Genomic DNA, 112,811 nt, shown 5'->3' with positions numbered 1-112,811 from the left:
CGCAGAACTCTACATCGCTTCCCTGGAATCGGCGAAGGTGGACACCGCCCGCTACGCCTCGACCTGGCTCGGCGGCAACATCGACACCCTGCGCACCCGCGTCTCCGAGGCCGAGGCGAAGGTCGAGACCTTCCGAGCCCGCAATGGCCTGATCAGCGGCGGCGGTGGCACCACCAGCCAACCCCTGGGCACCCAGCAGCTCAGCGAATTGTCGACCCAGCTGTCCCAGGCCCGCACGGTCAAGGCCGACCTCACGAGCCGGGCCAAGCTCATCCGCGAAATGATCAAGGACGGACGCGCCTTCGAAATCCCGGACGTGGCCAACAACGAGGTCATCCGGCGCACGGTGGAGCAGCGCATCACCCTGCGCGGGCAGCTCGCCCTCGAATCGCGGACGCTGATGCCGGCTCATCCCCGCATCAAGGAGCTGACGGCGCAGATCGGCGACCTCGACGCACAGATCAAGGCCACCGCCGACCGGGTGGTGCGGACGATGGAGAACGACGCCCGCATCGCCGAAGCCCGGGTCGACAGCCTGAACGCCGCCGTCGACGCGCAGCGCGAGGTCGTCTCCAAGGGCAATTCCAGCGAGGTCCAGCTTCGCGCCCTCGAGCGCGAGGCGAAGGCGCAGCGCGACCAGCTCGAATCCTATCTCTCGCGCTATCGCGAGGCCTCGGCCCGCGATGCCGAAAGCGCGGCCCCCGCCGATGCCCGCGTGGTCTCCCGCGCCGTGGTGCCACAGGTCCCGTCCTTCCCGAAGAAGCTGCCCATCGTGGCCCTCGCCCTCGTGATGGCGATGCTGCTGTCCAGCGGCGGGGTGGCGGCGCGTCATCTTCTCCGCGATCCCGGCGACACCCGCCGCCGGACCGGACCGGACGATCGGGCCACCGAGCCCACTCCCTTCACCTTCCCGGAAGCCTCCGTGGCCCTGTCGCGGAGCGGTCCCGCCGCCTCCCTCTACGAAGCGCCGCTGACCGCCCGCGTTGCCGTGCCCATGACCACCGTTCCCGCATCCGCCGCGGAACTGGCGCCGATTCCGGTGCGTGAGGAAACAGCCGGAGAGGCGGGCCGGTCGCCCGTCTCCAGCTACGATCTCCAGGCCCTCATCCATCTCCTGCGCGAGCGGATCGGCCGCAACGGCGGAAGCATCCTGGTCGCGGAGACCGACACGGCCGCCGACCGGCAACTCGCCGCGATCCTGGCGGAGGCCCTGGCGGCGGGCGGGCGCGTTCTGATCGTGGACGTCAACGGCCCGGCCTCACCGTCGGACGATGCCGGCCTCACCGACCTCGTTGCGGGTGAGGCTGCCTTCCTCGACGTGATCCGATCGGTGGCCTCGGTGCGCAGGCTCCACGCCATCCCGCGCGGTTTCGTCGATTGCAACATTCTCACGGACGAGCCGGAAGCGCTGGCCATCGCCCTGGACGCCCTGGCCCAGAGCTACGACTGGGTCGTCTATCGCCTCGGCGAGGCCCTGTCGCAGGAGGCCCAAGACCTGCTGGAGGCCATGGCGGGCCGGATGAACGCCATCGTCATCGCGTCCGACAAGTCCCCTGAAGATCCCGAACTCGTCTCGCTCCACGGCCTGGCCGAACGGGCGGGGGCCGGCACGATCCTCGTCGCCGGTGAGCAGACCGAGAGCGAGGGTGCCGCCGGGGGGAAGCCGGGAAGCGGCCTCAGGCTTTCGGCGGCGTAAGACCGACATCTTGCGGATGGGCTGCTGCCGCGCGGTCGCAGGTTCGGCCCGGATGACCAGCGCCGATGCCGCGTCCGGGTTCCCGGGCGATGCCCTTAAGGATTCGCCTCGCCGGCGGCGCTGCCGTGGCGAGCCGGGCGGTGGAGCGCCTTCCGAACCGCCTTCGCCAGACGCGCCAGGCGCTGGCTGCGCTTGATCCGGCGCTTGAGCCGGGTGGCGGCCATGGCTGGAATGGCGAAGAGATGGCCGCGCAGGGTGACGGCGATGGTCACTTCACCGAGCTGGATCGTCTCGTCGCAGATATTGGCCTTGTAGCGAGCCTCCCCGACTCCGAGATCGAAGCTGCGGCGGCCCCGTTCGGTCTGATCGCGGATGAGGTGGTGCAGCAGGATGTCACCGGGACTCGACCGCCCCACCGTGGGTGTCTGGTCGAAGGAGGTCATCATGCCGCTGTAGCGCGTCTCGCTCACCGCACCGGCGAAGGTCGCGAAGACCTGCCCGGTGTTGCACGCCACCAGGGCGGCGACCTCGATCGCCGCGCCCCGAACCTCGTTCGGATCGTCCTGTCGGCAGGCGCCGGTGGCGATGAAGCGGCGTATCCCCTCGTCGGCATAGGGGTCGGCGATGTTCATGGCGGCGAAGCGCGAAGCCTTCTGGGCGAAAAAGGCGGAGAGGTACGTCCTCACCTCCTCGGCGTTCGAGGCTACGCGGTACTCCACCGGGCCGAAGGCCTCGATCAGCTTCTTCTCCTTCGAGCGCATCTTCTTGCGCGCGTCGGCGCTGAAGACGCGCTTGGCGGTGGTCTCCGCGTCGGGGCCGAGGATCAGGCCATAGGCGTCGCTGACGGCCGGCGCGGCGTGGAGGCTCAAGGGATTGGCCGCGCCGTCCCAGAAGCGCGGCTGATGCCCGAGGAGATAGACGTCGATACCGGCCTCGCGCCCGACCCGGCGCAGGAGCTCGACGAGATCCTCGGCGCGCATGGACGCGGCCTCGCGGGAGGCGAACATCGGCATGTGATAGTTCGCGTGCTTGCAGCCGATCACCCGCGCCACGCGGACCCCGCGTTCGCGCGCGACCTGGAGCGGCAGGATCACGCGGGGCCGTCCGCCGGGATCGCGCAGCACGATGACCCGTAGGGAGGCGTCCTGTTCCTCCGGGGTGCAGCCGAGCTTCGCCGAGACGAAGGCCGAGACCCAGTCGAATCGCTGATAGGGAGTCGACAGCGCGGCGGGATCGCTCTCGACGCTCCGCCACAGAGCCTCGACGCTCGCCAGATCGCGAAACACCTCCGGAACAAGCCGCCCGCGGACGCGCTCCTGCATCATGCCGACTCCGGTGAGATCGTGAACAAGGACCCTCATCACCGCCTCCCCATCATCGGCACCTAGCGCTCCGGCTTCTTAAGCGCTGGTGACGATGGGAAACGGCAAGCCATCATTGTGCGATGTGGGTAACGAAACCTTGCGGGTTCAGGATCGAAAAGTCATCCCCGCCACGCCTCCGCTCCGGTGACGTCCATGCCCTCGGCCGAGTTTCGTCACCGCCTGTTCGATGCGGGGTTTCGCGCCATCGTGGCTTCCGGGGCCGACCGTTGGCTGAAGCGCGTCGCGCAAGGGCGCGGTCTGATCCTCACCTTCCATCATGTCGATCCGGCCCCCAAGGGGACTTACGCCCCCAACGGCCTGCTCTCGATCACGCCGGATTTCCTCGACGCGGTGCTGGGCACGCTGGTCTCGCAGGGGTTCGACGTGATCGGCCTCGATTCCGTGGCCGAGAAGCTCGTCCGGCCCGCCGGGGACAGGCCCTTCGTCGTCCTGACCTTCGACGACGGCTATCGCGACAACGCCCGGTACGCCGTTCCCCTCCTGAGACGGCATCGCGTTCCCTGGACGCTCTTCGTCACGAGTGACTTCGCCGAGGGGAGGGGGCGCCTGTGGTGGATCGAACTCGAACGGGCGATCGGCCGTCTCGACCGGGTGCGGGTTCCTGCCGACGAGGCGCCAGCCCTCGATCTGCCCGCCGCCACGGCGGAGGAGAAGATGGCGGCCTTCGCCGCGCTCTACCGCCGCCTGCGCGCAGGATCGGAGGAGCGCCTGCTCGCCACCATCGCCGTTCTCTGCGACGAGGCCGGCATCGGGGTCGGGCGTATGGCGGAGGAGCTCTGCCTGTCATGGGAGGAGCTGCGCGGCCTCGCATCCGATCCGCTTCTGACCATCGGGGCCCATACCATCACCCATCCGATGCTGGCGAAGCACGGCGAGGCACGGGTCCGCCGGGAGATCGGGGAGGGCAGGGGACGGATCGAGCGGGAGATCGGCCGTCCGGTCAGGCATCTGTCCTATCCGGTCGGCGATCCGACCTCGGCCGGGATGCGGGAATTCGCAATCGCCCGCGAGACCGGTTTCGACATGGCCGTGACGACCCGCCCCGGCCATCTCTTCCCCGGCCATGCCGACCATCTCCACGCCCTGCCGAGGGTCTCGGTGAACGGGTTGCATCAGTCGAGGGCGGCGCTCTCCGCGCTGCTGTCGGGTGTCCCGTTCATCGCCTGGAATCGCGGGCGGCGGCTCAATGTCGAGTAAGACCGATCGACTGAGCCCGGTCGGGTCAGTCCCGCGCGGTACCGGTCAATGCCGGCGGCGGCGGCGATAGGACGAGCGGCTCTCGCTTCCCCCGATGGTGAAGCTGGCGCTCTGGCGGCCCTGGCGGGTGTAGCGTCCGCGCCTGCCGCGCTGGCCCTTTCGGGTCTCCTGTGCCGGCTCGTCGGCCATGGGGAGCGATTCGGTGCTGACCGGCGGGACGGCGGCGAGCGCCGTCGCGACGGACGAGGAGGCCGATCCACCGTCGCTGCCCCCGCCCCCGCCGCCGACATTCTTGGCGGCCGGCCCGAACATCGCGAGGCACTGATTGTAGGCGAGGTCGTTCTTGAGGCGCTCGCATTCCGCCATCGAGCGGGGCGCATTCTGTGCCGAGGCTGGCGTGCCGAGAGCCGGAAGAGCGGCGCAGCCGAAGCCTACGAGCAGGAAAGACGCGAGGAATCGGTTCATGGGGCGGAGGATCTTGGCCTGGATCTGACGAAACGTCGAAGCTTGCCCAAGCCTGTGGCTGTCGAGTGCGGCGAAATCCCGGCGTCGGGGGAAATCCTCAGCGGGCTCGCGTTGGCAAGCCAACGCTTCACCTCGCTTAAGTCATTGAAGTGTCACATTTTTAAGGACGCAAAACCGGTGACCACTTTTGCTAAACCTGCTTAGGGTTCAGCGCCCGCCATCGACATCCTTTCGCTCCATCCAGCGGATCAGCGGCATCAGGGGGAAGATCCAGGCGATGCCGAGGAAGGCGTAGAGGATGGCCTGCACGGCCGGAGGCGTCTGCGAGATGCGGCTGTCGGCCAGCGCCATGGCGAGGGGCGCATAGAGCGCCACGAAGGTGAGCATGCCGATCGTGCCGAGCAGCGTGCGGGTGCGGCGGCGCATGGGCGCTCTCCTGGCATGGGCCTTCTCCCCGGCAGGGAAGTCCGGCGGTGACGTCCATCGACTGTCGTGCAATCGGTCCGCCGGGGTTAGGCCGACCGCCCCGGCAAGGCAATTGCCGCTCGCGCCGCATCCAAGCCTTCTGCGGCCCAAGCCCTCTGCGGCCCTCGGCGCCGTTGCCCCCGTGGCCGCGCATGCGTAACGCAGGGGCGCAGGCACGGGATACCCGCGCCGATCCCGACACCACGCGAGCCCCTACCGCGATGCCTACACGCGAAACCACCTCGACCGCACCGGTCCGTTCCACGAACCCGGTCCGCGTTTGGCTCTACACCCTGGCGATCCTCGTCGTGGCCATGGTCGCCGTCGGCGGCGCCACCCGCCTGACCGGATCGGGCTTGTCGATCACCGAATGGCGGCCGGTGACGGGCGTGGTCCCCCCGGTCTCCGAACAGGCCTGGGCGGCCGAGTTCGACAAGTACAAGGACACGCCGCAATACCGTATCCTCAACCAGGGCATGGGGTTGTCGGACTTCAAGGTCATCTATGCCTGGGAATGGGGCCACCGCCTGCTCGGGCGCATCCTCGGGCTCGCCTTCTTCCTCCCCCTCCTGGTGTTCTGGTGGCGCGGCCTCGTCGACCGGCGCCTCGGATACGGGCTCCTCGCCCTTGGCGCCCTCGGCGGTCTTCAGGGCGCCATCGGCTGGATCATGGTCGCCTCCGGTCTCCAGCCGGGGATGACGGCGGTGGCGCCCCTGAAGCTCGCCCTGCACCTGACCACCGCGAGCCTGATCCTGGCCGGCCTCGTCTGGCTGGCGGCCGGGTTGCGGTCCGGCCCGTCGGAGCCGGCACCGGGTCGCCTGAGGATCATTGCAGCCCTGCTGCCGGTCCTCGTCCTGGTCCAGATCGGCCTCGGCGGTCTCGTCGCCGGGTCGAAGGCCGGGCTCGTGCACAATACCTGGCCCGACATGGACGGCGTTCTGGTGCCGAATGCCTCCGAACTGTTCGCCGTCAGCCCGTGGATCGAGAACTTCGTCGACAACGTCACCCTGGTTCAGTTCAACCACCGCCTGATGGCCTATCTCCTTCTGGCGGCAGCGCTGTTCCATGCCGTCGATGCAAGCAGGCGGCTTCCCGGGAGTGGCACGGCCCGCCGCGCCATCGGCATCGCGGGCCTGACCGCGGCACAGGCGGGACTGGGCATCGTCACTCTCCTGCTGGCGGTGCCGCTCTGGGCGGGCCTCGCCCATCAGGTCTTCGCCATGGCGGTCCTGATGATGGCGACGGTGCATGCACGGCTGAGCCGCGGCGCAACCCGGCGCACCCTGGCATCTCCCGCCGGCGCGACCACCGCCTTCGGCTTCGAGGGCATGACGGGCCGAGGCGCTTAGGCCCTCGCGGAACGCGTCGTAGCGGAGGCCGGACGGCTCGGCGCGCCGGCCTCTCACTCGCGAACGATGGGGACCTGACCCGACCCTGTTTCCGGACGTTTGCAGAGCGAAGGCTGCTGCATCGCACAGACCGTTTCACCGCGATGCAGGATAGGAAAAGGCGGATTGGCCGGATGCTTGCACCCTGCCAGCCACCATCGGCGAGCGTCCCCCTCGGCCATTTTTTGTTGCGTTGCAGCGAAACTAAGCTTGGGGTTGTGCCGTTAGCCGATGTGTCGATGGCGCCGTGAGAGCGGGGCCCGGCAGCGTCACGCCACAACCGAAAGGCCGTCCAGCATGCACGACCAACGCCTCGTGTCGGAAGAGCAGGTACTCGTTGAGCGCGACCAGACGGTACGCGAAGGTGCCGACGTGGAGGGGACGCGCCACGCGCGGACCCGGAAGGTCGTCGTCGGCCTCACGGGACTTCTCGGAGCGGCCTGGGCCGTCGTCCTCGCGAGCCGCTTCACGACCTTCTCCTTCTAGGAATCCTCCCAGTGGGAAAATATGCGGGAATCAGGTAGGCGGCGGTTCACGATGCTCGCCGCCTACGCAGTTCGAACAGGGAACGAGTCCGGCCCTTCGGCGCTTAAGCTTAGGTTAGGAAAGTTCGGAGTCAGCGATGTTCCTGGCTGAGGACGGTAGACCCATCGGACTGACCTGGAACTACACCCGCCGGGAGCTGATGGCAGATGCCGCCGTGCATATCGCCGGCATCGCGTTCGGTGTGGCGGGCTCGATCGCCATCGTCATTCTGGCGGCGATGGCTCCGCTGGATTGGACCGAGCGAGCGGCCGTCGCGGTCTATGCCGCCGCCCTGGTGTCGATGCTCGGTGTGTCGGCCACCTACAACATGTGGCCCGTAGGGCGCCGCAAGTGGATCCTGCGCCGAGCCGATCACGCCCTCATCTACCTGATGATCGCGGGCACCTACACGCCTCTCGTCGCCCTGGTCGGGCGCGGATCGACGGCCTGGATGCTGCTCGCCTTCATCTGGGTGCTGGCGGGAATCGGCATCGCCCTGAAGCTTCTCATGCCCGGCCGTTTCGACCGGGCCGCCATCGGCCTCTACCTGCTCCTCGGATGGAGCGGCGTCGCCACCTACGAATCGGTGATCGGCGCACTGAACCCCGAGGCGCTCTGGCTTCTGGCGATCGGCGGCGTGCTCTACTCGGCCGGCGTCATCTTCCACGTCTGGCGCAGCCTGCCGTACCAGAACGCGATCTGGCACGCCTTCGTCCTCGCCGCCACGGCCTGCCATTACGGCACCGTCCTCACCAGCGTGATGAGCGCCGCTCCCTAGGCGGCGCTCAGTGGCACGTCCCCCGACTTCCCGGTTCTTCGCCTACTTCCCGTTGCAGAGACCCTGCCCGGAGAGTCGGTTGTGTTCGCGCGGATCGCAATCCGTAGCCAGGAAGGAGGCCCATTCCGCGGTGGTGCCGTAGAACGCGTTCCGGTCCACGTCACCGCGCACGCCGGGAACCCGGCCCGTGGAGGTGAACTGCCACAGCATCCACTTCCGCTTGGCGAAGCGCTGCTCGGGCTCGGCCGCCGTGGAGCGAACCCAGTGCGGATAGTCGAGCAACTCGTCCTCGAGCACGTCCTTATGGAAGGTGATGTCGGTATAGATGATCGGCCGCTTGCCGGTGTAGCGCTCCATCTCGTCGAGCATGTAGCGCATCATCGCCAGCGCCTGGGCCTTCGGCAGCTTCTTCGGGCAGAGCTGCGAATGGCCGTTCCATTCCACGTCGAGGACGGGGGGCAGGGCGGTGGGATCGTTGGGGACGTTCTTCTTGAACCACTCCACCTGATCCTGGGCCGAGCGGCACCAGAACACGAAATGGTAGGCTCCGCGCGGCACGCCGGCCTTGGCGGCTCCCTCCCAATTGGCGCGGAAGCGTTCGTCCACGTGGTCGCCGCCCTCCGTCGCCTTGATGAAGGCGAACTGCGTGCCGGCTCCGCGCACCGAGGCCCAGTCGATCGGCCCCTGCCATTTCGAGATGTCGATGCCCTGGATCGGGTGCTGCTTGGCACGCGCGACCCCCGGATGGGGCTTCACGTCACCCTTTGTGGGATAGAAATCGCTCTGGTTGCCGGCGCAGGCCGCGAGCGTCGCGAGCAGTGCGGCGGTCAGCGAGCGTTTGGCCCAGCGCATCGCGGCGTTGCGTGGCATCACGGCCAAGTCTGTCGGGGCGATCCCGTTCTCAAGCGACATTGATGCCCGGTCCACCGTTCTCACGCGCTACACTCATGGGTAAGGGATGGCCCCGTGCGGTTAACAGAGCTTTGACGGCAATGCGGCGGAATTCCGGAACTCGTTGCGGACGAACCACATAGGGTGGATTCAGGCGCTTTCGCCGCAGGCCGGTCGCGGATGCTAAGTCCCGAGCCGATCAGGCATTTCGAGGGGAGGGGAGTCTGGACAAGGTTTTGTTCACCATCGGTTACGAAGGGCTGGATTCCGAGCGTTTCGTGGCGACTTTGAAGGATGCCGGCGTCGCGACGCTGGCCGACGTTCGCGCGGTGGCCAATTCGCGCAAGCGGGGCTTCTCGAAGAACGCGCTGAAGACGAGCCTGGAAGAGGCGGGCCTCACCTATGCGCATGCGCGGGAACTCGGCACGCCGAAGGCCGGGAGAGAGGCTGCGAGGGCCCATGATGCCGCGCTGATGCGCCGGATCTACTGCGAAGAGGTGCTCGACACCGCCGATGGCGGGCTCGCCCTCGCCGCCCTGTGCGAGGTCGCCTCGCGGGCGCCGACCTGCCTCCTCTGCTTCGAGCGCGACCCGGAGCGATGCCACCGCCGCGTCCTGGCCGAACGACTGGAAGCGAACGGTTTCAGGACGGTCGACCTGTTCGGATAACACCGTCCCATGACTTGCCCGCGTAAGGCCGGTTCCGGCCGAACGGAGTCGTTGACAATCTAGAGTTCTGTTGCCCACATGTTTCTCGACCATGAATGGTGGTCGGATTCTCCGGCGAGAACGCGGGTGACGCGCAAATCCCTCGATCAGACCCTCGGCTTCCTCCGTTCCCTCGACCGGACGGCGAGCGGCGAGGACGTCGCCCGGGTTCTGGCGGCGGAACTGGCGGATCTCGGCGTCGCTCATATCATGGCGGCCACGGTGCCGGGGCGGGGCACGTCCGTCCGCCAGCAGCGCGGCCACGTCCTGCTCAACACCTTCCCGATGGAATGGGGCCGGCGCTACCTGACGCGCGGCTATGCCTTCCACGACCCCACGGTGCAGCGCCTCGGCTACTCGACCGCGCCTTTCGCCTGGAGCGACGCCACCGATGAGCATGCCGACGATCCCCTGGCGCGCAGGGTGATGGACGAGGCTGCGGATTTCCATCTGCGCGACGGCCTGACGATCCCGCTGATGACCCTCGACGGCGAGACCGCCGGGTTCAGCGTCTCGGGCGAGCGCCTCGCCATCGATCCGGCGGATCGCGGCATGCTCCAACTGATCGCCACCTACGCGTTCGGCCACCTGCTGCTGCTGAACGGGCAGAGCCCGGCGGCCTCCGCGCGCCTCGCCCCGCGCGAGCGCGAGGCCCTGCAATGGGCGGCCGAAGGCAAGACCGATTGGGAGATCGGCGAGGTCATGGGGATCTCCGCCCATGGCGTCGATTTCCACCTGCGCTCCGCCCGCGCCAAGCTCGGCACCGCCAACCGCACCCAGGCCGTCGCCATCGCCCTGCGGCGGGGACTCATCATCTGATGGGATCGGGACCGGATCGTTGATATCCTCATCCGGGCCCGGTCTCGCGAGAGGAGTCGACGATGCCCAAGGTCAGCACCTGCCTGTGGTTCGGGAGGGATATCGAGGCGGCGGTCGGCCTCTACGTCTCCCTCGTCCCCGATTCGCGGATCGACCATGTCCAGCGCTCGCCTGGACCCTGGCCGGGCGGGGAGGCGGGCGATGCGCTGCAGGTGGCCTTCACCCTCGGCGGACAGAGCTTTCAGGCCCTGAACGGAGGCGCCACGGCCGATTACGGCACCGCCGCTTCGATCTCGGTGGCCTGCGCCGACCAGGACGAGGTCGATCGGTTATGGACGGCGCTCATCGCGGATGGCGGGGCCGAGATCATGTGCGGCTGGCTCCGGGATAGGTGGGGAGTGCCCTGGCAGATCGTACCCACGATCCTCCCCCGGTTGCTGGCCGACCCCGATCCGGCCGTGGCGAGCCGCGTCTTCTCCGCCATGCAGGACATGATCAAGCTCGACATCGCCGCCCTCGAGCGTGCGGCCGCCGGCTGAACCGGACGTCTCGCCTCACCCGCCGCCCGGGCGTTCGCGGCGGCCGAAGCGCTCGGCGATGACGATGCCGCCAAGCACGAGGGCCAAGGCCGCGGCCTGGTACCATTGGAACGCTTCGCCGACGACGAGGATGGCGAGGCCCGAGCCGAAGATCGGCACGAGGTTCACGAACACCCCCGCGCGGTTCGGGCCGATCAATTCGACGCCCCGCATGAACGAGAGCTGGGCGATCAGGGACGGGCCGAGGGCCACGAAAGCGACGATGGCCCACCCCTTCGGTGTCGGCCAGATCAGGGTTCCGGCAGCCTGTTCGAGGACGAGGGCGGGCAGGGAGGTCACGAGGGCCGCCAGCGCCATCGCCGAGAAGAAGGTCAGGCCGGACATCTTGGGCCGGTCGGCGAGGGCGACGGTGTAGCCGGCATAGAGCAGGCAGGCGCCGAGCATCAGCATGTCGCCGATGTTGAAGGAGAGCGTCGACAGGATGTGCCAGTCGCCGTGGGTCGCCGCGACGCCCGCGCCGCCGAGGGTGATGACGACGCCGAGGATCTGCGCTCCGGTGACGGCGACGCGGTGCACGACGTAGTTCAGCAGGATGACGAGGACCGGAATCGCTCCCTGGAACAGCGCGACGTTGACGCCGGTGGTGTAGATGCCGGCGGCGTAGAACAGGCTCGCATAGGCGGTGTAGCCGCAGGCCCCCATCAGGAGGACGTAGCGCCAGTGGCGCGCGATCAGGTGGCGCTCGGCCACGATCCCGCGCCAGGCCGGCCAGGCCAGCGCGAGGCAGGCGAAGGCCCAGCGCAGGCAGGTGAGCACCTGAGGCGAGACTTCCCCGACGGCCCATTTGCCCGCGACCACGTTGCCGCCCCACAGCAGGGTCGTGAACAGGAGGAGCGGGTAGGCGGCCCCGGCGCCACGGGTCTCGACGGCCGGGCCGGGGGAGGCGGACGGAGAGGTCATGATCCCTTCGGGGGCTTTGCTCGGAGATGTTTCTTCGCTGGCGGTACCGCCATCCCCTTCTGTCCCGCCCATGACGGGCTGAGCAAGGCCGCCGGAAGCAGGGCTGACATCACGGATCCTACTCGGAGACGGGCCGGGGAGGGCGGCGCTTGGCGGCGGGTTTGGGGACAGGCAGGGCGGCGGCGATCCGCGCGGCGTCGCTCGTCCAGAGATGCACTGCGGCGTAGGCCCGCCAGGGCCGCCAGGCTTCGGCCCGGACGAGCAATTGCGCCGGTGTCGGACGCCCCGCCCCGGTATCGAGGGACCGGAGCAGGGCGAGGTCGCTCGCCGGCAGCGCATCCGGTTCGCGCAAGGCCCTGAGGGCGATGTACTGCGCCGTCCACTCGCCGATCCCGCTCAACGCCCTCAGGGCGGCCACCGCCGGATCGAGTCCGCGTCCCCGTGCGAACAGAGCGGGATTCGCATGGGCCTCCGCCGCGAGGGCGCTGATCGCTCTGCCGCGTGCCCCCGGCATGCCGAGGGGCGCGGCCACGTCTGCATCGAGCAGGCGATCCGGCGTCGGGAACAGGTGGGTCAGCCCCGTTCCGGCGTAGTCCGGCGCCAGCGCTTCACCGAAGGCGGCAACCAGTCGGCCGGCGAGCCGGGTCGCCGCATTCACCGAGACCTGCTGTCCGAGAATGGCGCGTACCGCGATCTCGAACCCGTCCCAGGCGCCCGGAACCCGCAGGCCCGGCCGTTCGGCCACGAGGGGGGCGAGGTCGGGGTGGCGCGAGAGCGCGGCCGCGATCAGGGCCGGGTCGGCATCGAGATCGAACATCGGCCTCAGCCGTGCCAGAACGTCCGGCAGAATCGCCGGATCGGGATGATCCACCGTCGCGACGAGGGCATCGTCCCCGCCCTGCATGACGGAGATCGTGCCGGGGAGCCCGCCGATGAAGACGGTCCGGGCATAGGCGTCCGCCGTCACCACCTCGACACCCGGAATGGCCCGGCCGCCGAGATAGGCCAGGATCGCGGGCCAGTCGTAGGGCGGCCTGTAGGGCAGCGGGATGATATGGGTCACGACGCTCTCCGGCCGCCTCCACCATCTCACGGCCGCGGGAATCGCGAAACCGCGCGCAGGCCGGCGCAACGGTGCGAGGCAGGACGAGAGGCAGGACGGGAAAATCCGGCATCGCCCGTATCGGGTTGCGGGGCGACGCTGTATCCGTTCACGAGGGACAACGCGGCGTATCGATCGCGAGGCCGGGGAGGGCGGTTCTGGTGTCGTGGGTGCGTGGTCTCCTCTTCGCGGGAATCGTGGCCGGAATCGCCGCCTTCGCGGTGAGCGAAGCCGGCACGGCCCTCATCGCCGAACTGCGGGAGCGGGTCGCCCCCGGTCCCCCTGCCCCGCGTCATCTTCCGGCTCAGCGCACCGCCATCGAGGACGGGCGCACCGTGGTCCGGCTCAAGCCGGAGGAGCGCGAGCGTCTCGGCATCGCCACGCAGGTCCGCCCTTACGCGCCGCACCGCGAGGAACTCCAGGCCTATGGCAGCGTCCTCGACGTCGCCAGGGTCACCGACCTGACCAATTCCTACGCCAGCGCCAGGGCGCAGCTCCAGACCGCCCAGGCCCGGGTCGAGGTCTCGCGCAACGCCTTCCAGCGCGCCAAGAATCTCGGCCCCTACGCCACCACCGTCCAGGTCGAGACCACCGAGGGCACGTTTCAGACCGATCAGGCCGCTCTGGCGGCGGCGGAATCGCAGGTCCGCACCCTTGCCGCCACCGCGCAGCAGGAATGGGGGCCGGTGATCGGACGGGCCATCGTCGAGCGCTCGCCGGCCATCACCCGGCTGATCGAGCGCGTCGACTTCCTGGTCCAAGTGACCCTGCCGCCGGGCGAGAGCATCAAGGGCCAACCCGCCGCCGCCTTCGCCGAGGTGCCGCCGCAGAGCGCGCGGATCGCGCTGCGCTACGTCTCGCCGGCCACCCGCACCGACCAGCGCATCCAGGGCCTCAGCTACTTCTACACCGTGCCGGGCGATAGCGGCTTCCTGCCCGGCATGAGCATGCTCGCCTTCCTCGCCTCCGACCGGAGCGTCACCGGCATCAGCGTGCCCGAGGATGCGGTGGTGCATTGGCAGGGCGGAACCTGGATCTACCGCGCGGTGGCGCCCGACGCCTTCGCCCGCCACGCTCTCAAGGCCGACCCGCCCATGTCGGCCGATGCCTATGTGGTGGAGGACCTGCCCGGTGAGACCGAGATCGTGCTGACGGGCGCGCAGGCGCTCTTGTCCGAGGAGATGAAGAGCCTGCTCTCCGTCTCCGGCGGCGTGGACGACGATTGACGTGAGCGACGTTCCGAACGCTTCCCCGAGCGGCCCCCAGGCGGCTCTCGTCGCCTTCGCGGTGCGCTTTCGCGGCATCGTCCTGGCGCTCAGCCTCGCGCTCGCCGGCTACGGCATCTACGTGCTGGGGGACGCGAAATACGACGTGTTCCCGGAATTCGCCCCGCCCTCCGTGGTCGTCCAGACCGAGGCGCCCGGCCTCAATCCCGAACAGGTGGAGGTGCTGGTCACCCAACCGATCGAGGTGGCGGTGAACGGCTTGCCGGGGATCGAATCCCTGCGGTCGAGCTCGATCCAGGGCCTGTCGGTCATCACCGTCACCTTCGGTACCGGCAGCGACGTCTACCGCGTCCGCCAGCTCGTCACCGAGCGGCTGACGGCGCTCGCCGGCCGTCTGCCGCAGGGCGTGCTGCCCCCGGCGATGACCGCACTCACCTCGGCCACCAGCACCGTGCTCCTCGTCGGCCTGACCTCGGAGCGGCGCTCCGACCTCGACCTGCGCACCATCGCCGACTGGACCGTGCGCCTCCGGCTCCTGGCCGTGCCGGGCGTCAGTCAGGTCTCGGTCTATGGCGGCGCCGTGCGCTCGCTCCAGGTCCAGATCCGGCCGGCGGACCTCATCCGCTACAATATCGGCATGAACGACGTGCTCGCCGCCGCCCGCAAGGCCACCGGCGTGCGCGGGGCGGGCTTCGTCGACACGATCAACCAGCGCGTCACCCTCCAGACCGAGGGGCAGTCGCTCACCCCGGAGGAGCTGGCCCGCACGGTGCTTATCAACGAGGGCGGCGCCAGCGTCACCCTCGGCGACGTCGCCACCGTGATCGCCGCCGGCGAGCCGCCGATCAGCGCCGCCCTGGTGGACGGCAAGCGCGGCGTGCTCCTCATGGTCGGTGCGCAATACGGCGCCAATACCCGCGAGGTCACCGCCCGGGTGGAGGCCGCCCTCGAAGACCTGCGCCCGGCCCTCGACCGGGAAGGCGTGGCTTTGCGGCCGGATCTGTTCCGGCCGGCGAACTTCATCACCATCGCCAATGCCAACGTGCTCCAGGCGCTCGGGCTCGGCGGCATCCTCGTCGTCGTCGTGCTGTTCGCCTTCCTGTACGATTGGCGCACCTGCGTGATCTCGTCGGTGGCGATCCCGCTCTCCCTCATCGCCGCCGTGGTGGCGCTCCAGGCCATGGGCGAAAGCCTCAACACCATGACGTTGGGCGGCCTCGCCATCGCCATCGGCGAGGTGGTGGACGACGCGGTGATCGGCGTCGAGAACGTGGTGCGCCGCCTGCGCGAGAACCGGCGCCTCGCTTCGCCCGTCCCGGAGGGGAGGGTGGTCATCGACGCCATCCTGGAAGTCCGCACCGCGGTCGCCTACGCCACCTTCGCGGTACTACTGGTGTTCCTGCCGGTGCTGGTCCTGTCCGGCATCGCCGGCAAGCTGTTCGCCCCCCTCGCCCTCGCCTACATCCTCGCGGTGGTGGCTTCGCTCGCCGTGGCGCTCACCGTCACCCCCGCTCTGTCGATGATGCTCCTCACCGGGCGGCGCGAGACGGACATGCGCGACCCGCCGGTGATGCGCTGGTCGCGCGGCGGCTACACCCGCCTCCTCCAGGGGATCAACCGCGCACCGCGCATCGTCATCGCCTTCGGCATCCTGGTGACCCTGGCGGGCGCCGCCGCGACCCCCTTCTTCGGCAGCACCTTCCTGCCCGACCTGAAGGAGGGTCACCTGATCCTGCACATGGCGGCGGCGCCCGGCACGTCGCTCGGGGAATCCATGCGCCTCGGCGGCCGCATCACCACCGAACTCCGGAAGATCCCCGGCATCCGCGCCGTGGCTTCTCAGATCGGCCGCGCCGAGGCGGGGCAGGACACCGCCGGCACCCATTACAGCGAGATCCATATCGACCTCGAACCGGGGCTCGACGGCGCGGGGCAGGGCAGGGCCGAGGCCGATATCCGCACCCTGATGGCGGGGTTTCCCGGTGCCGCCTTCTCGCTCAAGACCTTCCTCACCGAGCGCATCGAGGAGACGGTTTCAGGCTACACCGCGCCGGTCGTCATCAACGTCTTCGGCAACGACCTCGCCCGGATCGAGGCCGCCGCCCGCGACATCGCCCGCGAACTCGCCGAGGTGCGCGGCGCCACCGACATCCAGCAGGCTTCCCCGGCCGGGCTGCCGCAGATCAACGTCGGGCTCCGGCCCAACGACCTGCGCCATTGGGGGCTCTCGGCCGTCGAGGTGATGGAGGTGGTGCGCACCGCCTATCAGGGCGACGTGGTCGGCCAGACCTATGAGGGCAACGCGGTCTTCAACGTCCTCGTCATCCTCGATTCCGGGGCGAGGGGACGTCTCACCGCTTTGGGCGACCTCCCCTTGCGCTCCTCGAACGGCCGCTTCATCCGCCTCGCCCAGGTGGCGGACATCTACGAGACCTCGGGGCGCTACCAGGTCCAGCATCAGGGTGCCCAGCGCGTCCAGGCCATCACCGCCAACGTCACGGGGCGCGACGTCGCCTCCTTCGTCGAGGCGGCGCGGCGCAAGATCGCCAAGGAAGTGGCCCTGCCGAGCGGCGTCTATGTGAGTTTCTCAGGCTCGGCCGAAGCCCAGGCGCGGGCCAAGCGCGACCTGCTGCTGTTCTCCGGGCTCGCGGGCCTCGGCATCGTGCTGCTGCTGGCCATGGTCACGGGCAGCGCGCGCAACCTCATGCTGGTCCTGGTCAACCTGCCCTTCGCCTTCGTCGGCGGGGTACTGGCGGTCTTCGCCACTGGGGCCGTGCTGTCGCTCGGCTCCATCGTCGGCTTCGTGACGCTGTTCGGCATCTCGCTCCGCAACACCATCATGATGATCTCGCATTACGAGCATCTCGTCGCCATCGACGGCCGGGCGTGGGACCGCGACACGGCGGTGGAAGGGGCCGCCGACCGGCTGGTGCCGATCCTGATGACCTCCCTCGTCACCGGCCTCGGCCTGCTGCCCCTGGCGCTGGGAGCCGGCGAGCCCGGCCGCGAGATCGAGGGACCGATGGCCATCGTCATCCTCGGCGGCCTCGTGACCTCGACGGTCCTGAACCTCCTGATCCTGCCGACCCTGGCCCTGCGCTACGGCCTGTTCACCACCGGCGAGGGCAGGGCGCCGGACACGGCGCGGGAATCCTAGGGAGATCCGGAGCGAGCCGCCGGTCGGTACCGTACGGTACGGCGAACCCAGATGGCGAATCAGGCCCTTTCAAAACCCATATCTGTCATTCGCATAAGATATATTATGGAACATGAAGCCCTGGAGAACGGGGTGAGGGGGGCTTACAGGACCAACTTGACACGAAGCTGGGATTCACCATTCCATGAAGTGTCGCCGAGAGATGGCGGCTTTACGCCTTGCTCACCAGCTTCCTTAAGCGATCCGCCAGTTTCAGGGGCAATCGTCACAATCCTATCTCAAACCGCGTGTCTAACCCGTGGCGGAGTGGGACCGGTCTTCGCGACCGCCCGCCCCGATCGTTCTCGAAGCGGATCCGATGCTGACCCTTCTCAAACCCTGCGCCGCCCCGTTCCTCGGCCTGGCCCTCGTGGCTTTGGGCCTCGGCGCTCCGGCATGGGCGGAGCCCGTGGTATCGAAGCCGGCCATTCCCGCCCGGGCGCTGGCCAAGCTCTCCCACGTGGCCGCCCTGGTGAAGGCCGGATCCGACATCCGCATCGTCGCCTTCGGCTCCTCGTCCACGGAAGGGTCGGGGGCCTCCTCCCCCGCCACCGCCTACCCCGCCCAATTGCAGGAAGACCTGCAGGGACGTCTCGACGTCGCTGGCGCCAAGCATCCCATCGTCACGGTCCTCAACCGCGGCAAGGGTGGTGATGACGCCGAGGCCATGGCCCGCCGCCTCGACCGGGACGTTCTGGCCGAGCGGCCCGACCTCGTGATCTGGCAGACCGGCAGTAACGACCCGATGACCGGCGTCACGGTGGAGCGTTTCACCGAATTGACCCGTCAGGGCATCACGGCGATGCGCGCCGCCGGCTCCGACGTCATCCTCATGGACCAGCAATGGTGCCGCCGCCTGACGACGACCAACGGTGCCGAGCGCTATGGCGACGCGTTGCACAGCCTCGCGGCCGAGCTCGACGTGCCGGTGATCCGCCGTCACGCCCTGATGCGGACCTGGGCCGCCAGCGGCCTGCTCAGCCCGGCGCAGATGATCGGCCCCGACGGGCTGCACATGACCGATGCGGGCTATGACCGCCTCGCCAAGGCGGCCACGGCGCAGATCCTGGTCAATGCCGGCCTGATCCCGGCCGACCCCATGCGTAACTGACGCGCGCCCTCCCCGGCACTCTGCCTGCGCGTCTAGAGGTCCACGCTCACCGACAATCCGTCATAGGCCGGAACCACGCCCGGCGGCAGCTTGGCCGCGAGCGTGGCGTAGTCGAGATCGGTGTGGAGGTTGGTGAGAATCGCGCGGCGCGGGCGCACCTCCTCGATCAGCGCGAGCGCATCCGAGACAGAGTAATGGGTCGGGTGAGGGGTGTCGCGCAGGGCATCGATGATGAGGAGATCGAGGCCGCGGAGTTGCGCCTTGGCCGCTTCCGGCATCAGGCTGACATCTGGCGCGTAAGCCGCCGGGCCGAAGCGAAAGCCATGGGCGCTCTCGGTGCCGTGCTCCATACCGAAGGCCACGGCCTCGATCGCACCGCCCTCACCCGGAATCGTCACCGGCTCGCCCGCCACGAGATCGTTCATGTCGAGGATCGGCGGATAGGCGCTGCCGGGCGGCGTCTCGAAGCAATAACCGAAGCGCATCGTCAGCAGGGCGCGAGTCTCGGCATCGGCATAGACCGGGATGCGCCGGTGCATGTGGATCACCAGCGGCCGGACGTCGTCGATCCCGTGGGTATGGTCCGCATGGGCATGGGTGAACAGCACCGCGTCGAGGCTCTGGACCCGCGCCGCCAGAAGCTGCTCCCGCAAATCCGGCGAGGTATCGACCAGAAGGGTCGTGGACCCCGCCTGCCCTCGCCGCTCCACCAGGATCGAGCAGCGCCGCCGCCGGTTCCTCGAATCGGACGGATCGCAAGCGCCCCAGCCGTAACCCACACGGGGAACGCCGCCGGACGAGCCGCAGCCGAGGATCGTCAACGTCAGAGAACCCATCCGCACCTCCCGGTCCGCTGGTATCGGAGCGCGCGGGCCGCTGTCATGCCGCCCGGCCGCCGGATGGGGTCGCCTTGTCGAACAGGCGGTGGAAATTGGCCGTCGTCAGGCTCGCGAAGGCCTCGAACTCCATGTCGAGGGTCTTGGCCAGGGAGCGGGCGGTGTCGGCGGTATAGGCCGGCTCGTTGCTGCGCCCGCGATGGGGCTCGGGCGCCAGGAACGGCGCGTCGGTCTCCACCAGGATGCGGTCGCGGGGGACGGCGAGGGCGATGTCGCGGAGCTCGTGCGAGCGCCGAAAGGTGACGATGCCCGAGAAGGAGACGAACAAGCCGAGTTCGACCCCGACTTCCGCCAGGCGTCGGCCCGAGGAGAAGCAGTGCAGCACCGCCTTGAAGGCCCCGCGCTTCATCTCGTCGACGAGCACCGATTCCATGTGCTCGTCGGCATCGCGGGCATGGATGACGAGGGGGAGGCCGGTCTCGCGGGAGGCCGCGATATGCCGGCGGAACACCCGCTCCTGCACCGCTTCCGGGGCGGCGTCTTCGTAGTGGTAGTCGAGCCCCGCCTCGCCGATCCCGACGCAGCGCGGATGATGGGTGAGGGCGACGATCTCTTCCGTGGGCACGTCGGGCTCGTCCCCTGCCCCATTCGGATGGGTCCCTACGGTGTGCCAGATGTGCGGATGAGCCTCGGACAGGGCCTCGTAGACCCGCGCCTTGGCGATTCGCGTCGAGATGGTGAGCATCCCCGTCACGCCCGCCGCCTCGGCGCGGGCGATCACGCCGGGAAGATCCTCGACGAAGTTCGGGAAGTCGAGATGGCAGTGGCTGTCGACCAGCATGGACAAAACTCGGGATTCTCGGTGACGCTGCGGACCCCGCCTCAGACGGCGGGAGCCTCCGGCTCGACGAAGCGCGGGAACAGCCCGCTCGGCGCCGGGAGCGCCGTGCCCGGCACCAGCCGACCCCCCTCCCCGATATCCGCGAGCTGCCGCCCGTCGGCGGGCACGGCCAGGAGGTCGAGGAGCTTGGCGCCCGAATCCGGCATGAAGGGCTGCACCAGGATGCCGATGGCCCGCAAGGTCTCGGCCACCACGTAGAGCGAGGCGGCCATGCGGGAAGGGTCGGTCTTGCGCAGGACCCAGGGCTTCTGCGCGTCGAAATAGCGGTCCGAGGCCGTCACCACGGCCCAGATGTCGGCGAGCGCCGTGTGGAGGGCGAGCTTGTCCATCGCCACCCGCACGGAGCCCGGCAGGGCGTCCGCCAGCGCCAGGAGGGCCCGGTCGTCCTCCGTGAAGTCGCCGTGCTCGGGGACGAGGCCGCCGCAATTCTTCGCAATCATCGAGAGAGAGCGCTGGGCGAGGTTGCCGAGACCGTTCGAGAGGTCCGCCGTGTAGCGGGTGATGATGGCCTCGTGGCTGTAATTGCCATCGCCGCCGAAGGGGACTTCGCGCAGGACGAACTGGCGCAACGCATCGACCCCGTAGGTCGCGATGAGGTCCATCGGATCGACCACGTTGCCGAGCGACTTCGACATCTTCTCGCCCTTGGAGAGCAGGAAGCCGTGGCCGAAGACGCGCTTGGGGAGCGGCAGACCCGCCGACATCAGGAAGGCCGGCCAGTAGACCGCGTGGAAGCGCACGATGTCCTTGCCGATGACGTGCAGGTCCATCGGCCAGAAGCTTTTTCGTGGATCCGCATCGTCGGGGAAGCCGGTGACCGTGAGGTAGTTCGTCAGCGCATCGACCCAGACATACATGACGTGGTCCGGGTGCCCTGGCACCGGCACGCCCCAGTCGAAAGTGGTGCGGCTGACGGAGAGGTCCTTGAGGCCGGAGCGGACGAAGCTCGCCACTTCGTTGCGCCGTGTCTCGGGGCCGATGAAGTCGGGCTGGGCCTCGTACAGAGCCAGCAGCCGATCCTGATAGGCGGAGAGACGGAACAGGAAGTTCTCCTCTTCCATCCAGGTCACGGCCGTGCCGGTCTCCCGCGCGCGGCGCGTCCCGTCGGGGGCGGTCTCGGTCTCGTCCTCGTTGTAATAGGCCTCGTCGCGCACCGAGTACCAGCCGGCATATTTCGATAGGTAGATGTCGCCATTGGCCTCCATGCGCCGCCAGAGTTCCTGGGCGGCGGCATAATGGTCCGGCTCCGTGGTGCGGATGAAGCGGTCGTGGCTGCAGTTCAGCGCCTCGGCCATGGCCTTGAAGCGCGCGGCCATGTCGTCGACGAGGGCCTTCGGGCTGATCCCGGCCTTGGAGGCGGTCTGCTGGATCTTGAGCCCGTGCTCGTCGGTGCCCGTGGAGAACAGCACGTCGTAGCCGTCGAGGCGCTTGAAGCGCGCGATCGCGTCCGTGGCGATCACCTCGTAGGCGTGGCCGATATGCGGCGCGCCGTTGGGATAGGAGATCGCCGTGCTGATGCCGAAGGTTTTCGCATGGGAAAGGGCATTGGCATCGGAAAGGGTGGGGCCTGGATCGTTGGCCATCGCGTAGCGGTATCCCCGGATACAGGGTTCATGGGTTCACGGGACGGCTCCGGGAGCACGGGCCGAACCGGCTCACGTCCCTTCAGCGTACGGCGCCCGCGAGGTCGCCGAACAGCGAGAGGATCAGCGGCCGGCGGTCGAGGTTGTAGATCGCGGCCTCCCGGGCGGCGCGGGCGATCTTGTCACACACCTCCACCAGGGCCGCAAGGCGAGCGGGGGGCTCGTGGCGCCGTCTGTCGAGTTCGGCGGAGACGAAGCGGAACACCGCCTCGAGGCTCGCGGCGAAATGCTCGTCCGCGTCCCGCCCCGAAAGCTTGTCGGCCAGCGCCAGGATGCGGCGCCAGTCGGGATGGTCGAGGCGCGACAGCAGGGTCTCCATCTCGCCGACGACGTTGGATGTCCCCGGATCGAGCATGGCGAAGCCCTGCGACACCGAGCCCTCGGAGAGGGCGGCGGCACGGGCCAGGACCTCCGGGTCGGGCCGGACGAAAGGGGGAGGGAAGCTTCCTAGGACCTCGGCCACCTCCCCCTCCCCCAGGGGCCGCAGGTTGAGGGCACGGCAGCGTGAGCGGATCGTCGGCAGCAGCCGGCCCGGCGCGTGGCTGACGATGAGGAACAGGCAGCGCGGCGGCGGCTCCTCCACCATCTTGAGCAGGGCATTGGCGCTGTTGGCGTTGAGATCCTCGGCGCTGTCGACGATGCAGATGCGGTAGCCGTCATTGCCCGCCGTCGAGCCGAACAGGTCGAGGGCATGGCGCGCGGCATCGACCGAGATCTTGGTCGCGAGCGTCTTGGCATTGTGTGGCCGCGTCCGGCGCAGGGCCACGAGGTTGGGATGCGATAGGGCCGCCACCTGCCGCGCCGCCGGATGCGAGGGATCGACCGCGAGGGTATCCGGGACGTGGCCGGGGCGCGGGTTGGCGATGAGCCAGCGCGCCACCCGATAGGCCAGGGTCGCCTTGCCGATGCCGCGCGGGCCGCCGATGAGCCAGGCATGGTGCAGGCGTCCCGAGCCGATCCCTTCGATGAAGGCGGCCTCCGCCTCCGCATGGCCGACGAGGCCGGCCTGCTCGCGTGGCCGTGGAATATCGGCGAGGTCGCCGGGTTCGACATCCTCCGGAGCACGGTCAGGCCGCATCGTCGGTGGCCTCCGGGCCGGAGAGAAGGCTGGGCAGGCGGGCCGCGAGGACGGCTGCGATCGCCTCTTCCACCGCATCCGGGGGGAGGCCGGCATCGATGACGACGCAGCGCTCCGGCTCCATTGCGGCGATGGCGAGGAACGCCTGCCGCAGGCGGGTGTGGAAGGCGAGGGCCTCCGCCTCGAACCGGTCGGCCGCCTCCCCCTCCCCGGCGCGGGCCTTCGCCCTGGCGAGGCCGATGACGGGGTCGAGGTCGAGGATCAGGGTGAGGTCGGGCTTCGTGTCCCCGACGACGACCCGCTCCAGGGCCGAGAGAAGGGTTGGTTCGAGGCCTCCCGCCGCTCCCTGATAGGCACGGGTCGAATCCGAGAAGCGGTCGCACAGCACAGTCTCGCCGCGGGCGAGGGCCGGGCGGATCAGCGTGTCGAGATGGTCGATCCGGGCGGCGGAGAACAGCAGCGCCTCGGCGAAGGGGCCGTGCCGCTTCACCGTTCCAGCCAGCAACGCCTCACGGATCGCCTCGGCCTTGACCGAGCCGCCGGGCTCGCGCGTCGTCACCACCGGGACGGAGGACGCACCACGTAGGCGCGTCGCGAGCCGGGCGATCTGGGTCGATTTCCCGGCCCCCTCCCCGCCCTCGAAGGTGATGAAGACCCCTCCCCGCCCGCGGTTTCGGCCGGTCACGATTTGGCGCCGGCCTTATCGGTCGCGCCGGCCTTGTCACTGGCACCGGCCTTGTCGAAGGCGCGCCGGAACAGCCCGGTCCCGAACTCCCAGGCCCCGTCGAGGGCGCGCTGCGGGATCGTGCCGGCTGGCACGTCTTCTCCGGCATAGACCGGCAGGTCGAGGGCCTGGGTGTCGCCGCGGGTGATGCGCAGGCGGCCCACCTCCTTGCCCTGTTCCACCGGCGCGGTCAGCGGACCCTGATAGACGACGCGGGCACTGATGCGGTCGCCGTTGCCACGGGGCAGGAGCACCCGGACCGGCTTCTTGGCCACCAGCGGGACGCTGCCCTGCGCCCCGCCGAAGACGGAGGCATCGGCCACGGTCTCACCGCTGGCGAAGATCTGGCGCGGCTCGAAGGCGCGGAATCCCCATTCCACCAGCTTGCGCGACTCGGCGGCGCGGTCGCGCGCCGTCTTGAGGCCGCTGACCACCATGATGAGGCGCTGGCCGTTCTGGACCGCCGAGCCCGTGAGGCCGTAGCCCGATTCCTCGAGATATCCGGTCTTGAGCCCGTCGGCCCCGATATCGAGGGTCAGCAGCGGATTGCGGTTCTGCTGCTTGATCTTGTTCCAGGTGAACTCGCGCTCGGCGAAGATCTTGTAGAGATCGGGATAGGTGTCGATGAGGTGGATCGCCAGCTTGGCGAGATCGCGTGCGGTGACCTTCTGGTCGGGGGCGGAATAGCCGGTGGCGTTGCGGAACGTGGAGCGCGTCAGGCCGATTTCCTTGGCTCGCGCGGTCATCATCCGACCGAAATTCTCCTCCGAGCCGGCGATGCCCTCGCCGATGGCGATGGCCGCGTCGTTGCCCGATTGCACGATCAGGCCGCGCAGCAGATCGGACAGCTTGATGCGGCTGTTGAGCTGGGCGAACATCGAGGAGCCGCCTCCCCCGGCACCGCCCCGGCGCCAGGCGTCCTCGGTGATCTGGAATTCGCTGTCCATGCTGAGCCGGCCCTGCCGGATCTCGTTGAACACGATCTCCGTGGTCATCAGCTTGGCCATGCTGGCCGGCGAGAACAGCTCGTCGGCCGCCTTTTCGAACAACACGGAGCCCGAATCCGCATCGATCAGGATGGCGTGGGGAGCGGCTGTCTGGAAGCTCTGGGCGAGGGCCGGGAGGGCGGCGAACCAGCCGATCGCCGACAGGCTCAAGCCGGCCAGTCCGGCCCGAAAGCCGGCGGCCAGATTCGTCCGGTTCGTCGTCGCACGCATCGTTCGCCTCATGCCCGTCGGCCCCGAGGCTTGGCTGATAAGCCCGGTCCGTTCTCGCCCTTGCGAGATGGTATAGCGGATCGCCCGCGAAATCGAACGCAACTTTGCCGATGATGTCGCGACACGGTGGACGAGACGATGCCGCCGGTCTCGGTCGTTCGACGGTCAGTTGACCTCGGCGATGCGCGAGCGGCGTGGCTGGGCCGGCCTCGCTGCGGCGGTGGCGACTGCCGGGGCGGACGACTTGCCGCGTCCGGCCTGTGCGCCGACGGGCTGCGAGCCGGCCGGAGGCACGGACAGCTTGGCGACGCTGGCCTTGGCCGTTCCCAGCGGGCTCGAGGGCGGCGCAGCCGGACGCAGGTTCGCCACCGCGGCATGGCCTGTCGCGGAGCGTGCCGGGGTCGTGGTGCTCGCCGTCTTCACCACCGGGCCGCGCGAGGGAGCAGGGGCGGCCGCCATCCTCTGCGGTGCCGCCGGGACCGGCACGTGGGCGAGTTTCGTCTTCGGAGCGGAGGATTCCAGCTTGGCCTGGAGCGTCTTCGCGTCCTTGGTCGTCGTGGCGCCGTGCTTCGATGCCTGGGCAGGGGCTTGGGCAAGGTTCTGGGCTGGGCCGGCGTTCGAGGCGAGGCGCATCGCTGCCACGGCGTGGGGCGGCGATCCCTTCGCCTTCGGCGCGGCATGAGCCATCTGCAGGGCCGGTGCCGGGCGATCCGGCATGGTCGGCCGGAACGCATGCGACCGGGACGCGGTGGGCTGCAGGGCCGCCGGTACGGCGACGCTGGAGCCGCCTGCCACCAGGACCGGCGCGGGCCGGGCAGGACGCGGCGCGGGAGCTGCATCGTCCTCGTCAGGGGCCGGCTTGAAGGCCATGGCGGGACGCTGCGCGCGCGACAGACGCTCCGTTTCGGCATCGGGGCCGAGATCGGCCATCATCACCGGTGAAGCGCCGCCGACGCGGGCAGGCGCGCCATCGGTGCGCAAGGTCGCCATCAGCTTGCGGTCGTCGCTGCCGGCAGTGGAGGCCTTGCCCACATACTCCACCCGGACCTTGGCGGTGCCGCTACGGTGGAATTCCAGGGCCTGGGCCACCTCCTCCGACACGTCCATGAGCCGGTTGGCATGATAAGGGCCGCGATCGTTGACGCGCACGATCATCGAATGGCGGTTGGCGAGGTTGGTGACCCGGACGTAGCTCGGCAGCGGCAGCGTCGGGTGGGCGGCTGCGATGGAGTGACGGTCGAACACCTCGCCGTTGGCGGTCATCCGGCCGTGGAACGCGCTGCCGTACCAGGAGGCCAGGCCCTCGCGGACATAGCCCTTGGCATCGTCGCGGGGCACGTAGGTGCGGCCCGCCACCACGTAGGGCTTTCCCGAGAAGCGGCGGCCGCCGCCCTTGGGGATCGTGTCGCCCTCGTTATAGAGGCGAGGACTGGCCTTCACACCGTATTTCGGATCGTAGGACGATCCGGAGGAACCGGCCGGGCCAGCGAGCTTCTGGGTGTTCTGCGCGCAATTGGCGGTGGTCAATGCCACCACGGACACGGCGAGGAGGCGCAGCAGCGGTACGCCCGCCGTTGGAGCCGATCCGGCCTTCGTCGAACGCGCCATACCGAACCGCCCAGCACTCTACGCTCTCGAAACGCCATACAGGGCTCGGGGAACGGAAGAGCGATCCGGTCCGGCCGTCGAAGGCCGCCCGGAAAGAACGGGCTTCGATTGCACAGACAATTGTCGGGTTGACGTAAAGGAAACCTGAACGCTGGGGCTGGAGGGCGGAGCCGGCCTTATCCGTTCATTCATCAAGTGAAGAGCGCGCTACAAAGCCCTATCAGAGTGAAGAGAATCACGTTCTCGCGGTTGTGGACATCGTCTCGAAATTCTGCCCGGAAGGTCAGGAGGTCGGTGCCGCCAAATGCGGATGTGTCAGTTGAGGGTATGCAAATAAGTATTTGATGAAAAATGATTTTCTCCTGTCGATGCCAGGCATCGACAGGAGCCGGGTATCAGCGGTGGCTCGTCTCGTTCAGCCGCTCGATCGGCATGGTCCCGCGCTGTTTGAACAGCAGATCGAGGGCTTCGAGCATGAGCGCATGCATCTTCGTGCGCTCGGTATGGGCGAGGTCGCGCAGCTGGTCGTAGACCGGCGGCTCCAGATAGACCGACATCTGCCTGGCACGCTCCTTCAGGGTGCCCGGCGCCTTGCGGACGGGCGTGTGGCCCGTATCGAGCTGGACGATGTCGGCGCTCCTCCCTGGGGAGGCGGCTCCCGCGACGATGGAGGCGAGGCTCGGCCTAGGCGGCTTTGGCATGTTTGACGACCTGCATCCGCTTCTCGATCCACGTCCAGAGCTTGCGGACTTCGCCGGCGGCCTGGCCCTTGGGGTTGAATTCGGTGACGCCCTGACCGACGCCGATCGCGTCCTGGTGATCGGTCCGCGCGACGATGTTCACGTCCGGCAGGATGCCCAGCACGGCGAGGCCGTCGGCCGCGTCGCGGATCCGGTAGGAGCGCGGCGGGGTCTGGTTCAGCACGAAGGCGAACTTCTTCTCCAGGCGGTAGATAGCGGCCAGGGTCGGCTTGAACGCGCGCAGGTCCGCCGGGGTGGGGCGGCAGGGGATGATGCAGAGATCGGCCGCGCGGATCGCCGAGAGCGTGCCGGTGGAGTCGACGCCCGGCGTATCGATGAAGACGTAATCGTAGGAGGATTCACGCAGCTGGGTCATGACGGCTTCGATCTGCGTCGCGTCGATCTGCGCCACTTCCGGGCCATCCGCCGTGCGGTGGTCGAGCCAGTCGCTGATCGTCGCCTGGCGGTCCATTTCCAGGATGCAGACCGACAGGCCGCGCTCCTGCGCCGCCACCGCCAGTGAGATGCACAGGGTGCTCTTTCCACTGCCTCCCTTCTGGGTGACGAAGGTGATGGCTTTCATACGGGAGCCCTTCTCGCGGCTTGATTTGTCGCATTCCTGCCGTGCCGGGGCGAATATCGGCCCGGAGGCCGATCGAATTCCCGGCCCCGGATCGACACCGGACGCGCTCGAAGCCGTCGTCCCGTGACACCAGGATGCCCTGATCCCGGTTTTTGGCGGGTCATGGTTAATCAGTGGTTAAGATCGATGCCTGGGCTCGGAGGGTTCCGTTGGCTGAGGATCGTGCGCCACGATCGATCTCCCCGTCCCCCGGCGAACAGGCACTTGGTGGCAATCTCAGGTTGCCTTTAATGCACGTTTGACGTGTTAAGCGCTTTCGGTGATGCAATTTTAGGGGTAGGATGCGGCCTCTGTCGCCGGATAGCGAAGCATTTCTCAACCTCAGGTAATGACCCAATGGAGGTCCGACCTGGCTTCGGGATGCTCCGCGGTCACTGTTTCGCTGTCAGTGCCCCGGCCCCTGCGGCCCAGGAGATCCATGCCTGCGCGCACCAGCTTTTTCCCCGACGACTCGGATAGCCTTCGGGATGCGCTCGACGCATCGGGAATCGTTGGCGTCTGGTCCCACGACGTCTGGGCTGGCCGCATCGCCGTCTCCGGTTTGCTCGCGGAGATTCTCGGCTTCGCTCCGGAGACGGAGGTCGTGAGTCTCGACGCCTTCCTGACGGCGATCCACGATGAGGACCGGTCTCGCGTGGAGAATGCCCTACACGCCGCGACCGAGGGGGGCGGTCTGTTCGAAATCGTCTTCAGGACGGTTCGAGGCGAGCGTCGGCTCGGCCTGCGCGGACGGGTTGAGCGGGACGGGTCTGGCGAGTGCGCAAGGGGGCTCGGCATCGTCATCGATCACACCGAGGATGGCGCCCTCCCTCATCAGCCCGACATGCAGGCCCAGGCGGCGGCCAACCGCATGGCGGGACACGCCATCGCCCTGCACGACCTCGCAACCGGTCTGCACCGGCCGAAGCTGACGGCACTCCTCGATGCCCTGATGCGAGAAATCGGCTTCACGCTGGCCGGTCACATCGAGAGGGGCGAGCGACGCCGCGATCATTGAGGGCGAGGTTGGCGTCGAGAGACGTGATCCTGGCCTAATCGGCCGGCTTCCGTAGCAGGTAGATGTCCATGATCCAGCCGTGGCGTGCCCTCGCCTCCGCCCGGATGCGCCGGATCTCGGCAGCGACGTCGCCGAGGCGGCCCGAGAGGGTGATCTCGTCGTCGCTCCCGAGATAGGCGCCCCAATAGATCGTCAGCTCCGGGTCGAGATGGGCGAAGGTCGGGTCGCCGTCGAGCATCACCACGGTGGTGTCGGCCTCGGCGGACAATCCGCCGGCGATCTGGCGTCCCGTGGTGATCTGCACCGGCGCGCCGATGCGGTTGAGGGCAATGCGGTGACTGGCCGCCAGGGCTTGGACGCTGGTGATGCCGGGGATCACTCGGTACTCGAAGGCGAGGCGGCCTCGCGCGACGATCCGGTCGATGATCCGCAGGGTGCTGTCGTAGAGCGAAGGGTCACCCCAGACCAGGAAGGCCCCAGTCTCGTGTTCTTGCAGTTCCCGCTCGATCATCGCTTCGTACAGCGCGGCGCGGGCGCTGTGCCAATCCTCCACGGCCACGCCGTAATCGGCCGGATTCCGGTCCCGCTCCGGGTCCTGCGCCTCGACGATGCGGTAGGGACGATCCTCGATGTAGCGCTCGCAGATCTCCCGGCGCAGGGCGACGAGGTCGGCCTTATCTCCTCCCTTGTCGAGGACGAAGACCACATCCACCGTGTTCAAGGCCCGGATCGCCTGGATCGTGACATGCTCCGGATTGCCGGTGCCGATGCCGATCACGAGGATCTGTCTCACGCGTCTAGCCTTCCGAGTTGCGATCGGCCCTGTCGCGGGCGCATGCCCTATGCTACGCTCTGCGCCGACATGAAACCCATCCGGCGCAATCGGGACCGGAGCCTCGCGCTCTGGCTGATGACGGTGATCCTCGCGATCGCCGGCTTCGCCATGTCGTCGCCCGCGAGCGCCCATACCGGGCATGGGCACGAAACCGGGGCCCAGGTCGAGCGGGTCCAGGTCGAGCGCGTCCAAGTTCAGAACGCCCGCGAGACGAAAGCGGTCCAGGGGATCACATCCGATAGCCGCATGCGTGCCGTAGTCTCGGTCCTGCGGGCCGAGCCTCATCTTGGCTGTGCCGGTCCCTGCTGCGCCGGCGGCTGTGGCGCTCCCTGTTGCGCCCTCGGCCTCGCTCCCACCGAGGGCGACGTCGCATCCTCCGCCGGACTGACCGGACCCGTTCCCGTGGGTGCCGCTTCCGCACGGACGGATGCCGCCCCGGATTCCCCGTCCGAACCCCCGAGATCCTTCGCCTGACGTAACGACGGCGTTCCCGCGCGGCTGCCTTCCGGCCTCGCGTGGATCGCCGTCTCCTGCTTCAACGGCGCCAAGGTTTCTCGCATCATGTCCATCGTTTTTCCGGCTGCCCTGCGCCGTGTCGCAGCGTGCGCCATCGCCTGGGCGGCCCTGACCGGCGCGGTCCTGTCCCATGAGGGCCATTCCCACGGAGACGAGGCCCCTGCCCTGCCCGTCGCGGCGGCAGCACCGCGAGCCGAGGCGAAGTCGGAGCGCTACGAACTCGTCGCCACCGTGCAGGGGCACGATCTCGTCTTCTATCTCGACGCGTTCGAGACCAACGCGCCGGTCACCGACGCCACCCTCGCCCTCTCGACGCCGGACGGCCGCCGGAAGGCCGAGGTCCAGGCCGACGGCACCTACCGGCTTTCGGCGCCCTGGCTCGAGGAGGCGGAGCATCACGATCTCCTCGTCGCGGTGACGGCGGAGGGCCGAACCGACATCCTCTCCCTCGATCTCGACCTGCCCGCCCCCAAAGTCGCGGCTGCGGCGTCCGAGACGGCGACCGCCGCCTCCCTGGTCGAGCGCCTGACGCACCAGCCGCCCTCCGTCACCGCCGCCGGGGGCTTCCTCCTCGGCCTCGGCGCTGTCGTCCTGTTCCGGCGTCGGCGCACGATTCCCATCGTCGTCGTCCTGGCGGTCACGGCGACGATCGTGCTGGGCAGCGCCGCCCTCGCCCATGAAGGCCACGATGCCGCGCCGGCCGAGGGGGGGATGATGGCGAGCCCGCCCTCCGGCGGCGCCGACCGGGCCAAACGCCTGGGCGACGGGTCGATCTTCGTACCCAAATCCCTGCAGCGGCTCCTCGTCCTGCGCACCGCCCTGACCGCGACGGAGAACGTGGCCCGCACCGTGGCCCTGCCCGGCCGGGTCATCGCCGATCCCAATGCCAGCGGCGTGGTGCAATCCTCCGTGGGCGGCCGCTTGGCCCCTCCGGCAAGCGGATTTCCTCGCCTCGGAACCCGTGTGACGCGCGGCGAGGTGCTCGCCACCGTCACCCCGCCCGTCCAGGCCGTGGACGTCTCCGACATGCGCCAGCGCCAGGGCGAACTCGACCAGCAGATCGCGATCCTCGACCGGCGCGTGGTCCGGTTCGAGCGTCTGGCGGGGACCGGCGCCGTGGCGCAGACCCAGCTCGACGATGCCCGCTCCGAGCGCGACGGGCTGAAGGACCGCCGCGCCGCCCTCGATGCGGTCCGTGGCTCGCCCGAGGCTCTGGTCGCGCCGGTGGACGGGGTCATCGCCGAGGCGAGCGCCACGGCGGGCGCCATGGCGGCCCCCGGCACCGTCGTCTTCCGCATCGTCGATCCGAAGAAGCTTTGGATCGAGGCGCTGAGCTTCGAGGCCCTGTCCCCTGAGGGGGCGGCGACGGCCCGGCTCGGGGACGGGCGCAGCATGGCGCTGGCCTATCGCGGCGCCGGCCTCGCCGATCGCAATCAGGCCGTTCCCGTGCAGTTCGCGGTGGACGACGACACGACCGGTCTTCGTCTCGGCCAGTTCGTCACCGTCCATGCCCCCCTGACGGGGGAGCGGACCGGCCTCGCCGTCCCACGGTCCGGCATCCTCCGCGCCGAGGGCGGGAGCGTCGTCTACGAGCATGTCGGCGCCGAGCGCTTCGTGGCGCGCAGCGTCCGTACCGATTCCCTCGACGCCGACCGCACGCTCATCGCCGACGGTCTGGAGCCGGGACGGCGCGTCGTCGTCCAGGGCGCCGAGCTCCTCGACCAGATCCGCTGAGGGACCGCAAAGATGTTCGGCCTCATCGTCGCGCAATCCCTGCGCAACCGCCTGCTCGTGCTGGCCCTCGCCTTCGCCCTGGTCCTCACCGGCGCGCTCTCCCTCGCGCGCCTGCCCGTCGACGTACTCCCCGACCTCAACCGGCCCACGGTCACGATCCTGACCGAAGCCGAGGGGCTCGCCCCCACGGAAGTCGAGCAGCGGGTGACCTACCCGATCGAGACCCGCATGAATGGCCTGCCCGGTGTCAGCCGGGTCCGCTCGGTCTCCGGCATCGGCCTGTCCATCGTCACGGTGGAGTTCGAGTGGGACACCGACCTGTTCCGGGACCGGCAGTTCGTCAATGAAAGGCTGGCGCTGGCGCGCTCGGAGCTGCCGCCGAACGTGATTCCGCAGATGGGGCCGGTCTCCTCGATCATGGGCGGCATCCTGCTGGTCGCCGTCACCTCGAAGACCGCGACCCCGATGCAGGTGCGCGAGACCGCCGACTTCACCTTGCGCCCGCGCCTGCTCTCGATCCCGGGCGCGGCGCAGGTGATCCCCATCGGCGGCGAGGTGCGCCAGTTCCGGGTCGCCCCCAATCCCGCCGCCATGCGGGCGCTCGGCGTCACCGACGAGGCCCTCGCCCGCGCTCTCCAGAATTACGGCGGCAATGCCGGCGGCGGCTATTCCGAGGCCGGCGGCCGTGAGGTCCTGATCCGCGCGCTCGGCCGCACCACCGATCTCGACGACCTTCGCAATCTCGTCGTCACGACGCCGGGCGGTCCGGTCTACCTGCGGCAGGTCGCCGAGATCGCCTTCGGAGCGCGGCCCAAGCGCGGCGACGGCGGCTTCATGGGCAATCCCGCCGTGGTGGTCTCCATCGAGAAGCAGCCGGGGATCGACACCGTGCGCCTGACCCGCGAGGTCGAGGCGGCGCTCAAGGAGATCGGCCCCTCCCTGCCGCACGGCATCGAGGCCGGCAACGTCCTGTTCCGGCAGGCGGATTTCATCGAGACATCGCTTCGCAACGTGATCACGGTACTGATCGAAGCCGTGGCCGTTGTGGCCGTGGTGCTGTTCGCCTTCCTGATGAACGTGCGGACCACGCTGATCTCGCTCGCCGCCATTCCCGTCTCGATCCTCGCCACCGCCACGGTGTTCTCTCTGCTGGGCCTCTCCATCAACACGATGACGCTCGGCGGCCTCGCCATCGCCATCGGAGAGCTGGTGGACGATGCCGTCGTCGATGTGGAGAACATCCTGCGGCGCCTGCGCGACAACCGGGCTGAGGGTTCGCCTCGCAGCACCTTCTCGGTGATCGTGGATGCCTCGAACGAGGTGCGCTCCGGTATCGTCTACGCCACGATCATCATCTGTCTCGTCTTCGTGCCGCTCTTCGCCCTGTCGGGGATCGAAGGCCGGCTCTTCGCGCCGCTCGGCCAAGCCTACATCATCGCCATCCTGTCGAGCCTCGTGGTCTCGCTGACCCTGACGCCCGTCCTCTCCTCCTGGCTGCTCCCTGGCCTGAAGAGCCTCGACCATCCCGAGAACCGGCTGATCCGCGGCCTCAAGCGGGCCAATGGGCGACTGGTGGAAACGGCCTTCGCCCATCAGCGCCTTGCCATGGTCTGCGCGGTCCTGGCGGTGATCGCCGCCGGCTACGGCGCGGGCCGGTTGCCCCGCGCCTTCCTGCCGACCTTCAACGAAGGCTCGTTCACGGTCACCACCACCTTCACCCCCGGCATCTCGCTCGCCGAATCTGCTCGCGTCGGCGCCATCGCCGAGCGCCTGCTGATGGAGATCCCCGAGGTGGACAAGGTCGGGCGTCGGACGGGCCGCGCCGAGCTCGACGAGCATGCCGAAGGGGTCCATTCCACCGATCTGGAGATCCGCCTGAAGCCCGGCGGACGCGAGCGCGACGCCATCACCGCCGAGATCCGGGGGCGGCTGTCCGTCCTTCCGGTCACGGTGAATGTCGGCCAGCCGATCTCGCACCGGCTCGACCACATGCTCTCCGGCGTCCGGGCCGAGATCGCCCTCAAGCTGTTTGGCGAGGATCTCGACGCCTTGCGACGCACCGCCGAATCCCTGCGTGAAACCCTGTCCGCGATTCCGGGCGTCGCCGACCTCCAGGTCGAGCGGCAGGTGCGCGTTCCGCAGATCGAGGTACGGGTCGATCCGGCGAAGGCCGCCCTCTACGGCGTCTCCCCCGCGACGGTGGTGGATACGGTGGGGCAGCTCGCCAACGGACGCGTTGTCTCCACCCTGGTCGAGGGCCTGCGCCGCTTCGATGTGGTGCTGCGCCTCCCCGAAAGCGGCCGCTCCATGGCCGCCTTGCGCGACCTCCTCATCGAGACGCCGTCGGGCTGGGTGCCCGCCCACGCCCTGGCCGACATCGCCGAGCGCGACGGTCCCAACCAGATCCAGCGCGAGAACGGCCGCCGTCGCATCGTGGTCCAGGCCAACACCGTGCCGGGCTCGGACGGCTCGAAGGTCGCCGCCGCCATCGGGCAGGCCCTGGCCCGGACGACGCTGCCGGAGGGAATCAGCGCGCGCCTCGAAGGTGCGTTCGAGGCGCAAGGGGAGGCGACCCGCCGCATCGGCCTCCTCGGCCTCGTCTCCTTCGCGCTGGTCTTCGCGCTGCTGGCGAGCCGCTACCGCTCCGGCGTGCTGGCGCTCATCGTCATGGGCAACGTGCCGCTCGCCCTCATCGGCAGCGTCGTCGCCCTCACCATCGCCGGGCTGCCGCTCTCGGTGGCCTCGATGATCGGCTTCGTGACGCTCACCGGCATCGTCGCCCGCAACGGCATCCTGAAGATCAGCCATGTGCTGAACCTCGGGTTGAACGAGGGGCTGCCCTTCGGCCCGGCCCTGGTGCTTCGGGCGAGCAACGAGCGCCTCGTGCCGGTGCTGATGACGGCGCTCGCCGCAGGCATCGCCCTGGTGCCGCTGCTGGTCGACGGCACCGCGCCGGGCAAGGAGATCCTGCACCCCGTGGCCGTGACGATCTTCGGTGGCCTCATCAGCGCGACGCTCCTCGACGCCGTGCTGACGCCGGTCCTGATGCTGCGCTTCGGCGGCCCCGCCTTCGCCCGACTTCGCGAAGCGCCCGGCGATGAATCCCCCTCCCCGGTGACGGGGACCATGCCCTCCCCGCCTGCAACCTTTTGACGACAGGGAACTCCCATGACGAAGACAGCCCTCCCCGCGATCCTGGCCGCGATCCTGGCTCTGCCCCTCGCCTCACTGGTCCTCGCGGCCGAAGAGCACCGCCATGAGGACGGCACCACCCATTCGCACAGCCATGACCACGGGTCGAAGCCCGCCGCGAAGGGCAAGGCCGCCGACACCCCGGCGACCCGCGCCTTCAAAGAGGCGAGCATGCGCATGCATGGCGACATGGAGATCCGCTATTCCGGAGACGTCGACCGCGACTTCGCCGCTGGCATGATCCCGCATCACAAGGGCGCATTGGCCATGGCCAAGGTCGCCCTCCAATACTCGAAGGATCCGGAGGTCCGCTCCCTGGCCGAAGCCATCGTCAAGACTCAGGAAACCGAGATCGCCCAGATGGAGGCGATCCTGAAGCGGACCGATCCCGCCAGGAAGTGAGGCTTCCGCATCGCCCTTGGACACTATCGCTCAGGGGCGGCACCGCTTGCCCTCTCGACGCCGGACCAGTCGCCTTGTCGACGGCGGGAACCCTAGACGACGAGCATATCCGCGAAGGTCAAATGCACTTTCGTATCGATGACGGCGAAGGTGCGGGCGGTGCCGGCTCCGCTCCCGTCGGCATCGTAGGAGAGGGTGCCGGTCGTGGCGTCGTAGAGAACGCGGTCATCCGCATCGGCCCGCCCTGATGAAAGGTCCTTGAAAGCTTTCTCCGCGAGGGGGCCGGCGCGAAGGGCCGCGAAGACCTTGCTCGAGAGCGCGACGACATCCTCGGCGACGGAGAAATCGCGGATGTGATCGGTGTTGCCGGTTCCGGGCCGCGTGCGAAACAGGAAGGTATCCGCCCCCTCCCCGCCGGTGAGAACGTCGTTTCCGGCTCCGCCCGTCAGCATGTTGCCGGCGCCGTTGCCGGTGATCGTATTGGCGACGGCGTTGCCGATGCCATCGACGGCCTTCGAGCCGATGAGCCTCAGAGTTTCGAGATTCGTGCCGAGGCGGTGGCTGGCCGAACTCAGCACCTGATCCGTACCGCTCCGGGCCGCCTCCTCGATCGTGTCGCGGCCGTCCGTGACATAGGTGTCGTTTCCGAGCCCACCGCTCATGCGGTCGGCCCCCCGTCCGCCGTCGAGTCGATTGGCGCCGTCATTGCCGATGAGGATGTCGTCGCCCGCCCCGCCCTTCGCCTTCTCGATGGAGACGCCATTGGCGATGGTCACGCCGCCGGTCAGGGTTTCCGACGTCGAGAGCCAGCCGCCCCCGCCGATCTCGGCTTTCAGGGTCGCCGCGCGCAGGTCGATCTTGGCCGCGCTCGACCCCTCATAGACGATCGTATCGGAGCCGCCCGTATCCCAGATCGTGGTGTAACCGCGATTGGCATCGACATCGTCGCTGAAGCGATAGACGTCGTTGCCGGCGTTGTGGGCGCGGGCTCCGTAGAGATGCTGCAGGGCTGCGATGTCGATGGCCCCGAAGGAGCCCGGCTGGGCATTGAGCGCGGTGTTCTCGTCGCGCTCGGGCGTGAACGGGTTGTCCTCGCCCCAGAACGGGAAGGTGTAGCCCATCACCGTATAGATCTGGGAGTTGAGGTTGCCGGTGCCGAAATCGCCGGGCTCGACGACGCCCGGCAGCTTGCCGTTCTCCCCGTCATGGGGGTGGCCGAGGCCAAGGCTGTGGCCGATCTCGTGGATCCAGGTTTCGGAATAGGTGCCGAGGCGGACCACGTCGGCGGCCCCTTTCACGCTCGTCGGGTCGATGCCCACCGCGGTTTCCAGCGAGGTGACGCCCGGGGCGGGCGTGCCGGATTCGCCGCCTCCGCCGACATCGAGCCGCTGGATCAATTGGGCCCGCGCCACGCTGCCTTCGACGAAATCGACATTCGCGACGCTGCTGACGGTGTCGTAGATCTCCCTGTAGAACGCCTTCCAGTCGCCCTCGGAGAAATCGTCGATCCCGTTCGCATCGATGTCCTGCGCCTTGAACCCGTAGGTCAGGGTCGCGGCGTTCCAGGCGCCGCCGAGGATGAGGCTGTCCACGACGGCATTCCCCGTCAGGGCAACGGGTTTGAAGAGGTCGGCCATCGATTGATCTGCCCCTTGAGGAAAAGCTTCTCGAAGCTTGGCCGTTCGAGCCGGCCGGGGCAGTCCCTAACCACGATGCCGCGTCATAAACAATTGATGGTCCCACTCCTCCGTGGTCAACCATGCCAGGTGGAAGCGGTATGCTTTATCGGCTCCGAGGGGGAACCGACCTCACGGCGCTAAATCCGGGCTCGTCCGCCCGCACGGGTGCTCAGCCAGCCGAGCCCATCCTCGGTTCGGCCACGCGGATTGTACTCGCACCCGACCGAGCCCGAATATCCAAGCCTGTCGAGTTCGGTGAAGACGAAGGCGTCGTTCACCTCCCCCGTACCGGGCTCGTGGCGCGCCGGTACGCTCGCGACCTGGACATGGCTAATCAGCGGCAGGAGGCGAGCCAGCCGCATTGTCACGTCTCCGTGCAGGATCTGACAATGAAAGATGTCGAACTGGAGCTTGAGGTTGGTGAGACCCTCCGCGCGCAATGCCGCGACGAGTTCGGCGGCGGCATCGACATCGTCAAGAAAATAGCCCGGCATGGAGCGGCGGTTGATCGGCTCGATCAGGAGGTCGATGCCATGCCGGGCAAGGCGTTCGGCTGCATATCGCACGGACCGGCGATACGCTTCCATGGCGTGGTCATCCTGCCGGTTGGCCATGCCCGCCATCAGGTGCAGGCGGGGGCAGCCCGCGGCGAGCGCGTAGGCGAGCGCTGTCTCGACCCCGGCCTGCATCTCGTCGAACCGTTCCGGCAAGGCGGCGAGCCCTCGGTCGCCGGTTGCCCAATCCCCCGGCGGCATGTTGAACAGGACGAGGTCCAGGCCATTCGCGGCGAGACGCCTGGCGATGTCGTCCGGAGAATGCTCGTAGGGGAACAGGAACTCCACCGCCGTGAACCCGGCACGGGACGCGGCCTCGAACCGGTCGAGGAAGGCATGCTCGGTGAAGAGTAGCGTCAGGTTCGCGGCGAAGCGCGGCATGGGAGGGCTCCATTGTGGCGGGCCCCAATCCGGGCCGCCCTCAATCGCGGATGAGCTTGCCAGTATAGACGACGGGGCCGGTCGGCAGGCCGGTGGCAGAACCGTTCGGCGGCTCCACCGAGACGGCGAAGACACCCTCTCCGCGCCGCGCGGCATCGGACCCGGCGGGCAGGGCCACGCGTGCCGCGTCCTTGCCGATCAGCCCGAGGGATTTCGGCGTCTTGTCGGCTCCCACATACCACAATTCGAGGCTGCGTCCCGCCGGCGCCTCGGCGCCGACCGGGCGCACTCGTGCGGTTCCCGCCACCGTATCGATGCTGACGATGAGGGCCGGAGCCTCGCCGCCGCTGGAGACCACGGCGACGTAGCGTGTCTCGCCCTCCCCACCGGGGCGGGGGCCGAATGCGATGAACAGGGCGAGCCCGGCCGCCAGCACCCCTGCACCCGCCGCTGCGGCCCGCCACAGGCCGAGCTTGCGCGATAGGGCGGCCACGCGGTTGTCGTTCGCCGCCGGAGACGGGGAGGCCCGGTTGGGCAGCGCGCGCAGGATTGCCGGCCATACGCCCTCGCCCGGTTCGATCTCGGGAATGACGGCGGCGAGAGGGGCCAGGCGACGCTCCCACTCCCGCACGGCGGCGCGAGCGGCGGGGTCGACGGCGAGCTCCAGGTCCATGGCGGCGCGCTCGGTGGCGTCGAGCGTACCGATGACGTATTCGGCGGCGCGAAGATCGCGCTCGGTGGGGTCTTCGGTCATGCCGGCCCCTCCAGGCAGCCCCGCAGGGCCGCTAGCCCGCGATGCAGCCACGTCTTGATGGTGTTGACGGGACGCGCGAACCGTTCTGCCAGTTCTTCCCGGGAATGCCCCTCGCAATAGGCGAGGACGATGCAGTCGCGCTGCGTCGCCTCCAGGCGGGACAGGCAGGCGCGCAGGGCATCGCGCCCGAGAATCGCCTCCTCGCTGTTGTGGGGATCGGCGAGCCGTTCCACCCAATCCTCCCCGTCCTCGGTCACCGGCCCCTGGACCTCTCCCTTGCGGCGGACCCCGTCGATCGCCCGGTTACGGGCGATGGCGCAGAGCCAGGGCAAGGGGCGACCCGCCTCCGGAGAGAACGAGCCGGCACTTTGCCATATCCGCAGGAAGACATCCTGGAGCACGTCTTCCGCCATGCCGCGATCTCGCTGGATACGGAGCACGATGCCGAAAAGTTTCGGGGCGGTCAGATCGTAGAGCGCGCGCAAAGCCTGCTCGTTGCCGGATGCGACCGCCGAGATCAGGCGCGCCAGTGCCGCATCGTCACGCAAGGGTCAGGCGTCCTCTCGACAAGACAAGACTCGACAGGACATGGCGCAGCCGTTCCATCTGGCGTGAACGTTAACCCAAGTCTTAATCGAGCGCACGGGCCTAGGCTACTGTGTTGCGGGCGATCGATGTGGATCGGCGCACCTCTGTCACGCTCCCGACCTGCGCAGGGTGTTCGATGGCGAGCCGGCGACCTATCTCCCGGATGGAACCGATGACCCCCACGCTCTGCGGATCCGCCAGAGCTCATGGGTCCGAGGCGCAGGACAGGGATACGGGATTGATGACGTCGCACGGAGACTGGAAGATTCCCTCCGCCGTGCAGCCCAAGGCCGGCGATTACGCGTACGATCTCGACAGGGCCCTTTCGGCCATGGTGTCGCTCTCCACGCGCATCCCGCCCGAGGCGTTCACGGCGGAAACCCTGGGGACGGAACGCGCCGGGAACGGCGTGGTGATCCGCGAGGACGGCCTCGTCCTCACCATCGGCTACCTCGTCACCGAGGCGGAGAGCGTCTGGATGACCACCCATGACGGGCGCTCGGTCCCGGGCCACGTGGTCGGCTTCGATGCCGTGACCGGGTTCGGCCTCGTCCAGGCATTGGGCGATCTGCGGCTGCCGCCGCTTCCCATCGGGCGCTCGGAGAGCCTGAAGATCGGCGACAAGGCCGTGGTGGCCGGGGCTGGGGGGCGCACGCGCAGCGTCGCCGCCAAGCTGATCGCCCGGCAGGAATTCGCCGGCTACTGGGAGTACGTCCTCGACGAGGCCCTGTTCACCGCGCCGTCTCACCCGCATTGGGGCGGTACGGCCTTGATCGGCCCGGCGGGCGACCTCCTCGGCATCGGCTCCCTGCAGCTGCAGCAGGGCGGGACCGAGGGTCCGAAGGCGATCAACCTCGTCGTTCCCATCGACCTCCTGCCACCGATCCTCGATGACCTGACCACACGCGGGCGGGCGGACCGGCCGACCCGGCCCTGGCTCGGCCTCTATGCCAGCGACAATGACGGCGCGGTGGTGGTGATGGGCTTGGCCGATGACGGGCCGGCCGAGAGCGCGGACCTGCGCGTGGGCGACGTGCTCGCCGCTGTCGCGGGCGAGCCGGTGGAGGATCTCGCCGGGTTCTTCCGCCAGATCTGGGCGCTGGGCGAGGCCGGGGTGCGGGTCCCTCTCACGATCGAGCGGGAGGGACGCCCGATCAAGCTGACCGTGACGTCGAGCGACCGCGAACGCTTCCTCGTCTCGCCGCAGCTGCATTGATCGGGGCGGGTCACGGGTCTATCCCGTGACCATGACGGACCGAGCAGACACTTCCCCCATCCATATCGTCGGCGGCGGCCTCGCCGGGTCGGAGGCCGCCTGGCAGATCGCCGAGAGCGGCCATCCTGTCATTCTCCACGAGATGCGGCCCGTGCGCGGCACGGAGGCGCATAAGAGCCGGGATCTCGCCGAGCTCGTCTGCTCGAATTCGTTCCGCTCGGACGATGCCAACGGCAACGCCGTCGGCCTGTTGCACCAGGAAATGCGGACGCTCGGGTCGCTGATCCTGCGCGCGGCCGATGCCAACCAGGTCCCGGCCGGGGGTGCGCTGGCCGTGGACCGCGACGGGTTCGCCGCTGCCGTCACCGCCGCCCTGGAGGCGCATCCCCTCGTCACGATCGAACGCGAGGAGATCGAGGGCCTGCCGCCGGAGGAATGGGGCCGGACCATCATCGCCACCGGCCCCCTCACTTCGCCAGCCCTGGCGCAGGCGATCCGCGCGCTCACCGGCGCCGAGGCCCTCGCCTTTTTCGATGCCATCGCGCCCATCGTCCACCGCGACTCCATCGACATGGACAAGGCGTGGTTCCAGTCGCGTTACGACAAGGTCGGCCCCGGCGGCACGGGGGCGGATTACATCAACTGCCCGATGAATCGCGAACAGTACGACGCCTTCATCCAGGCGTTGATCGAGGGCGACAAGATCGGTTTCAAGGAATGGGAGGCGACCACCCCCTATTTCGATGGCTGCCTGCCGATCGAGGTCATGGCCGAGCGCGGCCCCGAGACGCTGCGTCACGGCCCGATGAAGCCCGTCGGCCTCACCAACCCGCACGACCCCACCGTGAAGGCTTGCGCCATCGTCCAGCTTCGTCAGGACAACGCGTTGGGCACGCTCTACAACATGGTCGGCTTCCAGACGAAGCTGACCTATTCCGAACAGGTCCGGGTGTTCCGCACGATTCCCGGCCTTAAGAACGCGGAATTCGCGCGTCTCGGTGGGCTGCACCGCAACACCTATCTCGACTCGCCCCGTCTCCTCGACGCGACGCTCCGCCTGAAGGCACGCCCGAGCTTGCGCTTCGCCGGCCAGATCACCGGTTGCGAGGGGTATGTCGAGAGCGCCGCCATCGGCCTCATGGCCGGGCGCTTCGCCGTGGCCGAGGCCCGCGGTGACACGCTGGAGCCGCTGCCCGCCACGACGGCGCTGGGTGCCCTCATCGGCCATATCACCGGCGGCCACATCGCCGCCGAGGATGCGGGCGCGCCGCGCTCGTTCCAGCCGATGAACGTCAATTTCGGCCTGTTTCCGCCGCTCGCCCATTCTCCGAAGGGAGAGGGCGGCAAGCGTCTCAAGGGGCCTGAAAAGGCGGTGGCGAAGAAACGCGCCTATACCGACCGGGCACGGGCCGATCTGGCCGCCTGGATGGGACATGACACCGGGCGGATCGCAGCGGAATAGGCCATGATCCGGCACGCGGGTCACATGATCCGCGGCTCGGGATGTTTCTTAGGCAAACTTGCAGGGCCTTTGCGGTCAGCGATTCGTTTCGACGACCGACAAATTCATTCTTATTCAAGCTGCCAAATCCAGGCATATTGCGAGAATACCCTTAGGGGAACGGGATCGATTTAACGATCCATCCATGATGACGAAGAACCGAAAATTAGTCTGAGGGGAGCTATCGATACCTAATCGATTCCTCCTTTCGTTCCGGTGTCATGTCTTTCGAATCCTCGCCTCACCTTGCCACGCATCCAGCACTGGTCGCCCAGGCGGAGTTCGGCCGGATTCCCGGCACCGTGTCTCGTTCGGGATCGTTCGGTCGGAGTGCGCTCCTAATCGCCGCCTGTGCGATCGGCCTTGCCGGATGCGTGTCTGCGGAGGAGCAGCGGAAGCTCGATCTCGGTCAGTGCTCCGGTTACGGGTTCGCCCCTGATTCCGAAGGATTCGCGACCTGCATGATGAACATCGACCGGGACCGCCAGCACATGCGGGCCGAGCGGAATCTCCAGATTCAGGCCGATCTCGCCGCGCAGAACCGCGAGCGCGAAGCCCGCGCGGATCTCTACAAGGCTCTCAGCCAGCAGCGCGTCGGCGACAAAACCTTGTCGGTCTGCAATGCCGCTTCCGGCGGCGGCTTCGATGCCCGGACGGGGTACTGGTACGGTAAGGATTGTCGGAGCCGCTGAGGCTCGTAGGCCGTCCGACCCGTTCAGACCGGATCCAGCGAGAAGATCCGCCGGCCGGGCCGATGCCCCTCGTCGCCGGTATCGCGAAAGCCGGTCTTGAGCAGCAGCCCGCGAGAGGCTGCGTTCTCCGGCCGGCATTCGGCGACGATGAAGCGGTGGGGGAAGCGCTTGCGCAGAATCGCGACGACGCCGGCGACCGCTTCACTGCCGTAACCCCGACCGCGGGCGGCGCCCCCGACCCAATATCCGATTTCGACCGCGTGTTCTCCGCGCAGATGGACGCCGATCACCGCCACGAGAGCGCCATCGGCCTTGGCCCCGAGAAAGCAATCCTTCATCGGCTTGCCGCTGCCGATGAGGCGGCGGGCGTGGTCGAGAGTGAAGGGGGTTGGGAGGAAATCCACCACTCCGGTGATGGCCGGGTCGTCGGTCAGCGCGCGGACCGCTTCTGCATCCGCCTGGACCAGCGGTGCGATCCGCAGGCGCTCCGTCGCCTGCGCGGGCAGGTTCGACAGGGAGTAGCGCGAGGCGAGCGTGCGAAAGAACATGGATTCGACGTGGGGCCACGACGCGCCAAGAGCAAGACGCGACGATGCCGGAGAACGCCTTCGGCAGGGGATCGCTACCAAAAAAAGAAACCCGCCCTGGCATGGCCGGGACGGGTTCTGTCGAGATCGGTCTCTCGCCGGTCCTACGGATGGATGACCATCGCGGTGAACGGATAGACGTAGGCCTGTAGCATCACGAGGCCGCCGACGAGGCAGGCCAGCACGATCGAGTGCCAGAACACGAAGCGCAGGATCTTGCCCTCCTGGCCGAAATAGCCGGTGGCGGTGGAGGCGACGACGATGGACTGGGCATCGATCATCTTGCCCATGACGCCGCCCGACGAGTTCGCCGAAGCCATGAGGATGCCCGACAGGCCGAGCTGCTCCGAGGTGATCTTCTGCAGGCCGCCGAACAGCACGTTCGAGGCCGTGTCCGATCCCGTCAGCGCCACGCCGAGCCAGCCCAGCAGGGTGCCGAAGAACGGGTAGAGGATGCCGGTTCCGGCGAAAGCCAGGCCCAGGGTCGCGTCCACGCCGGCGTAGCGGGTGAGGACGCCCAGAGCCAGCATCGCCGAGATGGTGATGAGCGAGTAGCGCAGCACCCAGATGGTCTCGATGTAGGCCGTCACCAGACGCCACGGCGAGAACCGCATGAGCAGGCCCGACAGGATGGCGGCGAACAGCACGCCGGTGCCGGTATAGGACATGTAGGTGAAGGCGAAGACGGCGGCTTCCGGATGGGCGGTCGCCACGACCGGCGGCACCTTCATGATGACGTTGTGCAGGCCAGGCACCTCGTAGCGCCAGGTGAAGATCGGGTTGACGATGGCCTTGAACCAGCCCGTGCCCCAGATCGCGACGATCACCGAGAGGATGATCCACGGCACCCAGGCCATCAGGATCTCGGAGGAGGAGGCGGTGCGGGCACCGGCGCCCGTGGGGGCCACCTTGGCACCACCCTCGGCGGTGACGAAGCCGATGGAGGGGTCGTTGCCGCGCAGTGCCGGCGAGGTCCAGATCGTGGCCGGGCGCCAGAACTTCAGGAACAGGACCAGGGCGCCCATGGAGACGAGGGCGGCACCGATATCGACGATCCACGGGTTGACGTAGTTCGAGATGCCGAACTGGGCCAGCGCGAACGAGCCGCCGCAGACCAGGATGGCGGGCCAGATCTGGACCATGCCGCGGAAGCCCGCGAACACCCAGATCAGCCAGAACGGCACCAGCACCGAGAAGAACGGCAGCTGGCGGCCGATCATGGCGCCGAGGATGTAGGGATCATAGCCGGTCACCGAGGCGAGGCCCTGGATCGGGGCGCCGAGGGCGCCATAAGCCACGGGCGCGGTGTTGGCGATGAGCGACAGGCCCGAGGCGGCGAGCGGCGAGAAGCCGAGGCCGATCAGGATCGCGCCGGTGACGGCCACCGGGGTGCCGAAGCCGCCGGCTCCCTCGAAGAACGCGCCGAAGGCGAAGGCGACGAGGAGGAGCTGAAGCCGCCGGTCGGTGGTGATGCCGGCCACCGATTGCTGCAGCGTGGCGAACCAGCCCTTCTCCACCGTGAGACGGTAGAGGAAGATGACGTTGAGGATGATCCAGCCGATCGGGAACAGCCCGAGCGCCACGCCATAGGCGGAAGCGCGCGTGGCCAGATCCGCCGGCATGCCGAAGAGGAAGACGGCGACGCAGAAGGCCAGGACCAGGGACAGAACGGCCGCGATATGGGCCTTCACTTTGCCGCTGGCGATCATGCCGAGCAGGGCGATGACCGGTAGGGATGCGGCAAGCGTCGAGAGCCATGGGCTCCCAAAGGGATCGTAGACCTGGTTCCACGTATTCACGGGCGTCGCGCTCCTCGGTGAGCCCGATCTCTCGTCGGGCCCTTGACATCGTAGCTAGCAGAGCAGTGGAGCGGGCTCAACGCGAAGAATCTTGTATTCAGATCATGTTGCGCGCGTGCTTCGCTTTCTGTCCACCGAGACCGAAGACGCTCGGAAACGGCAGGATGTCTCTTTCGAAACGCAAGCGGAGCCGTTCAAAAACGCAAGCGGAGCCGTTCAAAAACGTAAGCGAAGCGGCCGTGCGACCTGTCGCAGCCTCGGAACATGAGGGTGGGGAGACCGTTCCCGTTGGTATCCTCCATACCGGCGATACGGAGATCAACCTATGTTTATGCGCGTCGACAAGCTACAAGCCGAGCTTCCCGCACCCAAAAGGAAAGATCCGAACGCCGCCGCTGCCCTGCAGGAACTGCTAGGCGGCAAATATGGTGAGATGTCGACTCTTGGGAACTACATGTTCCAGAGTTTCAATTTCCGCAGTAAATCTAAGCTGAAGCCATTCTATAGCTTGGTGGCGGCCATCACCGCCGAGGAATTGGGCCATGTGGAGCTCGTGAGCAACGGCGTTGCGATGCTCAATAACGGCCCCGATAATGACGGCGACGAGAAGGATGGTGGCGACATCTCCAAGGCGCCGTTCGAGGACATGAAGGATATCCGGCTCGCGGCCGCGTTCCTGTCGAATGGCGGCGGCGTAACGCCGGTCAACAGCAACGGCGCATCCTGGAACAACGACTTCATTACGACGACCGGCAACGTCGTCGTCGACCTGCTCCACAATTTCCATCTGGAATGCGGCGCTCGCCTGCACAAGCTGCGCGTTTACGAGACCCTGACCGACCCGACGGGCCGTGAGGTCTGCGGCTACCTGCTGGTGCGCGGTTCCGTTCACGCCCATGCCTACGCCTTGGCACTGAAGAAGATCACCGGCGTGGAGATCGAGAAGTTCCTGCCGACACCGAACATCAACCTCGACAAGATCCCCGAGTGTCAGAAGTACCTGCAGGAGGGTTCGCACCGCCGGCTCTACACGTTCAGCCCGGGTGACTACACCGAGATGGCCGGCATCTGGGGCAATGGCGAGATGGCTCTGCCGGGCGACCCGCCGGGCGAACTCAGCGTCGTCGAGGGCATGCCCGAGGGCGGCAAGATACACCAGCTCACCGGTGTCCCCTCGGCCTTCACACCGGATTATGCTCCGGAGGAGATGTTCGAGATCGCCGAGAAGCTGACTAAGAAGGCCCGCTGAGGTCAAACTCGATCGACCGCCTCTTCTGGCATCCCGGGGCCGCTCAGCGGAGCCCGGGATGCAGAACTCCAGGTTGTTAGACATCGGACTCTGGCAGAGCTCTGGATTGCACGGTTCTGGAGCAGTTCTCTGCTCTTGGAGAGCATGCAGTACCCCCGGAATGACCGGGACGATGTTCGCCGCGTCCCGGCTCTACGAGGAAGAATAACCAGCGCTCTTCGGGAGCCTTGGGTTCAACCCCGCCGCGATCCCCGCCACAGCCGCCACAAGCGACGCCAGCGCGGCAGCGCGATGACGGTGTTGAGCGGGTCGTAGCCCGGCCGCTCCATCATTGCGAGGCTGGGTTCGACCAATGCAGTGGGCAGGAAGGCCGGCAAGGCGGCGGGCGCGATGGTCGTGCGCGCTGTCTCGAAAGCCTCGAGATGTCGGCGCGCCAGAGCCCGAAGGTCGGCCGTCGCGCCGAGAAGGCCCGGGCCTCCCCGTCCCGTGACGATGTCCTCGCGGGTGACGCCATGGTCCTTCAAGATGTCGGCCGGTAGATAGACATGTCCGTTGCGGGCGTGCCAGGGCAGGGCCCGTAAGAGGCCGGCGACGCCATAGGCAACGCCCGCATGCCCCGCCGCGGCAGCTCCGCCCGGCTCGGCGCCATCGCACAGGACGAGCCCGCCAAGGCGGATGAGCGAGGAGGCGGTCTCGCCGCAATAGCCTTCGAGATCGTTTATCCGGGGCATCGGGTCGTCATAGAGATCGAAGACGCGGGCATCGATCAGGTCGACGAAGGGCTGGCGCCCGAGCCGGCGCTTGACGATGGCATCGTCGAGGGCGGCGGCGACGGGGTTGGCCTTCACATCCCCCCTCGCCTCTCCCTGGAGTGCATCGCGCCACCATTGCAGGCGGATCTCGCCCGCCACCGGATTGGTGACGGCGTCGCGCACGCGCGCAATGGTGAGGCTGAAGGCGGCGAGCGCGAAGAGATGCGGCCGGTACGCCACGGGGGCGAACAACGTCGCGAAATAGCGGTCGGGATCGCCCTCCCGGACCAGTGCCTCGCAATGCTCGAACGCGAAGGCGAGAGGGTCGGCCGTTCCGGGGCTGGTCTCGGTCTTCGTCACGCGACCGCGATCAGGGCAGTGGCGACCTTGCGGTTCTCCGCCATCAGGATGTTGTAGGTCCGCGCGGCCGCTCCCGTCTGCATCACATCGAGGCCAATGCCGTTATCCTTGAGCCATCGCCGCAGCGTATCGGGAAAGGGGGCGATGTCGAGGCCGGTGCCGATGAGGAGGAGCTCCACCGCCCCCGCCTCGGCAACGACGGGACGCAGGGCGTCCCGGTCGATCTCTTTCGCCTGCGTGACGTCCCAGGCCCTGATGCCGCTCGGCGTCACCAGGATCGAGCCACGATGCGACATGTCGGCAAAGCGGAAGCCGCCATTGCCGTAGGCGTCGATGAGATGGCGCCCTGGAACGAAACCGTCGTGCAGGCTGCCGTCCGCCATCGTTACTCCGCCGCCTGGGGCACGCGACCGCCGGTGGGGCGGTTCTGGGATTTCACGCCCGACAGCATCAGGCCGAGATAGATCAGGACCGGCGTCGAGACGAAGATCGCCGAGTAGGTGCAGATGACCACGCCCGCCAGCATCACCACCGCGAAGCCCTGGATCGCCTCGCCGCCGAACAGGACGAGGGCCAGCAGGGAGAGGAAGGCAGAGGTGGCCGTCATCACCGTGCGTGACATGGTGGAATTGATCGACAGGTTGAGGAGTTCCACCGTGGGGATGGTCTTGTAGCGTCGCATCAACTCGCGGGTCCGGTCGAACACCACCACCGTCTCGTTGAGCGAGTAGCCCACGATGGTGAGGATGGCGGCGATCGAGGTCATGTTGAACTCGATCCGGCTGATGACGAAGATGCCGATGGTGAGCACGATGTCGTGCAGGGTGCCGACGATGGCTCCGAGCGCCAGTTCCCGCTCGAAGCGGAACCAGAGGTAGAACAGCACGGCGAGCACCGAGAGCACGACGCCGAGCGTGCCCGACTGGACGAGTTCGCCCGACACGCGCGGACCCACCGTCTCGGTGCGGCGGAACTCGTACTCCGCGTCGAAGGCGCCATGCGCCTTCTGCATCACGGCCGTCTGGCCCTGCTCGCCGGGCTGGAGCGGGAAGCGCACCAGGATCTGGCCCTGGCCGCCGAGCTCCTGCACCTCGGTCTCACCGAAGCCGAACCCGTTGGCGGTATGGCGCACGGTTCCGACATCGGCGGTGCCGGACTTGGCCTGGAGCTCCACCAGGGTGCCGCCCTTGAAGTCGATGCCGAAATTCAGGCCGACCGTCAGGAACAGGATCACCGTCCCGACCGACAGCAAGGCCGAGAGCGGGAAGGTGAAGCGCCGGAAGCGCATGAAGTCGACGTGCGACTCATCGGGCCAGAGGCGGAGCAGGCGCATGATCGGTCTCGGTCTTTCGGCAATGAGGTCGATCTGGTCGTCGAAGAGAACCCGTCCGGTTCCACCGCATGTCCGTCATTCCGGGGCGCCCGCAGGGCGAGCCCGGAATCCAGACACTCAGGTGGATCACTAGCCTGGCAATCCCGCGTGTCTGGATCCCGGGCTCCGCTTCGCGGCCCCGGGATGACGGGATTGTGTTTCGGATGGACGGATCACTCGAAAACCGGATCGGGCTCCTCTCGCAAACTGTGAATGCTCGGACGGACTTCAGAACGGCAAAGCCTTGGGTCGGGCGTAGTTGTACCACAGGGCGATCATCATGCGGGTCAGCGTCACCGCCGTGATGACGGTGGTGAGGATGCCGAGGATGAACACCACGGCGAAGCCCTTCACCGGGCCGGAGCCGAGGAAGAACAGGATCACGGCGGCGATGGCCATGGTCGAGTTCGAATCGATGATGGTGGCGAAGGCCTTGTCGAAGCCGGCCTGCAGGGCCGAGACGATGGAGCGCCCCGCCCTCACCTCTTCGCGCACGCGCTCGTAGATCAGCACGTTGGAATCCACCGCCGTGCCGATGGTGAGCACGATGCCGGCGATGCCCGGCAGGGTCATGGTCGCCTCCAGCACCGACATCAGGCCGAGGATGAGCCCCACATGGACGAGGAGCGCGATGTTGGCGAAGAAGCCGAACACCCCGTAGGTGGCGAACATGAAAATGATGACGAGGGCGCCCGCGACCAGGGTCGCCTTCTTGCCGGCCTCGATGGAATCGTTGCCGAGGCCGGGGCCGACCACGCGGCGCTCGACGACGGTGAGCTTGGCGGGAAGCGCACCGGCGCGCAGCAGGATCGAGAGGTCGTTGGCCTGCTTGACGGTGAAGTTGCCGGTGATCTGGCCCGAACCGCCGGTGATCGGCGTGTTGATGCGCGGTGCCGAGACGACCTCGTTGTCGAGGACGATGGCCATGCGGCGGCCGACATTCTCCGAGGTCGCCTGGCCGAAGCGCTGGGCGCCCTTCAGGTTGAACTTGAAGCTCACCATAGGCTCGTGGCTCTGCTGGTCGAAGGCCGGCTGCGCGTCGGTGAGATCGCCGCCATCGGCCATGACCCGACGCTCCACCGGTACCTTGCCGCCGCCTTCGTCCTTGTTGGTCAGCATGTCCACGTCGCCGGAGGGCGAATCGGCGAGCATGCGGAATTCGAGCTTGGCGGTCTTGCCGAGCTGATCCTCGAGCTGCTGCGGGTCCTGCAAGCCGGGAACCTGGACGAGGACGCGGTCGGCCCCTTGCTGCTGGATCGAGGGTTCCTTGGTGCCGCCGAAATCGATGCGGCGGCGAATGACCTCGATGGCCTGGGTCACGGCCCGGCGGGTACGGTCGGTGAGGCCGGCATCGGTGAGCGTGAGCTGGATCGTGCCGTCCGGCCGCTCCGCCACGTCGAGGGTCTGGCCGCCGGCCTGCGCCACCATGGCGTTGGAGATCGGCTGGGACAGTTCGCGCAGCTTGGGCAAAGCCTTGGCGCGGTTGGCCGGATCGGAGATGCGGACCTGGACGCCGCGTGGGATCACCTGGATGCCGCCTTCGGGGGTGACGTTGGCTTCACGCAGGGTGCGACGAACGTCGTCGCGCAGGCCCGTCGTCTGCGAGCGGATCAGGTCGGTCTGGTCGATCTCGAGGAGGATCTGCGAACCGCCCTGGAGGTCAAGACCCAGCACGATGGCCCGCTGGGGTACGATCCAGCTCGGGAACCAGCCCGGCAGCGCGGCCATGAAGCCCTTGCGCTGCTCGGCCGAGAAGAAGCTCGGCACGGCGAGACTCAGGCCGATCAGGATGACGGCCAGCGTCGCGACGATCTTGGTTCTCGAAAAGCGCAGCATCCGCCAGTCCCGTTTCTTCTTATGGTGCCGATGCTTGCATCGGCCCCTTCAAGCGGAGTCACAAGCCGTGTGCCGGGGCGCGGACCATCGGTTCCGCACCACGTTTCACGGCATTCGGCTCACGCCGCTTTGACCGGCCCGCCCTTGACGCGCACTTCCGAAATCATCGTCCGGACGATCTTCACCCGCACGTTCGGGGCGATCTCGACCTCGATCTCGGACGCTTCGTCGGCCACCTTGGTGACGCGCCCGACGAGGCCGCCGGTGGTGACGATGGTGTCGTCGCGGCGCACGTTCTTCACGAGGGCCTGATGCTCCTTCACGCGGCGCTGCTGCGGGCGGAGGATCAGGAAGTACATGATGACGAAGATGAGGACGAACGGCACCACCTGCAAGGCGATGTCCGCTCCGCCAGCGGCCGAGGTGGCCCCTTGCGCGAAGGCGGGGGTAATCAAGCGGGTGACTCCTTAGCTGAACCGGTCCTCACATCGTCGCGCACGGGCCGATCTCGGCGCGTCTGGACCGGTCTAAAAGCGCGCGGACTATAGCCATGCACTAGGTGAAAGCAACGGCGCGTCTGCAGCCGGCAAGGTGCGGATCGCAGGCGCCCGATGCCGCACCCGTGATTTTCGTGCCCGATGTCCGTAATGACGCGCTCAAGCGCGTATTCCAGGAGCTTCGAGACGCCATGACCGCGACCCAACCTGCAGACCGGGAGATGATCGAGGCGATCCTGCCCGTCCTCGAGCGGATCGCCGCCGCGCTGGAGCGTTCCGCCCCGGCCGCGAAACCCGTCATCGACATGAATTCCGCCGACGCTTTCCTCTGGGGCGCCGAGTGCCGCCTCATCCCGGTGCCGCGGGTGAACAGGGTGGAGATCGATCTCCTCACCGGCATCGACCGGGCTCGTGACATCCTCGTCGACAACACCGCGCGCTTCGCCAAGGGGCTGCCCGCCAACAACGCCTTGCTCTGGGGCGCGCGCGGCATGGGCAAGTCGTCGCTGGTGAAGGCGGCCCATGCCCGCATCAACGCCGAGCGGGCGGAGGGCGAACTGCCGATGAAACTGGTGGAGATCCACCGCGAGGATATCGAGACCCTCCCCGACCTGATGGCGACTTTGCGGGCGGACCGGCACCGCTGGATCGTGTTCTGTGACGACCTGTCCTTCGACGGCGACGACACCTCGTACAAGTCCCTCAAGACTGCCCTCGATGGTGGCATCGAGGGCCGGCCGGAGAACGTGCTGTTCTACGCGACCTCGAACCGGCGCCACCTGCTCGCCCGCGACATGGTGGAGAACGAGCGCTCCACGGCGATCAATCCCGGCGAGGCGGTGGAGGAAAAGGTTTCCCTCTCCGACCGGTTCGGCCTCTGGCTCGGCTTCCACAAGTGCAGCCAGGACGAGTACCTCGCCATGATCCGTGCCTATGTCGAGCGGTACGGACTGAAGGCCGACCCGGACACGGTGCGGGCCGAGGCGCTGGAATGGGCCACCACCCGCGGCTCCCGCTCGGGTCGCACGGCGTTCCAGTTCATCCAGGATCTGGCGGGGCGGTTAGGGCGGCGGCTGGAGTGAGGCTCGCCCAGACCGAGTTGAAGTGTGTGCCTCGGGATGGATGGACGGGGTATCAAACGGATCTACAAACGAAAACGGCAGCTCCTGCGAGCCACCGTTTCTCTTTGGGTCTTGAATGCGCTCAGTTGCTGGCGAGGTGCGGCATCGGGTCGACCGGGGTCGCGCCCTTGCGGATCTCGAAGTGCAGCTGGGGCGAGGTCACGTTGCCCGAGGCGCCGGACTTGGCGATGGTCTGGCCGCGCTTGACCTTCTCGCCGGGGCGAACGTCGAGTTCGCCGTTATGGGCGTAGGCCGAGACGTAGCCGTTGGTGTGGCGAACCAGCACCAGCTTGCCGTAGCCCTTCACGTCCGAGCCGGCATAGGCGACCGTGCCGTCCTCGGCGGCCTTCACGGCCGTACCCTCGGGCACAGAGATGTTGATGCCCTCGTTGCCGCTGGTGCCGTAGCCCGAGATCACCCGGCCCTTGGCAGGCCAGCGGAACGACTGGTCGGGCTCGGCGGCGGGAGCCGCAGGTGCGACGGAGCCGGTGCTGGCGGGCTCGGCCTTCTCGGGCACGGGCGTCAGGGAAGCGACCTTGACGGGCGCGGCCTTGGCCTTCTCGGCGGCCTTGGCTTCGGCGACCTTCTTGGCCGCATCCTTTGCGGCTTCCGCCTTGGCGAGCTTGGCTTCGGCTTCCGCAGCCTTGCGGGCGGCCTCGGCCTTCGCCTTGGCGGGATCGACCTTCGGTGTCTCGGCCTTGGCCACCTCGACGGGCTTCTTTACCTCGGCGAGTTTCTTGGTCTCCGCGAGCTTCTTCGCATCGGCGAGCTTCTTGGCTTCGGCCGCATGCTTGGCATCGGCCGCGAGCTTGGCGTCGGCGAGTTTCTTGGTCTCCACGGCCCGCTTGGCCTCGGACACCTTGTTCGCCTCGGCGATCTTCCTGGCTTCCGTAGCCGTCCTGGCTTCGGCGACCGCCTTGGCGGCGGCTTCCTTGCGGGCCGCTTCCTGACGGACGCTGTCCTGGCGAGCGGCCTCCGCACGGGCAGCCTCTGCACGAGCCTTGGCTTCGGCGGCTTTTGCCTCGGCAGCCTTCGCTTCCGCTGCCTTGGCGCCGGCATTGAGCGGAAGACGGGCCGGGGGCGCGGCAGGCACGGTGCGCGGGGTCGCGACCATGCCGCGGCCGGCATCCGGATTCATGCCCGCGGGATTCATTCCCGAGGGGTTCATGCCGGACACCATCCCGGAATTCGGCGCGGTGGAAGCGACACGGCCCGTGGCCATGGGAGGCGTCGCCGCCAGCGGACGCGGCGACATCGGCGCGCCGAGTGACTGCGACTGGATCCTGGAGGTGCGCACCGCCGGGGCGGCAGGCATCTCGCCCTCCTCGGGCAAGCTGCCCGTGGCGCTGGGCTCACTTGAAATGTTGGAGGCGAAGGGGTTCCCGAAGGGGTCGCCCAACCGCGACGCATCGGTGGAGCATCCGGCAGCACTGCCGCCGATCACACCGATGAGCGCGAAACGCGACAGCGTCCTCAACCCTAGACCAGTCCCGCGAACCCGCATCGACGCACCTGTTTGCCTGACGCAACTTGATGACGTCATTCAAACGGGATTCAGGTTAAACAACCGTTCCCGTTCACCACGTTTTCGACACCGAAGGAACTTTCCGAGGGCCGGAGTTCCATGGCCGGTTCAGGTTCGAATGGCCTTGGGGAGCGATAAGATCGTGCCAGATCAAAGGTTTGGCGCCTCCCCTCGTAGACCCTGCTCCTCGCTTTGGCGAAGCGAGGTCTTTCGTCAAAGAATGAACGCCCTGCCGTCTGTCAGGGGCGCCAGCCTTAATCCGCTGCCGAACCCTTCGCTGATGCGACCGTCCCGATCCCGGTCGATGAAGGCCAGCCGGCTACCGCTCCCGTAGCCGAGGGCGCCGACGAGACGGCCGCCGGGCAGCAGGGCGGCCGCGAGATGCTCGGGGAAGGCTGGCAGGGTCCCGTTGACGAGGATACGGTCGAAGCCGCCCTCCCCGGCCGATGCGGGATCGAGGCCGTCACCCGTCTCGACACGGGCGATCACTCTGTCCTCCGGGTCGAGGGCGGAGACGGCGTCCTCGGCCAGCGTCGCATAGCGCTCGACGCTCAGGATCGCGGCGGCGCCGAGATGGATCAGCAGAGCGGTGACGTAGCCGGAGCCGGTGCCGATTTCGAGAATGCGGGTGCCGGGCTTCACCTTCAACGCGGTCAGCATGGCGGCGACGACGGTGGGCGCCGACATGGTCTGGCCGCAGGGCAGCGGCAGGGCGATGTCGCGCCGGGCCAGATCCCGGTGCCCTTCAGGGGCGAATCGGGCGCGGGGCACGCGCTCCATGGCGCGCAACGTGTCGGTGTCGCGCACGCCAAGACCGCGCAGGGCCATGACGAAGGCGGCATCCTCGACCGAGCCTTCCATCGTCACCAGCTGTGCCTCATGGCCGTGTTCGATCGTTCCGTGGCTTGGATCGTCCGCGGTCCCGCACAGGGGCGCTGGAGCGCGATAGCGCTTGCGCCGTGCGAAGACCGGGATTCCTCACTCGGCAAAGGCTTGTGCGAAGCGGGTCAGGCTCGGTTCGTCGGTGAGATCCAGGCGCAGCGGGGTCACGGAGATGCGGTTCTCCGCAATGGCCTTGAGGTCGGTGCCATGGCCCGGCTCGAACTGCGCCTTGGCGAATGCGAGCCAGAAATACGGGTTGCCGCGACCGTCCTGCCGGGCATCGATGGCAAGCAGCGCCTGATTGCGCATACCCTGCGCTGCGACGGAGGTGCCGACCACCTCCTCGGGTTCGCAATCGGGGAAGTTGACGTTGACGACGATGCCGGGCTCGATCCCGATTTCGAGGATCTTCTTGACCACGCCCGGCCCGTGATGGGCAGCGCAACCCCATTTGATCGCCCCACGCCCACCGGCGCCGTAGGCCTGGCTCAGGGCGATGGAGCGCACGTTGAGGATCGTGCCTTCCATGGCCGCCGCGATGGTGCCCGAATAGGTCACGTCCTCGGCGACGTTCTGGCCGCGATTGACCCCGGACAGGACGAGATCCGGCCCGTGGTCCTTGAGGATGTGGCGCACGCCCATGATGACGCAATCCGAGGGCGTGCCCTTCACGGCGAAGCGCTTCTCGGAGACCTGGCGCAGGCGCAGTGGGTCGTTGAGCGACAGCGAGTGCGAGACGCCGGACTGGTCGCTCTCGGGCGCCACGACCCAGACGTCGTCGGACAGGGTCCGGGCGATGCCCTCCAGGGTTTCGAGGCCCGGCGCGTGGATGCCGTCGTCGTTGGTGACCAGGATGCGCATCAGCTCTTCAGCCCTTCGATCTTCTCGATGCCGCCCATGTAGGGCTTGAGAACCGACGGGATGGTGACGCTGCCGTCCGGGTTCTGATAATTTTCCATCACGGCGATGAGGGCGCGGCCCACGGCGACGCCGGACCCGTTGAGGGTATGCACGAATTGTGCGCCCTTGCCTTCCTTCGGCCGATAGCGCGCGTTCATCCGCCGCGCCTGGAAGTCGCCGCAGACCGAGCAGGACGAGATCTCGCGATAGGTCTCCTGCCCCGGCATCCAGACCTCGATGTCGTAGGTCTTCTGGGAGGCGAAGCCCATATCGCCCGTGCAGAGCGTCATGACCCGGTAGGTCAGGTCGAGCTTCTTCAGCACGGCTTCCGCCGAGCCGAGCATGCGCTCGTGCTCCGCCGCCGATTGATCGGGCGTGGTGATCGAGACGAGCTCGACCTTGTTGAACTGGTGCTGGCGCAGCATGCCGCGCGTGTCGCGCCCGGCCGAACCTGCCTCGGCGCGGAAGCAGGGGGTGAGCGCGGTGAAGCGAAGCGGCAGCTCGTCCTCGGAGAGGATGCTCTCGCGCACGAGGTTGGTGAGCGGGACTTCGGCCGTGGGGATGAGCCAGTGTTCCTCACCGGCCCGGAACTGGTCGTCGCGGAACTTCGGCAACTGCGCCGTGCCGAACATCGCCTCGTCGCGCACGAGGATCGGTGGCGCCACCTCGGTGTAGCCGTGCTCGCCGGTGTGGAGATCGAGCATGAACTGGCCGAGCGCACGTTCGAGCCGGGCCAGCTGCCCCTTCAGCACCACGAAGCGGGAGCCAGACATGCGTGAGGCCGCCTCGAAATCCATCAGGCCGAAGGCCTCACCGAGTTCGAAATGCTGGCGGCCGGTGGCGAGCTTGGTACCGCTTCCGGAGAAGGCGCGGTGCTCGACATTGCCGTGCTCGTCGGCGCCCTCGGGCACATCCGGGTTCGGACGGTTCGGGATCGCCGCGAGTCGGTCGTCGAGAATCCTGCCGGCTTCCGCCTGCGCGGCCTCGAGGGTGGGCCCCTCCTCCTTCAGCCGTGCCACCTCCGCCATGAGTTCGGCGGCGCGCGCCTCGTCCTTCGCCTTCTTCGCGCCGCCGATCTCCTTGGCCAGAGCATTGCGCCGCTCCTGGTTGGCCTGGGCCGCCGAGGTCGCGGCTTTGCGGGCGTCATCGAGGCCGATCAGCTCGGCCGAGAGCGCGTCGAGGCCGCGACGGCGCAGGGCTTCGTCGAACGCTTGCGGATTCTCGCGGATGGCGCGGATGTCGTGCATGGGCGGCTCGGTTCGCTATGAGTCGCCGACGCTTTGCAGCATCGGGGCGACCCCGACAAGGCCGGGCATGAGTCGACGGAGCATCCCCGATACCCCCTTATCCTGAGGCGGCGCAGCGCAGTGCAACCCTCGAAGGAGGCCTCCAGACACCAAGGTGCGGACTGGAGGCCTCCTTCGAGGCAGCTTACGCGCCGCCTCGGGATGAGGTGGTGGATGGGGCTTTTGTGGCGCCTAAGGCTCCAGACCTTCCGCGACCCGCTTGGCCTTGCGGCGGCGTTCGACGCGGGCGACCGAGAAGATCGAGGCCTCGTAGAGGAGGAGCATCGGCAGGGCGAGGGAGAGCTGCGAGATCACGTCGGGCGGCGTCAGGATCGCCGCCGCCACGAAGACGAGGACGATTGCGTAGCGCCGCTTCTCGCGCAGGAAGACCGTGTCGATGACGCCGATCTGGCCGAGCAGGGTAAGGATCACGGGTAGCTGGAACGCCAATCCGAAGGCGAAGATCAGCGTCATGATGAGCGAGAGATACTCGTCCACCTTCGGCAGAAGCGAAATCGTCGCTTCGCCCGGCTGGCCGACCTGCTGCAGGCTCACCGAGAACTGGATGAGAAGCGGCATCGCCAGGAAGAACACCACCAGCGCGCCGAGAACGAAGAAGATCGGCGTCGCCACGAGATAGGGCAGGAAGGCCTGGCGCTCGTTGCGATAGAGGCCCGGCGCGACGAAGGCGTAGATCTGCGTCGCGATGACCGGAAAGGCGAGGAAGGCCGCGCCGAACACGCTGAGCTTGATGTTGGTGAAGACCTGCTCGAGGAAGTGCGTCGCGATGAGCTGCGCCTTCTCCGCCCCCACTACGGAGACGTAGGGGTAGAGCAGGATGTTGTAGATGTGCCGCGAGACGAAGAAACACGCGAAGAACATCACGATGAACGCGGCCAGCGACTTGATCAGCCGCGAGCGCAATTCGATCAGATGATCGAGGAGCGGCGCGCGCGAAGCCTCGACCTCGGATTCGTCGACCGAATCGATCATGTGCTTGCGCCGGTCTCGGTAGGTTTGGTGGAGGATGCCTCCGGCGCGGTCGTACGCGGTGGAAGATCCGGCAAGGCGTGCACGGGCGGCGGCGGCTCCGGCGAGGCTATCTCGGGTGACGGCGCTTCGGGTTCGGACTGCGGATCGTTCTCGGCGAGCTTGGCGGCCACGTTGGCGAGGGGCTGGGTGCTCGACTGGGACCGGCCGTCGACCGCACCGCGAATCTCGTCGCGTATCGTCTGGACGGGGTTGAAGCTCGGCCCCATCGTGCTCGCGGAGCGCTTGATGCCGTCGACCTCGCGGCGGACCTCGTCGAATTCCGCCTCGCGGATCGCCTCGTTGAACTGGGCATGGAATTCGCCGGCCATGCGGCGCATCTTGCCCGTGACTTGACCGACCGTGCGTAGGGCCTTGGGCAGATCCTTGGGTCCGATGACGATGAGGGCGACACCGCCGATCAGCATCACCTCACCCCAACTCATGTCGAACATGGCGTCGCTCGTCCCGCGGCCGATGGCCTTTGCCTCGTCACGGCCGGCGGCCTAGCATAGTTTGCGCAAGGCCGATGCCTGTCCGTACGGTTTGCTTCAGACGACCTTGCGGTCGGCCGTGACATGGCTCGCCGTGGCCGGCTCGCCCTGGGGAGGCAGCGTACGCACGGGCTCGCCCGCGCTCGGCGGCGGAACGGCCGGGGCCTGTCCGGTCGGGGTCTCGTCCTCGGCCATGCCCTTCTTGAAGGCCTTGATGCCCTTGGCGACGTCGCCCATCAGGTCCGAGATCTTGCCGCGCCCGAACAGCAGCATCACGATGCCCGCGACGATGATCCAGTGCCAGATACTCATGCTGCCCATGGCAAACTCCTGCGCCCATGCTGTCGCCAGCCCAGCGACGCCCTCTCACGACGGATTGTCGGGAACCTAAGGATGGCGGGGAGCGAACACAAGAACCGCACGGTCTCGCGCTGAGGCATTTGAGGCATCTGAGACAATTGTGCAGCGCGCCATGGCGGCACTCGCCCGAAACGCTGGGGCAGTCCGGGCCTCACGCGTGGGCGGAAAGACCAGCCTCGAAACGCGAACGGGCCTCGGCGACATCGAACTCCACGCGCGGCGCGAGCCGGGCCAGGGCGGCCTCGGCCCGGCGCAAAGCCTCGCCGGATAGGATCGGCGTACCTTCCAGGACGGCCTGCATTTCGTGCCGCTCGCCGTTGCAATGGAGGGCGACATCGATACCGGCGGCGAAGGCCTTCTCGGCCTTCTCGCGAAAGCTGCCGTCGAGGGCCTTCATCGAAAGGTCGTCCGTCATGAGCAGGCCGTCGAAGCCGATGAGGCCACGGATCACCTGGCCGATGACGACGCTGGACTGGGTCGCGGGATGATGCGGATCGAGGGCTGCGTAGACCACATGGGCGCTCATCGCCATCGGCAGGTCGGCCAGGGCGCGGAAGGGCACGAAATCGTGCGAGGCCAGGCTGACGCCCTCGGCCTCGACCACGGGCAGGTCCTTGTGGCTATCGCAGGCGGCGCGACCGTGACCGGGAATGTGCTTGATCACCGGAAGGACCCCGCCTTCCATCAACCCTTCAGCCACCGCCCGTCCGAGAGCGATGACAATGTGCGGATCGGTGCCGTAGGCGCGATCGCCGATGATGTCATGAGCTCCCGCCACCGGCACGTCGAGGACGGGCGCGCAATCGACGTTGATTCCCACCGCGGCGAGATCATGCGCCATGAGCCGCGCGCCGAGGCGCGCCATGGCGGTGCCCGATCCATTGAGGCGGCCGAAACGGGCGCCGGCCGGATAAGACGGCCAGTGCGGCGGTCCCATGCGCTGCACCCGTCCGCCTTCCTGGTCGATCAGAATCGGCGTATCGGCCCGGCCCGTCGTAGCGCGCAGCGCATCGGTCAGCGCCCTCACCTCGTCCGGCGAGCCGATATTGCGCTTGAACAGGATGAAGCCCCAGGGCTGCGCGTCGCGAAAGAACGCGGCCTCCTCGTCCGAGAGAGTCCGGCCGGCACAGCCGAGGATCAGGGCGCGAGTTGTCATGGGATGTGCTGCTCGGCTTGATGATGGACGGACTGTCCGAGGGGCATCCGTCCCTGCACTTCACGATGGCGGCTCCGCCCGCGCTGGCGGTACTCGAACGAGGCGTCACGGACCCGCGACAAGCCGGCACTGTCTCTCGCCGTCTTCGCGGCACTCGCCTGAGCGCCGCCGTGACCCTCAGTTCCCGAGGCTCAGTTCTTGGCGACGAAGCACTGGCCGCCGGCGCCCTGCAACTCGGTGCAGAGGGTAGTCGCCTCGGCCTTGGCCAGGGGCCCGACGCGGACGCGGTAGATCGTCTTGCCGCTGACCTCGGCCTGACGGATCAGGGCGGGCTTGCCGGAGAGCTGGCTGAACTTGCTCTGCATCTGCTTGAACGCGGCCTGCGCTTCGGCTTCGCTGGTGCGTACGCCGAGCTGGACCGAGTAACCGCTCACGGGTGCGGTGGAGGCCGAGGCGGCGGGCGCAGGCGTCGGCAGGGCGGAGGTCGCGTCGGGGGCGACGGCGGCTACCCGCTGCGGGGCCTTCGCGCGAGAGGCGGGAGCGGTCGGCTCAGGAGCCGAAGCTTCCTCGGTGGGAGCGGGCGTCGTCGCCGGCAGCTTCCCGACGCGTGAATGCATCGAGGCATTGGTCGAACCACCGCCGTCACCCGGAAGGGTCATGGTGGGGATCACCGATTGGGCGACGGGCGCTTCGCGCTGAGGCGGCGGCGGAGGCGTATCCGGCTTCACCGACACGGTCCGCACCCGGCGAGGCTCGCCGAGGGTTTCGGTGAGGGGACCGGTATTGCCGCCCTGCTGTCCGGTGGACGGCGTGGCGCCGCCCTCCCCGGCGCGCTGGGCCGAGCGGGCGGCCTGCGCCACGTCGACCGGCTGCTCCTCGCGGTTGACGATGTGGATCTGGTCGTCCTTGGCGTTGCGGTCGTAGATCCGCTTGTTCTGGTCGGGGATCTCGACGCCGTCCGCTTTCTGCGGTGCGATCTTCAGCGGAGCCTTGTCGGCGAGGATCGTCGGCACGGTGCCGTCGCTGTGGCTCGAATTCATGCTGCGCCAGGTGAGCGCACCGGTGACGCAGACCACCAGCACGCCGAGGCCGGCGCCCACGGAAACGAGGCGGCTGCGCTGGCGGGGCCGCTCGGCCGCGCGATTGAGGCGGTCGTCCTGCTCCGGCGCGTAAGCCTCGGACCCGTGCGGATCCTGAGGACCGGCGACATAGGCACTGTGGTCGACGGAGGCGAGATACTGATCGAACGCGTCGGCCGGATGTGCCGAGTGTGCGGCCTGCGGCTCGGGCTCGACCTGATGCTGGGCATGCTGCGCGTATCCCGAAGGCGCGGCGGCGTAGCCTGCGGGAGCCGCCGGTGCCTCGTCGTGGAAGCTCGGTTCCCTGCGTCCTCCCTGGGCTCGCGGCTCGGCGGTGGCACGGGAATCACGCGCTTCCAGCAACGCGCGGAAAGGATCGTCCTGGCCGACGATGCGGGCGAGTTCGGCCAACGGATCGGGCTTGGCCGCAGGCTGGGCCTGCGACTGGGGCGGCGTCGTGGGCTGCAAGTCACGCGCGAAGGCGTCGAAATCGACAGGCGCTCGCGAAGCGTTCGTCGTCATGGCAGCATTCCTCTTCACGCCGAGATCACCTCACCGCATTTCATCCGGCGCGGTGACACCCAAGACCGTGAGGCCGGAGGCGACGACGCCCCTCAAAGCCTCCACGAGGGCCAGTCTTGCCCGTGTCGAGTTTCGGTCGTTTGGATTAATAAACCGTAATTGCGGCAGGTCTTTGCCTTTGTTCCAGAAACCATGCAGGGAACTTGCGAGCTCGTAGAGGTAGAATGCCACACGATGTGGCTCGTGCGCCGCAGCCGCCGCTTCGATCACCCGGGGGTACTGGGCGATCAACCGCATGATCTCGATTTCCGCGGAATCGGCAAGGAGCGTCAGGTCCGCGTCGGCTAGGCCGGCGACGGAAAAATCCTCGTCCGGCATGGCCTCGCCTGCCTGCCGGAACACCGAGGCGCAGCGGGCATGGGCGTACTGGACGTAGAAGACCGGGTTGTCCTTGGATTGCTCCACCACCTTGGCGAGGTCGAAATCCAGGGTCGCGTCGTTCTTGCGGTAGAGCATCATGAAACGGATCGCGTCGCGGCCGACTTCGTCGACCACCTCGGCAAGGGTGATGAACTCGCCCGCGCGCTTCGACATCTTCACCGGCTCGCCGGATCGCAGGAGACGCACGAGCTGGCACAGCTTGACGTCGAGAGTGGCGTCGCCGTCGCTCACCGCCTTCACCGCCGCCTGCATGCGCTTGACGTAGCCGCCGTGATCGGCCCCGAGGACGTCGATCAGGTCCGTGGCGCCGCGCCGGATCTTGTCGCGGTGATAGGCGATGTCGGAGGCGAAATAGGTGAACGAGCCGTCCGATTTCAGCAGCGGCCGGTCGACGTCGTCGCCGAACTCCACCGTGCGGAACAGGGTCTGCTCGCGGTCCTCCCAATCCTCGGGAAGCTGGCCCTTCGGCGGCGGAAGCCGGCCCTCGTAGACGAGACCTTTTGCGCGGAGTTCCGCCAGGAGGACGGGCACCGCCTCCTTGAGGGTAGCTTCGGAGAAGAACACGTCATGGTGGATGCCGAGCCGGGCGAGATCGCCCCGGATCAGGTCCATCATCGCGGCGATGGCATCCGCCCGCACCTGCGGCAGCCAGTCGGATTCCGGCGCGTCGAGGAGCGCGCGTCCGTGCTTCTCGGCGAGCGCCTTGCCCACCGGCACGAGATAGTCGCCGGGATAGAGGCCTTCGGGCACAGGGCCGACCTCTTCGCCCAGGGCCTCGCGGTAGCGCAGGAACGCGGACCGGGCGAGCACGTCGACCTGCGCGCCGGCATCGTTGATGTAGTACTCGCGCGTCACGTCGCGGCCGGCCGCCACGAGCAGGTTCGCCAGCGCGTCGCCGAATACCGCCCCGCGACCATGGCCCACATGCATCGGTCCGGTGGGGTTGGCCGAGACGTATTCGATGTTGACCTTGCCGCCGCACATGCGGGCGCGGCCATACTCGGTGCCCTCGCCGAGCGCGGCACGCACGACCTCGTGATAGGTCTCGGGCGTCAGGCGCAGGTTGATGAAGCCCGGTCCGGCCACGCTCGCCTCGACCACGCGGGGATCCTGCCGGAGCTCCGCCGCCAGCGCTTCCCCGAGCGCCTTCGGATTGGTCCGGGCCTCCTTGGCGAGGACCAGGGCGGCATTGGTGGCGAGGTCGCCGTGCGTGGCGTCGCGCGGCGGCTCGACCACCACGCGGGAGAGATCGAGCCCCTCGGGCAGCGTCCCGGACCGGGTCAGGCTCTCGAGCGCTTCGCGCACGCGCGCCTCGAAGGTGGCGAAGATGTTCATGGGATATCTATTCCGCTCGCGCCATGCCGCATCGTCACGACGGCTTGCGCCTCAATGCGGCGGCATACCAACGCGGGGGGCAGGTGTCACGGGAGGCAGGTGTCACGGGAGGCCGCCCATCGCACTTCCTGGCTCCTCATCGACCCGGCGCTTCACGAGGCGTCGCCAAACTCCCGTCACGGCCGGATCTCGCTCAGCTCAAAACGGCACATCGGACGTTCCGTGAGGGACATTCAGAACCAGGCGCGCCAAGCTTCCCAGTCGGACACGGCGCTGGCCAGAGCCGCGTAGCCTTTGGCATTGGGGTGCGTTCCGTCCCCCGCTGCAGCCTCGCTGGTCCATGCGTCGGATTCTGTCGCCATGCCGAAGACCGGCAGGAACGGGACATCGAGTCGGGCGCAAAGAGGAGTGATGTCGCGCGACAGAGCCTGAATTCGCGCATCCGTCGCTGGATCGTCGCAGACGGGAAGCGGACCGATCATCAGGGTTCTTCGCCAACCGGCGGCGTCTCCGAGAATCTTCTCCGCCGTGTCGAGGGAGCGGTCATGAGGGACGCGGATTCGGCCATCGACGAGCGTGCAGTCGTTTGCGCCGAACGAAAAGACAAGCCGGCCGTCCAGCCCCTCGGGCAGCCGGGCTTCGGCCTCGCTTCTCCAGCGGCGGTGGATGTCGAGGCTGGTGTCGCGGCGAATTCCCAGATTGTAATGCGTGACGTCCCAGCCGGCGCGGCGGGCCTCGGCACAGAGACGGCCCGTCCATCCGAGACAGGTGTCGTCACCGACCCCGTTCACGAAACTGTCGCCGATGAAGCAGATGCGCATGAATCGTCCCGAAATCTCGGCCGCTATCCTTCCGCCAGCGGCAGGCCCCGGCTCTCCGGGCTCCAGTGCAGGTCCGGCGTCGTCGCGAACAGGCGCTTGTGGGCGAGCACGGCGTAAGTGTCGGTCATGCCGGCGATGTAGTCGGCGACCCGGCGGGCGATGCGCCCCCCCCCTGCGCCATCGAGCCCGACCCGCCATTCCTCGGGCATGGCTGCCGGGTTCGCCGTGAAGGCGCCGAACAGATCCGCGACGATGATGTCGGCCTGCGCCCGCACCGCCAGCACGCTCGGGTGGCGGTACATCCGCGCGTAGAGGAAGCGCTTGATCGTCGTGTCCGCCTCCGCCAGCGCCGGTGAGAAGGCGACGACCGGTGCCGATGCACCACGGATGTCCTCTACCGACATCGGCGCCAGGACTTCGATCCGGCGCGTACTCTCCGCGATCACGTCCTCGACGAAGCGGGTAATGACGCGACGCGCCAGTTCGTGGATCTTTCGCGAGGGTTCCAGCCCCGGATGCAGGGCGTCGATCTCCTCCATCAGCTTGGCGAGGAACGGCACCTCTTCCAGGTCGGAGAGTTCGAACAGACCGGCGCGCAGGCCGTCATCGAGGTCGTGGCTGTCATAGGCGATGTCGTCGGCCAGCGCCGCCGCCTGCGCTTCCGGTCCGGCGAAGCGGCCGAGTTCGAGATCGTGAACGGCGTCGTATTCGAGGATCGCGGCGGGAATCCCCCGCTCGGCCCAGCGCGCGGTCGGGGCTCCCTCGGGCGTCAGCAGAGGCCCGTTGTGCTTGACGAGGCCCTCCAGGGTCTCCCAGGCGAGATTGAGCCCGTCGAATCCGGCATAGCGCCGCTCGAGCCGGGTCACGATGCGCAGCGCCTGGGCATTGTGGTCGAACCCGCCATGGCCTTTCGTCAGCGCATCGAGGGCGTCCTCGCCGGTATGCCCGAAACAGGTGTGGCCGAGGTCGTGGGACAGCGCCAGCGCCTCCGCGAGATCCTCGTCGAGGCCGAGGGCACGGGCGAGGGCCCGTGCGATCTGGCTGACTTCGAGCGTATGGGTGAGGCGGGTCCGGTAATGGTCGCCCTCGTGATGGACGAAGACCTGGGTCTTGTGCTTCAGGCGCCGGAAGGCGGCCGAATGGATGATCCGGTCGCGGTCGCGCTGGAAGTCGCTGCGGGTGGGCGAGACCGCCTCCGGGATCAGCCGCCCGCGCGTGGCTGCCGGATCGGTGGCGTAGCGCGCCCGCCAGCGTTCGCCCCTGTGCCGCACGTCACCTCCCGAACCCGTCATTGCGCGCCAGGCTCCTACCGCGTTGCAGCGCGTCTCTACGGCGCATATCTTGTGTGGGCTAGCGCTTCTGGCAATCGACGAGAACCCAAGAGCATCACGATGGCCGACATTACCCTGACCCCCCGCGCGGCCAAGCGCATCAACGAGATCATGGGGACCGAGCCTCCCGGTGCGTCCCTGCGGATCAGCGTCAATGGTGGCGGCTGCTCGGGCTTCTCCTATGCCTTCGACATCGAGCGCTCCCGCGCCGATGACGACATGGTGATCGAACGGGATGGCGCGACCGTCCTCGTCGACCCTGTGTCCCTCGAATACATGAGCGGCTCGACCATCGATTTCGCCAACGACCTGATCGGCCAGTCCTTCAAGATCGAGAACCCTCAGGTCACGGCCTCCTGCGGCTGCGGTACGTCGTTCTCGCTCTGAGCCATCGTCTTTCCGTCACATCGCGGCGTGCGGCAGCGCGATTGCCTCGCCGCGGAAACTGCGGCACGGATGCGGTTCGGCGCGGCACCGTTGCACGAAGCGCCTTTTCCGCAGCGCCCCGGATCTGCTCATGAACGTCCCACAAGGCCGTCCCTTCCTCATGCGGGCGGCCAGCCTTTCGGTCTGTGCCCTCCTTGCCCTTGGCGGAGGTGGCCCGATGGGCCCATTGCCGGCCACGGCCCAGGAGGCGGCGTCCGCCGTGCAGGACGTCACGCTCCAGAACGTGACGATGACGTTCGGTGGTACGACCCTCACCGCACCGCAGGTCATCGTCAGCGGTACGCGTCTGACGAAGGACGATCTGCTCGCTCTCCTGAAATCCGGCCCCGAGCCTCTGGCCGCGCGTCTGGCCAAGTTCGATGCTGCCAGCATCGTGATCCCGGAGCTTCGTTCCGAGACCCGGATCGGTACCAAGGCCCAGACGGCGACCTATCGCGACGTGACGGCCAAGGACGTGCGCGGCGGCCGTATCGCCCAGGCGAGTGCCGCTGGGGTGACGGCGGCGGAGGATGGGGGTGAGGCGAGACACAGCGCCAGTTACGGCCGCATCGACATGAAGGACGTCGATCTCGCCGCGATGGCGCGGCTTTACGGCGAGGCAGGCGAAGCCAAGAGCCCGATGCTCCGGATCTACGGCAATTTCTCGGCCGCCGACATTGTGATGGAGGCCGAGGGCACTCTGGTGAAGATCGCCCGTCTCGAGGGTAGCGACGTCAGCGGCCGACAGATTCCCGCGACATGGACGGGCGCGCTGGAGGCGATGTCCCGTGTGGACCCGACACAGCCCGCCTCCGCCGACAAGGCGCGGATCCTCGGAACCGTGGCGGACCTGATGGACGGGTTCTCCGTCGGCTCGTTCCAGGCCAGCGGGCTCACGGTCAATCAGACCCATGACGGTGAACCCATGGCGATAACCATGGGACGCATGGCCTTCACCTCCGGAAACCTGACCTTCGAGGATCTCGGCTTCACGGCGGGCGAAGCCAGTGGCAAGCTCTCGCGTATGTCCTTCGCGGGCTTCTCCTTCGCTCCGACCGTGGCGGCCATGCGGAAGCTCTCGGCTCAGGCCGGGGAGCCGACCGAAGCGGATCTGCGGCAGATGACTCCGGTGCTCGGCACCCTGGCAGTGAAGGACCTGCGCCTCGACCTGCCGCCGGACGGGGCACCCGCCGCGCCGAAGCCCCCCGGCAATTCTGCTGGCAAGCCCGCTGCTGCTCCCGCGCTCCCCCCCGTCGCGACGGCTCCCACGCAGATCGGCCTGCGTGACGGTGCCTTCGCCTTCGGGCCGCTGCGCGACGGCCTGCCGACCACCGGCCGGGCCACCCTCTCGGGACTCACCCTGCCCGCTACGGCGGTGGCCGGAATTCCGGGGCTCGGCTCCCTCGGCGCTTACGGCTATCGCGACCTCGACCTGAACGTCGTCGCCGACACGGCCTGGAACGAGGCCGCCAAGGAACTCTCCTTCAGCGAGGTGTCGGTGTCGGGCAAGGACATGGGCAGCGTGAAGGTCAACGGCATCCTGGGCGGTATCGGCCCGGCGGTGTTCGACCCGGATCCGAGCGTCTCGACCTTCGCCATGCTGGGGGCGACTGCCAAGACCCTCGACCTGCGGATCGAGAATAGCGGCCTGTTCGAGCGCTTCATCGCCTCTCAGTCGAAGAGCCTGAGCCTCAAGCCGGAGGAACTGACCCAGGAATACGTGACCGCGACCACGTTCGGCGTTCCGGCGATCCTCGGCAATTCCGCCGGCGCCAAGGCCATCGGCGCGGCTCTGGGCCAGTTCGTGACCCGGCCGGGCACGTTCCTGCTCAGCGCCAAGGCGAAGAATGCCGGCGGCATCGGCATGCTCGAATTCAGTGCGGCCCCGACGCCGGGTGCCGTGCTCGACAGGTTGGACGTCAGCGCGAAGGCGAATTGAGGACGGGCGAGCCGCGCATGCGGCTCCCCTTCCCCAGGCGGGGGGGACGCGAGGCCTGGATCAATCCAGCGCGCGCACCACGATCCGCCCACCCTGGGCCGAGAGGGCCAGGCGGCCTGCCTTGAGGGCAAGCGCCTTCTCGCCGAACAGCGTCCGGCGCCATCCCTGCAGCACCGCGATGTCGGCCTCGTCGTCTTCCGCGATCGCTTCGAGGTCATCCATCGTGGCGACGATCTTGGGCGCCACGTCCTCGGCCTCGCAGACCGCCTTGAGCAGGACCTTCAGCAATTCGACCACGGCGCCGTTGCCGCCCCGGCCCCGGCTGCGCTCGGGCAAGGCGATCTCGGAGAGGTCACGCTGAAAGCCGCGCTCCACGGCGGCCAGGATGTCGGCTCCGGTGCGCGAGCGTTCGAAACCCGCCGGGATCGAGCGGAGGCGTCCCAGGGCCTCGACGCTGCGAGGCGCGGAGGTGGCGATGTCGATCACCGCCTCGTCCTTGAGGATTCGCCCGCGCGGCACGTTGCGGGTCTGGGCCTCGCGTTCGCGCCAAGCCGCCACCTCGGCCAGAACCGCGATCTCGCGCGGCTTGCGCATGCGGCCCGAGAGCCGGCGCCAGGCCTGGGCCGGGTCGGCCTTGTAGGTTTCCGGCGAGGTCAGGACGCTCATTTCCTCGTCGAGCCACTCGCCGCGATCGGTGGAGAGAAGCTTGCCGGCCAGCACCTCGTAGATCGTCACCAGATGGGTCACGTCGGAGAGGGCGTAGCTCGACTGGGCGTCCGAGAGCGGACGGCGCGACCAGTCGGTGAAGCGGGACGACTTGTCGATCTTGGCCTTGGCGACGTCGTTGACCAGCTGCTCGTAGGAGACCGAGTCGCCGTAGCCGCAGACCATGGCGGCGACCTGCGTATCGAAGAACGGCTGCGGCAGCAGCCCGCCGAGCAGCCAGATGATCTCGAGATCCTGGCGTGCCGAGTGGAACACCTTGACCACGCTCTCGTCGGCCATCAGCGCGAAGAATGGCGCGAGGTCGATATCGGGAGACAACGGGTCGACGAGCACGCCCGACCCGTCCGGCCCCGCCATCTGGATGAGGCAGAGCTTGGGGTAGTAGGTCGTCTCCCGCATGAACTCCGTGTCGACGGTAACGAACGGCTGTCCGGCGAAACGGCTGCAAGCCTCGGCGAGGGCCGGCGTGGTAGCTATGAGGTCCATGAGAGCCGGCTATATCGGAGGTTGACGCGTGAGGCGAGATCGTATCTCGCGCCGCGCGCGCCTATCCCCGACATCCCGTGCTGCACTTGCCTCGTCAGGCGGCACGCTTGCGGGACCGGTTCCGGCGAGCGAGGCTGCGCACCAGTTCGGCACGCTCGCGCCTCTGGGCCTCGGCACGGGCGAGAAGCCAGTCGAGGATGCCGGCATTCATCCGGGGGCCGCCTTCCTCGGACAGGCGCCGGATCCGGTCCACCCGAAAGCCGCGATAGCCGCCGCGTGCGCGGTCGATACCGCCCAGCAGCGTCCGGCCGGGTCCGAGCCTCAACTCTCGCGCGCTCAGGCTCCGCGTGCTCCAGAGGCCACGGGAATCCTCGTAGACGATCTCGTAGCGGCCTTCGAGCGGCAGAACCTGCCACGCGCCGGGCTTGTGTTCGCCCTGTTCGGCAGTCTTCCGGCGTTCGGCAGGAGCGGCGGCAGCCTCGTTCAGAATATCGAAAAATGCGTTTGCATTCATGGAGCTGATATGGGGATTCACCCTCGTTTCCGAAAGGTCCCGCCCTCGTCTCCAGGGCCTCGACGATGCCCGTTCCGGGCTCGTCCCCGCTCCCGCCTACGGGCTCCGCCGCGTGGCGTAAGATCGCCTTCGCCTTGACTTGCCCGCCCTCGCGTGAATGGTGCGCCGCTCAATCTGAAGAGCCCGTCATGCACCGTTATCGTACCCATACCTGCGGGGCGCTCCGCCCGTCCGACGTCGGCGAGACCGTTCGCCTTTCCGGCTGGTGCCATCGCATCCGCGATCATGGCGGCGTGCTCTTCATCGATCTGCGCGACCATTACGGTCGCACCCAATGCGTGGTCGACTCCGATTCGAAGGCGTTCAAGACCGCTAACCTCGCCCGCTCGGAATGGGTGATCCGCATCGACGGCCGCGTGCGCACGCGCCCTGCGGGAACCGAGAATGCCGACCTGCCCACCGGAACGGTGGAGGTCTATATCGACGACATCGAGGTTCTCGGCCCCGCCGGCGAATTGCCGGTGCCGGTCTTCGGCGACCAGGAATACCCGGAGGAGACGCGGCTCAAGTATCGCTTCCTCGATCTTCGCCGTGACAAGCTGCACGCCAACATCATGAAGCGCGGCGCGATCATCGATTCGCTCCGCCGCCGCATGCGCGAGGGCGGCTTCTTCGAGTTCCAGACACCCATCCTCACCGCCTCCAGCCCGGAAGGCGCGCGTGACTATCTGGTGCCGTCCCGCGTGCATCCCGGCAAGTTCTACGCGCTGCCGCAGGCGCCGCAGCAGTTCAAGCAGCTGACGATGATCGCCGGCTTCGACCGCTACTTCCAGATCGCGCCGTGTTTTCGCGACGAGGATGCCCGCGCCGACCGCTCGCCGGGCGAGTTCTACCAGCTCGACATCGAGATGAGCTTCGTCACCCAGGAGGACGTGTTCCAGTCGGTGGAGCCGGTCCTGCGCGACGTCTTCAAGGAATTCGCCGAAGGCAAGCGGGTCACCGAGACCTTCCCGCGCATCCCCTATGCCGAGGCGATGCTGAAATACGGCGTCGACAAGCCCGATCTTCGCAATCCGCTGATCATCGCCGACGTGACGGACGAATTCGCTCGCGACGAGGTCGAGTTCAAGGCCTTCAAGGGCGTGATCAAGTCCGGCGGCGTGGTTCGCGCCATCCCGGCGACGGGGGCGGCGACGCAGTCGCGCTCGTTCTTCGACAAGCTCAACGACTTCGCCCGCACCGAGGGCGCGCCGGGCCTCGGCTACATCATCTTCGAGGACGACAACGGCACGGTCACCGGCAAGGGCCCGATCGCCAAGTTCATCCCTTCGGAGATCCAGGCCCTCATCCGCGAAAAGACCGGCACGAAGGCCGGCGACGCCGTGTTCTTCTCCGCCGGCACCGAGGCGAAGGCCGCGGCTCTGGCCGGTAAGGCCCGCATCCGCATCGCGGACGAGCTGAACCTCTCCGACAAGGATCAGTACGCGTTCTGCTGGATCACCGACTTCCCGATGTACGAGTGGAACGAGGACGAGAAGCGGATCGACTTCTCCCACAACCCGTTCTCGATGCCGAATTTCGACCGCGAGGAGTTCCTCGCCCTCGATCCGAGCGAGTCCGAGAAGATCCTCGGCATCAAGGCGTTCCAGTACGACATCGTCTGCAACGGCACGGAGCTGTCCTCCGGCGCGATCCGTAACCACCGCCCCGAGGTGATGGAGAAGGCCTTCGGTCTGGCCGGTTACGGCCAGGAGGTGCTGGAGGAGAAGTTCGGCGGCATGCTCAATGCCCTGAAACTCGGCGCCCCGCCGCACGGCGGCATCGCACCGGGAATCGACCGCATCGTCATGCTGCTCTGCGGCGAGCAGAACCTGCGCGAGGTGGTGCTGTTCCCGATGAACCAGCGCGCCGAGGATCTGATGATGGGCGCCCCTGCCGAGGCGACTCCGAAGCAGCTGCGCGAGCTCCACATCCGTCTCAACCTGCCGGAGAAGCAGGGCTGAGGAACCTCTGCGCGTCCGGCCACGATGCCTTCCCTCGTCGCCATCGTCGTCGCCCATGACAGCGCCCATGCGCTTCCGTCGTGCCTCGCGGCCCTGGCGGCGGAGCATGTGCCTGCCGTCGTGGTCGACAATGCGAGCCGTGATGCCTCGGCGAGCGTCGCCGAGGCGGCCGGCGCAAAAGTGGTCCGCAACCTCCGCAACGAGGGCTACGGTCGGGCCAATACCATCGGGATCCGGGCCGCCGAGCGTGCCGAGCGCGTGCTCATTCTCAACCCGGACATCGTGGTTCAGGCAGGAGCGATCGATGCCCTGCTGCGGGCCGCCGCCGCGTATCCCGATGCGGGGCTGCTGGCGCCGCGCCTGATGGAGCCGGACGGGCGCTTCTTCTACCAGCCGCGCTCGCTGCTCGCGCCCTATCTGACCAATCCGCCGGGCAACCGCGCCTTGCCCGAGGGCGATGCCTGTGCGCCCTTCCTGTCGGGCGCCTGCCTGATGATCCGGCGCGACCTGTTCCTCGACCTGGGCGGGTTCGATCCGAACATCTTCCTGTTCTATGAAGATGACGACTTGTGTCGCCGGGTCGCCGATGCCGGTCGCTCCCTGGTCCATGTTCACGGGGCGCTCGCCCTGCATGGGCGTGGGCGTTCGTCCGCGCCTGAGCCGGGCCGGGTCTTCCGCACCCGCTGGCACCAGGCCTGGTCACGGGCCTACGTTTCACGCAAATATGGTCTGCCCGATCCGAGCTCCCGGATGCTTGCCGTGAACGCCCCGAAGGCAGCTCTGGCCTCCTTGAGCTTCCGCCGGCAATTGCTCGAACGCTATGCCGGTTCGGCCGCGGGCGCCCTCGCCGCTATCCGTGGCCGCACGGCTCTCGCACAGGAAGGGCTGGCATGACCCTGCTCAATCCAACGGACGCCCTGGCACGCGCCGTGGCCGGCGTCGCGTCACATGGCTTCCTGATTGTCGCCCGCAACACGCGCGGCGACAGCGTCTATCTCAAGCCGGAGGGCAGCGTCTTCGCCCTGCGCGTCTCGAACCATGCGCGAACCCCGAAGCAGCGGGCGAACCATCCGGATTCGGTGACGAGCCTCGTCATCCGCCAGCCGAAGACAGAAAGTCAGATCGACGCTCTGGTGACGGAGGCCCTGCGGAATTACGCGGGAGAATGCCGGAAGCGGGAGGGCTAAGGCCCGCCGGATCGCGGTGAAGGTCCCGCGATCAGGGAGCCGGTGCCGTTCCCATTGGACACGGCGTCGGGTTGACCGCCTTCAGCCTTCCGCTGCGTCGTCCCGGAAATAGGGCTCCACCGGGCCCTTCAGCTTCACCGTCATCGGGTTGCCGGCCCGATCCAGGGTCTTGCCGGCCGACAGGCGGACCCAGCCCTCGCTGACGCAGTATTCCTCGACATTGGTTTTCTCGACGCCCTTGAAACGGATGCCGATGCCGCGTTCGAGGATGGCCTCGTTGTAGAACGGGCTGTTGGGGTTCACCGCGAGGCGGTCGGGAGGCGTGTCGGACATCGTCTGTGCCTTGAAGTCGATCGATCGTCAGTGTGGGTATGAAACAGTCCGGGTAAGGGATTCAGGCGGCGCCCGCAACGCCGGCCGCCCGCGCCGCGCGCGCGGCCGCGATCAACTCGGCGACACGATCGCTCTGGAGCAGCGGCACGAGCGGGCGGATCGTTGCGGGATCGAGCTCCCACCAAGCCGTCTCCAACAGGCCCGCCACCAGACCCGGATCGAAGCGGGAGCGCACCACCCGGCCGGGATTGCCGACGACCACCGCATAGGGCGGCACGTCGCGGGAGACGACGGCATGGGCCCCGATCACCGCTCCATGTCCGATGGTGACGCCCGACAGGATCAGGCAACCGGAGCCGAGCCAGACGTCGCTGCCGATCGTCACGTCGCCGCGTGATGCCTGGTCATCGACCGATGCGTCCACCCCCGGCCACAGCCCCGCCATGGCGGCGAAAGGATAGGTGGTCGCCCAGTCGAGGCGATGCCCGCCCCCGAGAAGGATCTCGACCTTGTCGGCGATGGAACAATACCGCCCGATCGTAAGGTGCCGCCCAGCTTCCGGGAACCGCACTTTGGGACGGCCATAGGAGTATTCCCCGATGGAGAAACCGTAAGTTTTCACCAATTTCTCGAGGTGGATTCGGGTTTGGTTGTGCGGGTTGCGCCCACTCCGCAGGCGGTGCAACAGGGACGTCAACCAACGCATCCCGACGTCCGGCGGGAGAGTCCGGCGGAGCCGAAAAGGCCCGTCAGTGAGGGAGTGAGGCTCATGGGCGACAATATGTCTGACGATCTCAAGTCCGGAGCCCTCGTCTACCATCGTCTACCCCGGCCCGGAAAGCTCGAGATCCAGGCGACGAAGCCGCTGGGCAACCAGCGAGATCTGGCGCTGGCCTACTCGCCCGGCGTCGCCGCCGCCTGCATGGCGATTTACGAGGATCCGCAGGAGGCGGCCAACCTCACCATCCGCCAGAACCTGGTCGCCGTGCTGACCAACGGGACCGCCGTGCTCGGCCTGGGCAATATCGGCCCGCTGGCCTCGAAGCCGGTGATGGAGGGCAAGGCCGTCCTGTTCAAGAAGTTCGCCGATATCGACGTGTTCGATATCGAGGTCGACCAGACCGACGTGTCGAAGCTCGTGGACGTGGTCTGCTCCCTCGAGCCGACCTTCGGCGGCATCAACCTCGAGGACATCAAGGCTCCCGAGTGTTTCGAGGTCGAGGAGCAGTGTCGGGCGCGGATGAACATCCCCGTCTTCCACGACGACCAGCACGGCACGGCGATCATCGTCGCGGCGGGTGTGCTCAACGCCCTCGAACTCGCCGGCAAGCAGCTTCCGGATGTCCGGATCGTGACCTCGGGCGCGGGCGCGGCGGCTTTGGCCTGCCTGAACTTGCTCGTGTCGCTCGGGGCCCGTGTCGAGAACATCACGGTCACCGACATCAAGGGCGTGGTCTACAAGGGCCGCACCGAGTTGATGGATCGCTGGAAGGACGTCTACGCGCAGGAGACCGAGGCCCGGACCCTGGCCGAGGTCATTCCGGGTGCCGACGTGTTCATCGGCCTCTCGGCCGGTGGCGTGCTGAAGCCCGAATACCTGGAGAAGATGGCCGAGAAGCCGCTGATCATGGCGCTGGCCAACCCCTACCCCGAGATCATGCCGGACCTGGCGCAGGAGAAGCGCCCCGACGCGATGATCTGCACCGGGCGTTCGGACTTCCCCAATCAGGTCAACAACGTCCTCTGCTTCCCCTACATCTTCCGGGGCGCCCTCGATGTCGGCGCCACCTCGATCAACGAGGAAATGAAGCAGGCCGCCGTGAAGGCCATCGCCGCGCTCGCCCGCGAGACGCCGTCCGACGTGGTCGCCCGCGCCTATGGCGGCGAGGCCCGGCCCTTCGGCCGGCATTCGCTGATCCCGAGCCCGTTCGATCCGCGCCTGATCCTGCGGATCGCGCCGGCCGTGGCCAAGGCCGCGATGGATTCCGGCGTCGCCGGCCGTCCGCTTGAGAACATCCAGGCCTATGCCGACAGCCTCGACCGGTTCGTCCACCGCTCGGGCTTCATCATGAAGCCGATCTTCTCCAAGGCCAAGGAAGCGCCCAAGCGCGTCATCTACGCCGAAGGCGAGGACGAGCGTGTGCTCCGCGCCGCCCAGGCCATCGTCGAGGATCAGGTGGCCCGGCCCATTCTGGTCGGCCGCCCGCGTGTCATCGAGACCCGGATCAAGCGCTTCGGGCTCTCGATCAAGCAGGGCACCGATTTCGACCTGATCGATCCCGAAGACGATCCGCGCTACCGGGACTATGTCGCCACCTATCTCGAGGCGGCGGGCCGGCGCGGCATCACCCCGGACGCCGCCCGCACCCTGGTGCGGACGAATTCCACGGTGATCGGTGCGGTCGCCGTGCGCCGGGGCGAGGCGGATGCGCTGATCTGCGGCCTGGAGGGCCGGTTCGAGACACGTCTGCGGGTGATCCGCGACGTGATCGGTCTCGCGCCGGGCGTGCTCGACTTTGCCGCCATGAGCCTCGTCATCACGAAGAAGGGCGCGTTCTTCCTGGCCGATACCCATGTCCGTCCGGATCCGACCGCCGAGGAAATCGCCGATGTCGCGGTGGCCTGCGCCGGGCATGTCTCGCGGTTCGGCATGACGCCGAAGATCGCTCTTCTGAGCCATTCGGATTTCGGCCAGTCCGATTCCCGCTCGGCCATCAAGATGCGCACCGCGCTGGGCCTGATCCAGGCTCGCAAGCCCGAACTTCAGGTGGATGGCGAGATGCAGGCCGATAGTGCCCTGTCCGACCTGATCCGTGATCGGGTGCTGCCGGGTTCACCCCTCAAGGGTGCGGCCAACGTGCTGATCTTCCCCAATCTCGATGCGGCCAACATCGCCTTCCAGTTCTCGAAGGTCCTCGCCGACGCTCTCCCGGTGGGGCCGCTCCTGATCGGACCGGCGAAGCCCGCTCACATCCTGTCGCCCTCCGTGACGGCGAGGGGCATCGTCAACGTCACGGCTGCAGCGGTGGTGGAAGCGCAAGCGACCTCCGTGGAATCGAGGGCGGCCGCGGCCGAGCCGGGAGTGACCCCGCTCTCGGAATAGGACGCCCTGGCCGGTCGTCTCGAACCTTCCGGCATCGTCATCGCAAAGGCCCCCGGATCGAATGGTCCGGGGGCCTTTTTGTCGTGTCCCTGTCGCTTGGGGATAGGATCAGGCTTGTCGCTCGCCGTAGGCGATGGCCGGGCCCATGGCGCCGAAGCAGCCGCCCAATCCGGAGGAAACTCCTTGGCCGACGGATTGCATACAGGACTCAGGACGAGCCTTCCCATCGGAGAAGTCCATGTGCCTCGGTGACGATCCCAACTGCGCGCATTTCGCCGAACATCGGCAGCGGTTCCTCGGCGATCTCGCACTCGAGCGGCGTGCCTTTCTCAAGAGCGGATTCGTCGCGACTGGAGGTGCCGCGGCACTGGCCGCAGGCGGCTTGTCCCTCGTCGGCCCCGCCCTGGCGCAAGCCAGTGCCAAGGGCATCAAACAAACGGCGCATTACCACCTGCCGGCAACGGCCGAGACGGTGCATTGGGGTTATTTCTCGAAGCTGCTGAAGCCCCAAGTCGAGATCGCCTCCGGCGACTACGTCACGATCGAGACCCTGACCCACCACGCCAACGACGATGCCGAGCGCATGGTGACGGGAGATCCCGGTGCCGAGAGCGTATTCCTCTGGACCAAGGAGAAGAAGGGCGTGGCCCGCCGGGGCGCCGGACCGGAGACCGGCCCGCTCGGACCGGGCGGAGGGCTCGGCGTGCATATCTGCACTGGCCCGGTGGCGATCCGAGGCGCCGAGCCCGGCGATGTGCTGGAGGTCCGCATCCTCGACGTGGCGCCGCGCCCCTGCGCCAACCCCGCCTTCAAAGGGCGCAGCTTCGGCAGCAACGCCGCCGCCTGGTGGGGCTACCATTACAAGGACATGATCACCGGGGACCGGTCGCGCGAGGTCGTCACCATCTACGAGGTCGACGCTACCGGCGCGCGCGATTGGGCGAAGGCGGTCTACAATTTTCGCTGGCCCGGCGTCACCGATCCATTCGGCGTAGCGCATCCGACCATCGATTATCCAGGCATCCCCGTCGACCACACCAAGACACAGCGCAACTTCGACGTGCTCAAGGGCGTGCGCGTGCCGATCCGCCCGCATTTCGGCACGATGGGCCTCGCGCCCAAGGAAGCCGACATGGTGAACTCGATTCCACCGAGCTACACCGGCGGCAATATCGACAATTGGCGCATCGGCAAGGGCGCGACGATGTATTACCCGGTGGCAGTGCCGGGCGCCCTTTTCTCGGTGGGCGACCCGCATGCGAGCCAGGGCGATTCCGAGCTTTGCGGCACGGCCATCGAATGCTCGCTCACCGGCACGTTCCAGTTCATCCTGCACAAGAAGGCCGACCTGGCCGGTACCGCGCTCGAATCCCTCGATTTCCCGATGATCGAGACGTCAGAGGATTGGGTGCTGTCCGGCTTCAGTTACCCGAACTACCTCGCCGATCTCGGCCCTGAGGCGCAGAGCGAGATCTTCGCCAAATCCTCCATCGACCTCGCCATGCGCGACGCCTTCCGTAAGATGCGATCCTTCCTGATGCAGGCGAAGGGGCTCACCGAGGACGAGGCGATCTCGCTCATGTCCATCGCCGTCGATTTTGGCATCACCCAGGTGGTGGACGGCAATTGGGGCGTCCACGCCATCGTCAAGAAGTCGATCTTCGCCGACAGGCCGGCGTGAAGACACCGAGGCAGCGGCCGGAATTTCCGGTCGTCGCCTCGTGAAGACGACGGCAATGACGGAGGCTGCCCGTATTGGACCTCTCCGGGGGGGTGACTAGGCCGTTCGGCCAGCTTGTGTCCCGACAGGGCTCCCCTGACAGGCCCGTTCGGCGCCGGCTCCCTTGCGACGCGATCGCCTGACCGCATCGGCATGGCGGAATTTCGGCTCCCACCACGGCGGCTGACTACATAATAGATTCTACTTTTGCCTACAAAGCATCTCTTAATCAAGATAAACTAATTAACAATTCTGTGTTTATGCTGGATGAGTTTGATACTCGATAGCAGAGCGTATCTTAGCATGGTATGGACCGGCGGAGTTGGCGGACTTTTTCGGCAAACTCGATCCCTCATCATGGATCGCCAAGGTGTATCGGCGGTCGAGTTCGCCTTGATCGTACCCGTTCTGCTTCTGATGCTGGGGGCATTCTTTACCGTCGCAATCTTTATACGGACCCACACCACAATCTCGACCTATGCGCGGGAGGCCGCACGTGGCGTGGCGGTGGGATACATGACCGCCGCGGAGGCAAAGCAGTTCGCTGAATCTCATTCTCTGGACGATCCCGGCGTCGTCGCAACGGCCAATATCGATCCCGCCACCAAAGGGGACGAAGCCGACCGGGATGTCGTCGTCACCATTGAGATCACCAAGGCCGAAATGGCCAAGATCACACCGTTCGGCGGTTTTTCGGCCGGCGTCACGTCGCGGGCCGTCATGCGCAGTCTGGCGGAATGATGAAACTCTGCCCCTCCCATATCCGCGCCTTTTCGGCAGGCCGCGGCGGAAACGTCGCCCTGATCTTTGCCTTCGTCCTACCGGTGATGGTGGGGGTCGGGGGGCTCGTCATCGATTTCGGAGCGGCGGTCCTCGAGAAGAATACTCTCATGACCAGCGCCGAGGCCGCGGCTCTCGCCACGGCCAGCTACATCGGGGCGGCGGACCGGAGCGCGGCCCTGGCGACGGCGCAGCTCTATGCGCGGCAGAACCGGCCGACCGTCGATCAACTCGTCACCAATGCCGATCTGGAGTTCGGAAAGTGGGAAAACGGCGCCTTCACCGTCGACGAGAACGCCAATGCCGTACGCGTCACGGCATCGCGAACGACGGCCAAGGGAAACAGCTTCAAGACCTCGTTCGCGAAGCTCTTCGGCTCTGATTTCTGGGAGATCTCCGCGAGCGCGATCGCACTCGCCAATCCGATGTGCATCCTGATCCTCCATCCGGATCATTCCAATGCTTTCGACATCGATCCCGGAGCACAGATCGATGCGCCGGATTGTGGCGTGCAGGTCAACTCGAAGCATCATTCCGCGTTGGAGATCGGAAGCTCGTCTTACGTCAACGTCAGCAGCATCCGCGTCGTCGGCGGGGTCGGCATGCACAGCACGGCAACTGTACGACCCGCTCCCATGACGGGAGCCGTACTGGTCGCAGATCCTTATGCGTCGCTGGCTCCTCCGGTCAACGAGACTTGCGGGGGTGCCAAGTTGATCAATAAAGATACGGTAGCGAAAACGATCGAACCAAGCTTTGCTTTCTGCAAAGGCTTAACGATCGACGATGCGTCCGTGACTTTATCACCAGGAGTCTATGTCATCAAGGGACCGCTCACGCTGAAGAACGGGGCTTCGATCAAAGGCAATGACGTAATCATCTATATGGATGGGCTGGGGAGCGATATCTTCTTCCACAGCAAGACGAGCTTCGAGCTGAAGGCCCCGACGACGGGACCTTACGCGGGGATCGTTCTCTGGTCGGACAAAAGAAACACCCACGATCACGACATCTACTCGAAGTTCGGTGCCTCGGCCGAAGGGACGATCTATGCCCCCAGCAGTCAGGTCGAGTTCGAGAACGACGTCGTATGGGAGGCCAATTGCATTCGTATCATCGTGTCCCGCCTCGAACTCGACAACGACTCGAAGTATCGCGCCGCGAATCCGACCGCGAATTGCAGCAACAACGTCTATAAGGGGACTACTCGCCTTGTGCGGTGACAGGTCTCGCACGTGAGCCCGCGCCGTTCACGGCCGTTGTCCTGAGAACCCCTCGTGTCGAGAGGCCTGCCCGGCGGCGCTTGTTTTCAAAACGTCAGGGACAGGCGATCCGCCCCTCCATCCCCAGAATCCGACCGAGACTGCGGACGCGGTTGAGGAGGCGGTCTCCGGGGAGCGCGGCCAGGTCCGCCGGCAGGGTCAGGGTCACCCGTCGATCGTCCAAGAGGAGGGGCAGGCGCGCCAGGGCTCCCTCCATCCCCGCCGAGACCGGGAAGGCGATGCGCAGGAGCGCGCCGAGGAGCCGGGCGCGCTCGAACAGGCGTGGTCCGGCGAGGCTGCGCAGCATCGGGCTCGCCTTCTCGGCAGCGACGCCCTCGTGACGGAAATACACTGCCAGCGCGAGATAGGCCCGGCCCGGATGGTCGATGCCCACGAAGGCGGCATGGGTGATGATGTTGATGCTCTGCTCGCCCCGGTAATCGGGATGCGCGCGCCAGCCGATATCCGACAAGAGACAGGCGGCGTGGCGCAGGCGGCGCTCGTCGGCGGTTTCCGGCCCGTCGAGGGTGGCGACGAAGCGGTCGGTCCAGGTGATGAGATCGTCGCCATGGCCTGGCGAGCGGGCGCGGAGCCGGTTGAGTTCCGCCGCCGCCGCGAGAAGCGGGTCGGTCAGGCGCGTGTCGCGGTCGAGCTGCTCGTACAGCAGGCCCTCGCGGACGCCGCTCGCCGAGATGGCGAGTTCACGCGGACGGCCGACGCGGATGATCTCCTCCAGCACCACGGCACCGTAGGCGAGAAGGGGCCTGCGCGCCTCGGAGACCGCTTCCACGTCCTGCAGCAGGGCGGCATCGGTGCGTTCGACCACTTCGAGGAAGCTCAGCTCGTCCGACGGCTCGATGCTGTAGCCGTGCATGACGTGGAGCGGGTAGCCCCGCGCTGCCTGGTGCAGGCGGGCCAGCGCCCGCCACGTGCCGCCGACCGCGTAGAAGCTGCGACCGCGCAGGGTTTCCAACTGGGGGGCCGCCTTGGCGAGGTTCTCGCGGGCGATCTTGAGGGCCTTCTTCACCGAGCCGCCGGACAGGTCCTGAAGGGCGAGGCCGCCCAGCGGCATGGTCACGCCCTGCCCTACTGTGGCACCCCGTACGTCCACGAGTTCGAGGGAGCCGCCGCCGAGATCGCCGACGACCCCGTCCGGCGTGTGGAACCCGGAAATCACGCCGAGGGCCGAGAGCTCGGCCTCCCGCCGACCGGACAGGAGTTCGATCCTGTGGCCGCAGGCGGCCTCCGCCGCGGCGAGGAATTCCGGGCCGTTCTGCGCGTCGCGCGCGGCGGCCGTGGCCAGCACGAAGACACGGCCGACCTTCATCGTCTCGCAGAGGATGCGGAAGCGCGCGAGCGCGCTGAGCGCGCGCCGGACCGCCTCCTCGTTGAGCCGGCCCGTGCTGAACACGTTGCGGCCCAGCCCGCACAGGACTTTCTCGTTGTAGAGCGGCGTCGGCGCGCGGTTCAGACCGTCATAGGCCACGAGCCGCACGGAATTCGAGCCGATGTCGATGATCGCCACCGGTTCCACGCGGTCCTGCACGCCGGGATCTCCTTGAGTCGTGAAGCCTAGACCCGACCTGCCGTCACGAGGAAGTCCCATGACCAGCTCCTGCTGGAATCGCCCGCTCACGAACGTTGGGCCCTGCGGCTCAGCGCCCGCGGACTCGACTTCTTCGAGGACTTGCCCCGACCGGACAGGCTCGGGTTTGTCATGAAGTATTTGTGCGCGTTGAACGGCTCCTCACCCTCCGCAGGCTGGACCCGTTCACTCGCACCAGACGCCAGTACACGCCAGCTTTGCTGGTTGTCGAGAAGGTTGGCGAGCATGATCTGGTCCAGCACCTGCTGGTGCACAGTCTGGTTGGTGATGGGCAGGAGCGCCTCGACCCGGCGGTCGAGGTTACGGCTCATCAGGTCGGCGGACGAGATCGAGACCGTGGCCTTGGGATGGGGCAGGCCGAATCCGTTGCCGAAGGCGTAGATCCGACCGTGTTCGAGGAAGCGCCCGACGATGGACTTGACCCGGATCGTCTCCGAGAGGCCGGGAATGCCGGGCCTCAGGCAGCAGATTCCGCGCACCACGCAGTCGATCTGCACGCCCGCCTGTGAGGCGTCGTAGAGCGCGTCGATGATCTGCGCGTCGACGAGGGAATTGCACTTGATCCAGATCGCGGCCGGACGCCCGGCCTTGGCATGCGCCACCTCGGCCGCGATGCTCTCGATCAGGCGTGGCTTCAACGTCAGCGGCGAGACCGACATCCGCTCGAGTTCGGCGGGCTCGGCATAGCCGGTGATGTAGTTGAAGATGCGCGAGACGTCCCGCGCCACCGCCGGATCGGCGGTGAAGAACGACTGGTCCGTGTAAACCCGCGCGGTGATCGGATGGTAGTTGCCGGTGCCGACATGGCAGTAGGTGACGAGCTTGTCGCCCTCGCGGCGCACCACCATCGACAGCTTGGCATGGGTCTTCAGTTCGATGAAGCCGAACACCACCTGCGCGCCGGCCTTCTCCAGGTCACGGGCCCAGCGAATATTGGCTTCCTCATCGAACCGCGCCTTCAACTCCACAAGGGCTGTGACGGACTTGCCGAGTTCCGCGGCCTCAGCCAGCGCAGCCACGATCGGTGAGTTCGACGAGGTGCGGTAGAGGGTCTGCTTGATCGCCACCACGTTCGGGTCACGGGCAGCCTGGGCCAGGAACTGAACCACCGAATCGAACGATTCGTAGGGGTGGTGGACGATGAAGTCCTTCTGCCGGATGGCGGCGAAGACATCGCCGCCGCTCTCGCGGATGCGCTCAGGGAAGCGTGGGTTGTAGGATTTGAACTTCAGGTCCGGCCGGTCGATTCCGACGATCTGCGCCAACTCATTGAGGGCAAGCATGCCCTCCACCACGAAGATGGCGTCGTAGCCGATCTCGAGTTCGTCGGCGACGAAGGCCCGAAGGTCCTCAGGCATCCCGGCCTCGACCTCGAGCCGGATGACGACGCCGCGCCGACGCTGTTTCAATGCGGTCTCGAAATGCAGGACGAGGTCCTCCGCCTCTTCCTCGATCTCGAGGTCGGAATCGCGGATGACGCGGAACGCCCCCTGCCCCTTCACGAAATATCCGGGGAACAAGCGGCCCGTGAACAGCACGATCAGCTGCTCGATGGCGATGAAGCGCGCGGTGGTGTCTCCGGCCATGTCGGGCAGGCGCACGAAGCGGCCGAGGACCGAGGGCAGACGGATGAGGGCGCGCAGCGTCCGCCCGTCGCGCGGGCGGACCATCATCAGTGCGATGCTGGAGCCGAGGTTGGACAGGAACGGGAAGGGATGGGCCGGATCGATGGCGAGCGGCGTCAGGACCGGGAAGACGTGACTGAGGAAGTACTCCTCCAGCCAGGCCTTGTGCTCCGGGGTCAGGTCACCGGGCTCTACCAAGTCGATACCGACTCCATGCAGATCGTCACGCAATTCACGCCAGCGCCGCTGCTGGTCGAGGGCCAGCCGCGAGACTTCCGAGCCGATGCGGGCAAGCTGTTCGGCCGGGCTCAGCCCATCCTGCGATGGCTGGATCAGCCCGGCGCGGACCTGATCGTGCAGGCCCGCCACGCGAACCATGAAAAACTCGTCGAGGTTGTTGGCCGAGATCGAGAGGAAGCGCAGCTGTTCCAGCAGCGGATGGCTGGTGTTGGAGGCTTCCTCCAGCACCCGGCGGTTGAATTGCAGCCACGACAATTCCCGGTTCACGAAACGCTCCGGCGATTCGCGAAGGGCCCTACCGGCCGCCAGAACGCTCTCCCGTGCCGGGGGCTCGGCAGCGGCCCGTTCGGGCACCGTGTCGGCGATGACCGTCTCGACCAGGATGGAATCGGTCTCCGCGTCGTCCGCCGATGCGGAATCCTGCGCCGTCGCTCCGGGCCGGGACTTCGAGGCGGGCTTCGTCACCCGTGCATGCGCGGCGGGAACCCGGACGGTGCCGGCGCCCGCGGGCCGGCGTCGGGGCGCAGGCCCCTTCGCTGGCGCCGCGTTCGGCGTCCGGGAATCCAGGTCGTCCTCGCCGGGGCCGTTCTCGCCGTGCGAGTCCTCGGCGGCCAGAGCCGCTTCCTGCTCCTCGGCATCCGTACTCTTGGCGATCGCGTCCGACTCGACTTCCGGCAACGGGTCTTCTCCTCAACTCTGATAAAACGATCTGCTTCGTAACATACGATAGGGTCGCCGCGTCTGACATTTCGATGACAATCGGGCCGGACCTTTCGTCAGGTCGGCGGACCGTCCTCTTCTGTCTCGTCGTCGCCGGCCTCGTCGTCCGGTACTCCCAGATCAGCCAGGACCGACATGGCCAGCGGTCGCGTGATGCGTCGACCCCGGCGCAGGGCGTCGCGGTCGAGTTCGGCCACCACTGCCCTTGCCCTGGCAAGGGAACGGTCGATCCGCAAGGCGATGGCCTCGACGACGCTGAGATCGACGACGAGCTGGCGGTCCACGAAAAGCTTTACCAGCACCGCTCGCATCAGCGCATCGTCGGGGGGCAGAATCGTGGCGCCCGGCGCCAGCCTGAGGCGCGAGCGCAGATCGGCGGTAACAAGGCCTAGCGCCTCAACCGGTGCCGCCGCCGTGATGAGGACGGGGCTGCCATTCTCCCGGGCGAGGTTGAGGAGGTGGAACAGGGCCGCCTCGTCGCGCCCCTCGGGCCGGTCGAGATCTTCGACCACCAGGGCACCGTTCGAAACGAGATGGGTGACTGAGTCGGCGGTGACGCCCGAGGCGGGGACGGTCCAGGCGTGTGAACGCGTCGCCCAGATCGAGGCCAGATGGCTCTTGCCGCTGCCCGACGGCCCCGTGATGAGACAGACCGTATCGGGCCAGCGCGGCCAGGCTTCGATCAGCCCATAGGCAGCCTCGTTCGCCGGCCCCACCAGGAAATCCTCGCGACCGTAGCGCGGGTCGAGGGGGAGGTCGAAGGCGAGTTGCTTCGGAGGCGCGGCCACGCGCATCGGTGTCTTCATCCCTCGCGCTTCTGAATCAGGATCGGTTCTTCCGCATAATAGAGTGGACTTTGAAGATAACGCGAGATCGCGAACCGCACGATGACGCCGATGGAGGCGGCCACCGGCACGGCGAGAAGGAGGCCGAGGAACCCGAAAAGGGAGCCGAAGGCCAGGAGCGCGAACATCAGCCAGACCGGGTGCAGCCCGACCGAGTCACCGACGAGCTTGGGCGAGATGACGTTGCCTTCGAAGAACTGGCCGACCACGAACACGGCGACGGTCAGCCCGATATGGAGCCAGTCCGATGTCGGCCAGAACTGGACCAGGGCGACGCCCACCGAGAGAAGGAAGCCGACGAGGGTGCCGACATAGGGGATGAAGGTGAGGAAACCCGCGATCATCCCGATCAGCACGCCGAAATTCACCCCGACGAAGAACAGGCCGACGGCATAGAACGTCCCCAGGATCAGGCAGACCAGGGTCTGTCCGCGGACGAAGCCGATGATCGCCCGGTCGATCTCGCCGGCCAGACGCCGCACGGTGGTGCGGTGGCGCGGAGGGGTCCAGCCGTCGACGGTGGCGACCATCCGATCCCAGTCAACGAGGAGGTAGAAGGCCACGACGGGGGTGACGACGAGGAGCGAGGCGATGGAGACCAGCGCCTGGCTGCCCGACCACAGCGACTTCAGGAAAGCCAGGAACCACGTGCCGCCCTGCCCCACCAGGGTTCCGACGGACGATTGCAGGTCGTTGAGAACGTCCGCCCCGCCGACCCGCGTCAGGATCGGCCCGACCCGCTCGACAATGATACCCTGCAGCCGTGACACCATGCCGGGGAACGTCGTCACAAGCGCCGAGATCTGATTGGCGGCCAGGGGCACCACGATCAGCAGGATCACCACGAGCCCGACGACGAACATGGCGAGGATCAGGAGCGAGGCGGAGAGCCGCCCGAGACCCAGGCGCTGGAGCCTGTCGGCCATGGGGTCGAGAAGATAGGCGAGGGCCAGCCCTGCCACGAAGGGCAGCATCACCCCCGAAAGCAGGTAAAGCAGCAGCGCGACGATGCCGAGGCCCACCAGTCCGATCACCGCCCTGCCGCGCATCGGCCCTCCTCCGTCTCGTCTGTCGCCCGCGCACAAGAGTGGGAAGGCGGTGCGGCGGGGTCAAGGCTCGGCCGCGGAGGCCCGGCCCGCGACCGGGGGCGGGCTTGGATGACTTTCATCGGCACGAGAGCGGATTTTTAACAAGATAGACTGCATTATCCCCGTTACGACGGGGGATAAAATGAGTCTATCGCGAAAGTTTGTTGTTTTAATCGCAGCTATGCTGGTATCCAGCTTGCTTCTGGCTGGGTCCATCATCCTTTATGGACGGGCTGTCGATCAGGTAGGCGCAGCCTACGCGACTCGCCAGAAATCGATCCTCCTCGCTGACGAGATCCGGCAGAGTTCGGACGATCTCACCCGGCTCGGCCGCACCTACGTCGTCACCGGCCATGCGTCGTACAAGCAGCAATATCTGGACATCCTCGATATCCGCTCCGGCCGTAAGCCACGCCCTGAGGAGTATCATCGTATCTACTGGGATTTCGTCGCGGCCGGCGTGGCCAAGCCGCGCCCCGACGGCGAGACCGTGTCGGTGCACGACCTGATGAAGCGTCTCGGCTTCAGCCGGCAGGAAACCGACATGCTGGCGGAATCCGTTCGGAATTCGGACGGCCTGGTTCATCTCGAGGTCGAGGCGATGAATCTCGTCGAGGGCAAGGACAAGAATGGCCAGCCCCTGGCACAGCCGGATCCGGCCCGAGACCGCAACCGAGCGATCGGGCTTGTCCATTCGGAGGCGTATCACGGGTTCAAGGCGCAGATCATGAAGCCGCTCGACGCGTTCTACGGGCTGATGCAGTCCCGCACCGACGCGGCCGTCGCGGCGGACGAAGCCCAGGCGCGCTTCTACTTCGCCGTCGTCGTCGCCACGCTGGTCGCCACCGTCGCCACCTTCCTGGCGCTCGGCTGGTTCGCCCATGAAGCGCTGGTCCGCGGCTACGGTGCGGTCGGCCTGGCTATGGGCCGGATCGCTGATGGCGATTACGCCGCCGCGGTGCCCTGCCTGGACCGCCGCGACGAGGTCGGCAGCCTCGCCCGGGGCCTCGAAGCCTTCAAGGCCAACCTCGCCCGAGACGTGGCGGAGCGTCACGCCGAGGAAACCCGACAGCGCGAGATCGCGCGCCGGGCTCAGACGGAGACACTGGCGCAGGCCTTCGAAGCAGCTTTCGGCGGCATCGTCCGTGCCGTAGGGACCTCCGTGGGTGAGCTGCAGGACACTGCGCAGGCGATGTCGCAGATGGCCGGTGACACCGCCGACCGTTCCGGCGCGGTGATCCGTGCCGCGCAGGAGGCCTCGGCCAACGTCGCCGCCGTAGCGGCAGCGGCGGAGCAACTCAGTGCCTCGGTGTCGGAGGTCGGCCGTCAGGTCGATAGTTCGGCGGCGCTGACGCAGGCGAGCGCGACGGAGGCCGGGCGCACCGCGGGGCTGGTTCAGGATCTCAGCCGGGCGGCGACCCGGGTCGGCGACGTGGTGGCGATGATCAACGGCATCGCCAGCCAGACCAACCTGCTTGCCCTCAACGCCACGATCGAGGCCGCGCGTGCCGGCGAGGCGGGACGCGGCTTCGCGGTGGTGGCGGCCGAGGTCAAGGAACTCGCCACCCAGACCGCCAAGGCCACCGACGAGATCGCCTCCCAGATCGGCGACATCCAGTCGGTCACCCAGGAGGCGGTGACAGCGATCGGCGCCATCGCCGGGCGCATCGACGATTTGAGCGGGATCTCGAGCGCGATCGCGGCCGCGGTGGAGGAACAGGGGGCGGCGACCCGGGAGATCGTTCGCAACATCCACCAGACCGCCGATGGCACCGGTCAGGTCACGTCTCATATTGGCGGCGTCGCCGACGCGGCGCAGAGGGCCGGCGGAGCGGCCGAGCGAGTGCTTTCCGTCGCCTCCTCGGTCTCGCACGATGCCGACCATCTCGATGCCGAAGTCACCCGTTTTCTGGCGCAGCTTCGCGCCGCCTGAGGACGATGCTCCGATCTGCGCGGGGCGTTGCCTGTCCGATTCATCGAAGCGGGCGCGGGATCGGCGAGCCCGGTGCGGCGCTCGTCGAACGGTGAAGGCGATCGAAATGTGCTTCCGCGCCCGGCACCAGGTGCCGAACTCGTCCGCGACGACTCGCCGAGACCGCTGCGACCCGTTAGAGCAGCCGGGACAGGACGTTGAGACGAGGTGCCGATGACGGCCGAGAGCAAGAACGGCGAAAGCCGGAACGGAATGACCTACGCGGATGCGGGCGTCGATATCGATGCGGGCAACGCCATGGTCGAGACGATCAAGCCGCTGGTGCGCTCCACCCGCCGGCCCGGGGCGGATGCCGAGATCGGCGGGTTCGGCGGGTTGTTCGACCTGAAGGCCGCCGGCTTCTCCGATCCGATCCTGGTGGCGGCCAATGACGGCGTCGGCACCAAGGTCAAGATCGCCATCGAGACCGGCCGCCACGACACGATCGGCGTCGATCTCGTGGCGATGTGTGTGAACGACATCATCGTCCAGGGCGCCGAGCCGCTGTTCTTCCTCGACTATTACGCCACCGGCAAGCTGGTGCCGGGTGTCGGCACCGATATCGTCCGCGGGATCGCGGCGGGCTGCCGCATCGCGGGCTGCGCCCTCATCGGCGGCGAGACCGCCGAGATGCCCGGCCTCTACGACGGGTCGGATTATGACCTTGCAGGCTTCAGCGTCGGCGCCGCCGAGCGTGGCAAGCTTCTGCCACGCCCCGGCATCGCACCCGGCGATGTGGTGCTCGGCCTGCCGTCCTCCGGTGTACATTCAAACGGCTTCTCGCTGGTCCGCCGGATCGTCGAGGCAAGCGGCCTCTCCTACGACGACCCGGCCCCGTTCGAGCCGTCGCGCTCGCTCGGCGACGCCCTGCTGGAGCCGACCCGGATCTATGTGAAGCCGCTGCTGGCCGCCCTTAAGGCAACGGACGGGATCAAGGCGCTCGCTCACGTCACCGGCGGCGGCTTTCCCGACAACCTGCCCCGCGTCCTGCCCGACGGCGTCGGCATCAGCATCGACCTCGACGCAATCATTCCGCCGCCCGTCTTCGGATGGATCTCGAAGGTCGGCGGGGTCGCGGAATCCGAAATGCTGCGCACCTTCAATTGCGGTATCGGCATGGTGGCGGTGGTCTCGCCCGAGAGCGTGTCGGCGGTGACCCGTGCGCTCGACACTGCCGGGGCCTCGCCGATCCGCCTCGGGCTCATCACCGAGCGCGGACCCGAGCCGGTGACCTTCCAGGGTAAGCTCGCCCTGTGATGGCTCCCCGAGCCAAGACGCGGGTCGCGATCCTCATCTCGGGACGCGGCTCGAACATGGTCTCGCTGATCGAGGCCGCTCGGGCACCGGACTATCCGGCCGAGATCGTTCTCGTCGCTTCCAACCGGCCCGACGCCGGTGGTCTCGCCCATGCGGCGAGTGTCGGGATCGCCACGAAGGCGCTCGATCACCGCGCCTATCCCGACCGGGCGAGCTTCGATGCCGCCCTGAACGCGGAACTCGAAGCGGCCGGGATCGAACTCGTCGTGCTCGCCGGCTTCATGCGGATCCTCTCCGCGGGCTTCGTCGAGGCTTGGGCCGGGCGGATGATCAACATCCATCCGTCGCTGCTGCCGCTGTTTCGCGGCGTCCATACCCACGAGCAGGCCTTGGCGGCCGGCGTCTGCCTGCATGGCTGCACGGTGCATTACGTGGTGCCGGAACTCGATGCCGGGCCGATCGTGGCCCAGGCCGCCGTCCCGGTCCTGCCGGGCGACGATGCCGACAGTCTCGCCGCGCGCATTCTCGTGCAGGAACACCTCCTCTACCCGCGTGCCCTGGCGCTGATCGCCGGCGGACGGGCCAGGCTGGAGAGTGGCCGCGTGGTGTTCGCCGGAGACATCAGGCCGGCCGAGGGGGCCTTGCTCAGCCTGTCCGCGCAAGGCTGAGGCCCGAATCGCCGATCCCGAAACATCGAGATAGGCGATGATGACGGCTTACGCCGGGCGCGGCAGGCTGCAGCTGTCGAGGGCCGAGAGAGCCTTCGCGCGGGCGGAATCGTTGAAATAACCGGTGGTGCGGTAGGATTCGAGCTCGGCCGGGTTGAGGCTCGCCAGGGTCTGCTTGGCGTAGCAGCCGCATGGGCGGGCGAGCGACGCTTCGGGGACGCTCTGCAGGCGGGACTGCGTCACCGTGCAGGCGTGGCGCACGCGTCCGGTGAGGTTGCTGGCGGAGGCCGTCTTCAACGCGGGGTCGGGCGTGTAGCCTTCGAGGGAGGCCGTGGGCGCACCCTTGTTCGCGTTGCAGGCGGCGAGCAGGGACACGAGGCCGGCGGCGAGCAGGATCCGGCCGGTGCGCGAAGCGATGGAGCGCATGGAATGTGGGGTCCGTGAAAGGGATTCGATGAGGGAATTCCTTTCACGCCCGGCAGGACTCGCGCGCAAGGGCGTTCGCGCCACACCCGGCATCGTTCCGCGCCACGCTCCCGGTTCACCGGACGACGATGCGATCACGAACCCGTTGGCGGCGCGAAAGCCGGTCGGGCTCAGCCGACGATGTCGGAATCCTGGAAGAACTGCGCGATCTCGATCTTCGCGTTCTCGGCGCTGTCAGAGCCGTGCACGGTGTTCTCGCCGACCGACTCGGAGAAGGTCTTGCGGATGGTGCCCTCGTCGGCATTGGCCGGGTTGGTGGCGCCCATCACGGTGCGGTAAGCGGCGACGGCGTTCTCGCCCTCGAGCACCTGCACGACCACGGGGCCCGAGGTCATGAAGGAGACGAGTTCACCGAAGAACGGGCGCTCCTTGTGAATCTCGTAGAACTTTTCGGCCTGGGCCTGGGTCATCTGGATGCGACGCTGGCCGACGATGCGCAGGCCCGCCTTCTCGATCACGGCATTCACGGCGCCGGTGAGGTTCCGCTTGGTCGCGTCGGGCTTCAGGATGGAGAAAGTGCGCTCGGTGGCCATGTTCAGTCCGGTTATGTTCGCTCAGCCGAAAACGGCTTCGGCGGCCGGCTTATAGCGGGCACGCCCCATCCTCTCAACCCGGAGGACGAAGACGGCGCATCCACAGCGGAATTCCCTTGGCCATGGCTTCGGCGCAACAGTGCCGGAAATTCGCCCGATTGCTGGTGTCTTCTCGCACCAGAAGACGCCGGCCTGGACCGTTCTCGACGCCCGGCACGGCCACGACCAAGCTCTCGACCCCAGGCTCACGACCCTTCGCGACGCTTCCGCCGATGCGCCGCGGCCCTTCACAGGCTCCAGGAGACCAAAAGCCATGCGCGTTGCCCTGACCTCCGCCTTCCTGCTTTCCGGACTCGTCGCCGCCGTTGCGGCCCCGTCGAAGGACCCGTCCGGCACCTGGCTCACGAAGGATGGCCGCGCCAAGATCCGCATCGATCATTGCGGCCCGAACAGCGCGAACATCTGCGGTAAGGTCGTGTGGCTGAAGACGCCGACCACCGAGACGGGTGCGCCGCGCACCGACGCCAAGAACCCCGACCCGAAGAAGCGCTCGCGTCCCGTGATTGGCCTGCAACTCATCGAGGGGCTCGCCCCCGACGAGGAGAAGTTTTCGGGCGACATCTACAATATCGACGAGGGCAAGATCTATCAGGTCAGCCTGGAGCGCGAATCCGGCTCCGAGCTCAGCGTGTCGGGATGCCTGCTCAAGGTCCTGTGCGGTTCGGAGACCTGGACCCGCGTGCCGGACGTGAACCAGCAGGCCGCTGTCGCCCCGGCTTCCGAGGCCGCGCCGAAGCCCGCTACGAAGGCGGCCGCCAAACCGGCTGCCGCTCAGGCCGAAGCCAAGAAGTAGCGGATCAGATCGCCGCGAAGCCTCGCTTCACGGCGGGTCTCGCCAGAACCAGATCGAGCCAGCGCCGGACATTCGGCAGGCTCGACAGATCGATATCCTGCTTCTCGTGATGCTTGGCCCAGGTGAGGATCGCGATGTCGGCGATGGAATATTCGCCGGCCACGTAGTCGCGATCCGCGAGGCGGCGATCCAGCACGCCGTAGAGCCGATGCGATTCGGTGGTGAACCGCTCGATGGCGTAGGGGATCTTCTCCTGCGCGTAGATCCGGAAATGATGGGTCTGGCCAAGCATCGGTCCGAAGCCGCCGACCTGCCAGAACAGCCATTCGTCCACCGCCGCTCTGGCGCGTTCGTCGGTCGGGTAAAGGCACCCGGTCTTGCGACCGAGATACTGCAGAATCGCCCCCGATTCGAAGATCGAGATCGGCTTCCCGCCGGGGCCGTCCGGATCGACGATGGCCGGAATCTTATTGTTGGGCGAGATCGCCAAAAAGTCCGGGGCCAGCTGGTCGCCCTTGCCGATATTCACCGGCACCACCCGATAGGGCAGGCCGCACTCTTCCAGCATGATGGGAATCTTCCAACCGTTGGGCGTGCCCCAGGTATGGACGTCGATGGGCTTCTGGGTGGCGGCGGCCATGGGAAACGTCCCGCTCCTGTCAGGGTCGCGTCATATCGCCGATTCAAACCGGACGAGAAAGCGGATGGTTGCAGCTTTCACGCCGACATCCAACGGTGGACGGCATGGGGCGGCGCTACGAAGAGACTTGCTCTCCCCCCGACTTCTGGCTGTGATGAGGTCGGCTCTGCCTCCGTTTCGTGAGTGCAGGGTAACGATCTGGGGTTGCAATCATGCGGGTTTGTTGTTTTCCAGCCATGGTGATCGCGGTGTCCATGGTTCTGGGCTTCGCCACGGCCGCGTCCGCCCAGGCCCCTGTGGCCGCTTCCCCGGATGCCGCCGCGAAGGAATTGAGCGTGGGGCAGAACGCTGCCAGGGAGCGGCAGAAGAAGTGCGGTGCCGAATGGCGCGCCCTTTCGGTCGCCGACAAGGCCGCGCAAGGACCGAAATGGCCGCAATATTATAGTAAATGCGTCAAGCGCTTGAAGGAGATCAAGGCCTGATCTAGTTCGGCTGGGAGCCGGCTCGCGGGCGCGGGATCAGCCGGGCCTGAACGGGGAACGGACGCATGCGGGAGCGCGAGGCGCTGCAACGAGTCGTGGCGGTGGCCGCGATCATACCGGTGGCGTCCGGCCTCTTCGGAATCCTGTTCGGGCTTGGAGGAGTCGGCAGCAACAGCCTGGCCCAGATCTCCGCCGACAGTCATTTCCGCTACCTGTCGGGTCTTCTGATGGGCATCGGTATCCTGTTCTGGAGCTGCGTCCCGGCCATCGAGGCGAAATCGCGCCTGTTCCGCTTCCTGACCCTCGTCGTCGCGCTCGGCGGTCTGGCGCGGCTGCTCGGTCTCTATCTTACCGGGCTGCCTTCGGCGGTCATGCTGGGGGCGCTGATCATGGAGCTGGTGGTGACGCCCCTCCTCTGCCTCTGGCAGATGCGGGTCGCCGGCAAGGCCGCGGATGCGGCGGCGGGCGAGCCTTCCCTGTGAACGGGGCTTTCCCTGTGAGCGGAGCCTGCCGATGAGCGGGCTGTCCGCCGAAACACGCCCCTCCCCGGCCGACCGCGTGCTCGTGCTCCTGGAGCGCGTCGTCCCCGCGCCCTCCGCCTGGGCTTTCGCCCTGCGGATCTGGCTCGCCATGGTGCTGGCCCTCTACGCCGGGTTCTGGCTTCAGCTCTCCGGCGCCTCCTCGGCCGCCGTCTGCGTGGCGATCCTGGCCCAGCCCAAACGCGGCCAGGCCCTGTCCAAGGCACTGTACCGCTTTCTCGGCACCCTGGCGGGGGGCGCGATATCGATCCTGCTGATCGGTGCGTTCGGACAGGACAGGGTTCTCCTCTTGGTCTCCGTGGCGACCTGGCTCGGCCTCTGCGTCTTCGTCGCCCACTTCCTGCAGGACACGCGGGCCTATGGCGCCATGCTCGCGGGCTTCACCGTCGCCATCGTCGCCGTCGCCCATATCGACACGCCGCAGGCGGTCTTCGAGGCCGCCATCGACCGTGTCGCGGCGATCACCATCGGCATCGTCGCCATCACCTTCATCAACGACGCGCTGGCCTCGCCCAGCACGTGGCGCACCCTGCGCAAGCCGCTCTCGGAGGCCCTGTCGGCCACCAGGGCTTTCGCCCGCGAGACTCTGTCCCGGGCGGATCCCGGCTCGGAGCGGGCGGCGGCCCTGATCCGGCAGATCGCGGTGATGCGCGCCGATGCCAGCGCCATCGGCGGCGAACTCGACGACGGCGCCCGCCGGGCCGCCGGGGCGCGCAGCGCCATCGCCGCGCTCTACGCCATGGCGGCGGCGAGCCGTGCCTTCACGGCCGCCGCCGCCTTGCTGGACCGCCAGAGTAAGGCTGTCGCCGAGGCCCGCCGGATCTGTTTGGGTCTGACCGACGACGGGAAGCCCGATGCCGACGCGGCTTCGCATCGTCTCGGTGCCCTGGTGGATGAGGCGATCCAGAGTGAGACGAGCGCGCCCCTGGAGATCCTGGCGCTGCAGCGCGGCCTCGATTTCGCGCGCGCCGCCTCCTTTGCCGAGGACGGATTGAACGCCCTCTCCACCGGGTGCCGACCGAAGCGCGACGTCGCCCTGCCGACGCATCGCGACCTGCCAGTGGCCCTTCGTGGGGCGGCACGGGTGGGGATCGCCTTTGGCGCCACCGCCCTCCTCCTCATCGCCGCCGGCTGGCCCGCCACCTCCTTCGCCTTGGTACAGGTGGCGGCGACCTGTTCGCTCTCGGCCATCGCGCCGGATTCGAAGGCTTTCGCCCGCGGCGTCCTCATCGGCATGCCTATCGCGGCGCTCTGCGCCGGAATCGTGCTCTTCGGCGTGCTGGGGGGCGAGCAGGGCTTCCCGCTGCTCGCCATCGCCATCGCGCCGGTGATCTTCGTGGCGTGCTTTCTCAGCCTGAACCCGCCGACATTCGGAATCGGCTTCATCCTGCTCGTGTTCTTCATGGTCCTCCTGTCGCCCTCCAACCCGCAGACCTACGACGCGCAGACCTTCCTGGCGAACGCGTTCCTGGTGACCATGGCGGCTTGTATCCTCTTCGTCGCGGTGCGGATCGTACTGCCGATCTCGCCCGCCCAGCGCCGCGCCTTCGCCCTCGATTCGGCTCGGGATTCGGTGCTGGACGCGCTGGCCGGCGATGGCGGCGACGCCACCACCCGCACCAGCCTCAACAGCGATCGGCTGCTGCAATTCTCGCAATGGAGTTCGGGCAGCGGCGCCGTCCGCGCGGCGAGCCTGGACCGCGCCTTCGACCTAGCCCGCCTCGAATCGGCCGCCGCCCGCGCCCATGCCCAGCTGTGCCGCCTCCCCGACGAGCCTTCTCTGAACGATGCCGCGAGGCAGGCGCGGGAGGGACTGGAGGCGGCGGACGCGGCCACGCTCGCCCGGTCCGTTCGTGCGTTCCTCCGGCACGGCCGATCCGTGGGCGGTCCGACGCGGCTCGACATCGCCCGCCTCGTCAGCGACCTGGTGACGGCGGGCGGCATCATGGAGAGCCAGCACCGCCTCCTGCGCCGCCTCGGCATCCTGCGACCGGCCTGATGGAGGCGCCCCGTGCGGCATGACATCGATCTCGGCGGCGTCCTGATCTCGCCCTTCGTCGCCTATGTGGTGGCGGCCCTGGCCATCATGGTGCTCCTGCGGTTCGGCTTCAGCCGCATCCGCTTCAGCCGCTACGTCGCCAACCCGCCGCTGGCCGAGGCGGGGATCTTCGTCTGCATCCTCGCGCTTCTCATCGTTCTCTTCTGAGCAATGTGTACCGCCGACATGGATCTTGCTTGACAATGGCCGACGACGATCTCTCCGATGCTCGCCCGTCCCGCGAGCGCGCGCCGTCCCTCGCCAGGCGCCGATGGTGGCGCGTGGTGCGGCTCCTGGCGACCGTTGTGATCCTGGCTTGCGCCTGCCTGGCCGCCGCCCTGGTCTGGCAATTCTACGTCACCGCGCCCTGGACCCGCGACGGGCGCGTCCGCGTGCAGGTGGCCAGCGTAGCGCCCCAGGTCTCCGGCCAGATCGTCGATCTTCGCGTGGCCGACAACCAGAACGTCGCCAAGGGCGATGTGCTCTACGTCATCGATCCGGTGGATTTCGACATTTCCATCGCCACCGCCCAGGCCGAACTGGAGAACCGCGAGGCCGACCTTCAGGTGAAGCGGACCCAGGCGGCCCGGCGTGAGGCGCTATCCACCCTTTCCACCTCAGTGGAGGAAAAGCAGCAATATGCCGGCACCGCCAAGATCGCGGAAGCGGCGCTGGCTTCCGCGAAGGCGCAGCTGCATCAGGCCAGGGTCAACCGAGGGCGCACGGAAGTACGCTCGCCGGTGAACGGGCGTGTCACCAACCTCCTTCTGCGTGCGGGCGACTACGCCACCGCCGGCACCGTCAACGTCGCGGTGATCGACACCGATTCGTTCTGGATCGACGGCTATTTCGAGGAGACGAAGCTGGCCCATATCCGTGTGGGTGACGTGGCGAGGGCCGAACTCCTCGGTTACTCGGCCCTCATCGATGGCCGGGTGGAGAGCATCACGCTTGGCATCAGCAACGCCAACGCCTCGCCGAGCACGCAGGGCCTGCCCAATGTCGACCCGGTCTATACCTGGGTGCGCCTCGCCCAGCGCGTCCCCGTGCGCATCCGCATCGAGAGGGTTCCCGACGGCGTCACCCTGGTGGCCGGCATGAACGCCACCGTCTCCGTGGGCGAGCCCGGTGCCCATGGCGGCGCGTTCTGGAAGACCCTGCGCGACCGCTTCACGGGACCCTCCGCCTCCTCCGGGCAGGAGCGTGTTCCGGGGGCGGCGGCCCGCTGAAGCCCTGGCCGGGAAGACGTCGCGCTCGCCGAATGCCTCGGGGCAGCATGCCCCGGCGATGAAGAGGTGAAAACTTCTTCAGTATTGGCGCGAAGTTGAGCACGGATCGCGAAGAGGTTTCAACAGCGCTTAAGGGCCATGAGCGATTCTTCCGGCATCTTCTCGGCTGGGTCGGGTCACGTGCTGAAATCCATCGACGCCTTTGAGAACGACCCGACCGCGGCGCCCGAAGGCGGGGGCGTCACCGACGCTGTGGCCGGCATGGCGACGCTCATGCGCCACGCCGCCCGCGCCAATGGACAGGCCGCCAGCTTCACCCGCGAGATCCGTCGCCAATCGACAGGCGTCGACCGTTCCCTGGCGGCGACGCTCGGCAGCGTCGGGCGTGACACGGCGGCGGGGACGGCCGATCGCCTTCGCGGGGAACTCGTGGATGCGGTCGGGCAGGCCATGCGCGCGATCAACGCCGAGATCGCCCGCATCGGCGCGCGCATCGACACCAAGGCCGCCGAGGCGAGCCGGATCGTCGCCGCCATCGATGGGATCGGCGCGACGATCCGGATGCTGTCGTTGAACGCGACGATCGAGGCAGCGAGAGCCGGTGAGCATGGGCGCGGTTTCGCCGTCGTTGCCGCCGAGGTCCGCGCCCTGGCCGACCAGACCCGGGAGAGTGCGCGCAACGCGGCCGGCATCATCGATTTCTCCGATGTCCGCGCCGATCTCTCCGCCCTGCGCGTCTCGACCGACCATGCCCTGGACGGACTCGCCGGTTCCGTGCGGTCCACCGCCGACCGGATCGAGACCCTGCTCGGCGGTGTCGGCGTCGAATTGTCCGCGATCAGCGCCAGCAACGCCTCCATCGGCGAGGCTCTCGGTGCCATGCAGAGCAGTATCGACCGGACGGAGGCCAAGGCCGTCCGCGCCCTGGCCCTCGCCGATGCCACGCTGCAGGCGGCCGTCTCGGGCCTGCCCGCGCCGGACATGGCCCGACACGGTCTCGCCCGCCGTCCGAAGGGCTTCGATCTCCTCGACGACATCCGGGCGCGCGGTACCCTGCGGATCGCCGTGGAGCCCGATTTCAAGGGGTTGTCCTTCCGCAAGGCTGCCGGCGGCGCCCTGCTCGGCCTCGACATCGCCTATGCCACGGCCTTCGCTCGCTCCCTCGGCGTCGCGCCGGTCTTCGTCGAATGCCCCTGGGACCAGTGCACGGAACTGCTCGATGCGGGCCGGACCGCCGCCGAGGCACCCGCCGACATCGTCTGGTCGGCCCTGCCGCCGAGCCCGGGATTCGGCGCCATCGCCTATTCGCAGGCCTATACCCATCTCCATTACGTGCTGGCCCGCCGCACCGGCGACACGCGCATCCGCAGCCTGTCCGACCTCGAAGGGCGGACCCTGGGCATCATCAACGATCCGAGCGCCTATGCCACGCTGGAGGCCGCCGGACTGCGCTGGGCCGAGAACCTCCAGGCGAAGGGAAGGCGGGTAGCGACCCTCGGCAGCCTCGTGCCGATCACCGACCAGGGCCGCATCCACGACGCGCTGGCCGAGGGCGTGGTGGATGCCTTCGCCGTGGACGCGCCGATCATGCACTGGGCCTGCACCGGCGCCGACAGCCCGTGGCGCGGCCGCATCGAGATCGTGCCCGGCAACATCGCACCCGCACCCTGGTACTACACCGCCGCCGTCGCCGACCATCCGAGCGCCTGCCGCCTGCTCATGGCGGCGGATGCTTTCATCGCCGCCTTCGCCGGCACGCCCGAGCGTCTGGCGATCGAGAGGCAATGGCAGGGGGCACCCGTGGCCGGAACGGGCAGCTACCGCGACGAGCCGGGGCGTCTGCGCGGCGCTGCGGATCTGGCCGCCGATTACGAGGCGGCGACGGGCAAGGCGCCGAGCCTTTCCCCCTCGACCGGGAGCGGCGCCCTGCGAAACATCGCCTGAGGCGGGCCTGCGCGGCGGCCGCGAAGCGCCAAGCGCCTGAAGGTCCATAGCTTTTCCCGAACCGTCCAGATGGGAATGAATACAGGTTCGAGAAAGTGGAGATAGGGACTTGACGCGGGTCAAATCCAGTCGCACCTTGATCATGTGCTTCGAAGCAAAGCACATCTCAAGCAACGAGGAGGCGCTGATCGTTTGTCGATCGCGACCAACTTAGCCGCAGGAGACGGGAATGACTCCACCCCAGCAGGATGCTGTGACGATCATCCGGGTTTAATTCGGTCCGGACGTTGAGCAGCACAAATACGAATTACGGGACGGAGGCGGTCTCCGGGGTGCAGAAGCGGCCGACACGGCACGACTTCGAATACGCAGAATGCCCCAACTCGACCGCTTCCGCCGCCTATGTCGTTGCAGGATCGGCCATGGTTCGTGGCGGATCGTCTGGTTTCGGGGCCCACCCGCTGCGCGATCCGCGCGAGCGGGATAATCCATGAGAGCATCGCTTTCGGCTGGCGCAGCTCCCCTCTCCTTCCATGCAGGGCGTTCGCAGATCTGAGCGTCGTGCCGGAAGCCGCTCGCAGAAGCCGTCAGCCGCGGCTCGGCTGCGCGGTCTCACGATGACCGAGCGCGTTAGGCGATCGCTCTCTTCGATACGATCACCCTCGTCGCGCCCGCGCGGTCAGCGCCGCGTCGATGAAGGCCGCCTTCTCCGGCGTGATACGCCGCCATGGAAAGCCCCTCGCACCCCATCTTGAACGCGTTGGACTGCGCCAATAGCGGCCATTCTCGACGGTGAGTTGGAGGCCCAGCGAAATCGCGCGTGTCTCGTCCACGAAGGCCGCGAAATCGTCCGTTCGGATCGAGCCGGGCTTCATCATCCGGAACGAGGCAGCGATTGCCGTCTCGACGCGGGCAAACTCCGCCGCATCCACCCGCACGACGAGATCGAGGCCGCCTTTCGTGAGACACCCCGGAATGGCGCTGGCACCCACATGCCGGAGGTCGGCGTAGGGCGCGGCCGCGGCCGTGTCCCTCCTAGGGACGAACCGGTCCGCGTCCAGGATCGGCCCAGCCTTATTCGATTCCGAGCTTCGCCTTCAGCAATGCGTTCACGGCCGCCGGGTTGGCCTTGCCGCCGGTGGCTTTCATGGTCTGGCCGACGAACCAGCCGAGCAGGGTCGGCTTTTCCTTGGCCTGCTGCACCTTGTCGGGGTTCTTGGCGATGATCTCGTCCACCGCCGCCTCGATGGCGCCGGTATCCGTCACCTGCTTCATGCCGCGCGCTTCGACGACCTGACGCGGGTCGCCACCCTCGGACCAGACGATCTCGAACAGGTCCTTGGCGATCTTGCCCGAGATCACGCCCTCGCCGATGAGATCGACGATGGCACCGAGCTGATCGGCCGAGACCGGGCTCGTCTCGATGCTGTGGCCTTCCTTGTTGAGGCGGCCGAACAGCTCGTTGATCACCCAGTTCGCCGCGGCCTTGCCGTCCCGGCCCTTGGCCACCGCCTCGAAGTAATCGGCGGAGGACCGCTCGGCGATGAGCACGCCGGCATCGTAGGGGGAGAGGCCGTAGGATTCGATGAAGCGGGCCTTCTTGGCGTCCGGCAGTTCCGGCAGGCCCTCGGCCAGCGCATCCACATAGGCTTGGTCGAATTCGAGCGGCAGCAGGTCCGGGTCGGGGAAGTAGCGGTAATCGTGCGCTTCTTCCTTAGAGCGCATGGAGCGGGTCTCGCCCTTGCCCGGATCGAACAGGCGGGTCTCCTGGGAGATCGTGCCGCCATCCTCGATGATCGCGATCTGGCGACGGGCCTCTACTTCGATGGCCTGCCCGATGAAGCGGATCGAGTTGACGTTCTTGATCTCGCAGCGGGTGCCGAGCGGGTCGCCGGGCTTGCGCACCGAGACGTTCACGTCGGCCCGGAGGGAGCCCTTCTCCATGTCGCCGTCACAGGTGCCGAGATAGCGCAGGATGGTGCGCAGCTTGGTCACGTAGGCGCGCGCCTCCTCCGACGAGCGGAGATCCGGCCGCGAGACGATCTCCATCAGGGCGACGCCCGAGCGGTTGAGGTCGACGAAGCTCTGGGTCGGGTTCTGGTCGTGCAGGGACTTGCCGGCATCCTGCTCGAGATGCAGGCGCTCGATGCCTACCGTGATGGTCTCGCCCTCGGGCAGGTCCACCAACACCTCGCCTTCGCCGACGATGGGGTCCTTGAACTGGCTGATCTGGTAGCCCTGCGGCAGGTCTGGATAGAAGTAGTTCTTCCGGTCGAACACGGAGCGATGGTTGATCTGCGCCTTCAGCCCGAGACCGGTGCGCACGGCCTGGGCCACGCATTCCTCGTTGATGACGGGCAGCATGCCGGGCATCGCCGCGTCCACCAGGGAGACGTGGTCGTTCGGCTCACCACCGAACTCGGTGGAAGCGCCGGAGAACAGTTTGGAGCGGCTCGTGACCTGAGCATGGATCTCCATGCCGATCACGACCTCCCAGTCGTGCAGGCCGCCCTTGATGAGCTTCTTGGGGTTCACGGCAGCGGTCATGATGGCCCGGATTCAGTGTTGCGCGGCGCGAAACCGCGCCGGAAAGGTGGAAGGACCGGCCGGCGCGGTCAAGCGCGCAGGCGGTAGAGCTGGTGTGCCATGAAGCCCACGGTGCCCCACAGGAAGCCCGCCATCCAGCGGATGGGGAAGAAGGTCGGCCCGTCATGGCTCACCGGCGCCGGCCAGGGGATGCCGATGGCGGTAACGGCCCAGGACACCAGCACCGAGATGGCGAAAGCCATCAGCGAGACCAGGATGACCTTCACGAACTGATCCGACTTCCAGCCCATGACCAGCGCGATGGCGATCAGGACGGGATCGAACGCGGCCCAGATCCAGACGTCGAAAGGATAGACCGGAACGGTCATGGTCGCGCTTTCATGCCCACCACGCGGCGGGCAGCTTGGTCCGGCCTGCGGCTTCCTCGATCACCTGGGCAGCGGCGAACAGCGTCTCCTCGTCGAAGGGACGGCCGATGAGCTGGAGGCCCAGCGGCAGCCCCTGCGCGTCGAGGCCGGCCGGCACAGAGATGCCAGGCAGACCCGCCATGTTCACCGTGATGGTGAAGACGTCCTGGAGGTACATCTCGACGGGGTCGCCAGAGCCCTTCTCGCCGATGCCGAAAGCGGCGGACGGGGTGGCGGGCGTCAGGATCGCGTCGATCCCGGAGGCGTAGGCCTCTTCGAAATCGCGTTTGATCAGGGTGCGGATCTTCTGCGCGCGGACGTAATAGGCGTCGTAATAGCCCGCCGAGAGCACGTAGGTGCCGATCATGATGCGCCGCTTCACCTCGCGGCCGAAGCCCGCCGCACGGGTGTTCTCGTACATCCCGGCGATGTCCTTGCCGGGCACGCGCAGGCCGTAGCGAACGCCGTCATAACGGGCGAGATTCGAGGAGGCCTCGGCCGGGGCGACGATGTAATAGGCCGGGAGCGCGTAGCGGGTATGCGGCAGCGAGATCTCACGGATCGTGGCGCCCGCATCCTTCAGCATCGCGGCGCCCTGGTCCCAGAGGGCCTGGATCTCGGCGGACATGCCCTCCACCCGGTATTCCTTCGGAATGCCGATGGTGAGCCCCTTCACGCCCCGCGCCACCGCCGCTTCGAAATCGGGAACGGGCAGGTCGGCGCAGGTGGTGTCGCGGGCATCCGGCCCGGACATGGAGCCGAGCAGGATCGCGCAATCGCGCACCGTGCGGGCGATGGGGCCGGCCTGGTCGAGCGACGAAGCGTAGGCGACGGTGCCCCAGCGCGAGCAGCGGCCATAGGTTGGCTTGATGCCCACGGTGCCGGTGAAGGCGGCGGGCTGACGGATCGAGCCGCCGGTATCGGTGGCGGTGGCTCCGAGACAGAGATGGGCCGCCACCGCCGCCGCCGAACCGCCGGACGAGCCGCCCGGAACCAGCTTGGTCTCGGAGCCGCTCCGGCGCCAGGGCGAGACCACGTCGCCATAGGCGGACGTCTCGTTCGACGAGCCCATGGCGAATTCGTCGAGGTTGAGCTTGCCCAGCATCACCGCGCCGTCGCGCCACAGATTGTGGGTCACGGCGGATTCGTAATGCGGCTGGAACCCTTCGAGGATCTTGGAGCCGGCCGTGGTGGCGACGCCGTGGGTGCAGAACAGGTCCTTGACGCCGAGCGGCAGGCCTTCGAGGGGCCGTGCCTCGCCGGAGGCGATCTTAGCGTCTGAGACCTCCGCCATCTGCAGGGCGCGGTCCGGCGTCTCCAGCAGATAGGCGTTGAGGCCCCGCGCTTTCTCCATGGCGGCCAGATGCGCCTTGGCGAGATCCGTGGCGGAGAAGTCCTTGGCCTTCAGCCCGTCGCGGGCCTCGGCCAGGGTGAGTTCGTTGATCTGGGTCATGGGGCCTGTCCTCCAAAGCCCGCCGGACCCCGTCGCCCGTTTCCGGCGCCGCGCGGTCCCTCTCAGCGGGCAAGAATCACGAAATCGACGGAGCTACTCGACCACCTTCGGGACGAGGAAATAATGGTCCTCGGTCTCGGGAGCGTTGAAGACGATGTCTCGAGCGTGACCACCATCGGTGACCACGTCGGTCCGCTTCTTCATCGCCATCGGGGTGACCGAGGTCATCGGCTCCACGCCGCTCACATCGACTTCGGAGAGTTGCTCGACGAAGGCGAGAATGGCGTTGAGTTCGCCCTGCAGCGGCGCGACCTCGTCGTCACTCACCGCGATACGCGCCAGATGCGCGATGCGCCTCACTGTGGTTGCGTCGACCGACATGCTGCCTTCGGACCTCGGGACCTGCGCCGGAACGCGCGTCAGAGGCCGGGCTATAGCACCGGGCTTCGCGGCGCCGCAACGCCGGGGGCGGGCGGAAGCCCCAACTCAGACGATGGCATTGCCGGGATGAGAGGGAGTCTCGACGACGATGCCTTTGTCCTGCCGGACGATTTCCGACTGTCGGAAGCCAAGGACCAGAATTTCGAGAGCCAAGGCGAGCATGAGTTTGTGCCGGAACGACAACCGGCCCTCGCCGTCGGCAGGTCCGGATCGCGGACCCGTGGGCGCCGGTCGCACCATGTCGAGGCATAGGGATATTCGGCCGAGCCGACGCATGGTGTCTCCGTATCGTTAAGAAATCCTTAACTACGAAGAGCACGAACTTGTTGCGATTGCTATCAGTCGTTCCTACTCGTTCCCCATGTCGTTCCCGCCCCGTTTCGCGACGCGCGCGACGGCAAAACGACGGTGGGCTTCGAGGCTGGAGCGGTCATAAACCGCAGCGGTGATACGAGGCTTCGAGTGCCCCGCTACCTTGCTCGCGTCGTCGGTCAATGCGCCGTTGTCCCTAGCCTCCGTAATGGCGCTTGCGCGCAGATCTCGGCACCAGAGGTTGAGTGGGAGGCCCGCGGCCGTCCGCACGAGCTGCCATAACCTGCTCAGCTCATACGCTCGATACGGCCGGCCCTTCTGGTCGTGAACAATGATAGGGCCGATCCGCTTTTCCTCTGGCAAGTAGCTGATCTCTTCCATCACCATCGGACACAGCTTCAGGTCGACCGCGATCTCCGCTCCGCTCGTGCCCATTGTCTTGCTCGGCGCGAGGCGGAGGATCAGGTTTTCGTCGATGTGGCGCCATTCGAGGCCGGCCCACTTCGAGGTCCCGTCGATCACAGTGCTCATCACCGGGGCATCGATGGGGAACCACTGGCCCGCTACGTCCCACAGACGAAGGGTCGTCTCAAACTGTAGAGCGTAGCAGAGAGCCCCAGAGGGGCGCCCCATCGCGTGGGCCGCTCGCCGGGCTGCCACGACCTGATCGGCCGTTGCGAACGCCTTCCTCGGGCGTGGCCCGGAAACGCGAAGCTCGCTGATGTCGTCGCGGAGCTGTCGGCACTGGCGGTGTCCCGCCACGATGCAGAACGTCAGCGCAGCCTTGAGCACAGCGAGGGCCATTGCGCCGGCCGCCGGGTGCTTCCCGTCCTTCGACCACACCGCATGCCATCGCTTCACATTGAGCGCGGTGACGGCATCCACGTGGTGCTGTCCGATGTGCGGTGGGAGGAGGCGCAGGTAAGTCTCATAGGGGTGCCGCGAACCAGGCTTCAGCTTGTGGAACGGGCTTTCCTCGTGGGTCTCGTAGATCCGCAGGACGTCCGCAATCGTCCCGTTGAAGACCGTGGGGTCCACCCGATACCCGCCAAACCAGGTCAGCATATCGGCCTGCAGCGCGCGGCACTTCGAAGCCAGGATGGTGGCGTCGGCGGCGTATCTCTGAAGGTTCACGCTCTTCGGGCTGTAGCCGGCCGCCACGATATCGGCTCGCGCGATCCAGTAAGGCGCTCGCCCGTCTCGTCGCGGTCGCCATTTCAGACCCGGTGTAGCGCCCTGCCCTTCTTCTTCGGGTTCCATTGTCCGTCCTCCTGAGGTTGCCGCGGCGCCGTGGCCGTCTCGGACGGGCGGGCACGATGAACGCGGTCGTAGAAATCTCGTACCGCTGGGGTGTAGCGCCCATCGGGCGTCCGCTTCGGGAATCCGCAGGCTTCCAGCTTGGGCAAGCTCAGCAGCAGTCGCTCGACCTTTTCGATGTCGCGCCCGACCACCGCCTCGGCGATCTCACGGTCGCTCGCGAACAAGGGGAGCTGGTCGAAGGTGATGCGGCCTCTAGGCATCTTCCGCTTTCCTCATCGATCCAGGTTCCTGTGAGAGCATGGCCCATCTCGGGTGCTCCACCTCCGGCCCGAACAACTCGGGCAGCGCCATCGTGACGGTGCGGTGGATCTCGTTGAGGCGATCGTTCTCCCGGTCACCGGCGGCATCGCGGGCGTCTTGGTCCGGCAGAACCTGATCTTTCTCGGGGACCAGATCGCCGTAGAGGTATCCCTGAAAGGCAAGGTCGACCGCGAGCAAACCGATCTCGTCGCGCTGGCTCGCCGGCAGTCGCATCCACGCGGCGCGGACGTCGTCGAGGGTCGGCACCCTCATGGGATGCCTCCGTTGAGGAGCATGCCCAGTTCCGCCGCACGGGCTTCTGCGATGGCGTATTTCGGCTGGTAGTCGGCCGCGAGGTCGGCTTCCTCCTCCAGCCACCATTGAAGGTGAGCGCGCAGGGCGAGAGCCTCTATACGGGTCGTGCATGGTGTGGTGAGCACTAGGTCGAAGGCTGCATGCATGTCGCCCTGAGCTTCATAGGCGGCATCCAGATCGACATCCTCGTGAGGCGCTATTTGAAAGGCGTCCCATGCGGCACGGTGAGCGAAAATCACGTCAGGGACGGTCGGACGATTCGCGACCTCAACATCCTGATCAGACTTGATAATTTCGACCCGCAGCATCGAAAGTCGCAAGGTGGAATCACAGCCCTCCAGGGCTGCCCCGATACGCTCGAAGCCGTCGGTGTATTCCTCGTATCGGACGTAGTGCGCGACGAGGGCCTGGAGGCCGTCCATCGTCACCGGCACTATGGCGTTCATAGCCCGGCGAGCGTCGAGGCACCGGTCCGCTGCCAGATTATGGGCCCTCATCGCCTCCTCGTCGTCCTCGTCGAGAGTGTCGAGGATGAGTGTCAGGGCGTCGTCGGCCGCACAGTGATCGGCGATCACAGCCAGAATCGGATCCGCTACTGCATCCATCGGAGGCACCCCACGGTTTCACACTGGCCGTGAAGGTGGCCGTTGGAGCTATCCCGCACCCAGACCAGACGACCGGCGCAGGTCGGACAGGGGAGGACGCCGGACGACGCCGGATCGTCGGCGATGATCTTGAAGATCCGGATCAGCGGGTTCGGCGGATCGATGAGGGCAGCCTTGGCCCCCTCGGCGAGCCCTTGCAGCGCGGCGACAGCGGCTCGTTGCCGGATCTCGCTCGCGTCGTCACGCACCTCGAAGGTGATGGCCGCGATGAGCGCCATTTCGATCATCGCGGACACACCGGCCTTGAAGCCTTCGTTGTAGGCATTGCCGGCTGCGCTCATGGCTTCGCCCTCTCGCGCTTGGCGAAGTCCCTGGCCTGGTGAAGGCGAGCGACAATGGTCTCCATCCATGAGGCGTCCTGGTTGGTCGGCCAGAACTCGTGCGCCTCGATGCGCTTGAGCAGCACGACCTCATCGGGCCGCAGGAATTTTCCGCCGACCTTCCTCGGCAGCGCTTTACTCTCGGTGATGCAGTGCTTGGCGACCTCCCACCACGGGATCACCTGTTCCGGGTGCCAGACGGTGAGCCCGAAGCGTCGGGAGGGTGATCGCGGATGAGTGTCATCCCGGCCGTCGAAGGCCGCCTCTCGGTAAGTGTCGGCGTAGTTGAAGCCCTCGGCCGAGGAGAGCGGCTTGTTGACCACCTTCGCCCTCACCAGGGAGTCGGTGAGGTCGTGGAAGTCGGCATCTGCCGAGGCGAGCGTCCGCCCGATCGCCCGCACCGTCGAGACCACCTCCCCGTCGTTGTCGCTGGCGAGGAGCGGGAGCAGCTTGATCAGCTTCGGCTGGATGGAGTGAGGAATCATGATGATCCCCCTTCCGTGAACAGCGCAGGCTGTTTTTCCTGGGCCAGGGCCCAGACCTCGACACAGGTTTCGTGGCCGAGGAGTTCGTAGGCCGCGTGGACGAAGGCCTGCCGCTTGGCATCGACCTTCGTGGTCGCGTTGGCGTGGGTATCCCGGATCGCCAACGCCTTCTCAGCGCGCCGGAGCTCGCCGATGCGGGCTTGAAGCACTGGCCGGCTCCGACGCTTCTTCTTGAGAGCGATCTCGGCACGGATCCTCCACGATGGGTCTCCGCTCTGAAATCCGAGGGCGATCTGGTCCTCAATGGCGAGGATGGCGCCATCGATCTCGTCGAGGATGGCCCGGCCCTGCGCGGAGGATTGAATGTCTTCCAGCCGGATCTCGGAGCCGTCACGAAGGAGGATAGTGTTCACCCCGCGGATATCGGTGGTGATGGAAGTGCGAAACTCGGCCATGATCAGGCCACCGCCGAAAGGTCGCGAACGAAGGCGGCCCGCTGATTGGCGTCGTCGTTCTCGACAATGAAACGGGCGAGGATTGAGAGGCGAGTTAGCCGTGGATCGTCGGCACAGTCCGGACGCGATAGTGCCTCTGAATGGATAGCGTCGGCGAGGCGGTCGCAGGCATCGGCGATCCAAGCGACGAATTCGCCGGCGGGCTGGACTTCTTGCTTCTCATTCGAGCAGCGTGGCTGGCAGCCTACGGCCGAGCAAAGTTCACGAACGAATTGCACGACGTCATGCAGCCCTTCGAGCTGACGGATTTCCATGCCCGCGATGTCAAAATCCGGTGGGCCCGGCATTGGCTTAGAGGCTCGACCTGAGATGAGCCTACTTTCGGTGAGGCCGGCGACAGCGTCGTGAATGTCTAAACAGAGGCGTCCGGCAATCCCATAGCCTTCGCGAGGTGTATCTGCATGCCAGACGGCGACGTACTCTAACCAAGCCTGCGCAATGGCCTTAGCTGGTGCGTTCTCGCGAGTGGCACGAAGCGCAGCCGCTCTGTCGATCAGGCTATCCCGGATGTCAGCGTTGCGCTTCCAGGATTCCTCGTCATCTGAGTTTGAGCCATTCGTGCATGTCTTCGTCCACTCGCCCCATGCGTTCAGCAGCTCATCCACAAGCGGGAGAGGGGCTTTCTCCAGGGCCGCTACGTCACGGAGGATGGATGCCATCATCCTGTCGAGGCCGTCGCGGCTCCCGTCATCCGGATTGTGCCGCTCCCAATCTTCTCCGAACAGTCTGGCCTTAGCCGCGAGATCCGAGAGCGATGAAGCGGGTTCCGCGATGGCACGTTCCCAAATTGCAGAGTGCTTTGCGATCTCGACGTTGAACCGCTCGTCGCCCCAGCATTTTCCGCTGCACTCATTATTGATCCATACTACGTGCTTCACCGCCCAATCGCAGGTTTCAGCGAGATCACTAGAAGCAGGCGAAGGAGTTGGAATGCTAGAACGCGAGCTCAATTCCAATGCTGCGTTGGGAAGAGCATACAGCACATCTGCGACGTTCCTCAGGACCGTACAGATTTCGTCCTGATCAATCGCGTGTGGCTCATCTGCCAGGTAGCGCAGTTGCAAAGCCGCTTCTGTCGCGTCCGTAGGCCGATAGTGCACGACCATATCTGAGGCGTACTGTTCAGCGTCGGAGGCCGTCTCGTAGGTCTGCTCTAGTTGCTTCAAGGTGGTAGGAGACAAGACGGTACCCGCACGCCGCATAGCTACCGTATCGGTATTCTTCGCAGCAGCATCCAGTGCGGCACGTGCTTTGCGGTGAGCGTGAATAGCCTGGGCCAGGGAGAGCCGCTTCGAGGGCTCGGTGAGCAGCCGCGTGGCGGCGTCGTCTATGTTGTGATCGTCGGCGGTACTGCAGCCATCTGCCTTGGCTGCAGACACAGGGGGGCGATCAACGCAATGGCGCTGTTCCATGACTTCATCTCCGTGGGTTGGGTGAAGGCCCTCGCCGGCTATGCAGACCTGCGTGGGCCGCTTGAAACGGACGCCTCGGTGAGCGCGTCCGTGACCTCTTAAATCTCGGGTGCTTCGGGCACGCTCTCGTGGTCGTCGTGCATGCACAGCGTGAGCGTGATGGAAGGGGTGAGCAGCGTGTGCGCGGCCAGGGTGATGGTGCCGGTCTCCACGTCGTGCGTGTTCGACGTGTAGAGGCCGCTGCGGACCATCAGGAACAGTGTGATGTTGATCTCGCCGCCGCACTCTTCCTCGGACAGGCCAAGCCAGTCCTGCAGGTGCTTGAACAGGGCGAAGGGGCTGATCGGGCCAGCGAGGTGGGCCGTGTGCCGGATCGCTTCAGCGAGCAGGGCCGCACGCCATTCGGGTTGGCCCAAATCATCAATGCGAGGATTGCGCTTATGCATGGCGACCTCCCGTACGGGCGGGATTTCTGATCGCATTGAGGACAACCCTCGATTTACGCTGGCGCGTCAAAAGGTTCTGAGTTGTTAATAGTGTGGCCTGGGATGGCCGTGAACCAACCCAGGCCTCGCAGCAACCAACCGACTGGACCGATTGGAGACTACGAATGGAGAGGCCGGCCCCATGGACCAGCGGACGGATGATTCCGAGCCCATTCCTGCTGATGTCGGAGCGGGACAGGGAGGAGGCGGAGCGCAGAATCCGGGAGGAGGAGCGCCGTCGCAGAGAGGAACTGGAGCAGGAACGACGGCAGCGGATAGAGGAGGAACGGAAACGCAACCAACAGGACAAGAGCCCGACAGATTGGGACGATCCGAAAAGCCCACGCCGCCGCTGACCGACGAGCAGAGATGCCGTTTCAGTCTTCTCAAGAACGTTCGCTATCACGAGGATCGTGAGGGGCACTTTGCCTGGATCAATCGAGCCTTGGATCTCTTTGTCCTCGTGAGCGGCCTGGGCACCGTCGTTGCGCTCTCGGACCTGCTGCCTCCCTGGGCACGGGTAGATGGGCGATGGATCGCTGCAGCAACCAGCGTTGTGGGAGCGGTTCAGCTTGTCTTTGCGCTCGGCCGACGTGAAGCGCTGCATGCCGATTTGAGGCGCCGCTTTCTCGCGCTTCTCGCCGACCTTGATGCCGAAAACGCCAAAGATACGGGGCGCCGTATGCGTGCCCTGTTCGGCGACGAGCCACCGACGTTCCATGCCGTCGACAAACTGGCTTACAACGCCGCTATGACCGCTCTCGATCGTCCTGCCGCTTCCATGATTGTGGTGACGCCCTCGCAGAGGATTTGGCGAAACTGGAGACGCTACGAGGGCGTACAGTTCCCACGCGTTGGAGACGCGCAGGCTGCTGCCAAGGGGCCTGCTTGGTGGCAACGTCCGAAGGTCTGAAGCTCCATCTTTGAGCATGGTTCAGCCTTCTATGCGGGTGAAGGCGTTGCCGATCGCCCAGAGCAGGGCGGAAGCGCAGATCGGAAGGAAGAGGTAGCCGTTAGCGACCATAGATCGTCTCCACTGGGAAGCACGATCAAACGTTTACCCACACATGCACGCTAATGCAACCCGCAAACGGGTAGTGCGGATTATTTTCGGGTTAGAAGTCCATCTCGTCGGCCTCGGCCCATTCTTTCGTTCGGTTCATCCAGTCGGCCCAGTCAGGCGCATCGTCCGCATGGTACTTGTAAAAATCGCCACTTGGTTTGTTGATTATCGCTTTTCCAGGCGGGCTTGCTATCACACTAAACCCATTCGACATCGTAAATTTAACACCTTCGTCCGTAAAAGACATAGAGACAACAAGGGGATGGTTTGCGATTACATCGCCGGCGGCCTCTCGCATTGATCTTGTTAGCTTGTATCTATCTATAAGACGCTGTATTACCTCTCGGAAGGTGTCTCTTCTATTTAGGGCGTCGCCGATTAGTCTTTTGGCGGCTTCATCGTCAGATGATACGCCGAGCTCTATCTTGTACTTCTCGATACGTTTGGCGATCTCAACCGGCAAAACGTACGAGACCCGTACAAAATTCGGGACGGTTTGCTTGTCTGCGGCCGGACGGACCATGCCGGGTATGTCTAGATCGAGAAGGCCCGCGATCTCAGGAAGAACGCGGGAGCGTCTCGTAGCACCCGTTTCTATGCGATCAATCGTGGACTGTGTGGCGCCTACTTTTGCCGCAAGGAACTCCTGGCTCCATCCTCTTTTCTCCCGTGCCGCTCGGATTAATGCGCCAAAATTCTCTGTCATGGCCTTATTCTACCCATCAACGGGTTAAGCGCATTACCCTATTGCGGGTAATGCGCTAATGGGTTAATACGGGTTATGCTCGAGAAAGCGCATCACCCCTTAGTCGAAGCCGCGGTAGGTTTCTTCCACTCGCAGGCAGCACTGGCGCGAGCTATTGGCTCGTCACAGTCGACGGTCTCGCGCATGTTGCTAATGGAGATACCTGTTACGGCAGAAGTCGCGACTGCAATTCATCGAGCGACAGAGGGTGCGGTTCCGAAATGGGATCTTCGCCCGGATCTTTGGGATGCCCCGTGCCCGATGCCGGCCCGCGCACGGGAGGAGGCACGAGTTTGATAGCCTCCTCACAAGCCCATACACATCAGAGACAGGCTCACCTGCCCCAGCAGGGCAGCGGCCGGCGTGCCGTTGGCGACTTGGCCGCGGTCAACGTGAACGCACGGGTGGTAACCCTTCACGACCAAGCCCTCACAATGATGAGCAGCCCCACCGGGACGACGCACATCAGGCCGATGGCCCATTGGATCTCGTTCCGGGCGCTCTTCACCTCGCCTTCCAAGGTAGCGATGCGCGCCTCCAGAGCGCGGAACCTGGCCTCGTCCATTCGTCGCTCCCTCGCTTCGATTCGTGTCCCGCTGGCGGCGTTCCACCGGCTGATTGTCGATGCCGATGTTGGGTCTCTAAGGGCCGATTGTCTCTCAGCATCCCATCCGCATCAAAGCGTCGCCGACGTTTTGGAGCAGGCATGCTGCGGCGGTGCCGTCAGGTTTTCGTCCCCGGTCATCAAGCCGGTTCGCCAACCGCTCCAGCACTTCTCGTCTATCCACTCCGGGCAGAGCGCTGGCCAAGTCCACCATCAGTACCGCCAGGGCGTCGGCGACGGTCTCTCGCGTCACGGTGTTGGCTCCGGCAGATCGCTCCTCACGATCTCCGCTTCGATAGGTGGTCCACGGTTCGCTCAGAGCATCCATGGCGTCAGTATCCTAACGGAGGGAGCGGGATTCGGAACGCAGCAACGCACGTGTTCGCCTGGGTCACCCACGCGCGATCGGTTCGATCCGCCACGCCTTCGTCTGTTCCGCCAGGGCAGCGAAGGCCAGATGCAGGTCGCTCATGCCGAACGGGACGATCTCGGTGGTGGTCACCGAATCCGCCTCGATGCTGACCCTCGCATGCCCCCGGCAGCCAGTACGGCTGAACGCGAATTCGATCTCCAGCGTCTCCCCACCGAGATCGACGTCCAACTCCCGTTCGATACTCTCCAGC

109 protein-coding genes (2 of these 109 only partly in view) are annotated in these 112,811 nt (G+C 67.1%); 41 read left to right on the top strand and 68 right to left on the bottom strand.

The window, feature by feature from the left end; translation table 11 throughout:
• Positions 1-1,696, top strand: partial view of a GumC family protein gene (locus ASF32_RS05165; protein WP_056424325.1) — the 3' portion only. It extends 572 nt beyond the left edge of the window; 1,696 of the gene's 2,268 nt are visible here — the last part of the coding sequence; its start codon lies beyond the left edge, outside the window; its stop codon occupies positions 1,694-1,696.
• 95 nt (positions 1,697-1,791) lie between these two features.
• On the opposite strand, the gene ASF32_RS05160 is transcribed toward ASF32_RS05165, so the two are convergent.
• Positions 1,792-3,057, bottom strand: a complete 1,266-nt coding sequence (locus ASF32_RS05160; RefSeq protein WP_056424322.1) for a GNAT family N-acetyltransferase — start codon at positions 3,055-3,057, stop codon at positions 1,792-1,794.
• Between the two features lie 156 nt (positions 3,058-3,213).
• Between ASF32_RS05160 and ASF32_RS05155 the strand changes: the two genes are divergently transcribed.
• Complete coding sequence (locus tag ASF32_RS05155; protein ID WP_056424537.1) at positions 3,214-4,278, top strand: polysaccharide deacetylase family protein; 1,065 nt, start codon at positions 3,214-3,216, stop codon at positions 4,276-4,278.
• A 45-nt stretch (positions 4,279-4,323) separates the two neighbouring features.
• Here ASF32_RS05155 and ASF32_RS05150 read toward each other — a convergent pair whose 3' ends face one another.
• Positions 4,324-4,743: a hypothetical protein gene (locus ASF32_RS05150; RefSeq protein WP_056424318.1), complete on the bottom strand. Its 420-nt coding sequence runs from the start codon at positions 4,741-4,743 to the stop codon at positions 4,324-4,326.
• A gap of 207 nt (positions 4,744-4,950) precedes the next feature.
• A complete protein-coding gene (locus tag ASF32_RS05145; RefSeq protein WP_056424315.1) occupies positions 4,951-5,169 on the bottom strand; it encodes a DUF2842 domain-containing protein in 219 nt (72 codons plus the stop codon).
• 260 nt (positions 5,170-5,429) lie between these two features.
• On the opposite strand from ASF32_RS05145, the gene ASF32_RS05140 reads away from it, so the two are divergent.
• From ASF32_RS05140 to ASF32_RS05130, 3 genes are all read left to right on the top strand, one after another.
• Complete coding sequence (locus tag ASF32_RS05140) at positions 5,430-6,557, top strand: COX15/CtaA family protein (RefSeq protein ID WP_056424313.1); 1,128 nt, start codon at positions 5,430-5,432, stop codon at positions 6,555-6,557.
• A gap of 336 nt (positions 6,558-6,893) precedes the next feature.
• A complete protein-coding gene (locus ASF32_RS05135) occupies positions 6,894-7,082 on the top strand; it encodes a hypothetical protein (RefSeq protein ID WP_056424310.1) in 189 nt (62 codons plus the stop codon).
• Positions 7,083-7,218: 136 nt separating this feature from the next.
• The gene (locus tag ASF32_RS05130) at positions 7,219-7,899 is read left to right on the top strand and encodes a hemolysin III family protein (protein ID WP_056424305.1); all 681 of its coding nucleotides are present in this window, start codon (positions 7,219-7,221) and stop codon (positions 7,897-7,899) included.
• A gap of 42 nt (positions 7,900-7,941) precedes the next feature.
• Here the strand turns inward: ASF32_RS05130 and ASF32_RS05125 are convergent, their stop codons facing one another.
• Positions 7,942-8,811 carry a GH25 family lysozyme gene (locus tag ASF32_RS05125; RefSeq protein WP_056424302.1) on the bottom strand — a complete coding sequence of 290 codons (870 nt, stop codon included), beginning with the start codon at positions 8,809-8,811 and terminating at the stop codon, positions 7,942-7,944.
• 203 nt (positions 8,812-9,014) lie between these two features.
• Here ASF32_RS05125 and ASF32_RS05120 point away from each other — a divergent pair, with 203 nt between their 5' ends.
• The 3 genes from ASF32_RS05120 to ASF32_RS05110 all read left to right on the top strand — a co-directional run bounded on the left by ASF32_RS05120 (position 9,015) and on the right by ASF32_RS05110 (position 10,855).
• A complete protein-coding gene (locus ASF32_RS05120) occupies positions 9,015-9,458 on the top strand; it encodes a DUF488 domain-containing protein (protein WP_056424300.1) in 444 nt (147 codons plus the stop codon).
• A gap of 126 nt (positions 9,459-9,584) precedes the next feature.
• The gene (locus tag ASF32_RS05115; RefSeq protein WP_056424534.1) at positions 9,585-10,316 is read left to right on the top strand and encodes a LuxR family transcriptional regulator; all 732 of its coding nucleotides are present in this window, start codon (positions 9,585-9,587) and stop codon (positions 10,314-10,316) included.
• Between the two features lie 62 nt (positions 10,317-10,378).
• Positions 10,379-10,855 carry a VOC family protein gene (locus tag ASF32_RS05110; protein WP_056424297.1) on the top strand — a complete coding sequence of 159 codons (477 nt, stop codon included), beginning with the start codon at positions 10,379-10,381 and terminating at the stop codon, positions 10,853-10,855.
• Positions 10,856-10,870: 15 nt separating this feature from the next.
• Here ASF32_RS05110 and ASF32_RS05105 read toward each other — a convergent pair whose 3' ends face one another.
• Positions 10,871-11,815 (bottom strand): DMT family transporter, encoded by a 945-nt coding sequence (locus ASF32_RS05105; RefSeq protein ID WP_056424294.1) that lies wholly within the window; start codon positions 11,813-11,815, stop codon positions 10,871-10,873.
• A 118-nt stretch (positions 11,816-11,933) separates the two neighbouring features.
• On the bottom strand, positions 11,934-12,878 hold the full coding sequence (locus ASF32_RS05100; protein WP_056424292.1) for a DNA-3-methyladenine glycosylase: 945 nt from the start codon (positions 12,876-12,878) through the stop codon (positions 11,934-11,936).
• A gap of 209 nt (positions 12,879-13,087) precedes the next feature.
• Here ASF32_RS05100 and ASF32_RS05095 point away from each other — a divergent pair, with 209 nt between their 5' ends.
• The 3 genes from ASF32_RS05095 (at position 13,088) to ASF32_RS05085 (ending at position 18,450) form a co-directional block, all read left to right on the top strand.
• Entirely contained in the window at positions 13,088-14,143 is a 1,056-nt protein-coding gene (locus tag ASF32_RS05095; protein ID WP_056424287.1) for an efflux RND transporter periplasmic adaptor subunit, read from the top strand.
• A 1-nt stretch (position 14,144) separates the two neighbouring features.
• Positions 14,145-17,300, top strand: coding sequence for an efflux RND transporter permease subunit (locus ASF32_RS05090; RefSeq protein ID WP_056424283.1), 3,156 nt, complete (start codon positions 14,145-14,147; stop codon positions 17,298-17,300).
• 358 nt (positions 17,301-17,658) lie between these two features.
• Positions 17,659-18,450 carry an SGNH/GDSL hydrolase family protein gene (locus tag ASF32_RS05085; RefSeq protein ID WP_056424280.1) on the top strand — a complete coding sequence of 264 codons (792 nt, stop codon included), beginning with the start codon at positions 17,659-17,661 and terminating at the stop codon, positions 18,448-18,450.
• 32 nt (positions 18,451-18,482) lie between these two features.
• Here ASF32_RS05085 and ASF32_RS05080 read toward each other — a convergent pair whose 3' ends face one another.
• The 9 genes from ASF32_RS05080 to ASF32_RS05040 all read right to left on the bottom strand — a co-directional run bounded on the left by ASF32_RS05080 (position 18,483) and on the right by ASF32_RS05040 (position 27,780).
• Positions 18,483-19,286, bottom strand: a complete 804-nt coding sequence (locus tag ASF32_RS05080) for an MBL fold metallo-hydrolase (protein ID WP_056424277.1) — start codon at positions 19,284-19,286, stop codon at positions 18,483-18,485.
• 43 nt (positions 19,287-19,329) lie between these two features.
• Positions 19,330-20,127, bottom strand: a complete 798-nt coding sequence (locus ASF32_RS05075) for a TatD family hydrolase (protein WP_056424274.1) — start codon at positions 20,125-20,127, stop codon at positions 19,330-19,332.
• 41 nt (positions 20,128-20,168) lie between these two features.
• Positions 20,169-21,770, bottom strand: a complete 1,602-nt coding sequence (metG, locus tag ASF32_RS05070; protein WP_056424272.1) for a methionine--tRNA ligase — start codon at positions 21,768-21,770, stop codon at positions 20,169-20,171.
• A gap of 82 nt (positions 21,771-21,852) precedes the next feature.
• Positions 21,853-22,908 carry a DNA polymerase III subunit delta' gene (locus ASF32_RS05065; protein WP_056424269.1) on the bottom strand — a complete coding sequence of 352 codons (1,056 nt, stop codon included), beginning with the start codon at positions 22,906-22,908 and terminating at the stop codon, positions 21,853-21,855.
• The gene (gene tmk, locus ASF32_RS05060; RefSeq protein WP_056424267.1) at positions 22,898-23,593 is read right to left on the bottom strand and encodes a dTMP kinase; all 696 of its coding nucleotides are present in this window, start codon (positions 23,591-23,593) and stop codon (positions 22,898-22,900) included. Before tmk ends, ASF32_RS05065 begins: the two co-directional genes overlap by 11 nt.
• A complete protein-coding gene (locus tag ASF32_RS05055) occupies positions 23,590-24,849 on the bottom strand; it encodes a D-alanyl-D-alanine carboxypeptidase family protein (RefSeq protein ID WP_056424265.1) in 1,260 nt (419 codons plus the stop codon). The genes tmk and ASF32_RS05055 overlap by 4 nt, the downstream gene beginning before the upstream one ends.
• A gap of 165 nt (positions 24,850-25,014) precedes the next feature.
• On the bottom strand, positions 25,015-26,457 hold the full coding sequence (locus ASF32_RS05050; protein ID WP_056424263.1) for a septal ring lytic transglycosylase RlpA family protein: 1,443 nt from the start codon (positions 26,455-26,457) through the stop codon (positions 25,015-25,017).
• A 395-nt stretch (positions 26,458-26,852) separates the two neighbouring features.
• Entirely contained in the window at positions 26,853-27,158 is a 306-nt protein-coding gene (locus ASF32_RS05045; RefSeq protein WP_056424261.1) for a ribbon-helix-helix domain-containing protein, read from the bottom strand.
• Positions 27,142-27,780: a ParA family protein gene (locus tag ASF32_RS05040; protein WP_056424260.1), complete on the bottom strand. Its 639-nt coding sequence runs from the start codon at positions 27,778-27,780 to the stop codon at positions 27,142-27,144. The genes ASF32_RS05045 and ASF32_RS05040 overlap by 17 nt, the downstream gene beginning before the upstream one ends.
• Before the next feature lie 478 nt (positions 27,781-28,258).
• Between ASF32_RS05040 and ASF32_RS05035 the strand changes: the two genes are divergently transcribed.
• Complete coding sequence (locus tag ASF32_RS05035) at positions 28,259-28,837, top strand: PAS domain-containing protein (RefSeq protein ID WP_056424258.1); 579 nt, start codon at positions 28,259-28,261, stop codon at positions 28,835-28,837.
• A gap of 34 nt (positions 28,838-28,871) precedes the next feature.
• Here ASF32_RS05035 and cobF read toward each other — a convergent pair whose 3' ends face one another.
• Positions 28,872-29,630: a precorrin-6A synthase (deacetylating) gene (gene cobF, locus ASF32_RS05030; RefSeq protein WP_056424255.1), complete on the bottom strand. Its 759-nt coding sequence runs from the start codon at positions 29,628-29,630 to the stop codon at positions 28,872-28,874.
• 42 nt (positions 29,631-29,672) lie between these two features.
• On the opposite strand from cobF, the gene ASF32_RS05025 reads away from it, so the two are divergent.
• The 4 genes from ASF32_RS05025 to ASF32_RS05010 all read left to right on the top strand — a co-directional run bounded on the left by ASF32_RS05025 (position 29,673) and on the right by ASF32_RS05010 (position 35,516).
• Positions 29,673-30,146 carry a hypothetical protein gene (locus ASF32_RS05025; protein ID WP_056424254.1) on the top strand — a complete coding sequence of 158 codons (474 nt, stop codon included), beginning with the start codon at positions 29,673-29,675 and terminating at the stop codon, positions 30,144-30,146.
• 87 nt (positions 30,147-30,233) lie between these two features.
• A complete protein-coding gene (locus tag ASF32_RS05020) occupies positions 30,234-31,922 on the top strand; it encodes an efflux RND transporter periplasmic adaptor subunit (RefSeq protein WP_056424252.1) in 1,689 nt (562 codons plus the stop codon).
• Between the two features lie 12 nt (positions 31,923-31,934).
• Complete coding sequence (locus ASF32_RS05015; RefSeq protein WP_056424250.1) at positions 31,935-35,075, top strand: efflux RND transporter permease subunit; 3,141 nt, start codon at positions 31,935-31,937, stop codon at positions 35,073-35,075.
• Positions 35,076-35,090: 15 nt separating this feature from the next.
• Entirely contained in the window at positions 35,091-35,516 is a 426-nt protein-coding gene (locus ASF32_RS05010) for a DUF305 domain-containing protein (RefSeq protein ID WP_056424249.1), read from the top strand.
• Between the two features lie 92 nt (positions 35,517-35,608).
• On the opposite strand, the gene ASF32_RS05005 is transcribed toward ASF32_RS05010, so the two are convergent.
• From ASF32_RS05005 to ASF32_RS04990, 4 genes are all read right to left on the bottom strand, one after another.
• Complete coding sequence (locus ASF32_RS05005) at positions 35,609-37,153, bottom strand: M10 family metallopeptidase C-terminal domain-containing protein (protein ID WP_056424247.1); 1,545 nt, start codon at positions 37,151-37,153, stop codon at positions 35,609-35,611.
• Between the two features lie 179 nt (positions 37,154-37,332).
• On the bottom strand, positions 37,333-38,130 hold the full coding sequence (otnI, locus tag ASF32_RS05000) for a 2-oxo-tetronate isomerase (protein ID WP_056424245.1): 798 nt from the start codon (positions 38,128-38,130) through the stop codon (positions 37,333-37,335).
• Between the two features lie 40 nt (positions 38,131-38,170).
• A complete protein-coding gene (locus ASF32_RS04995; RefSeq protein WP_200919051.1) occupies positions 38,171-38,884 on the bottom strand; it encodes an anti-sigma factor in 714 nt (237 codons plus the stop codon).
• Positions 38,881-39,432 carry a sigma-70 family RNA polymerase sigma factor gene (locus ASF32_RS04990; protein WP_056424242.1) on the bottom strand — a complete coding sequence of 184 codons (552 nt, stop codon included), beginning with the start codon at positions 39,430-39,432 and terminating at the stop codon, positions 38,881-38,883. The genes ASF32_RS04995 and ASF32_RS04990 overlap by 4 nt, the downstream gene beginning before the upstream one ends.
• Positions 39,433-39,713: 281 nt before the next feature.
• Between ASF32_RS04990 and ASF32_RS04985 the strand changes: the two genes are divergently transcribed.
• From ASF32_RS04985 to ASF32_RS26325, 3 genes are all read left to right on the top strand, one after another.
• Complete coding sequence (locus ASF32_RS04985) at positions 39,714-40,688, top strand: S1C family serine protease (protein WP_056424241.1); 975 nt, start codon at positions 39,714-39,716, stop codon at positions 40,686-40,688.
• Positions 40,689-40,719: 31 nt separating this feature from the next.
• Positions 40,720-42,150, top strand: a complete 1,431-nt coding sequence (gene trmFO, locus ASF32_RS04980; RefSeq protein ID WP_056424239.1) for a methylenetetrahydrofolate--tRNA-(uracil(54)-C(5))-methyltransferase (FADH(2)-oxidizing) TrmFO — start codon at positions 40,720-40,722, stop codon at positions 42,148-42,150.
• Positions 42,151-42,650: 500 nt separating this feature from the next.
• Positions 42,651-42,881, top strand: a complete 231-nt coding sequence (locus ASF32_RS26325) for a hypothetical protein (protein WP_244478120.1) — start codon at positions 42,651-42,653, stop codon at positions 42,879-42,881.
• 23 nt (positions 42,882-42,904) lie between these two features.
• Here the strand turns inward: ASF32_RS26325 and ASF32_RS04970 are convergent, their stop codons facing one another.
• Both ASF32_RS04970 and ASF32_RS04965 read right to left on the bottom strand, forming a co-directional pair.
• Positions 42,905-43,429, bottom strand: a complete 525-nt coding sequence (locus ASF32_RS04970) for a GNAT family N-acetyltransferase (RefSeq protein ID WP_056424238.1) — start codon at positions 43,427-43,429, stop codon at positions 42,905-42,907.
• 143 nt (positions 43,430-43,572) lie between these two features.
• The gene (locus ASF32_RS04965; protein ID WP_056424236.1) at positions 43,573-45,267 is read right to left on the bottom strand and encodes an L-lactate permease; all 1,695 of its coding nucleotides are present in this window, start codon (positions 45,265-45,267) and stop codon (positions 43,573-43,575) included.
• Between the two features lie 325 nt (positions 45,268-45,592).
• Here ASF32_RS04965 and ASF32_RS04960 point away from each other — a divergent pair, with 325 nt between their 5' ends.
• Entirely contained in the window at positions 45,593-46,516 is a 924-nt protein-coding gene (locus tag ASF32_RS04960; protein ID WP_056424235.1) for a manganese catalase family protein, read from the top strand.
• Between the two features lie 233 nt (positions 46,517-46,749).
• On the opposite strand, the gene ASF32_RS04955 is transcribed toward ASF32_RS04960, so the two are convergent.
• The 5 genes from ASF32_RS04955 to yajC form a co-directional block, all read right to left on the bottom strand.
• Complete coding sequence (locus ASF32_RS04955) at positions 46,750-47,628, bottom strand: phytoene/squalene synthase family protein (protein WP_056424233.1); 879 nt, start codon at positions 47,626-47,628, stop codon at positions 46,750-46,752.
• Positions 47,625-48,011 carry an MTH938/NDUFAF3 family protein gene (locus tag ASF32_RS04950; protein ID WP_056424231.1) on the bottom strand — a complete coding sequence of 129 codons (387 nt, stop codon included), beginning with the start codon at positions 48,009-48,011 and terminating at the stop codon, positions 47,625-47,627. Before ASF32_RS04950 ends, ASF32_RS04955 begins: the two co-directional genes overlap by 4 nt.
• 2 nt (positions 48,012-48,013) lie before the next feature.
• On the bottom strand, positions 48,014-48,961 hold the full coding sequence (gene secF / locus ASF32_RS04945) for a protein translocase subunit SecF (protein ID WP_056424229.1): 948 nt from the start codon (positions 48,959-48,961) through the stop codon (positions 48,014-48,016).
• Positions 48,962-49,228: 267 nt separating this feature from the next.
• The gene (secD, locus tag ASF32_RS04940) at positions 49,229-50,836 is read right to left on the bottom strand and encodes a protein translocase subunit SecD (RefSeq protein WP_056424227.1); all 1,608 of its coding nucleotides are present in this window, start codon (positions 50,834-50,836) and stop codon (positions 49,229-49,231) included.
• A 119-nt stretch (positions 50,837-50,955) separates the two neighbouring features.
• A complete protein-coding gene (yajC, locus tag ASF32_RS04935; RefSeq protein WP_056424225.1) occupies positions 50,956-51,291 on the bottom strand; it encodes a preprotein translocase subunit YajC in 336 nt (111 codons plus the stop codon).
• A gap of 233 nt (positions 51,292-51,524) precedes the next feature.
• Between yajC and ASF32_RS04930 the strand changes: the two genes are divergently transcribed.
• Positions 51,525-52,415 carry an ATP-binding protein gene (locus tag ASF32_RS04930; protein ID WP_056424524.1) on the top strand — a complete coding sequence of 297 codons (891 nt, stop codon included), beginning with the start codon at positions 51,525-51,527 and terminating at the stop codon, positions 52,413-52,415.
• A 121-nt stretch (positions 52,416-52,536) separates the two neighbouring features.
• On the opposite strand, the gene ASF32_RS04925 is transcribed toward ASF32_RS04930, so the two are convergent.
• From ASF32_RS04925 to ASF32_RS04870, 12 genes are all read right to left on the bottom strand, one after another.
• Complete coding sequence (locus ASF32_RS04925) at positions 52,537-53,958, bottom strand: M23 family metallopeptidase (protein WP_056424223.1); 1,422 nt, start codon at positions 53,956-53,958, stop codon at positions 52,537-52,539.
• A gap of 234 nt (positions 53,959-54,192) precedes the next feature.
• Entirely contained in the window at positions 54,193-54,840 is a 648-nt protein-coding gene (locus ASF32_RS04920) for a protein-L-isoaspartate O-methyltransferase (RefSeq protein WP_056424221.1), read from the bottom strand.
• A gap of 117 nt (positions 54,841-54,957) precedes the next feature.
• Positions 54,958-55,722 (bottom strand): 5'/3'-nucleotidase SurE, encoded by a 765-nt coding sequence (gene surE / locus ASF32_RS04915; RefSeq protein WP_056424219.1) that lies wholly within the window; start codon positions 55,720-55,722, stop codon positions 54,958-54,960.
• Positions 55,722-57,008: a serine--tRNA ligase gene (gene serS, locus ASF32_RS04910; protein ID WP_056424217.1), complete on the bottom strand. Its 1,287-nt coding sequence runs from the start codon at positions 57,006-57,008 to the stop codon at positions 55,722-55,724. The genes surE and serS overlap by 1 nt, the downstream gene beginning before the upstream one ends.
• Before the next feature lie 231 nt (positions 57,009-57,239).
• Positions 57,240-58,040, bottom strand: coding sequence for a twin-arginine translocase subunit TatC (gene tatC, locus ASF32_RS04905; protein WP_056424215.1), 801 nt, complete (start codon positions 58,038-58,040; stop codon positions 57,240-57,242).
• Entirely contained in the window at positions 58,037-58,531 is a 495-nt protein-coding gene (gene tatB, locus ASF32_RS04900; RefSeq protein ID WP_056424213.1) for a Sec-independent protein translocase protein TatB, read from the bottom strand. Before tatB ends, tatC begins: the two co-directional genes overlap by 4 nt.
• 96 nt (positions 58,532-58,627) lie before the next feature.
• The gene (locus ASF32_RS04895; protein ID WP_056424210.1) at positions 58,628-58,891 is read right to left on the bottom strand and encodes a twin-arginine translocase TatA/TatE family subunit; all 264 of its coding nucleotides are present in this window, start codon (positions 58,889-58,891) and stop codon (positions 58,628-58,630) included.
• Positions 58,892-59,081: 190 nt separating this feature from the next.
• On the bottom strand, positions 59,082-60,086 hold the full coding sequence (gene nagZ, locus ASF32_RS04890) for a beta-N-acetylhexosaminidase (protein WP_056424209.1): 1,005 nt from the start codon (positions 60,084-60,086) through the stop codon (positions 59,082-59,084).
• 191 nt (positions 60,087-60,277) lie between these two features.
• On the bottom strand, positions 60,278-61,687 hold the full coding sequence (locus ASF32_RS04885; protein ID WP_056424207.1) for an SPOR domain-containing protein: 1,410 nt from the start codon (positions 61,685-61,687) through the stop codon (positions 60,278-60,280).
• Between the two features lie 30 nt (positions 61,688-61,717).
• Positions 61,718-63,463, bottom strand: coding sequence for an arginine--tRNA ligase (gene argS / locus ASF32_RS04880; protein ID WP_056424206.1), 1,746 nt, complete (start codon positions 63,461-63,463; stop codon positions 61,718-61,720).
• 233 nt (positions 63,464-63,696) lie between these two features.
• Positions 63,697-64,284 carry a GDSL-type esterase/lipase family protein gene (locus ASF32_RS04875; RefSeq protein WP_056424203.1) on the bottom strand — a complete coding sequence of 196 codons (588 nt, stop codon included), beginning with the start codon at positions 64,282-64,284 and terminating at the stop codon, positions 63,697-63,699.
• 23 nt (positions 64,285-64,307) lie between these two features.
• A complete protein-coding gene (locus tag ASF32_RS04870) occupies positions 64,308-65,576 on the bottom strand; it encodes a deoxyguanosinetriphosphate triphosphohydrolase (RefSeq protein ID WP_056424201.1) in 1,269 nt (422 codons plus the stop codon).
• A 99-nt stretch (positions 65,577-65,675) separates the two neighbouring features.
• Between ASF32_RS04870 and ASF32_RS04865 the strand changes: the two genes are divergently transcribed.
• Positions 65,676-66,002, top strand: coding sequence for an iron-sulfur cluster assembly accessory protein (locus tag ASF32_RS04865; RefSeq protein ID WP_056424199.1), 327 nt, complete (start codon positions 65,676-65,678; stop codon positions 66,000-66,002).
• Positions 66,003-66,132: 130 nt separating this feature from the next.
• A complete protein-coding gene (locus tag ASF32_RS04860) occupies positions 66,133-67,980 on the top strand; it encodes a hypothetical protein (RefSeq protein WP_244478119.1) in 1,848 nt (615 codons plus the stop codon).
• A gap of 60 nt (positions 67,981-68,040) precedes the next feature.
• Here ASF32_RS04860 and rnd read toward each other — a convergent pair whose 3' ends face one another.
• The gene (rnd, locus tag ASF32_RS04855) at positions 68,041-69,192 is read right to left on the bottom strand and encodes a ribonuclease D (RefSeq protein ID WP_056424197.1); all 1,152 of its coding nucleotides are present in this window, start codon (positions 69,190-69,192) and stop codon (positions 68,041-68,043) included.
• 94 nt (positions 69,193-69,286) lie between these two features.
• Positions 69,287-69,706 carry a hypothetical protein gene (locus ASF32_RS04850; RefSeq protein WP_056424195.1) on the bottom strand — a complete coding sequence of 140 codons (420 nt, stop codon included), beginning with the start codon at positions 69,704-69,706 and terminating at the stop codon, positions 69,287-69,289.
• 188 nt (positions 69,707-69,894) lie between these two features.
• Between ASF32_RS04850 and aspS the strand changes: the two genes are divergently transcribed.
• From aspS to ASF32_RS04835, 3 genes are read left to right on the top strand one after another with little or no spacing between them, the layout of a single operon-like run.
• Complete coding sequence (gene aspS / locus ASF32_RS04845; protein ID WP_056424193.1) at positions 69,895-71,709, top strand: aspartate--tRNA ligase; 1,815 nt, start codon at positions 69,895-69,897, stop codon at positions 71,707-71,709.
• A 24-nt stretch (positions 71,710-71,733) separates the two neighbouring features.
• Positions 71,734-72,603 (top strand): glycosyltransferase family 2 protein, encoded by an 870-nt coding sequence (locus tag ASF32_RS04840; RefSeq protein WP_056424191.1) that lies wholly within the window; start codon positions 71,734-71,736, stop codon positions 72,601-72,603.
• Positions 72,600-72,896: a hypothetical protein gene (locus tag ASF32_RS04835; RefSeq protein ID WP_056424189.1), complete on the top strand. Its 297-nt coding sequence runs from the start codon at positions 72,600-72,602 to the stop codon at positions 72,894-72,896. The genes ASF32_RS04840 and ASF32_RS04835 overlap by 4 nt, the downstream gene beginning before the upstream one ends.
• An 81-nt stretch (positions 72,897-72,977) precedes the next feature.
• On the opposite strand, the gene ASF32_RS04830 is transcribed toward ASF32_RS04835, so the two are convergent.
• Positions 72,978-73,229 (bottom strand): DUF3297 family protein, encoded by a 252-nt coding sequence (locus tag ASF32_RS04830; protein WP_056424187.1) that lies wholly within the window; start codon positions 73,227-73,229, stop codon positions 72,978-72,980.
• Positions 73,230-73,290: 61 nt separating this feature from the next.
• Positions 73,291-73,914, bottom strand: a complete 624-nt coding sequence (locus tag ASF32_RS04825) for a CatB-related O-acetyltransferase (RefSeq protein WP_056424519.1) — start codon at positions 73,912-73,914, stop codon at positions 73,291-73,293.
• Positions 73,915-73,998: 84 nt separating this feature from the next.
• Between ASF32_RS04825 and ASF32_RS04820 the strand changes: the two genes are divergently transcribed.
• From ASF32_RS04820 to ASF32_RS04805, 4 genes are all read left to right on the top strand, one after another.
• On the top strand, positions 73,999-76,332 hold the full coding sequence (locus ASF32_RS04820; RefSeq protein ID WP_056424185.1) for an NADP-dependent malic enzyme: 2,334 nt from the start codon (positions 73,999-74,001) through the stop codon (positions 76,330-76,332).
• A gap of 238 nt (positions 76,333-76,570) precedes the next feature.
• On the top strand, positions 76,571-78,013 hold the full coding sequence (locus tag ASF32_RS04815; RefSeq protein WP_056424183.1) for an acetamidase/formamidase family protein: 1,443 nt from the start codon (positions 76,571-76,573) through the stop codon (positions 78,011-78,013).
• Between the two features lie 396 nt (positions 78,014-78,409).
• Positions 78,410-78,793 (top strand): TadE family protein, encoded by a 384-nt coding sequence (locus tag ASF32_RS04810; protein ID WP_056424181.1) that lies wholly within the window; start codon positions 78,410-78,412, stop codon positions 78,791-78,793.
• Complete coding sequence (locus tag ASF32_RS04805; protein WP_082490371.1) at positions 78,790-80,055, top strand: pilus assembly protein TadG-related protein; 1,266 nt, start codon at positions 78,790-78,792, stop codon at positions 80,053-80,055. Before ASF32_RS04810 ends, ASF32_RS04805 begins: the two co-directional genes overlap by 4 nt.
• A 94-nt stretch (positions 80,056-80,149) precedes the next feature.
• Here ASF32_RS04805 and ppx read toward each other — a convergent pair whose 3' ends face one another.
• The 4 genes from ppx to ASF32_RS04785 all read right to left on the bottom strand — a co-directional run bounded on the left by ppx (position 80,150) and on the right by ASF32_RS04785 (position 86,179).
• On the bottom strand, positions 80,150-81,640 hold the full coding sequence (gene ppx / locus ASF32_RS04800; protein WP_056424177.1) for an exopolyphosphatase: 1,491 nt from the start codon (positions 81,638-81,640) through the stop codon (positions 80,150-80,152).
• An 86-nt stretch (positions 81,641-81,726) separates the two neighbouring features.
• Complete coding sequence (locus ASF32_RS04795) at positions 81,727-83,919, bottom strand: RNA degradosome polyphosphate kinase (protein WP_244478124.1); 2,193 nt, start codon at positions 83,917-83,919, stop codon at positions 81,727-81,729.
• A 422-nt stretch (positions 83,920-84,341) separates the two neighbouring features.
• On the bottom strand, positions 84,342-85,079 hold the full coding sequence (locus ASF32_RS04790) for a DnaA/Hda family protein (RefSeq protein ID WP_056424514.1): 738 nt from the start codon (positions 85,077-85,079) through the stop codon (positions 84,342-84,344).
• 8 nt (positions 85,080-85,087) lie between these two features.
• Complete coding sequence (locus ASF32_RS04785; protein ID WP_056424172.1) at positions 85,088-86,179, bottom strand: AI-2E family transporter; 1,092 nt, start codon at positions 86,177-86,179, stop codon at positions 85,088-85,090.
• Between the two features lie 220 nt (positions 86,180-86,399).
• Here ASF32_RS04785 and ASF32_RS04780 point away from each other — a divergent pair, with 220 nt between their 5' ends.
• The 3 genes from ASF32_RS04780 to purN all read left to right on the top strand — a co-directional run bounded on the left by ASF32_RS04780 (position 86,400) and on the right by purN (position 90,115).
• Positions 86,400-88,151 carry a HAMP domain-containing methyl-accepting chemotaxis protein gene (locus ASF32_RS04780; RefSeq protein ID WP_056424170.1) on the top strand — a complete coding sequence of 584 codons (1,752 nt, stop codon included), beginning with the start codon at positions 86,400-86,402 and terminating at the stop codon, positions 88,149-88,151.
• A 213-nt stretch (positions 88,152-88,364) separates the two neighbouring features.
• Positions 88,365-89,447, top strand: coding sequence for a phosphoribosylformylglycinamidine cyclo-ligase (gene purM, locus ASF32_RS04775; protein WP_056424168.1), 1,083 nt, complete (start codon positions 88,365-88,367; stop codon positions 89,445-89,447).
• Positions 89,447-90,115, top strand: a complete 669-nt coding sequence (gene purN / locus ASF32_RS04770; protein ID WP_056424167.1) for a phosphoribosylglycinamide formyltransferase — start codon at positions 89,447-89,449, stop codon at positions 90,113-90,115. The genes purM and purN overlap by 1 nt, the downstream gene beginning before the upstream one ends.
• 48 nt (positions 90,116-90,163) lie before the next feature.
• Here the strand turns inward: purN and ASF32_RS04765 are convergent, their stop codons facing one another.
• Together ASF32_RS04765 and ndk are read right to left on the bottom strand one after the other, a co-directional pair.
• Positions 90,164-90,541 carry a hypothetical protein gene (locus ASF32_RS04765; RefSeq protein ID WP_056424165.1) on the bottom strand — a complete coding sequence of 126 codons (378 nt, stop codon included), beginning with the start codon at positions 90,539-90,541 and terminating at the stop codon, positions 90,164-90,166.
• A 170-nt stretch (positions 90,542-90,711) separates the two neighbouring features.
• Positions 90,712-91,134, bottom strand: coding sequence for a nucleoside-diphosphate kinase (gene ndk / locus ASF32_RS04760; RefSeq protein ID WP_018043493.1), 423 nt, complete (start codon positions 91,132-91,134; stop codon positions 90,712-90,714).
• A gap of 313 nt (positions 91,135-91,447) precedes the next feature.
• Between ndk and ASF32_RS04755 the strand changes: the two genes are divergently transcribed.
• On the top strand, positions 91,448-91,987 hold the full coding sequence (locus ASF32_RS04755) for a DUF2147 domain-containing protein (protein WP_056424163.1): 540 nt from the start codon (positions 91,448-91,450) through the stop codon (positions 91,985-91,987).
• A 4-nt stretch (positions 91,988-91,991) separates the two neighbouring features.
• Here ASF32_RS04755 and ASF32_RS04750 read toward each other — a convergent pair whose 3' ends face one another.
• Complete coding sequence (locus ASF32_RS04750) at positions 91,992-92,627, bottom strand: glutathione S-transferase N-terminal domain-containing protein (RefSeq protein WP_056424161.1); 636 nt, start codon at positions 92,625-92,627, stop codon at positions 91,992-91,994.
• A 254-nt stretch (positions 92,628-92,881) separates the two neighbouring features.
• Here ASF32_RS04750 and ASF32_RS04745 point away from each other — a divergent pair, with 254 nt between their 5' ends.
• The 6 genes from ASF32_RS04745 (at position 92,882) to ASF32_RS04720 (ending at position 98,859) form a co-directional block, all read left to right on the top strand.
• Entirely contained in the window at positions 92,882-93,109 is a 228-nt protein-coding gene (locus ASF32_RS04745) for a hypothetical protein (protein ID WP_348271046.1), read from the top strand.
• Between the two features lie 65 nt (positions 93,110-93,174).
• Positions 93,175-93,591, top strand: a complete 417-nt coding sequence (locus tag ASF32_RS04740; protein WP_056424159.1) for a DUF4345 domain-containing protein — start codon at positions 93,175-93,177, stop codon at positions 93,589-93,591.
• A 31-nt stretch (positions 93,592-93,622) separates the two neighbouring features.
• Positions 93,623-95,647: an FUSC family protein gene (locus ASF32_RS04735; RefSeq protein WP_056424157.1), complete on the top strand. Its 2,025-nt coding sequence runs from the start codon at positions 93,623-93,625 to the stop codon at positions 95,645-95,647.
• Between the two features lie 12 nt (positions 95,648-95,659).
• The gene (locus ASF32_RS04730) at positions 95,660-95,854 is read left to right on the top strand and encodes a DUF1656 domain-containing protein (RefSeq protein WP_056424155.1); all 195 of its coding nucleotides are present in this window, start codon (positions 95,660-95,662) and stop codon (positions 95,852-95,854) included.
• Positions 95,855-95,889: 35 nt separating this feature from the next.
• Complete coding sequence (locus ASF32_RS04725) at positions 95,890-96,915, top strand: efflux RND transporter periplasmic adaptor subunit (protein WP_056424153.1); 1,026 nt, start codon at positions 95,890-95,892, stop codon at positions 96,913-96,915.
• A gap of 138 nt (positions 96,916-97,053) precedes the next feature.
• The gene (locus tag ASF32_RS04720) at positions 97,054-98,859 is read left to right on the top strand and encodes a methyl-accepting chemotaxis protein (RefSeq protein WP_056424151.1); all 1,806 of its coding nucleotides are present in this window, start codon (positions 97,054-97,056) and stop codon (positions 98,857-98,859) included.
• A gap of 656 nt (positions 98,860-99,515) precedes the next feature.
• Here the strand turns inward: ASF32_RS04720 and ASF32_RS04715 are convergent.
• From ASF32_RS04715 to ASF32_RS04645, 14 genes are all read right to left on the bottom strand, one after another.
• Positions 99,516-99,851 carry a hypothetical protein gene (locus tag ASF32_RS04715; protein WP_056424149.1) on the bottom strand — a complete coding sequence of 112 codons (336 nt, stop codon included), beginning with the start codon at positions 99,849-99,851 and terminating at the stop codon, positions 99,516-99,518.
• A gap of 82 nt (positions 99,852-99,933) precedes the next feature.
• Complete coding sequence (gatB, locus tag ASF32_RS04710; RefSeq protein ID WP_056424146.1) at positions 99,934-101,406, bottom strand: Asp-tRNA(Asn)/Glu-tRNA(Gln) amidotransferase subunit GatB; 1,473 nt, start codon at positions 101,404-101,406, stop codon at positions 99,934-99,936.
• Positions 101,407-101,474: 68 nt separating this feature from the next.
• Positions 101,475-101,774: a hypothetical protein gene (locus tag ASF32_RS04705; RefSeq protein ID WP_056424145.1), complete on the bottom strand. Its 300-nt coding sequence runs from the start codon at positions 101,772-101,774 to the stop codon at positions 101,475-101,477.
• Between the two features lie 10 nt (positions 101,775-101,784).
• A complete protein-coding gene (gene gatA / locus ASF32_RS04700) occupies positions 101,785-103,266 on the bottom strand; it encodes an Asp-tRNA(Asn)/Glu-tRNA(Gln) amidotransferase subunit GatA (RefSeq protein WP_056424143.1) in 1,482 nt (493 codons plus the stop codon).
• 93 nt (positions 103,267-103,359) lie between these two features.
• Entirely contained in the window at positions 103,360-103,647 is a 288-nt protein-coding gene (gene gatC / locus ASF32_RS04695; RefSeq protein WP_056424141.1) for an Asp-tRNA(Asn)/Glu-tRNA(Gln) amidotransferase subunit GatC, read from the bottom strand.
• A gap of 408 nt (positions 103,648-104,055) precedes the next feature.
• Positions 104,056-105,180, bottom strand: a complete 1,125-nt coding sequence (locus ASF32_RS04685) for a hypothetical protein (RefSeq protein ID WP_056424138.1) — start codon at positions 105,178-105,180, stop codon at positions 104,056-104,058.
• Positions 105,181-105,236: 56 nt separating this feature from the next.
• On the bottom strand, positions 105,237-105,539 hold the full coding sequence (locus tag ASF32_RS04680) for a hypothetical protein (RefSeq protein WP_056424136.1): 303 nt from the start codon (positions 105,537-105,539) through the stop codon (positions 105,237-105,239).
• Positions 105,532-105,852 carry a hypothetical protein gene (locus tag ASF32_RS04675; RefSeq protein ID WP_056424134.1) on the bottom strand — a complete coding sequence of 107 codons (321 nt, stop codon included), beginning with the start codon at positions 105,850-105,852 and terminating at the stop codon, positions 105,532-105,534. Before ASF32_RS04675 ends, ASF32_RS04680 begins: the two co-directional genes overlap by 8 nt.
• Positions 105,849-106,499, bottom strand: coding sequence for a hypothetical protein (locus ASF32_RS04670; protein ID WP_056424132.1), 651 nt, complete (start codon positions 106,497-106,499; stop codon positions 105,849-105,851). Before ASF32_RS04670 ends, ASF32_RS04675 begins: the two co-directional genes overlap by 4 nt.
• Complete coding sequence (locus tag ASF32_RS04665) at positions 106,487-106,840, bottom strand: hypothetical protein (RefSeq protein ID WP_056424131.1); 354 nt, start codon at positions 106,838-106,840, stop codon at positions 106,487-106,489. The genes ASF32_RS04670 and ASF32_RS04665 overlap by 13 nt, the downstream gene beginning before the upstream one ends.
• Positions 106,837-107,364: a hypothetical protein gene (locus ASF32_RS04660; RefSeq protein WP_056424127.1), complete on the bottom strand. Its 528-nt coding sequence runs from the start codon at positions 107,362-107,364 to the stop codon at positions 106,837-106,839. The genes ASF32_RS04665 and ASF32_RS04660 overlap by 4 nt, the downstream gene beginning before the upstream one ends.
• Positions 107,361-107,819, bottom strand: a complete 459-nt coding sequence (locus tag ASF32_RS04655; protein ID WP_056424125.1) for a hypothetical protein — start codon at positions 107,817-107,819, stop codon at positions 107,361-107,363. The genes ASF32_RS04660 and ASF32_RS04655 overlap by 4 nt, the downstream gene beginning before the upstream one ends.
• A gap of 2 nt (positions 107,820-107,821) precedes the next feature.
• Positions 107,822-109,291 carry a hypothetical protein gene (locus tag ASF32_RS04650; protein WP_156467696.1) on the bottom strand — a complete coding sequence of 490 codons (1,470 nt, stop codon included), beginning with the start codon at positions 109,289-109,291 and terminating at the stop codon, positions 107,822-107,824.
• A 98-nt stretch (positions 109,292-109,389) separates the two neighbouring features.
• Positions 109,390-109,737 (bottom strand): hypothetical protein, encoded by a 348-nt coding sequence (locus tag ASF32_RS04645; RefSeq protein WP_056424122.1) that lies wholly within the window; start codon positions 109,735-109,737, stop codon positions 109,390-109,392.
• A gap of 361 nt (positions 109,738-110,098) precedes the next feature.
• Between ASF32_RS04645 and ASF32_RS04635 the strand changes: the two genes are divergently transcribed.
• Positions 110,099-110,689, top strand: a complete 591-nt coding sequence (locus tag ASF32_RS04635; RefSeq protein WP_156467695.1) for a hypothetical protein — start codon at positions 110,099-110,101, stop codon at positions 110,687-110,689.
• Positions 110,690-110,891: 202 nt separating this feature from the next.
• Here the strand turns inward: ASF32_RS04635 and ASF32_RS04630 are convergent, their stop codons facing one another.
• From ASF32_RS04630 to ASF32_RS04620, 4 genes are all read right to left on the bottom strand, one after another.
• The gene (locus ASF32_RS04630) at positions 110,892-111,545 is read right to left on the bottom strand and encodes a helix-turn-helix transcriptional regulator (RefSeq protein WP_082490370.1); all 654 of its coding nucleotides are present in this window, start codon (positions 111,543-111,545) and stop codon (positions 110,892-110,894) included.
• 454 nt (positions 111,546-111,999) lie between these two features.
• Positions 112,000-112,149 carry a hypothetical protein gene (locus ASF32_RS25165; RefSeq protein ID WP_156467694.1) on the bottom strand — a complete coding sequence of 50 codons (150 nt, stop codon included), beginning with the start codon at positions 112,147-112,149 and terminating at the stop codon, positions 112,000-112,002.
• A 94-nt stretch (positions 112,150-112,243) separates the two neighbouring features.
• Complete coding sequence (locus ASF32_RS04625) at positions 112,244-112,516, bottom strand: hypothetical protein (protein WP_056424114.1); 273 nt, start codon at positions 112,514-112,516, stop codon at positions 112,244-112,246.
• 63 nt (positions 112,517-112,579) lie between these two features.
• Positions 112,580-112,811: the 3' portion of a hypothetical protein gene (locus ASF32_RS04620; protein ID WP_056424111.1), read on the bottom strand. 35 nt of this gene lie beyond the right edge of the window; the window shows 232 of its 267 coding nt (coding positions 36-267); the start codon falls outside the window, past its right edge — the gene reads right to left on this strand; it ends in the stop codon at positions 112,580-112,582.

Source organism: Methylobacterium sp. Leaf91, assembly GCF_001422815.1.
Taxonomy (GTDB): domain Bacteria; phylum Pseudomonadota; class Alphaproteobacteria; order Rhizobiales; family Beijerinckiaceae; genus Methylobacterium.
The sequence above is the reverse complement of the archived record's forward strand: the minus strand, read 5'-3'. Positions and strand labels throughout refer to the sequence as shown.

Bases quoted from the DNA above. Each gene is read 5' to 3' on its own strand.
- secF (WP_056424229.1), bottom strand. From the start codon at position 48,961: ATGCGCCTGCTCCGCCTCTGGCCCGATGAGTCGCACGTCGACTTCATG.
- gatB (WP_056424146.1), bottom strand. From the start codon at position 101,406: ATGACCGCTGCCGTGAACCCCAAGAAGCTCATCAAGGGCGGCCTGCAC.
- ASF32_RS05125 (WP_056424302.1), bottom strand. From the start codon at position 8,811: ATGTCGCTTGAGAACGGGATCGCCCCGACAGACTTGGCCGTGATGCCA.
- metG (WP_056424272.1), bottom strand. From the start codon at position 21,770: ATGGCCAACGATCCAGGCCCCACCCTTTCCGATGCCAATGCCCTTTCC.
- ASF32_RS04675 (WP_056424134.1), bottom strand. From the start codon at position 105,852: ATGAGGGTGCCGACCCTCGACGACGTCCGCGCCGCGTGGATGCGACTG.
- ASF32_RS04885 (WP_056424207.1), bottom strand. From the start codon at position 61,687: ATGACGACGAACGCTTCGCGAGCGCCTGTCGATTTCGACGCCTTCGCG.
- serS (WP_056424217.1), bottom strand. From the start codon at position 57,008: ATGCACGACATCCGCGCCATCCGCGAGAATCCGCAAGCGTTCGACGAA.
- ASF32_RS04720 (WP_056424151.1), top strand. From the start codon at position 97,054: ATGAGCGATTCTTCCGGCATCTTCTCGGCTGGGTCGGGTCACGTGCTG.
- purM (WP_056424168.1), top strand. From the start codon at position 88,365: ATGACGGCCGAGAGCAAGAACGGCGAAAGCCGGAACGGAATGACCTAC.
- ASF32_RS04985 (WP_056424241.1), top strand. From the start codon at position 39,714: ATGACGTCGCACGGAGACTGGAAGATTCCCTCCGCCGTGCAGCCCAAG.
- ASF32_RS05155 (WP_056424537.1), top strand. From the start codon at position 3,214: ATGCCCTCGGCCGAGTTTCGTCACCGCCTGTTCGATGCGGGGTTTCGC.
- ASF32_RS04665 (WP_056424131.1), bottom strand. From the start codon at position 106,840: ATGAGCGCAGCCGGCAATGCCTACAACGAAGGCTTCAAGGCCGGTGTG.
- ASF32_RS05020 (WP_056424252.1), top strand. From the start codon at position 30,234: ATGTCCATCGTTTTTCCGGCTGCCCTGCGCCGTGTCGCAGCGTGCGCC.
- ASF32_RS05160 (WP_056424322.1), bottom strand. From the start codon at position 3,057: ATGAGGGTCCTTGTTCACGATCTCACCGGAGTCGGCATGATGCAGGAG.
- surE (WP_056424219.1), bottom strand. From the start codon at position 55,722: ATGCGCATCCTGGTCACCAACGACGACGGCATCCACGCGCCGGGCCTC.
- rnd (WP_056424197.1), bottom strand. From the start codon at position 69,192: ATGGACCTCATAGCTACCACGCCGGCCCTCGCCGAGGCTTGCAGCCGT.
- ASF32_RS05050 (WP_056424263.1), bottom strand. From the start codon at position 26,457: ATGGCGCGTTCGACGAAGGCCGGATCGGCTCCAACGGCGGGCGTACCG.
- ASF32_RS04705 (WP_056424145.1), bottom strand. From the start codon at position 101,774: ATGACCGTTCCGGTCTATCCTTTCGACGTCTGGATCTGGGCCGCGTTC.
- ASF32_RS04865 (WP_056424199.1), top strand. From the start codon at position 65,676: ATGGCCGACATTACCCTGACCCCCCGCGCGGCCAAGCGCATCAACGAG.
- ASF32_RS04645 (WP_056424122.1), bottom strand. From the start codon at position 109,737: ATGCATAAGCGCAATCCTCGCATTGATGATTTGGGCCAACCCGAATGG.
- ASF32_RS04680 (WP_056424136.1), bottom strand. From the start codon at position 105,539: ATGCCTAGAGGCCGCATCACCTTCGACCAGCTCCCCTTGTTCGCGAGC.
- ASF32_RS04790 (WP_056424514.1), bottom strand. From the start codon at position 85,079: ATGCGCGTGGCCGCGCCTCCGAAGCAACTCGCCTTCGACCTCCCCCTC.
- ASF32_RS05025 (WP_056424254.1), top strand. From the start codon at position 29,673: ATGCCCTATGCTACGCTCTGCGCCGACATGAAACCCATCCGGCGCAAT.
- ASF32_RS04835 (WP_056424189.1), top strand. From the start codon at position 72,600: ATGACCCTGCTCAATCCAACGGACGCCCTGGCACGCGCCGTGGCCGGC.
- ASF32_RS05035 (WP_056424258.1), top strand. From the start codon at position 28,259: ATGCCTGCGCGCACCAGCTTTTTCCCCGACGACTCGGATAGCCTTCGG.
- ASF32_RS04785 (WP_056424172.1), bottom strand. From the start codon at position 86,179: ATGCGCGGCAGGGCGGTGATCGGACTGGTGGGCCTCGGCATCGTCGCG.
- ASF32_RS04755 (WP_056424163.1), top strand. From the start codon at position 91,448: ATGCGCGTTGCCCTGACCTCCGCCTTCCTGCTTTCCGGACTCGTCGCC.
- ASF32_RS26325 (WP_244478120.1), top strand. From the start codon at position 42,651: ATGATGAACATCGACCGGGACCGCCAGCACATGCGGGCCGAGCGGAAT.
- ASF32_RS05080 (WP_056424277.1), bottom strand. From the start codon at position 19,286: ATGGGTTCTCTGACGTTGACGATCCTCGGCTGCGGCTCGTCCGGCGGC.
- ASF32_RS05040 (WP_056424260.1), bottom strand. From the start codon at position 27,780: ATGAAAGCCATCACCTTCGTCACCCAGAAGGGAGGCAGTGGAAAGAGC.
- ASF32_RS05085 (WP_056424280.1), top strand. From the start codon at position 17,659: ATGCTGACCCTTCTCAAACCCTGCGCCGCCCCGTTCCTCGGCCTGGCC.
- ASF32_RS05065 (WP_056424269.1), bottom strand. From the start codon at position 22,908: ATGCGGCCTGACCGTGCTCCGGAGGATGTCGAACCCGGCGACCTCGCC.
- ASF32_RS04810 (WP_056424181.1), top strand. From the start codon at position 78,410: ATGGATCGCCAAGGTGTATCGGCGGTCGAGTTCGCCTTGATCGTACCC.
- otnI (WP_056424245.1), bottom strand. From the start codon at position 38,130: ATGCCGCGCTTCGCCGCGAACCTGACGCTACTCTTCACCGAGCATGCC.
- ASF32_RS04995 (WP_200919051.1), bottom strand. From the start codon at position 38,884: ATGACCGAAGACCCCACCGAGCGCGATCTTCGCGCCGCCGAATACGTC.
- ASF32_RS04970 (WP_056424238.1), bottom strand. From the start codon at position 43,429: ATGTTCTTTCGCACGCTCGCCTCGCGCTACTCCCTGTCGAACCTGCCC.
- gatC (WP_056424141.1), bottom strand. From the start codon at position 103,647: ATGTCGGTCGACGCAACCACAGTGAGGCGCATCGCGCATCTGGCGCGT.
- ASF32_RS04740 (WP_056424159.1), top strand. From the start codon at position 93,175: ATGCGGGAGCGCGAGGCGCTGCAACGAGTCGTGGCGGTGGCCGCGATC.
- ASF32_RS04750 (WP_056424161.1), bottom strand. From the start codon at position 92,627: ATGGCCGCCGCCACCCAGAAGCCCATCGACGTCCATACCTGGGGCACG.
- argS (WP_056424206.1), bottom strand. From the start codon at position 63,463: ATGAACATCTTCGCCACCTTCGAGGCGCGCGTGCGCGAAGCGCTCGAG.
- ASF32_RS04625 (WP_056424114.1), bottom strand. From the start codon at position 112,516: ATGGATGCTCTGAGCGAACCGTGGACCACCTATCGAAGCGGAGATCGT.
- ASF32_RS05010 (WP_056424249.1), top strand. From the start codon at position 35,091: ATGACGAAGACAGCCCTCCCCGCGATCCTGGCCGCGATCCTGGCTCTG.
- ASF32_RS04655 (WP_056424125.1), bottom strand. From the start codon at position 107,819: ATGGCCGAGTTTCGCACTTCCATCACCACCGATATCCGCGGGGTGAAC.
- ASF32_RS04925 (WP_056424223.1), bottom strand. From the start codon at position 53,958: ATGCGGGTTCGCGGGACTGGTCTAGGGTTGAGGACGCTGTCGCGTTTC.
- ASF32_RS04765 (WP_056424165.1), bottom strand. From the start codon at position 90,541: ATGCGCTCCATCGCTTCGCGCACCGGCCGGATCCTGCTCGCCGCCGGC.
- ASF32_RS04650 (WP_156467696.1), bottom strand. From the start codon at position 109,291: ATGGAACAGCGCCATTGCGTTGATCGCCCCCCTGTGTCTGCAGCCAAG.
- ASF32_RS05150 (WP_056424318.1), bottom strand. From the start codon at position 4,743: ATGAACCGATTCCTCGCGTCTTTCCTGCTCGTAGGCTTCGGCTGCGCC.
- ASF32_RS05140 (WP_056424313.1), top strand. From the start codon at position 5,430: ATGCCTACACGCGAAACCACCTCGACCGCACCGGTCCGTTCCACGAAC.
- aspS (WP_056424193.1), top strand. From the start codon at position 69,895: ATGCACCGTTATCGTACCCATACCTGCGGGGCGCTCCGCCCGTCCGAC.
- secD (WP_056424227.1), bottom strand. From the start codon at position 50,836: ATGCTGCGCTTTTCGAGAACCAAGATCGTCGCGACGCTGGCCGTCATC.
- ASF32_RS04725 (WP_056424153.1), top strand. From the start codon at position 95,890: ATGGCCGACGACGATCTCTCCGATGCTCGCCCGTCCCGCGAGCGCGCG.
- ASF32_RS05135 (WP_056424310.1), top strand. From the start codon at position 6,894: ATGCACGACCAACGCCTCGTGTCGGAAGAGCAGGTACTCGTTGAGCGC.
- ASF32_RS05045 (WP_056424261.1), bottom strand. From the start codon at position 27,158: ATGCCAAAGCCGCCTAGGCCGAGCCTCGCCTCCATCGTCGCGGGAGCC.
- ASF32_RS04670 (WP_056424132.1), bottom strand. From the start codon at position 106,499: ATGGATGCAGTAGCGGATCCGATTCTGGCTGTGATCGCCGATCACTGT.
- ASF32_RS05075 (WP_056424274.1), bottom strand. From the start codon at position 20,127: ATGCTGGTCGACAGCCACTGCCATCTCGACTTCCCGAACTTCGTCGAG.
- ASF32_RS04960 (WP_056424235.1), top strand. From the start codon at position 45,593: ATGTTTATGCGCGTCGACAAGCTACAAGCCGAGCTTCCCGCACCCAAA.
- trmFO (WP_056424239.1), top strand. From the start codon at position 40,720: ATGACGGACCGAGCAGACACTTCCCCCATCCATATCGTCGGCGGCGGC.
- ASF32_RS05105 (WP_056424294.1), bottom strand. From the start codon at position 11,815: ATGACCTCTCCGTCCGCCTCCCCCGGCCCGGCCGTCGAGACCCGTGGC.
- ASF32_RS05110 (WP_056424297.1), top strand. From the start codon at position 10,379: ATGCCCAAGGTCAGCACCTGCCTGTGGTTCGGGAGGGATATCGAGGCG.
- ASF32_RS04895 (WP_056424210.1), bottom strand. From the start codon at position 58,891: ATGGGCAGCATGAGTATCTGGCACTGGATCATCGTCGCGGGCATCGTG.
- ASF32_RS04735 (WP_056424157.1), top strand. From the start codon at position 93,623: ATGAGCGGGCTGTCCGCCGAAACACGCCCCTCCCCGGCCGACCGCGTG.
- nagZ (WP_056424209.1), bottom strand. From the start codon at position 60,086: ATGACAACTCGCGCCCTGATCCTCGGCTGTGCCGGCCGGACTCTCTCG.
- ASF32_RS05055 (WP_056424265.1), bottom strand. From the start codon at position 24,849: ATGCGTGCGACGACGAACCGGACGAATCTGGCCGCCGGCTTTCGGGCC.
- ASF32_RS04875 (WP_056424203.1), bottom strand. From the start codon at position 64,284: ATGCGCATCTGCTTCATCGGCGACAGTTTCGTGAACGGGGTCGGTGAC.
- ASF32_RS04950 (WP_056424231.1), bottom strand. From the start codon at position 48,011: ATGGCGGACGGCAGCCTGCACGACGGTTTCGTTCCAGGGCGCCATCTC.
- tatB (WP_056424213.1), bottom strand. From the start codon at position 58,531: ATGTTCGACATGAGTTGGGGTGAGGTGATGCTGATCGGCGGTGTCGCC.
- tatC (WP_056424215.1), bottom strand. From the start codon at position 58,040: ATGATCGATTCGGTCGACGAATCCGAGGTCGAGGCTTCGCGCGCGCCG.
- ASF32_RS04870 (WP_056424201.1), bottom strand. From the start codon at position 65,576: ATGACGGGTTCGGGAGGTGACGTGCGGCACAGGGGCGAACGCTGGCGG.
- ASF32_RS04840 (WP_056424191.1), top strand. From the start codon at position 71,734: ATGCCTTCCCTCGTCGCCATCGTCGTCGCCCATGACAGCGCCCATGCG.
- ASF32_RS05005 (WP_056424247.1), bottom strand. From the start codon at position 37,153: ATGGCCGACCTCTTCAAACCCGTTGCCCTGACGGGGAATGCCGTCGTG.
- ASF32_RS04815 (WP_056424183.1), top strand. From the start codon at position 76,571: ATGTGCCTCGGTGACGATCCCAACTGCGCGCATTTCGCCGAACATCGG.
- ASF32_RS04805 (WP_082490371.1), top strand. From the start codon at position 78,790: ATGATGAAACTCTGCCCCTCCCATATCCGCGCCTTTTCGGCAGGCCGC.
- purN (WP_056424167.1), top strand. From the start codon at position 89,447: ATGGCTCCCCGAGCCAAGACGCGGGTCGCGATCCTCATCTCGGGACGC.
- ASF32_RS04660 (WP_056424127.1), bottom strand. From the start codon at position 107,364: ATGATTCCTCACTCCATCCAGCCGAAGCTGATCAAGCTGCTCCCGCTC.
- ASF32_RS05145 (WP_056424315.1), bottom strand. From the start codon at position 5,169: ATGCGCCGCCGCACCCGCACGCTGCTCGGCACGATCGGCATGCTCACC.
- ASF32_RS05015 (WP_056424250.1), top strand. From the start codon at position 31,935: ATGTTCGGCCTCATCGTCGCGCAATCCCTGCGCAACCGCCTGCTCGTG.
- ASF32_RS04860 (WP_244478119.1), top strand. From the start codon at position 66,133: ATGAACGTCCCACAAGGCCGTCCCTTCCTCATGCGGGCGGCCAGCCTT.
- ASF32_RS04745 (WP_348271046.1), top strand. From the start codon at position 92,882: ATGGTTCTGGGCTTCGCCACGGCCGCGTCCGCCCAGGCCCCTGTGGCC.
- ASF32_RS04630 (WP_082490370.1), bottom strand. From the start codon at position 111,545: ATGACAGAGAATTTTGGCGCATTAATCCGAGCGGCACGGGAGAAAAGA.
- ndk (WP_018043493.1), bottom strand. From the start codon at position 91,134: ATGGCCACCGAGCGCACTTTCTCCATCCTGAAGCCCGACGCGACCAAG.
- gatA (WP_056424143.1), bottom strand. From the start codon at position 103,266: ATGACCCAGATCAACGAACTCACCCTGGCCGAGGCCCGCGACGGGCTG.
- ASF32_RS04930 (WP_056424524.1), top strand. From the start codon at position 51,525: ATGACCGCGACCCAACCTGCAGACCGGGAGATGATCGAGGCGATCCTG.
- ASF32_RS04830 (WP_056424187.1), bottom strand. From the start codon at position 73,229: ATGTCCGACACGCCTCCCGACCGCCTCGCGGTGAACCCCAACAGCCCG.
- ASF32_RS04820 (WP_056424185.1), top strand. From the start codon at position 73,999: ATGGGCGACAATATGTCTGACGATCTCAAGTCCGGAGCCCTCGTCTAC.
- ASF32_RS04920 (WP_056424221.1), bottom strand. From the start codon at position 54,840: ATGGAAGGCTCGGTCGAGGATGCCGCCTTCGTCATGGCCCTGCGCGGT.
- ASF32_RS05130 (WP_056424305.1), top strand. From the start codon at position 7,219: ATGTTCCTGGCTGAGGACGGTAGACCCATCGGACTGACCTGGAACTAC.
- ASF32_RS25165 (WP_156467694.1), bottom strand. From the start codon at position 112,149: ATGGACGAGGCCAGGTTCCGCGCTCTGGAGGCGCGCATCGCTACCTTG.
- ASF32_RS04780 (WP_056424170.1), top strand. From the start codon at position 86,400: ATGCTGGTATCCAGCTTGCTTCTGGCTGGGTCCATCATCCTTTATGGA.
- ASF32_RS04850 (WP_056424195.1), bottom strand. From the start codon at position 69,706: ATGAATGCAAACGCATTTTTCGATATTCTGAACGAGGCTGCCGCCGCT.